Below are 114,851 nucleotides of genomic sequence, written 5' to 3'. Positions count from 1 at the left end.
GCTGCAAATGATTGAAACCAAGACCGACAATGCAGGCGTCTTCAACTGGGGCGGCTGGAGCTATCCCGAGATCGACAAGCTGATCGTGCAGGCATCGACCGAAATGGATCGCACCAAGCGTCTGGCATTGCAGACCGAAGCGCTGAAAATGGTGAAGGACCAGATCGTGATGTTGCCGTTGCACCAGCAGCCGATGGCATGGGTCATGTCGAAGAAGATCGACCAGATCGTGCAATTGCCGGACAACAAGCCGCGTCACTGGCTGACGCATTTTGCCGAATAATTCAATTATGATGCTCCGGGGGACGTCGATCCCCCGGAGTGCCCAGTTGGTACCGAGGGATTCCTGATGCTGGTTTTTATCATTAAGCGTCTGGCGAACGCCGTCATGGTGATGTTGGCCGTCGCTTTGCTTGCCTTCCTGATTTTCCGGCTGGCTGGCGATCCTGTCGAGATGATGGCCAACGAGCAGATGACGCAGGCCGACCGCGATAATCTGCGTGAGCGCCTTGGCCTCAACGATGGCCTGATGACGCAATATACGCGCTTCGTGGTCAATGCGGCGCAAGGCAATTTCGGCATTTCCTACCGCAACGGTCAGGATGTGCTGGGCCTGATCGGCGAACGCTTTCCCGCAACGCTGGAACTGGTGCTGGTCGCCACGCTGATCTCGCTGCTGGTCGGTCTGCCGCTTGGCGTGCTGACGGCAATCAAACGCGGAAAATGGTATACGGAGGGCCTGCAATTCCTCTCCATTGTCGGCGTCTCGTTGCCGAGCTTCGTGGTCGGCATCCTGCTGATCCTCGTCTTTTCGGTCTCGCTCGGCTGGTTCCCGGCTTTCGGACGCGGCGATGTGGTGCAGCTTGGCTGGTGGTCGACGGGGCTTCTGACCTCTTCGGGGCGCGCCGCGATCCTGCTGCCCGCCATTGCGCTTTCGCTTTATCAGGTCACGCTGGTCATGCGTCTTGTGCGTGCCGAAATGCTGGAAGTGCTGCGCTCCGATTATGTCAAATTCGCCCGCGCCCGCGGCATTCCGCGCTGGCGCATCTATTTCCGCCACGCATTGCGCAACTGCCTGATGCCGGTTGTGACGATGACCGCCATGAATGTCGGCTCGCTGATCGCCTTCGCGCTCATCACCGAAACCGTGTTCCAGTGGCCGGGCATGGGTATGCTGTTCATTCAGGCCGTCACATTCCTCGATATTCCGGTGATGGCGGCCTATCTCTGCATCATTTCCTTTATCTTCGTCGTGCTCAACACGCTGGTGGACGTTGCCTATGCGGTAATCGATCCCCGCTTGCGCACTGCTCGCTGATCCAACGGGGAGTCCAGACCGATGAGCACCCAAGCCTCACAAGCCACCACCCCGGTTGTGCGCCTGTCGCTTTTCCAGCGCATCCGCAAAAGCGATCTGTGGTGGTCGTTCACGCACAGCAAGACGGCCATGTTCAGCGCCGCACTTCTGGCGGTCCTGATCCTGACCGCGCTGTTCGCCCCCATGATCGCACCGCAGGACCCATATGACGGCGCCGCGCTCGACATGTGGAAAGCGGAATTGCCGCCGCTATGGGAAGAAGGCGGCGAATGGCCCTATCTTCTCGGCACGGATACGCAAGGGCGCGACATGCTGTCGGCCATTCTCTACGGCACGCGCATTTCCATCGTTATCGGCATTGCCTCGGTAGCGCTCTCGCTCCTGATTGGCCTCAGCGCCGGGCTTGTCTCCGGCTATTTCGGTGGCTTCATCGACAATCTGTTGATGCGCTTCGGTGACATTACCCTGTCGATCCCGACCATTCTGGTCGCCATTCTGGTTTCGACTGTCGTGCGTCAGATGCTGCCCGTCAGCCTGCGTGAAGTCGGTGCGTCCGCCGTGCTCATTCTGGCCATCGCGCTTTCAGCCTGGGTGCAATATGCCCGCACGGTGCGCGCGCAGGCCATCGTTGAAAGCGGCAAGGACTATGTGTCGGCGGCGCGGCTGATCGGCGTGCCCGCACGGCGCATCATGGCCCGGCATATCCTGCCCAATACGCTGACGCCGATCATGGTGGCCGCAACGCTCAATTTCGGCATGGCAATCCTTACCGAAGCCACACTTTCGTTCCTTGGCATCGGCATGCCGCCAAGCCAGCCGTCTCTGGGAACGCTGATCCGCATCGGTAACCAGTTCCTGTTTTCCGGTTCGTGGTGGATCGTGCTCTTCCCCGTCATCCAGCTTTGCCTTCTGGTCGTCGCCGTCAACATGCTCGGCGACTGGCTGCGCGATGCGCTCAATCCGAAACTGAGGTAAGTCCATGAACGATCTTTTGCTCCGCAATGTCCGGCCTATGGCAGGCGAAACCTGCGATATCCTGATCAGGGACGGAAAGATTGCCGGTTTCGGACGGTTTGAAGCAGAACCCGGCATGGCCGTGGAAGATGGCGGCAACGCCATCGTCGCCCCCGGCCTGATCGACGCGCATACCCATCTCGACAAGACCACCTGGGGCATGCCCTGGCACGTCAACAATCGCGCCGCGATCCTGCGCGAACGTATCGACTTCGAACGCGAACACCGGCTGGAAATCGGCATCGACCCACATCGCCAGTCGATGCGCCACGCCATCGGTCTGGCCGCGCATGGCGGCACGCATATCCGCAGCCATGTCGATATCGATCCGACCCATGGCCTGTCGTTGGTCGAAGGCGTTTGGGAAACCCGCGAGAAGCTCAAGGGCATCATCGATATTGAAATCGTCGCCTTCCCGCAGTCGGGCCTGATGGTCATGCCCGGCACGCAGGAACTGCTCGACGAGGCACTGCGTCAGGGCTGCGAAGTGCTGGGCGGCATCGATCCATGCGGTATCGACCGCGACCCCAAGGGCCAGCTTGATATTCTGTTCGCCCTTGCCACGAGGCACGGCGTTCCGATCGATATTCACCTGCATGAAACCGGCGATCTTGGCGCCTTCACGATGGAGCTTATCTTCGAGCGCATCCGTGCCAACGGCATGGAAGGCAAGGTGGCGATCAGCCATGCCTTTGCGCTCGGCATGAACGACTATCTGCGCGTTGGTCAACTGATCGAACAGCTTGCCCTTCTCGATGTCGCCATCCTCACTACCGGCGCGCCTTCGGCCACGGTGCCGTCGATCAAGCGGTTGAAGGAAGCCGGCGTGCGCATCGGCGGCGGCTGCGACGGTATTCGCGACACATGGGGCCCGTGGGGCCAGCCGGATATGCTGGACCGCGCCAAGGTTATCGGCATGAAGAACGGCGTGCGCTCGGATCACGATCTGGAGCATGTGCTGCACATCGTCTCTCAGGGCGGCGCGGATGTCATGCGCCTTGAGAACTATGGGCTGGAAGTGGGCTGCAATGCCGATTTCACTCTTCTAACCGGTGAAACGCTGGCCCATGCGGTAGTGGATGTCGCCCCGCGTCCGCTCGTCGTCAAGGGCGGTCGCGTTACGGCCCGTCAGGGCGTTGCCGTGGTGGAGATGCCATGATGAACAAAGCATTGGAGACGCTTCCGCTTGGGAGCAGACCGGAAGGACGCACCCTGATCACCGCAAGCTGGGTGGTCGGTCATAAGGATGGTGGCCACCGGCTTCTGCGCAACGGGGAAGTGGTATTCGAGCATGGTGAAATCCTGTTCGTCGGGCATGATTTCCCCGGCGAAGTGGCCCGCCGCATCGATTTCGGCAAGGCGCTGATCAGCCCCGGACTGATCGATCTCGACGCATTATCCGATCTCGATACCACGATCCTCGGCATTGACCATCATCCGGGCTGGGCCAAGGGCCGCGTCTGGCCGCGCTCCTATGTCGAGGCCGGCCCCTATGAAATGTATAGCGAGGAAGAACTCGCCTTCCAGAAACGCTTCGCTTTCGGCCAGCTCCTGCTGAACGGCATCACCACTGCCGCGCCGATTGCCTCGCTGTTTTACCGGGAATGGGGGGAAACGGTCGCCGAATTCGATGCGGCTGCGCAAGCTGCCGGCGATCTTGGCCTGCGCGTCTATCTCAGCCCCGCCTACCGTTCGGGCGGCATGGTGCTGGAAGCGCCGGGCAAGATGGTGCCGGTCTTCGATGAAGAGCGCGGCTTTCAGGGTCTGAAGGACGCAATTGCTTATATCGAACGCCAGAATGGCCGCCATGGCGATCTGGTACGCGGTATGCTGGCGCCGGATCGCGTCGAAACCTCGACGCTCGGGCTTATCCAGCGCACCGCCGCCGCCGCGCGCGATCTGGACTGCAAGTTCCGCCTGCACATGGCGCAGGGCGCGATGGAAGTCGATACGGTGCGGATGCTGCATGGCTCGACCGCGCCGGTCTGGCTTGCCAAAAACGGCCTTTTGAGCAGCCGCCTCATTGCGCCGCACGCCACCAATGCCACCGACGAAGATCTGGGCCTTTATGCGGAACATGGCGTTTCCATCGTGCATTGCCCGCTGGTTTCAGCCCGCAGCGGTTCTATCCTCAAGTCGTTTTCCGACTGCCGCAAGCGCGGGATCAACATCGCCATGGGCACGGATACCACACCGCCCGACATGCTGATGAACCTGCTGGCCGGTCTCATCACCGGTCGTGTGGCCGACGGCGCGCCGGATCGCCTGCGCGCCGCAGATCTGTTCGACGCCGCAACCATCGGCGGCGCCAAGGCGCTTGGTCGGTCCGATCTCGGCCATCTGTCGCCGGGCGCGCGTGCGGATATTGCGGTCTTCCGTCTTGACGACACGATCATGGCCCCGTCCGTCGATCCGATTACCACAATCGTTACCGGCGGTTCGGGCAAGATTACGCAAGCCGTTTTCGTGGACGGTCGTGTCTCCATGTTGAACCGGCAACTGGCCGGTTTCGACATGCAAAAGGCCCGCGATCAGGCGCAGGCGCAATATGACGGGCTGATCGCCAGATATCCCGAGCGGAGCTGGAACAACCCTCCGGTCAGTGAAATCTTCCCGCCCAGCTATCCTGTAGAGGGGAATGAAAATGGGTGACATGCAGGAACCAGTCGTTGACGTGCGCAATCTGCGCGTGGATTTTCCGAACCGTCGCGGTACGGTCACCGCGCTGTCGGATGTCAGCCTGTCGATCCGCCCGGGTGAAATTCTCGGCGTGGTCGGTGAATCCGGCGCGGGCAAGTCCATGACGGGCCTCGCCATTCAGGGGCTGCTCGAAGCGCCCGGTCATATCGCCGGTGGCGAGGTCTGGCTCGGCAAGACGCGTATCGACACGCTTGACGACCGCGCCATGGAAAAAATTCGCGGACGCGAAATCGGGGCTATTTTTCAGGACCCGCTCACCTCGCTCAATCCGCTGTTCACGGTGGGCGCGCAACTTGTCGAAACCATCCGGCAACATCTAGGGCTTGGCAAGGCTGAAGCCCGTGCCCGCGCCGTGCAGCTATTGCGCGATGTCGGCATTCCGTCGCCGGAAGAGCGGGTCAATCAGTATCCGCACCAGTTCTCCGGCGGTATGCGCCAGCGCGTGGTGATCGCGCTTGCGCTTGCGGCGTCGCCGAAACTCGTCATCGCCGACGAGCCGACTACCGCGCTCGATGTGTCGATCCAGGCGCAGATCATTTCGCTCCTGCGTAAATTATGCAAGGAAAAGCACACCGCCGTCATGCTCGTCACCCACGACATGGGCGTGATTGCCGAAGCGGCAGATCGCATCGCGGTCATGTATGCCGGGCGGCTGATCGAAATCGGAGCGGTGGAACAGGTGCTGCACCAGCCGCGCCACCCCTATACGCAAGGGCTGATGGCCTCTATTCCGTCGCTTGGCGCGCGGGTCGAGAAACTCAACCAGATCGACGGTTCCATGCCACGTCTCGATGCGATCCCCGAAGGTTGCGCCTTCAATCCGCGCTGCAAGATGGCGGGACCGCGCTGCCTGCGCGAGCGCCCGGAACTCGTATTCTCCGACCAAACCGCCAGCGCCTGTTGGCTGAACGCGGGAGGCACCGCATGACGAAACCATTGCAAAAAGCTCCGGCCCTGACTGTGGAGCGACTGGTCAAGACGTTCGACGTGTCCGCGCCTTGGCTCAATCGCGTCGTGGAGCGCAAGCCCCGGCAATATCTGCAAGCTGTCAATGACATCAGCTTTACGGTGCCTGCGGGCGGTTGTCTCAGCATCGTCGGCGAAAGCGGCTGCGGAAAATCCACCGTCGCCCGTCTCGTCACCGGTCTGCACCACGCAACGAGTGGCGAGATGCGCTTTGCGCCGGGCAAAAGCGGCAAGCCGCTTTCAGCCCAGATGATCTTTCAGGATCCCTATGCCTCGCTCAATCCGCGCTGGCGGGTGAAGAACATCATCGCCGAGCCGCTGCGCGAACTGAAGCTTCGCAACACCGCCGCCGAAGTGACCGAACGCGTGGAGGAACTTCTGCGCACGGTCGGGCTTTCGCCGTCGGATGGCGAGAAATTCCCGCATGAATTTTCCGGTGGCCAACGCCAGCGCATTTCGATTGCGCGCGCGCTTGCAAGCGAGCCGGAATTTCTCGTCTGCGACGAGCCGACCTCGGCGCTCGACGTGTCGGTGCAGGCGCAGGTTTTGAACCTGATGCGCCGGTTGCAGGATGAGCTGGGGCTGACCTATCTCTTCATCAGCCACGACATGAGCGTCGTCCGTCACATGTCGGACCGTATTGCGGTGATGTATCTGGGCCGCATCGTGGAAGAGGGTGACACGGAAGAGCTGTTCGCCAAGCCTAGTCACCCCTATACGCAGCTTCTCCTGCAAACGATCCCGAATATCGAAGCCCCCAATCGTAACCGTGAACCGGCAAGCGGTGAAGTGCCAAGCCCGCTCAAGCCGCCGTCCGGCTGCACGTTCCACCCGCGCTGCCCTTTCGCCATGGAACGCTGTTCGAAGGAAGCGCCGGCGATGCAGACCTTGCCGAACGGCACCCGCGTCGCCTGCCACTTGGTCGAAACGGTGGCTTAGAGCGGTTCCTGTTTTGACTGAATCGCTGGAACCGCTCTAACTATTTGTTTTTACGCATTATCCTACGCAAAACCGCTTCGCACTTTTGCTGGAAATGCTCTAGAAGAAAACCGGCGAAGGGACCGGTTCCGGCTCCTTTCGTTTCACGCCAATGCTGCTCGCAGATCGTGGGAAAGGTCACGTATCTCGGTCAGGTCCAGTTCGGATTCCACATGCTCCAGATGATGCGCCATGAGATGCACCGCCTTTTGCGGCTCTTTCGCCGTGATCGCCTCGACGATTTCGGCGTGCTCGTCCGGCCCGCAGTTGAAACGCGCCGTGTTGCGATAGACCGCGGTAATAAGCGAACTGCGGGCGATAAGGTCGCGCATGGTGGTGAACAGGAAATCGGACCCGGTCAGCTCGGCCAGCAGAAGATGGAACCCGCCCGAAAGCTTGATGATATCCGTGGTGCTGTCTTCGGCATTGGCGATCCGCTCCTTGTTGACGTGCTCGCGAAGCCTCTTGAGGCTGTCCTTCGGGATCGAGGCGCACAGCCGTTCCACGATGCAGCGCTCGACCGCCTGACGGACGAAGAACACATCGCGGGCTTCTTCCACCGAAGGCTTGCAGACAAAGGCGCCCCGGTTGGGAATGATGGCGACAAGGCCGTCGCGCTCAAGCACGGTCAGGGCCTGACGAATGCGGGCGCGGCTGACATTGAAGATCGACGCCAGCTGTTCTTCCTTGAGCTGAACGCCCGGGCGCAATCGCCGTTCGGCGATGGAAAGCCATACCCTTTCAACGATCTGTTCGACCGACATTGCGGCTGGTGCGCTCATATTGGTTTCTCCTTGTTGACGCAGACAATCGCGATGCGTGTGAAAAAGTCAACTCGCGGATTTAATTGCTTGCAGTATTGTCTACAATATGAAAAATTATTGTAGACTATAGATCATCATACAGGCTACCAATGGAATTCGATTTTGAAGCGCTTGACCCACAGAGCCGATATAGGCTGCTGACGAATTTCATCGGCCCGCGTCCCATTGCACTGGTGACGACCCGCTCCGAAGCCGGGCACGGCAATGCCGCGCCGATGAGCTTCTTCAACGTGTTTTCACACGATCCCGCCATCGTTGTCCTGGGTATTCAACCGCGCCTGACCGGGGAACAAAAGGATACGATGGTCAATATACGCCGTTCGGGAGAGTTCGCCATCAGCATGGTCGATATGGCGCTGTCGCAGCAGATGCTCATATGCGGGCTTGGTTTCGAAAGCGAGGTCGATGAACTCGAAATGGCGGGGCTGAAGCCGGTTTCGTGCTGCAAGATCGATGTCGCTTATCCCGAGGAAGCGCCGTGCGTTTTCGAATGCCGCGTGGAGCGGCTGATCGATTATCCGCGTCGTACGCTGGTTCTGGGTGAGGTGGTGCATATGCATGTCCGCCGCAACTGTCTCGACGCCGACGGGCATTATGTGGACCCGGAATCCTACCAGCCCATAGCCCGGCTCCACGCCGATAATTACGTGGTGTCGGATCGTCAGTTCGTTTTGAAAGCTCCGCCGATCAGCGATTTCAAGAAGCTGAAAGATTAGGGCCTTTCGATCCGGTTGAATCAGATCGGCGCGTCTCGACCTTTTATTTTTCGTGCGCTCCGAAGAGCAGGCAACAGAGAATTCCATTATGCGTATTCATCTCATCAATCCCAATTCGACGGCTTCCATGACGGCGCAGGTGCTGGAAAGCGCTTTGCTCGTCAAGCACGCTCACACGCAGGTTTCGGCCTCCAATCCGGTGGATACGCCGGTCAGCGTCGAGGGCAGCACGGATGAAGCCCTGGCGGTGCCGGGAATGCTGGCGGAAATCCGCAGAAGCGAGGGCGAAGGGGTCGATGCCTATGTCATCGCCTGTTTCGACGATCCGGGTCTTCATGCCGCCCGCGAGGTTGCGATAGGTCCCGTGATCGGCATCTGCCAGGCCGCGATACAGGTCGCGATGACGATCAGCCGCCGCTTCTCCGTGATCACGACCCTGCCGCGCTCGGTCGCGATCATCGAAGATCTGGTCAGCGACTACGGTGCGGACCGTCATTGCCGCAAGGTGCGCGCAATCGACCTCCCGGTGCTGGGCCTCGAGGAAGACCCGCAGAGGGCCGAGCAGCTTCTTTTGAGGGAAATCGAGGCCGCAAAGGCCGAGGACGGCGCCGAGGCTATCGTGCTTGGCTGCGCGGGAATGACATCGCTGTGCGAGCGCCTGAAGGCGGCGACGGGCGTGCCCGTTATCGACGGCGTGGCCGCAGCCGTCAAAATGGCCGAAGCGCTGGTGGGGGCCGGCTATACCACTTCCAAGGCGAACAGCTACGATTATCCGCGGATCAAAAGCGTGCTCGCTAGTGGATTGAATTTGACGTTTGAATCCCGACTGAATGAGAAGCTGTTTCAAACGCCAAATTCGAAAAATCCACTAGATACATAAAGTGACTAGTGTGGTGAATCTGAAATTCGTATCACTTTGGAGCAGTGTTGCGAACGAATTTCGGATTCAAAACCACACTAGCAAGATATTGAATCTAGTGTGGTTTACGGATTTGAAATTCCTAAACGTAGATGCCAGGCAAATGATAGGAACTTCAAATCCACCACACTAGTGGTCTTTCGGATTCCGACATTTGTGCGGCGTCTGTATCAGAGGGATGCAAATGTCGGAATCAGACCACTAGGGCATGACTTCCGGTTATTGTTGACAATTTTGTATCCGTTTGCATCTCGCGATGGTTGACTTTCCACATCTTATCGAGCCTGGTGGCGGGAAGGGGAGTGTGGTTCATGGCAGAGCAGAAGGGTGTATCGCCGCAGCAGATTGTCGAGAAAGTCTGGCTGTCCATTGCGGAGCGTCGCCTGCGGCCCGGCATGCAGCTCAAGGAAGAGCAGATGGCGGCGATCTTCAATGTCAGTCGCGCCCGTATCCGTCAGGTGCTTGCCGCCCTGAAGCGCGAGGGGCTGGTCGATATCTTTCCCAATCGCGGCGCCTTCGTCTGCAAGCCGACGGTTGGGGAGGCGCGTGACGTCTTCTTCGTCCGCCGGACGGTCGAGCGCTGCGTTGTGGAACGTCTTTGCAGGTCGGCGACGCAAACGGACTTCAGGCGGTTGAGCGATCACGTCGACAGGGAGTGCGTCGCCAATGCCGCTAACAGCACGACAGATATCATCAAGCTGTCGGGCGGTTTTCATCTGCTTCTTGCCGAACTTGCCGCTTCGGACTTCCTGCTCACGACCATGCGCGATCTCGTTTCGCGGACATCGCTTATTACCGCCATTTATCGCAAGGCCGATTATTTCAATTGCGGGCCTGACGAACATGCCGAAATCGTCGACGCGATAGCGCGCAAGGATCTGGTGAGCGCCGCCGGGCTCATGGCCCATCATCTGGACCATGTGGAAGGTCAGCTCGATCTTCGCGACATCAACGATTTTTCGTTCGATCTGAGCGCCGCATTCGCGGAATGACCGGAGCGGTTCCGAACGCAAGACCGTTTCACGCTTTTACCGGAAACGCTCTATCGGAACGCGCCGCCGGATTTTGGGCGGTCCGCCGCGCCTTGCGTGTCTTCGAGTTCCTTCGGCACGGGAAGGCTCGAGCACCGCAGATGCATCTCGCGAACGAAGTTCTTCCGCCGTTTTTCGTCGTTTTCCTTGATCGCCATCGCGATGCCGAGGCCGTAGGGACCGATGAGCAGTCCGGGAGCAAGATCGGAGACCTTCTTTTCTCCGGCTTCGTAATTCACCGCCGCCGCCCGGATTTCCGCGCATTGCGGCGACTGCCATTTGGAGTCCTGACTGGAGAGTGTTGCGGCATAATTCTGCGGCGACGTCGTGCAGCCCGCCATCGCCAATGACAACAGGCAAACAACGCCCGCTCCTCCATGTTTCATAGCCATATCGTTCCATTTCTGCGCTGGACAGCCGCTCATATACGTCCAGTACATTGCCTCCGGTACTCGAAAATCACCATTTTCGCACGCATATGCCGCCTTTTGAATCAGCCTCTAAGGCGACGACACCGCGTTACATGTGAATTCGCGTCTGTATGATCGGCGCCATCATACGCACAAAAGTCGCGCTCAAATGAATCTTGTCTCGCCATGCAATAACGTTCCCCACAATGGCATCACAGGATGTAGATGAACACACACTTGTGTTCAGGTCTATATAGTGAACATCTCGCTTTTTTGCAATTTCTTGAATTCTGTGCTTTGGATATGCTTTATCCAAAGCTGTCTGGCAGTTTTTATTTTCGGACAAGCATTCCGCGGGGTCAAATGAAAGCTTGGGAGTTGACTCGATAACGAATACCTTTGCGCCAATCTTTTTATATTCATCCCATCGTGACAAGAAAGCAGCATTCATTTCTTCTTGAGAAACGTAACCATAAGAGTCAGCTTGACTTGCGAAAATAATGCTTGGACGGATGTCTTTGATAGACTGCAAAGCATTTTTTTGCCAGTCGATACAAGACTGATAAATTTTTCCTTTATATCGAACTGGTATCGATATGTATGCACAGCCCGATTTTGTGATGGATATCAGCTTCCATCCGTCTTCCTTGGCTATCTTTTCCAATGCGGGCAACCATTGCCCCGCAACAGAATCTCCTACCAGAACAGCAATTCGGCTACTCTCAACGTCCCCAAATTCACACCGAATAGCTTCCGAGCCCTGAATGTTCTGGTGACACTTATTGAGATATATTGAAGGCAAGTCGCGTTTTAAATCGGCAAGACGCGGTATTGGAGCAACATCGGTTGGTGAGGCTGTTCCAAAAGCCAAAACGGACGGTCCCGGATAATTGGGATCCAAATCTGGTAATGCAAAGGATGGCGAAGGCATAATCCGGAGGCAGATTGCTGCTATCAGGAACAGACCGATGCTGGATATTGCCATGCGAAACGATCGATTTGTCGTCAACATGGACTGTTTATTGAAACGGAGTTCAATCCACTTGTAAGTGCAATGTGAAAGCACCAATGTAATAGCGAATAATATAAATGGAACCATCTGATTATAATCGGAATGTGGACGCAGGAAAAAATGGCTAAAGGCCAATGCCACAGATAAATTGAATAAGAACGATCGCCTAAATAAGTTGCGATTTTGCTCGAGAATATGGAATTGTTGCCTATCCCTATTGCAGAAATTATGATCAATCCAGATCCTACAACAGGAATTATGGCATAAAAGCCGGGAAATGGCGTGTTTTCGGAAAATGTAAATACAGTTATTGCAATTATGATTATGCCTATTAATAAAAATAATTTAGATGTATTGATGGAGATCATTTTGTTGTAAAAATAACATGCAATAATTGCTCCGAACGATATCTCCCAAAATCTCGTATGCGAATAGAAATATGATTCCAATGGGTTTGTATTTGTGAGGACTATTGAGCAAAATAATGAAAGCGCGCCCAATATAATTGATGCGAGAAATAGGCTCGATTTCATTGTCCTATTGCATATGTTCCCGATAAATATGCAGGCCGCGACCATTATGGGCCAAATTAAATAGTATTGCTCTTCGACAGAAAGAGACCAATAATGCTGGATGGGGCTTGGCATGTTTTCAGACGCGAGATAGTCGACTGAATTATTAGCTAAAACCCAGTTCTCCACATAAAGCGCACTAGCGATAATTTCCTTGAGAACATCATAAAGAACGGCTTCAGATAGAAAAAAGATACTTCCTATAGCGCTAAAAGCCAAGACTATCAAAGCCAGCGGCATAAGTCGTCTAATTCGCCGCGCATAAAATTCCTTAACGGAGAATGTTCCTGTTTGTTCATATTCACGAAGAGTGGATAGGGTGATTACGAACCCGGATATCACAAAGAAAATGTCAACGCCGACATATCCACCTGTGAAAAATGACGGCCAAAAATGAAAGCACACGACAGAAAGTACGGCAAGTGAGCGCAAGCCTTGAATCGCAGGTAATTTATTGTGTTTCGACAAAGTCGCCTACTCCAGTTCTATGCCTCGAACGCCGTTCAATGAGCCTTATTCCGTGGCTTTTAAATGCACAATCTTTATTATTGATTGTGATAGCGTTAGCTAGGCTGAGGACCTGTCGATTTGATGGAAACGGCACTTGAAAAGACAAGAGTTGCAAGGAAAGACGCGAAAAACGGGGTGGTTCCTCCGGTTGAGCGGCTTGACGTGAGCCAATCGCCAATTTCCGGCCTCGGCATTTCGGTGTTCGAAGGATGCGCTCTAATAGGTCCTGCCCCTGATACATCATGAAGCTTGCATATTTCTATCCAATGTATACTTATGTAATTTCGCTTTATCGTGGGTATTTTCCTCATCGTGCCAATAAAACTTACCGCCAGAATCCAGTATCCTTTTCTTTGTTTCATTTATTGCGGTGTAATCAAAATACAGATCATGTCCGAACCAGACGTTTTCATAAGAAAAGTCAAAAAGGTTGAACCCAAATAATGAAATATCCTTCACACCGCTAAGTTCCAGAAGGAGAAGAAGTCTGGTTCCCGTTAGTATGAGGTCAAAATAGGGAAATCCTATGATGTTTTCTTTTTGATGAGATATAGAAAAAAGCGCTTGAAGATATTCCGCCGTCATTTTCCTGCACGCTATCTCATAGACATCCATTGGTGCAGGCGTCACCAGCAGGTCATCATAGTAGCCCGCCATTTTCAGCCATCGGTATGCGTCTACTGAAATGTGAAAGGGGGAGGCGGCCCATATGTCGACTCCCTCCTTGAGCAATTGCTCGAATTTCGGCTTCGGGGTCGGTACTCCTGCCGGGTTCCGTCGAACGACAATCCAGGGATGTCCCGCCCATATGGTTGTTCTGGTTCCATCGTGAACGGGATCGGCCTGCCATGCTCTCATGGTCGTGATCCTGATAACCTCGTCATGCGCATCGATCAGCGGACCACAGTCGCGTATCTCACCGTTTCCAACCAAAGCCACCCGTTTTCCGGCGAGGCCGCTGCGTAAGCCAAATTTGGATCGGCAGGGCAGAATGCGCATCTCGGGGCCATAATCGTTATCTGCGAGAAGGTCCTTCTCATGGATGAAGTTCAGACCGAACGACCGCTCATAGCTGGCTGAGCCAATGGATTGATGCCCTTGCACAAGCTTATTGCAGCTATCGATATGACTCGTCATGCTTTTCCCCTGAACCGGCGGTTGCCTTATGATTTATCGAACAGCACACTGGTTTTCCAGTGCCATCCATCCATTGATGCAGCGTGTTGGCTCCATAAGGGCGGGCTGCCATGCAGGTCAAGCAGCATCGGATGGTTCCAGATGGCTTAAACGCTGTATGGTATTGCAAACTCGATACTATTGTCCACGATCCCTGGGCCATATCGACAAGGCAAGCTAGCCGTATCCTGGCGCTTATGGCACAAAATTGCGCTGACAGGGGAACTGCGCCTTTCGCGCGGTATGAGCAGGAACAAACCGGACATGCGATAACAAATTGACCCAGGTCAAGGAACTTGTTTCCTGAATTGTCGTTTCATGGAAGGTGCATACTCCGCCGCAATGACATCCCGTGGCGGCACGCGGCTCTTTATCTCTCGCTCTTTCCGGCAATCCAGCCGGCGAGGGAGGAAGGGCTGGTACCAGGACAGCTTGAAAGGTCAGGAGAAAAAGCTCAGTGTGAATCGTGGCCTACGGATTAGCGCGATGTTCGAGGATCGAAAAGAAGCCGGTCAAATGCTCGCGGATGAGATTGTCAAACTTCATCTGCCGAATCCGGTCGTACTGGCATTACCCCGAGGGGGTGTTCCGGTGGCCTTTCCCATAGCCACGGCGCTGCGGGTTCCCCTCGATATTCTGATCGTGAGCAAAGTCGGGGCGCCACACAATCCTGAACTCGCCGTGGCCGCCATTGTGGATGGAAATCCGTACGATATCGTTTTGAATCATGAAATGATCGAGGCTTACGGCATAGATGAAGCGGAACTGCAGATACTCGTCGATCAAAAACGTCCTGAGCTGGAACGGCGCAAACAGGTCTATCGACACGACAGCCCGCAGATACCGGTACATGACCGTACGGTAATTCTTGTCGATGACGGCGCAGCCACCGGCACCACCATGAGGGTGGCCATTCGTGCGCTCAAACGACGATCGCCTCGGGCAATCGTCGTAGCGCTCCCGGTAGCGAGTTCGGAAGCGCTACGCGACCTGAAACAGGAGGCCAATCAGGTCATCTGTCTCAGCAGACCGGCCCGCTTCTTCGCATTGGGTTATCATTACCATAATTTTCCGCAGCTTACGGATGAAGAGGTCATCGGGACATTGCATAAAGCTGCCGAACAGACAGGCAAGACAGATAGCAACCGCCGATAAACTCAAGCGAAAGGTCCAGACCTATGAAAGCGAAGAGGCATTGGGTATTGATCGCCGACGGTGCGCGTGCGCGCATAGTTCGTTCGCCTGCGGCGGGGGGCAATGACGAGGCAAACGAGCTGGTTTTCGAGATAGATCACAAATCGTTGCGGGAGATCATGTCCGATCGACCGGGGCGCAGCTTCGCTTCGCATGGCACACGACGCTCCGCCATGGAATATGCGTCGGATCCTGAAAAAGAGCAGGAAGAGCGGTTTGCGGGCCTGTTGTTGGAGGAGCTTGAACATCGCCTTTCCGCCGGTGAATTCGACCAGCTCACAATCGTCGCCGAACCAAGAATGCTGGGCAATTTGCGGCATAAGATCTCTCCCGCGCTACGCCATGTGGTGGTCGCGGAATTTGCCAAGGATCTTACGAAGACACCGACATCGGATATTGGTGCCGTCCTGGCCGAATTGCGGGATCGATGATTCCGCAGCCGACCGCGCGCGTTTCGATCTGACTGAATCAGATCGTTGCTCTAATTCGACAGCAAGCGATTGATCCCGTTTTCGCTCAGCAACGAACGTGTAACTCCGCCAAAAGCCCATTCCCGAAGCCGGCTGTGGCCATATGCTCCCGATACGACGAGATCGGCATTGCTCTCATCGATAAACCTCAGCAATGCCAGATATTCGTGCGGGTCTTCGATAAACTCCGATTTGGATTTGACGCCATGCGCCGACAGGAAGCCGACGACATCGGCCAGACTTTCACGAACGTGTTGACCCACTTCTGCGCTAACATTGACCACGATCACTTCCACTGCATCCTTCAGCAAAGGGACTGCATCGGAAACCGCCCGCCGCGCTTCGCGCGTATCTTTCCAGGCCACGACGATTTTATCAGTCTTCAGCCGGTCGGTCTTGCCATCCAGCATGAGCAGAGGCCTGCCGGATCGAAGAACAACACCGGCGGGGTCGACACGCCGATAATGGCCTCCGGTCGACTGTTCGTCGGGCGCTGCCATGACGATAAGGTCGCTCGAACGCGCCGCTTCGACTATGACGGAAGTGGGGAGCGCCAGAGCCTCACGCCATTCGACATTGTCGTAACCGGCCACGAACTGTTTGAAGGCGGCATGAACCTGTTTGAATTTCCGGGTCTCGATTTCGTCCCGCATCTGTTGCCAGATATCAATGGCTTCCGACGTGCCTTCCGGGCCGGTCAACGGTAATGCAACGTCTGCGGCGCAAAGCCCGATCAATCTCGCTCCATGCCGCCTGGCAATATCGAGCGCGGTGGTGACCGCAGGGCTGATCGGACCATCAATATTTACGCTAACCAGTATGGATTTGTAGCTCATGGTAGACGTCCTTTTATTGGCGCTGGCTCGCTTAACCATATCCCGCACAAAAGGTAGAAACATTGACGCAGATCAAACGGGCGCGAGCCTGACCGTGAACACTGTGAGACCACCTGCGAAGCGGTTTGCCGTTTCTCACAGGATCGTGATCGCCGAGTTGATCTGAGTCAAGGACCACATTGTCCAAAACGTTAAGCTGCCAATCACCACACTAGTGTGATGGATTTGAAGTTCCTATCATTTGCCTGGCATCTACGTTTAGGAACTTCAAATCCGTAAATCACACTCGATTCAATATCTTGCTAGTGTGGCTTTGAATCTGAAATTCGTTCGCAACACTGCTCCAAAGTGATACGAATTTCAGATTCACCACACTAGAGGAGATCAGCGATGAAAGCTCTGGTTTATGAAGGTCCCGGCAGAAAGTCGCTGCAAGACAGAGACATTCCCATCATCATTGCCGCTACCGACGCCATTGTGAATATTGCGAACGCGGCGCGGACGAACGCGCTGAAAGTCATCATAGAGACTGCGGCGACGGGCCAGCTTGCCGGCATGTGGTGCGGAAGCGTTTACAGCGGTAGCTGCCCCGCGATGCCCGGCCCAACTACGCCTGACGATCGCAGGGCATAGGCCGCCTCCGGCATTCGCAGTATGATGTGTTCTTCCGAGGAATGGATGCAGTCGGAAGCTGTCGAAAAGGAGCGATCCATGACTGATCATCATGCGCATGAAGGCGATGCCTGATCGATCTCGCGAAGCCCATTCGTTGCAAGTCCTTGGCCGGATCCCGCATCACCCTGATGGTCCCCAGAGAACCGCTGGAAAAGATAATCGGCTGGCCTGATCTTCACGGGCGTGTCCTGCCGCGCGCCGCACCGATGACACGCTTGCTCCGTAGTTTGATCGAGGGTCTTTATTCAACGGCGGGGGAACTGACTGAAGCCGAAGCCAGCGGTGTGCGAGAGAACCTGCTGTTTCTGCTTCGCGGGGGATTGACCGGCAGGCAAAACAACCCTTTGGAAGACCTTCCAATCAGCCAACCCGTGCGCAGCCGCATTCTCGATTACATCAATGAGAATCTCACCGATCCGCTTTTAAGCCCGCAATCGATCTTGCAGCGTTTCCGTGTTTCCCGTTCTCATCTGTATCGTGCGTTCGAAGCTGATGGCGGCATCGCAAGGATCATTCGCGAGAAGCGTCTGGATAGAGCGTATCGCTTTCTTCTAACTCAGCCTGGCAAGCCGATTTCCTTCAAGGAAGCTGCTTATCACTGTGGTTTTCGCAACGGCACTCAGTTTAACAAGGCATTCAGGGAGCGCTTCGATATGTCCCCGAAAGATGTCCAGTTGATCGGAGCATCGCACGTTCCTGCCGATCCGATAGATTTTTCCTATCAGGAACATATTTCGAAAGTGGCCCGCTCCAGTCTTGTGCAGTCACAGTCTGAGAAAGCGGGACATTTCGATATCGAAACCCGGCAGTTGGTGAGAGCATGATGCGACCGGAATGAAACGAGGATCGAAAAGACTGTGCTTAACGCATGTCTCCCGAAAGTAGGAACCGGTTTCGGGAGACATGCGTGAAAACAAGACCCAAAGCATGTTGCTTGAGCACAATTGAACGCAACACGCTTTAGATACCTGCATCATCGCCGCCACCTGAGCGACATGCACGACAGGCCCGCATCGATCTTCCCGATTTCCGTTGTCTTCAGGGCGACGACCGTATAGCCCTCTTTATCGAGCAATTCGATGGTTTTGGGGTAGTCCGATCCAACAAAAACGACATCATTGACTCTCAACGCGTTGGCTGCGGCCTCTTCGCCTTCCGGTGTTACGATTTCCCGCAACCCCTTAAAAAAGCCCGACCCCGCCAGCCGGTGTGTTGCAAGCACTGTTTCTTCATCCAGCAACGAGCAGTCCGTCTTGAAATGAAGCACGCCGTTCGGCGTCTCGACAATCTCCGCAGCATGACCGAGTGCGCCGAGTGCTGCGCGCAGTCCCTCGGCGCCATTTTTGTCGGTGCGTGCCGACAGGCCGATCATCACTGTTTTTGGCGTAACCAGCACGTCGCCGCCGTCGGCAAAGCCCGGCGAAGGAAGCGGCACGACCTTCTCAAAATGCGAGCGGAGAGCCGGCTCTATCTGTGCCGTTTCGTCGATGCGCGACGGCGCGCCGGGACGCAACAGAACCGCCCCCTCGTGAAAGACAAGAGCCGGGTCTTCGACAAATATGGAGTCTGGAAAGTCTTCCAACGGCGGAAGCACGGTCACATCGACGCCTGCTACCCGCAAAGCCTGCGCATAGGCTTCGTGCTCCGCCTTGACGCCTTCAAAGGTCGGATTGCCCCGGTCATCGGCGCGCAAGCCATTGACGACGGAACGTCCCGGTGACCGGACTATAGCTGCATTGAATTCATAAACGGCGCTCATGGTGTCACTCGCGTTTGAGATAAGCTTTGGTGTCTGAAGCAAAAATCGTGCATTCAGGTGCCTCTCGTCGGTATTCGGTTTTCAAGTCGCCGAAAGGCCCAGACGAGAGCGGCAGTCAGTATCATGTAGATCAAGGCCAGCAGGAGAAGCGGCTCGTAGGTGAGATAGGTTTCCTGTCGCACCCTGGATATGACGCCGTACACATCGACAACGGTTATTGTCGCTACGAGAGGGGTGGACTTCAGTTGAAGAACCGTTTCGCCGTTCAGCGTGGGCAGGGCGCGGTGAATGGCGCGCGGCAACCAGATGCGGCGAAACATCTTCCATGGCGACATGCCAAAAGCACGACCGGCCTGTAGTTCTCCAGACGGAACACCTGCGAAAGCGCCCCGCATCACCTCGCCTTCATAGGCAGCGAAGGAGATTGTCAGTGCTGTAAGGCCATAAGGCCATGCTTCCCGTAAATAGGGCCACAGGAACGAGCTGCGGATGCCGGGAATTGACGGGAACAAGGACCCCAGACCGTAATAGAGCAGCCAGAGCTGCAACAGCAGCGGCGTGCCCCGGATGACCGTACAGAAAGCCTTGGCGGGCCAGTTCAGCCACCACGGCCCAGCCGTTTGCGCCAGGCCGAGTGGAAGTGCCAGCAGAAATCCAAGGATCGCTGAACCGAACAGCATGAAGAGCGTTACGAGAATGCTGGAACCCAGGCGAGGCAGATATCGCGGCAACCAGTCCCAACGGCCAAATATCACTGCCGCTGCGAACAATGCGATTGCGACGGCGATCAGCGCGATACGATGCGGTTCCAACCGGAATTTCGCAGGCGTATGGTTTTCCAATGTTGCGGAAGATACGCTCATATCAGGCGACCCGTGCAAAGCCGCGGCGAGCGCGCCGTTCGATGATGCTTATGAAGGCATTGGAAACAAGGGTCAGGCCAAGATAGAGCACACCGGCGGTCATGAAAAACAACAGATAATGCTTGGTCGTGCCCGCCGCTTGTCTTGTCACCAGCGTAAGCTCGCTGAAGCCGACGACCGCCAACAATGCCGTGTCCTTGGTTGCAATAAGCCACAGATTGGCGAGGCCCGGTATCGCGAAAGGCAGCATTGCCGGTATTGTGATGCGCCGGAGCATTTTTGACGCTGGCATCCCGAAAGCACGCGCCGCCTCGATCTGGCCGGGAGCAATGGACTTGATGGCGCCGCGCAGGACTTCCGTGGAATAAGCGCCCTGTACCACGCCGATGACGAAAATTCCGGCTGCCAGCCCACTGATATCGGTTCTGCCAAAGCCGAATAGAGCAAGCATCTGGTTCAACAGATCGGTGCCGGCGTAATAGAGGATCAGGATCAACACCAGTTCCGGGACGGCCCGGACCACGGTCGTATAGACTTCCAGTAGGTCGCGCATGACCGGACCGCCATAGAGCTTGCCCAATGCGCCGAACATGCCGATCAACAGGCCGAGCGAATAGCCTCCAACGGCGATTTGCAGCGTATGCCAGAACCCCTGCAAAAGCACGCCGCCCCATCCTGGCGGATCGAGAGCAAGCAGGCTCCAGTTAATCAAGGGTGCATCCATCGCCGGTTCCGATCATGCTGAAATCAGGGCGCCAGCCGACCGGATGCCGGCTGGCAATGACGTTCACTGGCCGTAAATGTCGAAATCGAAGTATTTTTTGGTGAAGGTATCGTAGGTTCCATTGGCGCGGATTGCCTTGATTGCTGCGTTCAGCTTGTCCTTGAGTTCCGTATCGCCCTTGCGCAAACCGATGCCGACGCCCGGTCCGAGAACATCGACATCCTGCGCGACCGTACCCTTCTCCTCGCAGCACGCCTTGCCGGCATCCGTCGCGAGAAATACCCGCAGGGCGAGGGAATCCGCTTGCACGGCGTCGATGCGCCCGGCGGTGAGATCGTTGTTCGCTTCGTCCTGTGTCTGGTATTCCTTTATTGTCGCGCCAGCCGGTGCGAAATGCTTCATCGCGTAAGCTTGATGGATCGTTGAGACCTGCACGCCAATCATCTTGTCCTTCAGTCCGTCGGGCGTCGCATCGAATTTGAGGTCTTTGGTGCCGATGACGATTGTCGGCGTATTATAATATTTATCCGAGAAATCGATCGTCTTGAGCCGTTCGGGCGTCATCGACATGGACCCGACGATCATGTCGATCTTGCTGGTGGTGAGAGCCGGAATAATGCCGTCCCATGCGACAGGCGTTATAACGCAATCGAGCTTGGCCTCCTTGCACACGGCATCGGCAAAATCGATTTCCCAGCCCTGCCATTTGCCCGAAGCATCGGGCGAGGTGAAGGGCGGGTATGGCTCGGCTGCAATGCCGACCTTCATCTGTTCGGCACTCGCCACCGCGACACCGGCGACAGCAAATGTTACACCGATGCAGAGACTTGCTAAAAGACGCTTCACTGGTACTCCTCCCATTCCCATTTTCAGTGCGTTGAGCTGATGAATTTTTTCAATCGTTCGGATCTGGGGGCTCCGAAAACGTCTTCCGGCGGCCCTTGTTCCTCGATCCGGCCATCGTGTAAAAATACAACGTGATTGGCGACCTTGCGGGCGAATTTCATCTCATGCGTGACCAGGATCATGGTGCGTTTTTCCTTGGCCAGATCGCCAATGACCGTGAGGACTTCGCCGACGAGTTCGGGGTCGAGCGCGGAGGTCGGCTCATCGAACAGCATGACCAGAGGGTCGATTGCGAGCGCGCGTGCGATTGCGGCACGTTGCTGCTGGCCGCCGGACATGAACGCCGGATAGACATCCCGTTTCTCAAAGAGCCCGACGCGCTTCAAGAGAGCCTCGGCCCGGTCGATAGCTTCGCTTTTCGGCACGCCCAGAACATGGACGGGTGCTTCGATGACGTTTTCCAGAACGGTCATATGCTGCCAGAGATTGAAGCTCTGGAACACCATTCCAAGCCGCGTGCGAATGCGCTCGATCTGCTTTCTGTCAGTGGGGGATTGGCTACCGTTGCCATCGCTTTTCATGGCAATGGCCTCGCCGTGAATGGTGACGGACCCTGAACTGGGCAATTCCAGCATGTTGATGCAACGAAGGAAGGTCGACTTGCCGGACCCCGATCCGCCGATAATCGCGATGACGTCGCCCTCATTTGCCTTGAGCGATACGCCTTTAAGCACCTCGAGATCACCGAAACGCTTGTGAAGATCGACGACAGAGATCGCCTCTTCGGCCTGACTCATGCGGTGCATACCTCCCTTGGCCCGGAGGCGGACGATCCGCTGCGAGCCATCTGGATAGTGTCATTATCAGCCGCTTCGAAGTTCTTGTTCGACTTGTCGATAAGCGGCCGACCGTTCCCTTGACGAAGACTATACACTTGAATAATTGTTATGCAAGTGCATAGTCGCATATGAGGGGAGGGAAGAATGACCACATCGTTTCGACGTGCACCGGACTTCGATCGCCGCACGGATATGATAGAGGCTACGCTCGACTGCATCGCGGACCTTGGAATACAGGCCACGACAGTTCGCGCCGTGGCGGCGCGTGCGGGCGTGAGCAATGGCTTGATCCGGCATCATTTCGCCTCGAAGGCCAATCTCATCGCGGCTGCCTATCGGCGCATGATCGAGATGATGACCGTGCCGGCGTTAAGCATTCTGGAATCGGACGGCGGAACGCCGCATGACCGGCTGACCCGCTTTATCGCCGCCAGCCTTGGCGGTTCCGTGGCCGACCCGCGTATGCTTTCGCTCTGGGCGACTTTCGTCAGTCAGGTTCATCTCGATCCCGATCTGGAACGCGAACACCGCGAAGGCTATCTCGCTTTCCGCCGGGCAACGGAAACCCTGATCGCGGAGGTTTTGTCGGCGGAAGGCCGGGAAGCGAGCGCTGAGACATGTGCCCGCCTTGCCATCGCCGTCAATGCGCTGATCGACGGCCTCTGGATCGAAGGCTGTCTCAGCGCGGATGAAATCGACGACACCATGCAAATAGGCATCGGACTAAGCTCAATCGGCGCGCTTCTGGGCATCGAGCTTCCCGCCGTGCCCCCACTTCCGAGACATTGACATGCGATATGCTTCCATCACCGATAGACTGGCAGGACTGGGGTCGGACAAGTGGCAGGTCCATGCACGCGGTCGCGAATTGCGTGCGCTTGGCCATCCGGTGATCGAACTGACCATCGGCGAGCCGGACGTCGCCCCCGATCCCCGGTTGCTGGATGTGTGCAACGACGCCATGCGCGCAGGCCGCACCCGCTATTCGAACGGTCGCGGCGAGCCGGCGATATTGGCGGCGCTTGCTGCAAAATATTCAAAACGCACGGGCCGCACGATCACGACCGACAACGTGCTTTATTTTCCGGGCACCCAGACCGCGCTTTATGCCGTTTTGACCGGACTGGTCGAAAGCGGCGACAAGGTGCTCGTGCCAGACCCTTATTATGCGACATATGAAGGCGTGGTGCGCGCGCCCGGAGCCGATATCGTCCCGGTTCCGTTGCGGGCCGAAGATGGCTTTCACCTGCGCCCGGAAGCGCTTGAAGCGGCGATCACGCCCGGATGCCGTGTCCTCCTTCTCAACAATCCGCATAATCCGACGGGCGCGGTGCTCACAAAGCCGGAAATCGCCGCCATCAGCGAAGTCTGCCGCAGGCACGACCTCTGGGTTGTCTGCGACGAGGTTTACGAAGAGCTGACCTTTGGCGCCGCTTTTGCCTCACCGCTCGACCTTCCCGAAATGGCGGATCGTGCGATTGTCGTGTCGTCCATATCCAAATCGCACGCAGCGCCGGGTTTTCGCGCAGGCTGGGCGGTTGGCTCCGAGGAATTCTGCCACAGGCTGCTGCCGTTTTCGGAATCGATGCTGTTTGGCGGACAGCCATTCATCGCCGATATGGCCGCTTATGCGCTGACGCATGATTTGTCGACCGCCGCCGTGATGCGGGCTGAGTACAAGGCGCGTTCCGAACTGATCTTCGACCGGCTGAGTGACGTCGCGGGGATCAGGCCGCTGATGCCGGAAGCCGGAATGTTCATACTGCTCGACGTCAGCGACACCGGCCTCAACGGCGAGGAATTCGCCAGCCGGCTGCTTGAGGAACATTATGTTTCGACAATGCCCGGAGCGTCGTTCGGTCAGGCTGCGAAGGATCTGGTGCGCATGAGCCTCACCATCCCCGAAGAGCGTATCGCCGAGGCCTGCGACCGCATTGCGCGTTTTGTGCGAAGCCTGAACCATCGCGTGAAGAGGCTTGTGTCATGACCTCTCGAATGACAGTTGGGCAAGCTCTGATCCATCTCCTTGAGGCTCACGGAGTCGATACGGTCTTCGGCATTCCCGGCGTGCATACGGCAGAGCTTTATCGGGGGCTTGCCGGTTCGAACATCCGGCATGTGACGCCGCGTGACGAGCAGGATGCAGGCTTCATGGCGGATGGCTATGCACGGGTTTCGGGCAAGCCCGGCGTGTGCCTGCTGATCACCGGTCCCGGACTGACCAACGCCATCACGCCGATGGCGCAGGCGCGGGCGGATTCGATCCCCATGCTGGTTATTTCAGGTGTCAATGCCCGCCACACGCACGGACATTATCGCGGATATCTGCACGAACTGCCCGACCAGTCCGCAACGATGCGAACGATAGCCTTGTCGTCGGAACGGCTGGAAAATCCCGATGACATTGCAGAACTGATCGAGCGGGCCTTCGCCCGAATGCAATCCGGGCGACCGGGCCCTGTCCATATTGAAATTCTGACGGACCTTATGGAAGCTTCTGTTTCGGGACTGGTTGGCAATGCCTCGCAGGAAGACACCGCTTCCGGTTCCAATATCGAGAAAATCAATGAAGCCGCGACCCTGTGCGCTGCGGCAAGCCGCCCTTTGATCCTCGCCGGAGGTGGTGCAAACCGGGCGTGTGAAGCGGTTTTGGCCCTTGCGGAAGCCCTTGACGCGCCGGTAGTCACAACAACGAATGCCCGCGGCCTGCTCGGACGTCATCCATTGATGGTGCCCGCAAGCCCGAGCCTGCCGCCGATCCGCCAACTGATTGCGGAAGCTGACCTTGTGATTGCCATCGGAACCCAGTTCGGGCCGACCGATTACGACATGTATGTCGACGGCGGGTTTAAGCCGCCAGCACGCATGATCCGCATCGACATCGACCCCGATGCTGCGGCAACCAGCTATCCGGCCACGCTTGCAATCACAGGCGATGCCGCCCGGATAATGGAGGAGCTTGTCGCCGCCCTCCATCATCTGCCGCAAGCGCGGCGCGATGCCGGAAAGGATCGCGCATCGGTGGCCATGGATGCGGCCTACCGCTCCCTGTCGCCAAAGATGCAGTCGCTGATCGAAGTTCTGGGCACCGTTCGGGACGCCATCCCCGGCGGCATCATCGTGGGCGATTCCACCCAACTGGCCTATGCAGGCAATCTGTTCTTCGAAACGGATTTCGCACGGAGCTGGTTCAATGCGGCAACCGGCTACGGCGCTCTGGGTTTTGGTCCCCCGGCGGCAATTGGAGCCAGCCTCGCGCAGACCGGCGCACCGGTCATCTGTCTGGTGGGGGATGGCGGTTTCCAGTTCTGTCTTGGAACGCTCGGCACAGCCGTGGATGAAAAAGTCCCCGTCATTTTCCTCGTCTGGAACAATCACGGCTATCAGGAAATCGAGGACTACATGCTTTCCCGTGACATCACGCCGATTGGCGTGCGCCCGTCCGCACCCGATTTCGTCAAGCTCGCGGAAGCCTATGGCATGTCCGCCGAACAGATCTGCCTTACGAACGGGGACAGTCAGGATGCGCTCAGACCGGGAGCGCTTGACCTTGCCCGACTTTCCGAGGCGTTGAGTCGCGCCCGACAGTCCGGGCGGCCTGCGCTTATAGAAATAACGACGCCTTAGATCAAAGGCCAGCGCAGGTAACGGGAGGGAAGCCATGCATTTCGGATTGACTGAAGAACAGGACATGATCGTCTCGACGGTGCGAAGCTTTGTCGAGAATGAGATTTATCCTCATGAAGCGACCGTCGAACGGCTCGGCTATGTGCCGCAGGAGATCGGCGAGGCAATCAAGCGGAAGACGATAGAACTCGGCTTCTATGCCAGCAACTTTCCCGAATCCGCAGGCGGTCCCGGCCTGTCCCATCTCGAATTCGCCTTGGTGGAGCGCGAACTTGGGCGCGGATCGATGGCGCTCACCCATTTCTTCGGTCGCCCGCAGAATATTCTGATGGCGTGTCAGGGCGAACAGATAGAGCGATACCTGCTGCCTGCGGTGCGCGGCGAGCGGATGGACGCCCTGGCCATGACCGAGCCCGATGCAGGTTCGGATATTCGCGGCATGAAAGCCAATGCCCGCCGCGATGGCGGAGACTGGGTGCTTAACGGCACCAAGCATTTCATTTCAGGCGCGGAGCACGCCGATTTCGTGATTGTCTTCATGGCGACAGGCGAAGAGCCAACTTCCGCGGGACCGAAGAAGAAGATCACCACCTTTCTGGTTGACCGGGGAACGCCGGGTTTCACCATCCGCGAGGGCTACAAGTCGGTCAGCCATCGCGGCTATAAAAACATGATCCTGGAATTCGACGACTGCCGTATTCCCGACGCGCAGGTTCTGGGCGAGGTAGATGGCGGCTTTGCAGTCATGAACAATTGGCTTTATGCGACGCGCATCACCGTGGCGACGATGGCAGTGGGCCGCGCGCGCCGTGTGTTCGACATGATGGTGGAATATGCGGCGCAGCGTAAGCAGTTCGGCCAGCCCATCGGACGCTTTCAGGGCATCGGCTTCCAGCTTGCCGATTCCGTGACGGAAATCGATGCCGCAGACTGGCTGACACTGGCAGCCGCATGGCGTCTGGATCAGGGACTGCCCGCCAATCGCGAGATTGCATCGGCCAAAGTCTATGCGTCGGAAATGCTGGCCCGCGTCACAGACCGCGCCATTCAGGTGCATGGCGGCATGGGGCTAATGGACGACTTGCCATTGGAGCGTTTCTGGCGCGATGCGCGTGTGGAACGAATCTGGGACGGCACCAGCGAAATCCAGCGCCATATCATCGCTCGCGATCTCCTCCGCCCGCTTGGAGCCTGATCGTGACCCGGAAAAATCTCTCCCGTGTCCTGCGGCCGCGTTCCATCGCTGTCTTTGGCGGTGGATGGTCCACATCGGTACTCAGGCAATGCCGGAAACTGGGGTTTGACGGCGAACTCTGGCCGGTCCACCCCACCCGCGACACCATCGACGATCTCCCTTGCTACCGTTCGGTCGCAGACCTTCCCGGCGCGCCCGATGTAAGCTTCATCGGCGTAAACCGCGATGGAACGATTGATATTGTTCGCGAGCTTTCGGAGCGCGGCAGCGGGGGCGCGGTATGTTTCGCATCCGGCTTCAGCGAAGTGTCCGACGGCATTGAGCGCAATCGGGCATTACTGGCTGCGGCAGGCGAAATGCCAATCCTCGGCCCCAATTGCTATGGCTTCATCAATTATCTCGACGGTGCTTTGTTATGGCCTGACCAGCATGGTGGCAAGAGGGTGGAAAGCGGTGCGGCTATCGTCGTGCAGTCCTCCAACATAGCAATCAATCTCACCATGCAGCGCCGGGGGCTGCCGATTGCCTATGTCCTGACTGCGGGCAATCAGGCGCAGACCGGACTTTCGGAACTGGCGGAGGCTGCGCTCGAAGACCCGCGTGTGACCGTTCTTGGGCTGCATATCGAAGGCTTCGACAATATTGCGCGGCTGGAACGCGTCTTCATGAAGGCGCGGAAGATGAAAAAGCCCGTTGTCGCGATCAAGGTCGGGACATCCGACGCGGCACAGGCGATGACGCTTTCCCACACCGCGTCACTCGCGGGAGCCGACACACTTGCCGATGCCTTCTTCGCCCGATGCGGCGTCATCCGGGCACGGACGCTCGAAGAATTTGTCGAGACGCTGAAGCTGCTTCATGTGCTTGGCCCCTCGCCGGACAACAGCCTTGGTTCGATGAGTTGTTCGGGCGGCGAAGCTTCTCTCGTTGGCGACCTTGCGCTGCGGGAGGGGCTTGATCTGCGACCGCTCACGGCGTCTGAGACGGCAAAACTGCGCTCCACCTTGCCCGATATGGTCACCATCTCGAACCCGCTCGATTATCACACCTTTACATGGGGGAATGGCCCTTCGCTGACGGCGACCTATCGCGCCATGCTGGACGCAAATTTCGGCCTGACGATACTGGTGCTCGACTTCCCGCGCAGCGATCGGTGCGTGGACAATGGTTGCGAAACATCGCTTGAAGCGGCGATCACGGCGCAAAAGGCGGGAGGCGGGCGTTTCGCCATCGTTACCAGCCTGCCTGAAAACATGACGGAAGCGCATGCCGAGCGTCTGCTTGCCGTTGGCATAGCGCCGATGATGGGCCTTGCCACGGCGCTGACCGCTGCGGCCAATGCCGCATGGATTGGCGAAGTCTGGTCGCGCCCGCAGACCGCGATGCTGGCTCGCCAGCCGTCAGCGTCCGCCGTCGATGCGGTGGCGATGGACGAATGGTCGTCCAAATCTGTCTTGCGTGAAATCGGTGTGATGACCCCGCAAGGTGGCGTCGTCGCAAGCGCTGACGATGCCGTCGCCCTTGCCGACAAGCTTGGCTATCCGGTCGTTCTCAAGGGGGTGGGTGAGACGCTGCTTCACAAAACCGAAATGGCTGCGGTCTGCCTCAATTTGCAGAATGCCGCGGACGTTCGAGCCGCCGCCCACTCGCTTGCCCATCTTGAATGCGATTTTCTGGTCGAGAAAATGGTCCGGGACGGAGTTGCGGAACTGATCGTCGGCATAGCGCGCGATCCGCAATTCGGCCTCTATCTAACCATTGGGGCAGGCGGTGTGATGGTCGAGCTTTGGAATGATACGCGCGCGCTGCTTCTGCCTGCCAGCCGCGATGAAATCCGCGCAGCCTTTCTCTCGCTGCGTTCCGCGCCCCTGCTGACCGGTTTTCGGGGCAGGCGGAAGGCGAATATCGAAGCGGCGGTCGAGGTCGCATGGAAACTCGGCAATTACGCGCTCGCGCAGGCCGGAGTGCTCGAAGAACTGGATATCAACCCGCTCATCGTCACCGCTGACGATGCCATTGCCGTCGACGCCCTCATACGTAACCGGAGAGCATGATGACTGATGCCGTAAAAATCACCCGCAACGGCCAGATCCTTGAGATCACGCTCGATCGGCCCAAGGCCAATGCCATCGATCAGCCAACCAGCCGAAAACTGGGCGACGCCTTCGCCGCCTTTCGCGACGATCCGGACCTGCGCGTAGCGATCTTCACCGGCGGCGGAGAAAAGTTCTTTTCCGCCGGGTGGGATCTCAATGAAGCAGCCGCGACAGGCGGAGACGGCTATATCGCCGACTATGGTCAGGGCGGCATCTATGGCTTTTCGGAACTGGCGGGTCTGGAAAAGCCCGTCATCTGCGCCGTCAACGGCTATGCCATCGGTGCGGGTTTTGAAATACTCCTGACCGCCGACTTCATCGTCGCTGCCGATCATGCGCAATTCTGGTTGCCGGAAACCTCGCTTGGCGTTTTGCCGGATATAGGCTCTTTCGTCCTGCCGAAACTTCTTCCGAAGGTCATAGCGAATGAGGTTCTTTACGGCGGACGGCGTTTCACCGCGCAGGACTGCCAGCGGTGGGGGTTGGTCAACGACGTCGTTCCGCAGGCTGAACTTATGCCTGCTGCCCGCGCACTTGCGGCGCGCATCCTGTGTTCTGCCCCGCTTTCGGTTGCCGCCGCCAAACAGACGACGCGCCTCGCCGAGCATATGAGCCTGGCAGAAAGTTATGCGGCCATGCGCAGCGGCGCTTTCCCTCTCTTCAAAGCGCTGATCGAAAGCGAAGATGCGCTGGAGGGGCCGCGTGCGGCGGTCGAAAAGCGCGAACCGGTATGGAAAGGCAAATAGGATGAGCAAGCAAGCTGAAGCCGCCATAACGACCCGTCGCGAAGGTGCCATTCTCGAAGTTATATTGGATCGGCCAAAGGCCAACGCCATCGACCTCCCGACATCGCGGCTGATGGGCGAAACCTTCGCGGCCTTTCGCGACGATCCCGAATTGCGCGTCGCCATCCTCAAAACGGCTGGTGACCGCTTTTTCTGTGCCGGATGGGATTTGAAAGCGGCGGCTGAAGGCGCTCCCATCGATGGCGATTATGGAATTGGCGGCTTTGGCGGCATTCAGGAATTGCGCGACCTGAACAAGCCGGTCATCGGCTGCGTCAGCGGCATGGCCGCTGGCGGTGGCTTCGAACTCGCGCTTTCCTGCGATCTGATCTACGCTGCCGATCACTCTTCTTTTTCGCTGCCGGAAATCCGTTCCGGAACCATCGCAGACGCCGCGTCGATCCGACTGCCGAAGCGCATTCCGTACCACATCGCCATGGAATTGCTGCTGACCGGTCGCTGGATCGATGCGGAGGAAGCCCATCGCTGGGGGATTGTCAACGAGGTGCTGCCGAAGGACAAGCTCGAAGACCGCGTGTGGGAGATCGCCCGGCTGCTCGCTTCCGGTCCGCCGCTTGTTTACGCCGCGATCAAGGAAACCGTTCGCCGCGCCGAAAGCGAGGATTTCCAGACCATGATGAATCTCGTCATGCGGCGCAAGCTGGCGACAGTCGACGTTCTTTACGGCTCGGAAGATCATCTGGAGGGCGCCACGGCTTTCGCCGAAAAGCGCGACCCCGTCTGGAAGGGAAAATAGCAATGAAGGTATTCGTTGTCAGCGCAACCCCGGAGCCGAACTCATTCGTCGCATCCATGGCGAAGGCTTCCGTCGATGTCATGCGTGGCCTTGGCCATGACGTGGTTCACTCCGATCTTTACGCCATGGGCTGGAACCCGGTCGCCAGCGCCGCCGACTTCGATACCCGTCGCAACCCGGAATATCTGACCTATGCGCTTGAGCAGCGCCATAATGTTGAAGCAGGTTCCCTTGCGCCGGATATTCGCGCCGAACTGGACAAGTTGCAGGATGCCGATCTGCTTATCTTCAACTTCCCCGTCTACTGGTTCTCAACACCGGCAATCCTGAAAGGATGGATCGACCGCGTCCTCGTATCCGGTCTTTGTTACGGCGGGCGCAGGATCTATAATGCGGGCGGCATGGTCGGCAAACGCGCCTTTGTCGGCCTCACTCTGGGCGGTCGCGAAGATATGTTCGGGGAAGGGGCCATTCATGGTCCCATCAAGCAATTGCTGCGTCCCGTTTTGCAAGGCACACTTGCCTATGTGGGCTACGAGGTCCTTGAACCGTTCATCGGCTGGCACATCCCGTATCTCAAGCCGGAAGAGCGCGAAGCAATCATGGACCGCTATATCGAAAGCCTGAAGACACTCGATCTTCGCCCCGCGCTGGTCATGCCTTCCCTGGAAAATTTCAATGCGGACATGAGTCCGAAAAATATGGATCATGAAAGATAGCCATCATCGCTTCTGGATCGATAGCTCCTGGATCGATTCCGTTGTCGTGGCGGCCAAGGCGGTTGAGGTGTCCCCGAATTTGGACCAGAGAGAGCTGGGAATTCCCACAGGCGTCGATCAGAAACGATAACCGATCCGAATCCCGGCTGCCTCCGCGCCGTTATTCTCCTTGCAGAGGTTCGCGTTCGAGAAGTGATCGGCGTAAAGCTGCGCAGTCCAGTTCTCGTCGAAGTCATAGCCAAGGCCGGCTCTGAGATGAACAAGCACACGGCACCCCACGGCTTTGTAACCGTCCGGATCGTGCAGTTCTTTCGCGGTTGTCACCGCGGCGCCAACGCTTGCGGTGAAATAAAGCTTTCTGTAGAGGCGGAAATCCCAGTTCAAACCGCCATACACAAAATGGATGGGATCGTCCGCTAGAGCGGTTCCTGTTTAAATGGAATCGCTGGAGCCGCTCTATCTATTTGTTTTTACGCATTTCCGGGCGCAAAACCGGTTTCCACTTTTGCTGGAAATGCTCTATAGCCGCGTCGAAACCGATATACGGCCGGGGTGATCCTATAGAACTCAGAAAATCCGGCGATGCGAATAAGAACTCGCCATTGACGACTGCGCCATCGTAGTCTTTGCTGGAAAATGCACCCGTGTCATACGAGAGCAGGCCGAAACGAATTTCATTGAAATCGGAGTGTATCCCCGTTTCACCAAAGTAACCGCCAATCTTTGGCGTATCGTCAGCGGCGAAAGAAGTCGTGGGGTTAAAAACGCATACAAAAAGAGAACGCAGCACTCTTTGCGGCTGTCAGGCGCAAGAGGTTGTTCATGTGAAAGTTCCTCAGAATCAATTCATCGCAAGGATGATCGCAGAATTCTAAATAACGTAAACATAAAATATCGCGGTGGCGTTGCGTGATAGAACCCCTGTGGAACGGCGGGTATGTTGATTTCCGGGAAAGGCCGCGTCATAGAGCCTTTGGCACAATCCAACACGAGACAGATAACGCCAGGATCATTATAAGATTTTTATGTCTGGTCATGATCGAAACTGGTGCGAGGCGTAAATGGTTATACGAAGCAGGATGACAGGATGACTCTTGAACGATTGCGGGTCGTCCTTTTTTTCAATGGGGTGTTCATCCTTGCTGTTTCGATTGCCATGCTCGTTCCAGCGCTGATCGACTTCTCGTTTTCGAATTTTTCGGACGCAGCCATTTTTCTGAGAACCGCTTTTATAACCGGCGGTCTCGCATTGCTGCTGACCGTTGGTTTCCGGCCGAAGCTGGCGAGCCTGAATGATCGCAGAACCGGCCTTTTGATCACCGTAAGCGCATGGCTTTCGGTTTCGGTCGTCGGCGCATTGCCGCTTTATAGCTCGTTTCTGAATCTCAGCTGGACGGACGCTTTTTTCGAGGCGACATCCGCGCTGACCACAACCGGATCGACCATCCTTACAGGTCTTGACGATATGCCCAAGGGCATTCTTCTGTGGCGTTCCATTCTGCAGTGGCTCGGCGGCATTGGCATCATTGTCATGGCGCTCAGCGTGTTGCCCGCGCTCGGCGTTGGCGGAATGCAACTCTTTCGCTCTGAGTCGTCCGACATTTCCGAAAAGCCGTTTCCCAAAGTGCGGCAGCTTTCACGGAATATTCTTATCGTCTATCTGACTTTGACCCTTGCCTGCGCTGTGGCGCTCGGAATGGCCGGCATGTCGACGTTCGACGCTATCAATCATGCCATGACCACCATTGCGACCGGGGGGCTTTCGACAAGGGATGCATCGATTGGTTTCTATAACTCGCTGCCGATTGAACTGGTTACCATTGTTTTCATGATAGCAGGCGCATTGCCGCTGGCGTTCTATGCCGTGGTGCTGATGAGCCGGGGACAACGGCGGACGATCGAGGGGCAGATAAAGCCGTTCCTCTCGATTCTTGCTGCGGCAGTCTTTGCATGTATGCTCTGGAATGTGTCGCAAGGCATGGACGCGGGCGAGGCTTTGCGAAAGTCGGCCTTCAATGTTACGTCGATCCTGACGGATACCGGGTTTGCCACAGACGATTTTTCTGCCTGGGGAAGCTTTGCGGTTGGCCTGTTTTTCATGCTGTTTCTGGTCGGCGGGTGCGCCGGCTCAACGGCTGGCGCAATAAAGATTTTCCGCTGGCAGGTGCTTTTCGGAAGCGCTAACCGCTCGCTGAAACTTGTCCTTTATCCAAGCGTGGCGATGTCGGTTCAGCTAAACCGCAAGTCGGTGAGCGATGTTGCCATCAGCAATGTCCGTGGCTTCTTTTTTCTATATCTCATGACGCTGCTGGTCATGTCGCTGCTGGTAACGGCAACGGGCCTGGATTATCTTTCGGCGATATCCTCGGTGGCTCAGGCCATGGCTAATGCCGGGCCGGGCCTGGGTCCGGTTGTCGGTCCCGCAACCAATTTTGCCTCCATACCGGAAACGGCAAAATGGCTGATTGCCCTGTCGATGATAATGGGTCGTCTCGAACTGGTGACGTTCTTTATCGTCCTCCAGCCCTGGTTCTGGCAACGTTAGAGATTTGGAGTAGCAACAGGCTGCCTGGATTGTAGCGCCGACAGGATCGATATCCCGGCGCCTATTGGGCGCATGGGTACCGCGTTCCTTCGAATTCATCGGAATGTCGGTCGAGAAGGATGCTTTTAACATCGATAGTAATGTCTGAAACATCAATATAGATACTAAGAATATCATTTCCGCTTGGATTTCGAGCCTTTCGCATTTACATTACGCTGATGACCCAACGTTATAAGCTTCATCAGCAGCCCGACGGGATGTGGACCGTCTTCGATACCCAGAACAACCGCCCGGCTGAGATGGGTAGTCGCACCATCGTGGGAATGAACAATCAGGATGCCCAGGAATTGGTCGATCTCCTCAACAGGCTGAACGCTCAACGTGAGAAGACAGAGTCGTAAGCGTCAGAGACTGTAACGGTGCTGTGCCTGAGAGCCTGTTCTAAAAGTACACTGCGCTCCGGTATTCGAAAATCACCTTTTGCACACTCATGCCGCATTTTGATTCAGGATTTAACGATGGTAATTCCATTATATTATTTATATTGTTGTAATTTACACTTATATAATTTTCAACAGCATCAATGCATGTGAATATAATCATTATTTTATCTATTTATGTTTATATAGTTATTGTTAATACTTGAATTTGAATGTTGAAATGAATGGTGGATGTCGCGCGGTGAGCGGCCAGGTTGATGTGTTGGAAATCAATTTCAATATGTGGTACCGTATTATTCACTGTTCATAAGGTGACTTTATCATGATTACAGCTGCGCAGATGCGTGCTGCTCGAGCTCTGGTGGGACTCGACCAGCGCCAACTGGCGGAAATGGCTGGAGTATCCGTGCCAACCATACAGCGCATGGAAGCCAGCGAGGGCAATGTGCGCGGTGTCGTTGAATCGTTGGTCCGGGTAATCGAAGCTCTCGACAGGGCAGGCGTTGAGTTGATCGCGGAAGGCGCGAGCAGCAATATTGGCGGTCGGGGAGTCCGCTTAAAACCTCTCATATTTAAATCGGACTGAATAATAACCGCGACGGCATCTGCCGACCTCAAGCCGACGATGCCGCCGCTCTTTGTCAAGAGATGCGGCATTCATGACGACCCATACATTGGACCATACCGTCGGAAACAGGTTTCTCGAACTCTATACACCCAAGCTTGTGACTGTTTTGCGTGAGCGTTACACGCTCGCCAATTTCAAGGCCGACGTTCTGGCTGGCTTGACGGTGGCTATCGTCGCCCTGCCGCTTTCGATGGCCATCGCCATTGCTTCAGGCGCCAGCCCGGCACAGGGACTTTATACCGCAATCGTTGGAGGGTTTCTCGTTTCCGCTCTCGGTGGCTCCCGGTTCCAGATCGGAGGGCCTGCGGGCGCATTCATCGTGCTTGTCGCCGCAACAGCGGCACAACACGGTTTGGACGGTTTGATACTCGCGACAATGCTTTCCGGTGTCATGCTGATGGCGGCCGGTTTGCTTCGGTTCGGAACGTTTATCAAGTTCATCCCCTTTCCGGTGACCGTCGGGTTCACCGCAGGGATCGCGATCATTATCTTTGCCAGTCAACTCAAAGAGTTATTCGGCCTGGCTATTGAACACGAACCCGGAGAACTGCTGAAAAAAATTCCAGCCCTATGGCAGGTACGGGATTCGTTTACGCCGGCCGCCCTTATGGTCTCGGCTGGTACGGTGGCGATTATCTTCGGTTTGAAGAAACTGCGGCCCCATTGGCCGGGGATGCTGATTGCGGTCAGCGCTGCCTCTCTTGTCACCGCGTTCCTCGCTCTTCCTATCGCAACCATAGGCTCCCGGTTCGGCGGCATACCTTCAAGTCTGCCTGCGCCTCATCTCCCCGATTGGTCTATGAGTAAAATTCTGGCGGTTCTTCCGTCGGCGGCGGCATTCACTCTCCTTGGAGCTATCGAATCCCTGTTGTCGGCTGTCGTCGCTGACGGCATGACAGGGCGTCGGCATCGCTCGAACTGTGAACTCGTGGCACAAGGCGTCGCCAATATCGGGTCATCTTTGTTCGGCGGCTTCTGTGTAACGGGAACGATCGCTCGTACCGCGACCAACATACGTTCAGGCGCTCACGGTCCCGTGGCAGGTATGATGCACTCGATTTTTCTGCTCGTTTTCATGCTGATCGCAGCTCCCATGGCTTCCTATATCCCGCTTGCCGCGTTGGCCGGGGTGCTGGCGGTTGTCGCCTGGAACATGGTCGAGAAGCACGCCATTGCCGTTCTATGGCGGTCGGGATTGGGAGAGAGCGTCGTGCTGGCCGTTACATTTCTACTCACGGTTTTCCGCGATCTCACCGAAGCGATCGTGATCGGTTTTGCGTTGGGGTCGGTATTGTTCATACAACGGATGAGCCGCGCCACGACGATTCAGACACATCAACCCTTCGTTACGCGTGATATTCCTGACCGTGAAAGCCCGAGAGCGGATTACGACGAGACGCAAGGTGCGGACCCGGATGTCATCATATATCGAATTACCGGAGCTTTGTTCTTCGGTGCAGCGGCATCGATCGGGTCCATCCTGGACCGTATCTCCGACACGTATAAAGTCCTCGTGATCGACTTTGAAGGAGTACCGTTTCTCGACTCGACCGGAGCCAATATGATCGAGGGGCTTGTTCACAAAGCCCATCGAAAAGGTATTCAGGTCTGGTTAACGGGAGGCGACAAGAATGTCCGTCGAATGTTGCTGAGGCACGGAGTGCGGCGTCCATTCAGTCGTCATGCACCCTCTGTCGCTGAAGCGCTTGATCGTCAAGGGCGGCTTACGGGAGCTGACCCGAGCCTGTAGGCCGCCGTTCAATCGGCGGTTTTCCGTTGCAGACTGGGCTTTCGATCGAGGCCGCGTTCGTACCATCCTTTGGAGCGATTGACGATCCACACGACGGTGAGCATGACCGGCACTTCGACGAGGACGCCGACAACGGTTGCAAGCGCCGCGCCTGAAGAAAAACCGAACAGGCTGATTGCCGCAGCCACTGCGAGTTCGAAGAAATTCGAAGCGCCGATAAGCGCGGATGGACCGGCAACGCAGTGCTGCTCGCCGGAAATCCTGTTCAGGATATAAGCGAGTCCCGATGTGGAATAGACCTGAATGAGGATCGGGACGGCCAGCATCGCAATGATCAGCGGCTGCTTGATGATCTGTTCACCCTGAAAGCCGAAAAGGAGGATGAGCGTGGCGAGAAGTGCGGCCAGCGAAAGCGGCTGCACCATCTTCAGCAGGGCATCGAAAGACCGCTGGCCACCACGGGCGAGGATGCTCCGCCGGATGATTTGCGCAATAATCACAGGTACGACGATGTAAAGCGCGACCGAGAGGATAAGCGTATTCCACGGTACGGTGATGGCTGAGAGGCCGAGCAGAAGCCCGACGATCGGGGCGAATGCCACGACCATGATCGCATCGTTGAGCGCGACCTGCGACAGGGTGAAATGCGGTTCCCCCTTCGTCAGGTTGGACCAGACGAAAACCATTGCGGTACAAGGTGCCGCCGCGAGAATGATCAGGCCGGCAATGTATGAATCTATCTGGTCACCCGGCAAGTAGGGTCGAAAGAGCCAGCCGATGAACAGCCAGCCAAGAAGGGCCATCGAGAACGGTTTCACTGCCCAGTTGATGAACAGCGTGACGCCTATTCCCCGCCAGTGCCGGCCGACCTCATGAAGTGCGGCGAAGTCGATCTTGAGGAGCATCGGGATGATCATCAGCCATATGAGAACCGCCACGGGAATATTGACCCTGGCAACTTCAGCCGCGCCGATTGCATGGAAAATCGCTGGGAAGAAATGCCCCAGCGCAACACCTGCCACGATGCAGAGCGCGACCCAGACGGAAAGATATCGTTCGAATGTGGACATCAACGCTGCTCCATATCCGATTTGGTGCTGCCCTCCATGGAGCCGATCTCGGCCAGATGACCTTTAAGAGCCATGCGATCGATGGTGGCGAGAGGGAGATTGAGAAACGCCGATATCCGGTTCTTGAGAAAGCGGGCGGCTTGTGCAAAGGCTCGCTGTCTTTCCGCTTCGCTCCCTTCGGCTGCGGCAGGGTCTTCAATTCCCCAGTGAGCCGTCATCGGGTGACCGATCCAGACCGGGCAGGCCTCGCCGGCCGCATTGTCGCAGACCGTGAATATGAAATCCATCTGTGGGGCGTCGGGGCTGGAAAATACATCCCAGCTCTTCGATGTCAGGTTGTCGGTCGGATAACCGAGCGCTTCCAGTTCCCTGATAGCGAGCGGATGGACTTCGCCTTTTGGCTGACTTCCCGCCGACCAGCCACGAAAACGGCCTTCACCGTCCTTGTTGAGGATCGCTTCGCCCAAAATCGAGCGAGCAGAATTACCCGTGCACAGGAAGAGCACGTTATAGACCTTGCCAGTCATTCGTCAGTCCATTTCGAAAGGCCGAGGGCATCGGCCGGTTTGTCGTTACGTCGTCGCCTCTGCCTTGCAGCAGGGCGTCAAGCTCTTGATAAGCGGAGTGCAGAGTTCCGGGCTGCCGCCACAGCAGTCGTTGATCATGAAGAGGGCAAGCCCCCGAAACCGGTCGAGGTCCGCGCGGTAAATGATCGATCGGCTCTGGCGCTCGCCTCTCACGAGGCCGGCGCGGGACAGTGTCGCTAGATGCGCCGACATCGTATTTTGCGGGACGTCCAGTATGCGAGCTAATTCGCCCGCGGGGATGCCGTTCGGTTCATGTTTCACCAAAAGCCGAAACGTATCGAGTCTCGTGGCTTGGGCAAGGGCGGCAAGAGCCAATATTGCATCTTCATTATCCATATATCCAGAATAATAGATATATTGATTGTGTCAATAGCCAATTATACGTCTGACGAATTTGCTACTGTAGTGGTAGGCTTGGCATCAGTGTTTGATAAACGTCTCGACCCAGTCCGCAAACACAGCGCCGAATTTGGCCAGATAATCTCGTGTGCCGGTGTCGCTGACTTGGCCGTTGTCACCGACGATCCCTGCTGAATTACCAAGATACATTTCCGGCTGTGTCAGTTGTGGCATGTTAAGGAAGGTCAGGCTCTGCCTCAGATGATGATTGGCGCCAAAGCCCCCAATTGCTCCGATCGAAGTGGATATGATGCCGGCCGGCTTGCCATCGAATGAATTATGCCCGTAAGGACGGGACGCCACGTCTATGGCGTTCTTCAGCGCTCCCGGTACTGATCGATTGTATTCAGGCGTTACGAACAGGATGGCATCGCACGCCTTGATCTTTTCGCGGAAGGACGTCCAGTCCGCTGGCGGTGTGTCTTCCAGATCCTGATCGAAGAACGAAACACCCCTGATCTCGATAATCTCCAAGTCGAGCGTTTCAGGCGCGAGCTTAATAAACGCATTTGCGATTTTGCGACTAAAGGAACCCTTACGCAGACTTCCGATCAATACGCCGATTTTTCTGGGTGTTGCCATGAAACTCTCCTCCTTAGCCACAGGTGCGGAAATTTCCATAATGTACAGTGAGATGGGGCGTCGGCCAACAGCATTTGTCCGAATTGGTCCGCCTGACGTCTGTCATCCGTGACGACGATACAATCTCATTGGCAAATTCGAATCCCGGACAAATGCTGCAAAATCAACCGCAAAACGGCTTCTTCGGTTCCAGCTCGTTTCGGGAATTATGTAAGGAAATCAAATGGCTGGGGGACCTGGATTCGAACCAAGACTAACGGAGTCAGAGTCCGCTGTTCTACCCTTAAACTATCCCCCAGCAGGGATTTGCAAATGCCTTCATTTTTGTCGGCTTGCAAATGCGACAGAAGCATAACGCTCGTTCGCGGTGGCATCCATCTAGCGAACTCAAACCGCGAACGCAACCCCTTTCGTCGAAAAAAATTGCAGCGATTTCAGTTATCCAGCACTTGCCGATTTTTCAGTGTGAAAGGATGTTTCGACGCTGGAATTCATGTTTCCCGGCGCCGCTTAAAAAAAGCCCGGCCAGCGGAGGAGCGGCCGGGCAAGGGGCAGGCTGGCCGAGAGGGGGCTCGGCATGTGAAGGTGGCGCCTGCCAGATGTTCAGTCGGCGGGTCCCGGAAAGGTCTGATCCTCCCGGAACTGCGATGGTTTCTTCATCAGATATTGCGCGTGGTCTTGATCCGCAGGCGCATATCCGCGAGTTCGCCAAGTACGCGCGTCGGGTCCTCATGGCCGCGATAATGGACCGCCGTGTAGACGTCCTCGCGGCGCAGTCCGATGTCGCGCAACAGGTGGTCGTCAAATTCGCTGAGGTGCATCACCTGTCGCCTGCCGCCGGAGAGGGCCCAGCGACGCAATGCCGACGTGATTACAGCCTTCACCATTTGCGCGAAGCCGGAAACCTGTCCGCTCTTTGCCGGTAAGTGTGTCGTCGTGAACTTGCTGGTCGCTGTCATGTCCGCTCTCCTTTAATCAGCGGGTCTATGGGGTCCTCATCGTCAGGGTCATTCGCTTGCGCGGCTCCTTTTCCTTTACGATGGCAGCTTTATCCAACAATCGAATTGATTATTCCAGCGAATGTTTTTAATGTCATTCTTCAAAAATAATGATGAGTTGCATCGCCCGAAACCTAATTGAGTTTAGACCCTAATGAGTGCGCCTCTGGATCTCGATCAGTTGCAGACTTTCATCGCTATCGCCGATACCGGCAGTTTTACGCGCGCAGCCGATGCGGTGTTCAAAACCCAGTCGGCGGTCTCGATGCAGATGCGCAGGCTGGAGGAACGGATCGGCAAGCCGTTATTCGAACGCGACGGGCGGTCAAACCGTCTTACGGAAGATGGTGATCGGCTCCTGCTCTACGCGCGTCGTATGATGCAGCTCAATGGCGAGACAATTGCGGCGTTCGACGATACCCAACTGGAAGGTCATGTGCGCATCGGCACGCCGGACGATTATGCCGACCGGTTCCTGCCCGAAATCATGGCGCGGTTCGCCCGCTCCAATCCGCGCGTCGAACTCTCGGTGATCTGTGAGCCGACGGTCAATCTGGATGAGATGATCCGCAAGGGTACGCTGGATATTGCGCTCGTGACGCAGTGTGACGACAAGCGCCGCTCGGAGGTGGTGCGCACGGAGCCGCTTTTGTGGGTCGCATCCGCCAATCATGCGGTGCATGAAGAGGCGGTATTGCCGCTGGCTGTCGGCCGCCCGACCTGCATCTGGCGCCATGCCGCCATCGATGTGCTGGAATCGGCGCGGCGGGATTATCGCATCATCATCACCAGCTGGTCTGCAACGGTCCTGGCTGCGGCGGTGCTTTCGGGACTGGCCGTTTCGGTGCTGCCCGAATGTGCGCTGCGCCCCGGTATGCGGGTGCTTGGCGAAGCGGACGGTTTCGGGGCGCTGCCGGAATTCGGCATTGGCATCATGCGGGGCCACGCGAAGCAGAACGCCGTGGTGGATGCGCTTGCGCAGCATATTATCGAAAGCCTCGACAATATATCGTCGCCGCAGCCGGGAAGCATGGCTTCAGTGGAAATTTCACCGTTTCCGGCGGTTCGTACCAGGAGGGTGCGAGCCAACGAACTGCTGCCGGGCTGGTAAACAGAGCGTAATTCGTCGCACGGCTTCTTGACCGGCCGTGTCCGCTGGTTGCCTATGATGGGATGAGCATGGGTTCCGATTCGAATTTTATCGGCGTATCGTCGAATGTGGCCGAATACAGTGTGTCCGAGATTTCCGGCGCTTTGAAGCGCACGGTCGAGGATACATTCGGTCATGTGCGCGTGCGGGGAGAAATTTCCGGCTATCGCGGGCCGCATTCCTCGGGTCACGCTTATTTTGCGTTGAAAGACGACCGCGCACGCCTTGAGGCCGTGATCTGGCGCGGCTCGATGGGCCGTCTGCGCTTCCGCCCCGAAGAGGGCATGGAAGTCATCGCCACTGGCAAGCTCACGACCTATCCCGGCTCGTCGAAGTACCAGATCGTCATCGAGCAGATGGAGCCTGCGGGGACTGGTGCGTTGATGGCGCTTCTGGAAGAGCGCAAGAGACGGCTGGCGTCGGAAGGTCTGTTCGATCCGGCAGTCAAGCAACTCCTCCCTTTTATGCCGCGCGTGATCGGTGTGGTCACGTCTCCAACCGGTGCTGTCATTCGCGACATCATTCACCGCATTGCGGATCGTTTTCCGATCCATGTCATCGTCTGGCCGGTGAGGGTTCAGGGGGAGACGAGCGGAGCTGAAGTCGCGGCGGCGGTCGATGGGTTCAACGCTTTGCCTGAAAACGGTCCGATCCCGCGTCCTGATGTGCTGGTCGTGGCCAGAGGCGGCGGCAGTCTGGAAGATCTCTGGGGTTTCAACGACGAAATCGTCGTTCGTGCGGTTGCGGCTTCGCATATACCGGTCATTTCGGCGGTCGGTCACGAAACCGACTGGACATTGATCGACTTCGCCGCGGATGTCCGGGCGCCGACGCCCACGGGTGCCGCGGAAATGGCCGTGCCGGTGAAAGCCGATCTCATGGCCGCGCTTGCCGCACAGTCTGCCCGGCTTTCTTCTGCCATGTCGCGTTTTATCGACCTGAAGCGGCAGGCTCACCGCTCGGCTTCACGCGCGCTTCCATCAGCCGATCAGTTGCTGGCTTTACCGCGTCGGCGATTCGATGAGGCGGCATCGCGTCTTACACGCGCCCTGTTGGTCAACACACAAAAGAAACGTGTTCATTTCGAGGGTCATGCGCGGCAATTATCGTCGCGGCTTCTGCAACGGCGCTTTTCGGAAATGCAACGCGGCGTGTCCAATCTTGGCCAGCGTCTGCCGCGTGCGCTGGAAACATTCCTGCGCGAACGCCGTACAGCGTTGGCTCATCGCGCCAATCGGCTATCGGCCGATCCCATATTGCGACGGGTGAAACTCACCAGCGTCGCCATTGAGCAACTGGACCGCCGCCGCGATCAGGCCGTCCGCTTGACGATCGAACGGGCCAGGCGCGGGGGGCAGGAACTGGAGCGCCTCATGCGCACGCTTTCTTATGAAAGTGTACTGGATCGCGGTTTTGCCGTCGTGTTCGATACAGACGGCAAGCCGGTAAAGCAGGCCGCGTCCGTATCGACCGGCGATATGCTGTCTGTCCGCTTCAGGGATGGCGACATCGCTGTGGTGACGAAAGGGCCTGGCGGGGGCGATCCGGCGAAGCCTCAGCAAACGAAAAAAACTTCATCTCCCGGTCCCGGCAATCAGGGGTCGCTGTTCTAGAGCGGTTCCTGTTTTGACTGAATCGTTGGAACCGCTCCAACTATTTGTTTTTTCGCATTATCCCACGCAAAACCGCTTCGCACTTTTGCTGGAAATGCTCTAGGGGCTGTTAACCTTAAGTCCAAGCTCCGCGTTGCCGCTTTGCCACAGCCTTCCGGCAATTCGTTTTTTCCATAGAAAAGCGATCGCAGGCCGGAAGGCGTTTAGTTGCAGGTAACTTTTTTCGGGTGTAACTGAACGCCGTCTTCCGGGCAGCGACCGAGCGGGCGCGGCTGATGGCCACGCTTTCGGCTGGCGGCCCACTTGCGAATTCCATCCGGCCACCGTCGAAAGAGTTTCCGAATATGACCGCCAAGAATGCCGCTCTTCTCACCGTTCTGATGGTTTCCGCAATCGTCTTCATGGCGGTCGGCATCTTCACCGTCGACGCCGGTAGCAGCGCCATTTCCACCGACGGTTATGGTATTTCCAGCGCGCACTAATTCGCGCTAGTCGCTTCCATAAAACGCTTTTCCGGGCCGTCGATCACGATGGCCGAAAGCACGCCGCTTTTCCATGCATAGGTATCGAGATTGACCCTGTTGGGTTGAATGTCGATCAGGCCTTGCGGCGTGTGGCCATGGATTATGACCTTTCCGAAAGGTTCGGTCCATTTGAGGAAGGGCGTGCGTATCCAGATCAATTCTTCCGGGTCCTGCGCATCGAGCGGCAAGGCAGGATTGACCCCGGCATGACAGAAGAAAAAGTCTCCGAATGTCAGCCAGCACGGCATGGCGCGAATGAAGTCGACATGGCTCTGCGGCACCGTTTTGACGAATGCGTCAAACCCGTGTCTTGCTTTGGCAGGATCGGAAAAATCGAGCTCTATGCCGTAGGAGCGCGCTGTCTCCACGCCGCCATGCAAGGCGAATATGCCAGCGGTATCGCCCGTGGCGAGATAATGGAGAAAACCGTCGTCGTGATTGCCGAGCAATGAAATTATGTGCTCGTCCCGGCTGGATGCGTCGATCAGAAAGTCCAGAACACCCTTCGAGGCCGGACCGCGGTCAATATAATCCCCGAGATGAATAATCCGCCAGTCATGTGCGGGATGACGGTCGAGATCGGCGTTGATGAGGTCGTGCATTTCCAGCAGCAGATCGAGGCGTCCATGCACGTCGCCAATGGCATAAAGACGGGTCGTTTCCGGCCCGCTCGCATCCTTGAAAACCACGCCGCTCATTTGTCTTCGTCTTCCTTCGTATCATCGATCTTCGCGCCGGCCCGCTGGCGATAACGAAGGCGCGAGACGCGTTCACGTTCTGCATGAAGCTCGCGGTCATGGGTTGCCTGTTCGACAAAGCGCATGTGCTTGCGCACCGCCTCGCGCGCCGCTTGCGGATTGCCGGCCATCACGGCGTCGTAAATGGCGCGATGTTGCGACAGGAACATGTCGGCGACACCCGGATAGCTGTAAATGAGGCTGCGATTGTAGAAGACGCCGTCCTTCAGCAGTTGATAGCACGATCGCAAAGTATGCAAGAGCACGATATTGTGGGCTGCTTCGCCGATGGCATTGTGCAGTTCCACATCAAGATGGGCTTCCGTGTCGAAATCGCTGGCACCGTGGGCCTTTTCCATCGCGTTCATGATTTCGGTCAGAAGCGCCTTGTCGGCCGGGGTGGCGCGCAGGGCGGCATATTCCGCTGCAATGCTTTCGATTTCGCGACGGTATTCGAGGTAGTCCGCGGTCGCCTTTCGGTGGTCGGCGAAAAGCTTCACCACGGGCGCGCTGAAAACCTGTCCGATGACATCGGCGACGAAAGTTCCCTCGCCATGGCGGGAGATGAGGAGGCCCGCGTTTTCCAGTCTTTTCAGGGCGTCGCGCAATATCGGGCGGGAAATATCGAACTGACGCGCCAGTTCGCGCTCTCCGGGCAACCGGTCGCCTCCGCGCAGGACACCTTCCAGAATGAGCGTTTCGATCTGGTGTACGACATCGTCCGCGGTGCGGCTTGTCTGTATGCGGGAAAAAATCGTATCGGACATGCCGTTTGAAGCCCTCTCCATAATCGTGGCAGGGTAGCTCTTGGCCCGGAACCGGGCAACGGAATATATCGGGAAAGAAAGCCCGTACGACAATCGTGCGGGCTTTCTCATCGTTCGAATATCGGCCGGTCAGGCCTTCTTGCGCTTGCGCGTGGCGACGAGCACAAAGAGACCGGCAACGACGCCATACATTGCCCATTTGAATGGCAGTGCGTCAGCGGTTTCGCTGCGAATCGGAAGCACGGTCACGGTACCGGGGCGGCTTTCGACGCCGGACTTTCCTTCGGCTTTCGCCTGTTCGATCTGTTCGGGCGAGACGACCCATTCAGCACCGCGCGATTTGTCGTAGAACATGAAGCCGCAGCCGACGATAACGGCAACGACGATTGCTAGAATGAGGCGTGTGGGTGTGTTCATCATCTTTCCTCGTGGTCAGGACAACATGGGAGGATGCCATCCGATTCGTCTGAACGACGGGTTGTGGGTAACACAAGCGATTGAAAATCAAATGCTTGGCTGTTTTGGTGTGTCGTCATGCTAATTTAGCAAGCGCCGCTTCTTAGCCGACTACTCGGGGTCGGGCAAAGCAGGACCGACCTTGACGCTGGAATGCTATCCCCTGGGGATATCGTGGGCAGATGTGCCACTTTCCCAATAAGGAACGGGACCGTAAAGGTCGGCCAGATAGTCGATGAACAGCCGCACCTTGGCCGGAAGAAACTGTTTCGAGGGATAGACTGCGTGGATGGCGACATTGCGCGAGGCGGCATAGTCCGGCAGCACCTGTACGAGTTTACCTGCCGCAAGCTCCGGGCCGATGTCCCATGTAGACCTTTGTGCAATGCCGAGCCCGGCCAGAACGGCTTCGCGCACCATCTCGCTGGAATTGGTCTGGAGCGGGCCTGCGGGGCGGATGATCATGGGGCCTTTCGGCCCTTCCAGCCGCCACGGATCGTTATTGTGTGGCGTAAGGCAGATGTGATTTTGCAGGTCTTCGATGGTCTGTGGGGCTCCACGTTCGGCTATATAGCCGGGTGAGGCAACCAGAATGCGCCGTACGGGCGCCAGCCGTCGGGCTACGAGGGTCGAGTCGGAAAGTTCGGCGATACGGATAGCCAAATCATAGCCATCCCCCACGATGTCGACCATTTCGTCGGTCAATTGCATGTTGACCGTCAGATCGGCATTGGCGCGCATGAAAGGCACGAGATAGGGGGCGATGTGCATTCTCCCGAAAGTCGTGGGGGCTGAAATCTTCAGCGTGCCGCGCGCATCCGCCGAACGGCGGGCGACAAAGGCTTCCGCTTCCTCTATATTGGTGAGGATTGCCAGCACACGCTCATGATAGCCTTGGCCTGCTTCGGTAAGCGCGATCTGCCGGGTGGTGCGTTGAAGTAGTCTGGTGCCAAGCCGTTCTTCCAGTCGCCCGAGCCGCTTGGAGACCACAGCAGGCGAAAGACCGAGATCGCGTGCCGCAGCCGACATGCTGCCCGTTGCGACAACCCGTGCAAATATCTCCATATCCGCCAGACTGCTCATCATGATTGTGCTACTCCCGCCCTGTCGGGCACCTTGGAAATGCCCGGACTTTTAAGCATCTAGCCGAGCGCTGTGAGGCGAGGCAAGCAATTATGCCGCGGCGTGAAAACTGTTTAACCGGTCGCCAAACTGGTAAAATTATTTTACCACTTGACGAAGTGTATGTGGAATGCACTCTGCCGACAGGAATGTGGAGGAGACGATGAGCGGACTTATCATGCCGGAGCCGGACGCGTCCGTCATGCAGCGGCGCGCGCAGATCGTGGCTGATCTTGGCGCTATCGTGCCGGGTGAGGGGGTTGTCGATACGGTTAATGCGATGCGGGTATTCGAGACCGATGGTTTGACCGCTCACCGAACGTTGCCGCTGGTCGTGGTGCTGCCCGAAACGGTCGATCAGGTTTCAAAAGTTTTGCGTTATTGCCACGACAACGGCATTCGCGTCGTGCCGCGCGGGGCGGGCACATCGCTATCCGGTGGCTCCATGCCGTTGGCGGATGCGGTGCTGCTTGGCATGTCGCGCTTCAACCGTATTCTGGAAATCGATTATCCGAACCGTGTTGCAGTGGTGCAGCCGGGCGTGACCAATCTTGGCATCACCAAGGCCGTGGAGCATGAGGGATTTTATTACGCCCCAGATCCGTCGTCGCAGATCGCCTGCTCCATCGGCGGCAATGTGGCGGAAAATGCGGGCGGCGTGCATTGCCTCAAATACGGGCTCACCGCCAATAATGTGCTGGGTATCGAAATGGTGCTGATCACCGGCGAGGTGCTGCGGCTTGGCGGCAAGCATCTCGACAGCGAGGGCTACGATCTTCTGGGGCTGATGACCGGCTCGGAAGGCTTGTTGGGCGTCGTCACCGAAATCACGGTGCGCATCCTGCAAAAGCCGGAAACGGCACGCGCCGTCATGATCGGCTTTCCGTCGAGCGAACAGGCCGGTCAATGCGTGGCCGATATTATCGGAGCAGGCATTATTCCCGGTGGTATGGAAATGATGGACAGGCCAGCGATCAAGGCCGCCGAGGATTTCGTGCGCGTCGGCTATCCGCTCGATGTGGAGGCGCTGTTGATCGTCGAACTCGACGGCCCGCCGGTCGAGGTCGATTATCTGATCGGGCGCGTAGAGGAAATCGCACTGAAAAACGGTTCCACCACCTGTATCCTGTCGCAATCGGAAGAACAGAGGCTGGCCTTCTGGGCGGGGCGCAAGGCGGCATTCCCGGCGGTGGGGCGCATCTCGCCCGATTATCTGTGCATGGACGGTACGATCCCGCGAAAGGAACTGCCGCGTGTTCTGTCTGGTATGCGCGACCTGTCGGAAAAATACGGGCTGCGTGTCGCCAATGTGTTTCATGCGGGCGACGGCAATCTGCATCCCCTGATCCTCTACGATGCGAATAATCCGGGCGAACTGGAGGCTGCGGAGAATTTTGGCGCCGATATTCTGCGGCTTTGTGTGAAGGTTGGCGGTGTGCTGACCGGAGAACATGGTGTCGGGATCGAGAAACGCGACCTGATGCCGGAAATGTTCAATGAAACCGATCTCGACCAGCAGATGCGTGTCAAATGCGCGTTCGATGCCAATCATCTGCTTAATCCCGGCAAGGTGTTCCCGCAATTGCGCCGCTGCGCCGAGCTTGGCCGCATGCATGTGCATCGCGGCGAGCTGGCGTTCCCGGATTTGCCGAGGTTTTGACGATGAATGATAAAACAATATTGAAACCGCAGGATGAAGCGGGTGTATTGGAAGCGGTGCAGCGGGCGCTGGCAAATAGCGCGCCGCTGGAAATCATCGGCCATGGCTCCAAGCGTGGGATTGGACGTTCTGTCGAGGCGAAGCATGTACTGGATGTGTCGGGCCTGTCGGGCGTGACGCTTTATGAACCGGACGAGTTGGTGTTGACGGCAAAAGCCGGGACCCCCGTTGCCGAGATTGAAAAGCTTCTTGCTGACAATAACCAGTGTTTTCATTTCGAGCCGATGGATTATGGTCCGTTGCTCGGCGGAGATGTAGGGCGCGGTACGATCGGCGGTGTGTTGGCGGCCAATCTGTCCGGTCCGCGCCGCCTGAAGGCGGGTGCCGCCCGCGACCACATATTGGGTGTGCGTGTCGTGTCGGGCCGGGGCGAACTGTTCAAATCGGGCGGGCGCGTGGTGAAGAACGTGACCGGCTATGATCTCTCCAAGGGCATGGCCAATAGCTGGGGCACTCTGGGTGTGGCGACCGAAGTGACGTTCAAGGTTCTGCCAGCGCCAGAAACCGTGACGACGCTTGCCGTGCGCGGTCTGACCGACGAACAGGCGGCGCGTGTGATGGCGCTGGCCATGGGCTCGCGCGAGGAAGTCTCATCCGCTGCGCATCTGCCGCCGACCGTTGCCAATTGTTTTCTGGACGGAAAACTTGGCTGGGAAGCGACAACCCTGTTGCGGCTTGAAGGTTTTGCGCCGTCGGTAGAGGTGCGCAGCCGCCAGTTGCAGGCCTTGCTTGGCGGATCGGTCGATATGCTCGATGAAGCGCAGTCACGCCAGATCTGGCGCGAGGTGCGCGACGTCCTGCCTTATGCGAAGACGGGCGATGGTCGCGCAGTCTGGCGCGTGTCGATGACGCCGATGCAGGGTTGGCGCATGGTGGACGAGTTCCGCCGTCACGCGGGTGTCGATGCCTATTATGACTGGCAGGGTGGCCTGATCTGGATGCGAATGGAAGCCGAGCCGGAAGCGCAGGTCTTGCGCAATCTGATCGCCAAATATGGCGGTGGCCACGCAACGCTGGTGCGTGCGCCGGATGCCTTGCGCACTCACGTCGATGTGTTCGAGCCGCAGGCACCGGCGCTTGCCGCGCTCTCGCATCGATTGAAACAGCAATTCGACCCGGAGAATATCCTCAATCCGGGACGCATCTATCCATATCCGGCTGGAGCTTGAACCGATGCAAACCCATTTCAGCCCTGAACAGTTACGCGATCCGGGTGTCAGCGAAGCCGAAAAAATCCTGCGCAAATGCGTCCATTGCGGTTTCTGCACCGCCACCTGCCCGACTTATGTGACGCTGGGCAATGAGCTGGATAGTCCGCGAGGTCGCATTTATCTCATCAAGGATATGCTGGAAAACGGACGCCCGGCGGATGAGGAAATCGTGCGCCATGTGGATCGGTGCCTGTCGTGCCTGTCCTGCATGACGACTTGTCCGTCCGGCGTCAATTACATGCATCTGGTCGATCATGCCCGCGCGCATATCGAGAAGACGTATAAACGACCGTTCATGGATCGTTTTTTGCGCGGTGTGCTGGCGCGGATTCTGCCTTATCCGGGCCGGTTCCGCACGGCGTTGAAACTTGCAAAAATCGGAAAGCCGTTCGCGTCCTTCTTTCGCAACAGCCCGGCCTTGAAGCCGGTTGCCGCCATGTTGGACCTCAGTCCTCAACATTTGCCCGCGACGCCTTCCGCAGCCAATGCGATTCAGGGTGAAAAACGCGGCCGTGTGGCGATCCTTGGCGGTTGCGCGCAAGCCGTTCTCGATCCGGGTATCAATGCTGCAAGTTTGCGTCTTCTCAATCGCTTCGGGATCGAGGTGGTGACGCCAAAGGGCGAGGGCTGCTGCGGATCGCTGGTTCATCACATGGGTCGTGAGGAGGAAGCACTTGCGCAGGCGCGGCGCAATGTCGATGTCTGGACGCGCGAGATCGAGACGGGCGGTCTTGATGCGATTATCGTCACGGCTTCGGGCTGCGGCACGACCATCAAGGATTATGGTTATATGCTGCGCCTTGACCCTGCCTATAAGGACAAGGCCGCGCGCGTGTCTGAACTGGCGAAAGATGTGACCGAATATCTGGCCACTCTCGACTTGCCTGAGCCGGACGCACCGAAGGCGCTGACGGTCGCCTATCATTCGGCCTGTTCGATGCAGCATGGCCAGAAGATCACCCGCCAGCCGAAAGACCTGCTGGCCAAGGCCGGTTTCACGGTGAAGGAGCCGCTGGAAGGGCATTTGTGCTGTGGTTCGGCAGGCACCTACAATATCATGCAGCCGGAAATCGCTACAAAGTTGCGCGACCGCAAGGTGAAGAATATCGAGGCGACGGGGGCGGAACTGATCGCGACCGGCAATATCGGCTGCATGACCCAGATCTCGACAGGTAGTCGATTGCCCATCGTGCATACAGTGGAACTGATCGATTGGGCTTATGGCGGGCCGAAGCCGCAAGGCATCCAATGATGCGCTCAATCCGATAAATATTTACAACCGAGAATCGCAATGCAACAAATGGTTGTCGGATTATTTTGATCCGGCAAAGCGAAAGGAGGTGAGACGATTGAGAATCCGGCTTACGGTTCTTGTTAGAATGTTCGGTTGGCGCCTGACACTAACAATCAGCCGATAAGATAAAGGGGATCGGGCTTTGACCCGATTCCCGCCGGAAGAAGATCTGTCTCACCTCCTTCTCGTCAAAATATTACCACGACGCCTCTCGATTTCAAGGCGTTGCATGACAGACGGCATCAGCTCGCCGAAAACGTGTTCGGGTTCGGTCCGGTGCGACCGTCTGCCTTGTCGAGTTTCGTGATTGCGTCGTGGTCGGTGCCGTTCAGCTTGAACTCGAAGATTTCGAAGTTTTCCCGGATGCGGTCAGGCGTGACCGATTTCGGAATCACGATGTTGCCGGTCTCGATGTGCCAGCGCAGGATTACCTGAGCTACCGATTTGCCGTGCTTTTCTGCAATCGACTTCAGCGTCGGGTCTTCAAGAAACTTGCCCCGTCCGAGCGGACTCCAGGCTTCCGTCTTGATATTGTGCTTGTTGTGGAACAGGCGCAGTTCGTCCTGTTGAAACTGAGGGTGCAACTCGATCTGGTTCAAAACCGGCGTGATGTCGCTTTCCTTGATAATACGCTCAAGATCGGCGGTGCGGAAATTCGATACGCCGATGGACTTGGCGCGGCCTTCTTCTTTCAGTTTGATGAAGGCCCGCCAGGTTTCCATGAAAAGATCCTTGGAAGGGACCGGCCAATGGATCAGATAAAGATCCACATAATCCGTGCCGAGCTTTTTCAGGCTTGCATCGAAAGCTTTCAGCGTGGACTCATAGCCCTGTTCGCTGTTCCAGAGTTTCGTCGTAAGGTAGATATCACCGCGCGCCATGCCGGAACCGCTGATCGCTTTGCCGACGCCTTCTTCGTTGCCGTAAATAGCAGCGGTGTCGATATGTCGGTACCCGACTTCCAGTGCTTTACCGACAGCGGCGACCGCTTCGTCATTGCCCACCTGCCAGACACCGTAACCGAGCTGCGGAATATGATTGCCGTCGTTCAGTTTCACTGTCGGTACGGTCATGATCTATCCTTTCCTCCAACACATGTCGTGTCCGGCCAAATGCCAGATCAACGAACATGCCAATAAAATGTGCCGTTCTCTCCGGCACACGCTGCCGTCGGCAGCTCCACATGCTTCCATCGGACTTGCCCGGAGCGTCGTGCGTCCCGGTGGACGTGCAAGAAACGCTCCAGTTCGTAGAACTTCCACATCGGGATTTGGCCGATGTCGCAGTCAGCATATGGGTGTTCGCTGGAAAAGGAAAAGCCCTTTAACCGTGTTTGGAGAAAGGCGGCGTTCTTTCTGTGCAGAAATTTCGCACATTTCAGATTTGCCAATGCAAAACGACCGCCTTCGGGTAAAGGCGGTCGCAAGCGATGCGGATTTTCTTCCGAGGGTTCAGCGAACGACGACTTTCGTGCCGATCGGTGTGCGCTCGTACAGGTCTTTCACATCCTCGTTGCGCATACGGATGCAGCCGGAGGACATGGCCTTTCCGATTGTCCAAGGCTGGTTGGTGCCATGGATGCGGTATAGCGTAGAGCCGAGATATAGTGCGCGGGCGCCAAGCGGATTGTTGATGCCGCCCTTCATTTGCGCGGGCAGGATGCGGCCTTTCTTGCGCTCCCGGGCAATCATGGTCTTCGGAGGTGTCCAGGTTGGCCACTTGGCCTTGCGACTGATGCGTTGCGACCCCTTCCAGCCAAAACCCTGCTTGCCAACGCCGACACCATAACGTCTGGCCGAGCCGTTGGACTGGACGAGATAGAGGAAGCGCCTGTTCGTGTCTATGACGATGGTGCCCGGTTTTTCCTTGCCCGAATAGGCGACGACCTTTGGTAGATAGGCCGGATCGATCCGGCTTTTCCGTGTCTCTGCTGCCGGGTTTGCCGCCGGACGTCGATAGGAAATCTGCCGGCGATTGCTTCTTGTCTTCTGCGTCTGCTTTGCAACCATGCGGGGTGCCTGTCGCCGGGCCTGTTGAAAAGCGCCAGCGCGCGCCGGCTGTCCCTGCAACTGGGCAATCCAGGGCGCGGAGACATCCGGGCTGACCTGCACTGACGGTAAGGTGGCGTAGCGCTCGCTGGCAAATGCCATGCCCGTGCTGACGACGGATACGGCGATAGCCGCAAGTGATCCGATAAGAAGAAGATGACGTGGTTTCATAATCCAGATCCGTCTCTTTTTGCGCCGTATCCGATCCCTCGCGGCGCGTTTGCCCATCGCTGTTCCTGACATCGATTGTCAGGAGAGCGGCCCTCAATTTCATCAGGCGATTGTGCGGGGGAATAGAATCGTAAAAGTAAATTTCGGCCGCGTGTTCTGCCTGGATCGACTTCGAATTAAAGTTGTGGTTAGCGGCAAGTTGCGCGACAGGGTTAAAAAGAGCTGAAAGGTGCAGTATGAGCGATGCCGTTGAAGCGAAGACCGGTTTGATCGTCAGCGAAGATGGCAAGACCCGCTGCTTCTGGCCCGGTACACTGCCCGATTATCTCGCCTATCATGACAATGAATGGGGCGTTCCGGTTGCCGACGACCGTCGACTTTTCGAGAAGATCTGCCTCGAAGGTTTCCAGTCAGGCCTGTCCTGGCTCACTATTTTGCGCAAGCGCGAAAATTTTCGTGCTGCTTTCGATGGTTTCGACTTCCGGCGCATTGCGCGTTATGACGAGCAGGACATTGAGCGTCTGTTGGCCGACAAGGGCATTGTGCGCCATCGCGGCAAGATCGTTTCGGTCATCAATAATGCAAATCGTGCCATCGAACTGGTCGGCGAGAAGGGTTCGCTGGCGGCTTATTTCTGGTCTTTCGAACCGGGCGTCAAGGAACGTCCGGCAATCGTGGATTATCCGACACTCATCGCCAATCCGACGACGGAAACCTCCATCCGCATTTCAAAAGACCTGAAGAAGCGTGGCTGGTCCTTTGTCGGACCGACTACGGTTTACGCGTTCATGCAGGCGATGGGCCTTGTCAACGATCATATCGAGGGCTGTCATTGCCGTCTGAGGATTGAAGAATTACGCCGGACATTCAACCGCCCGCGGTAGGGTCTAAAACGGTAATTGCCAACCGCGCCGCTTTCTGCAAGATGCGCATACTGTTTTCGGGAGAATGGACATGAATCTGGCGTCGCTGATCGTTTTTGCCGGCATTCTGGCTGTCGCTGCAGGAACACCGGGCCCGAATGTCGGCGCCCTTGTCGCACGCGTCATCAGCCGTGGCCACAAGGGCGTTTTCCCCTTCATGTTCGGGCTGTGGCTTGGCGATGCCATATGGCTGTCCCTGGCTGTGTGGGGACTGGCGGCGCTGGCCAGCACCTTCCATATGGCATTTCTCGTACTCAAATATGCGGGCGTTGCCTATCTCATCTATCTGTCCTGGAAAATGTGGGTAGCCCCCGTGGGAGAAACGCCAGACGACAACACCATTCCGCGTCAGGGTGAGGCAGGTAAGCTTTTTATGAGCGCGCTGGCCATTACGCTCGGTAATCCGAAGATCATGGTTTTCTATCTCGCCATCCTTCCGACCGCAGTCGATATCACCCATGTTTCGCTGGCTGGCTGGGCGCAATTGCTGCTGGTCATGTTTGTTGTTCTCGCCGCTGTCGATACCGCATGGGTCGTGCTGGCGGCGCAGGCCAGGCGGTTTCTCCGCAGTCCGCGCATGATGCGGATCGCCAACAGGACGAGTGCCGGCATGATGGCGGGCGCTGCCGTCGCTATTGCCACACGCTGATCGCACTTCTCGCACTTGCCGCACCGCATTTCATGCGTTAGGAAACCGGCAACGAACTTGCCGGTTTCCTCCGGCATGAATTGAACAAAATCAGCGATCAGGCAGGAAAAATGGCCGATAAAGCGGACAAGATGAAGGCGCGGTTGCCGCGCGGGTTTGTCGATCGGGTGCCGGACGATTTGCGCGCCGCCGAGAAAATGATGGCAACCATCCGCGAAGTCTATGATCTTTACGGCTTTGAGCCGGTGGAAACGCCGCTGATCGAATATACCGATGCGCTCGGAAAGTTCCTTCCCGATCAGGATCGTCCGAATGAAGGCGTGTTCTCGTTTCAGGACGATGACGAACAGTGGCTGTCGTTGCGCTACGACCTGACCGCGCCGCTGGCGCGCTATGTCGCCGAAAATTTCGAGACCTTGCCGAAGCCCTATCGCAGCTATCGCAACGGCTGGGTGTTCCGCAACGAAAAGCCGGGGCCGGGCCGTTTCCGCCAGTTCATGCAGTTCGACGCCGATACGGTCGGTGCGCCGAATGTTTCGGCCGACGCCGAGATGTGCATGATGATGGCCGACACGATGGAGCGTCTTGGTATCAGCCGCGGCGATTATGCGATCCGCGTCAACAATCGCAAGGTTCTGGACGGCGTGCTGGACGCTATCGGCCTTGAAGGCGAGGGCAATGCCGCAAAGCGGCTCAACGTGCTCCGCGCCATCGACAAACTCGACAAGTTCGGTCCGGAAGGCGTGCGTCTCCTGCTCGGCAAGGGCCGTCTCGACGAGAGCGGCGATTTCACCAAGGGCGCGGAACTTGCCGATGCGGCAATCGAAAAGGTTCTGGCCTTCACCGCCGCAGGTGGGGCGAACGGTGCGGACACGATTGCCAATCTCCGTGCTGTCGTTGCAGGCAACGCCAAGGGCGAAGAAGGCGTCACGGAACTGGCCGACATGCAGGCACTGTTTTCGGCGGGTGGTTATGAAGGCCGCGTCAAGATCGATCCGTCGGTGGTGCGTGGGCTCGAATATTACACCGGTCCGGTTTTCGAGGCCGAGCTTCTTTTCGATGTTACCAACGAGGATGGCCAGAAGGTCGTGTTCGGATCGGTCGGCGGCGGCGGGCGCTATGACGGCCTCGTCTCGCGCTTCCGTGGCGAGCCCGTTCCGGCGACAGGCTTCTCCATCGGCGTTTCGCGCCTGATGACGGCGCTGAAAAACCTCGGCAAGCTGGATGTGTCCGATACGGTCGGCCCGGTCGTTGTGCTGGTTATGGACAAGGATACGGAAAGCCTTGGCCGCTACCAGAAAATGGTCTCCGATCTGCGCCATGCGGGCATCCGCGCCGAAATGTATGTCGGAGGCTCCGGCATGAAGGCGCAGATGAAATATGCCGACCGTCGCGATGCACCCTGTGTCGTCATTCAGGGATCGCAGGAGCGCGAGGCTGGTGAGGCGCAGATCAAGGATCTGATCGAGGGTAAGCGTCTGTCGGCGGAGATTGCCGATAATGTGACCTGGCGTGAAAGCCGCCCGGCTCAGATTACGGTCAAGGAAGGCGACCTCGTGGAAGCCGTTCGCGAAATTCTTGACGCACAGGCGCGGGATCGCGCCCAGCAGGTAAAGTGACAGGCAACATGGCTGGACCGCGCACATCTCCCATCCTTGGTGCGCTTCGCGCGGAACTCGATGCGCGCGAGGCGGAACTGGTGGACATTCCGTTGATCCAGCCTGCCGATCCGTTTTTGGATATGGCGGGCGAGGATTTGCGCCGCCGCATCTTTCTGACCGAAAACGAAAACGGCGATAGTTTGTGTCTGCGCCCGGAATTCACCATTCCGGTCTGCCGCAATCATATCGCCCTCAATGCCGCGACACCCAAACGCTATGCCTATCTGGGTGAAGTGTTCCGCCAGCATCGCGACGGTGCCGCTGAATTTCTGCAGGCAGGTATCGAAGATCTCGGTGCCGCCGACGAGGCCGCTTCCGACGCGCGCTCCGTCGCCGATGCGCTCTCCTGCGTGAGGGCCGCCGCGCCCGACGCCGAACTGGAAATCGTGCTGGGCGACCAGTCTGTATTTGCGGGCATGTTGAAGGCGCTGGGCTTGCCGCAGGGCTGGCGCAAGAAATTGCTGCGCGCTTTCGGCGATGCCCGTTCCATGGATGCGGCTCTTGGCGAACTGACTGCCGCGCAACGGAGCGCGCGCTTGCCGGAAGTTCTGGCGGTGCTGGTCGCCGAGGGGGACGACACCGGCCTTGCGCGGATGCTCGAAGTGGAAATGCTTGAAGCCGGTATCTCTCCGGGCGCCGGGCGTTCTCCGGCCGAGATTGCCCGTCGGTTGATCGAAAAGGAAGATCTGGCTGCGACGCGCTTCCCTGCATCGACACTCGATCTCCTGAAGCAGTTTCTGGAAACGCGTGTTCCGCTCGATTCCGCCGCCGTTACTCTGCGCGCCTTTGCGGCCGATCACGCGCTTGACCTCGGTGCGGTCCTGCAGAAATTCGAAGCCCGTGCGGAAGCGATAGCCGAGGCGGGCATCAGCACGCGGGACATTGTCTATGACGCATCCTTCGGGCGGCCGCTCGATTACTATACCGGCCTCGTCTACGAAATCCGGCAGGCGGGCGTGGAGAAAGATGCTGTCATTGCAGGCGGCGGACGTTACGACCGTCTTTTGACCATGCTTGGCGCATCGGAAACCATACCCGGTGTCGGGTTTTCAATCTGGCTCGACCGGCTTCAGGCCCTGGCGGGAGAACAACGATGAGCGTTACGCTGGCATTGCCATCCAAGGGACGGCTTAAGGAGCAGACGCTCGCCGTGCTGGAAAAAGCCGGTTACAAGGTCATCCTGCCCGATGACAGCCGTAATTATCGTGCGCGCGTCGAAGGCGAGGAAGGCCTCGACATTCTGTTTCTGTCAGCTTCCGAAATCGCTCGTGAACTCGGTTACGGCAGTGTCGATCTTGGCGTGACGGGTGAAGATCTCGTGCGCGAGACACTGGCTCATGCCGATGAGCGCGTGGCCATAGAAGCGGAACTTGGATTTGGCCATGCCGATGTGGTGGTGGCCGTGCCGGAAGTCTGGCGCGACGTGACGACCATGGCTGATCTGGATGACGTCGCCGCCGATTTTCGCCAGCGCCACGGTCGCCGCCTGCGCATTGCCACCAAATACTGGCGGCTGACGCAGCAGTTCTTTTCGCAGAAGCATGGCATTCAGGTTTATCGTATCGTGGAAAGCCTCGGTGCTACCGAAGGCGCTCCTGCTGCGGGGTCGGCGGATATGATCGTGGATATTACGTCCACCGGTTCGACGCTGCGCGCCAACAAGCTCAAGGTTCTGGAAGACGGTGTCATCCTGCGGTCGCAGGCTTGTCTTGTCTCCGCCCGCCAAAGCCATGAGAATGGCCGGGTAGCGGAAGTAGCACTCCGGATTCGTGAAGGGCTGGGCGGTTAGACAGGGCATTTCCGGGCGCTAGAGCGGTTCCTGTTTTGACTAAATCGTTGGAACCACTCCAACTATTTGTTTTTACGCATTATCCTACGCAAAACCGCTTCGCACTTTTGCTGGAAATGCTCTAACCCGGTTTACGCTTTTACTGGAAATGCCTGATGGCAAAAAACCGCGTCTTGTGAAGGACGCGGTTTTTTTTGGCGTTGATGATGCGTGATCAGCCGCGCTTGGCGTCGATCGAGAGCGAGCCTGCACCATACAGGGCAAGCAGGAAGAGACCGCCAGCAATTGCGAGGTTCTTCTGGGCCATCATGATGTTTCCGGCTTGCGAGAAATCCATGTGGCCAACCAGCGTCGCACCGATGGTGAACAGACCCACGACGGCGGCTGCAATGCGGGTCTGGAAACCAACCAGAATGGCCAGGCCGCCAACAAACTCGATCAGACCGACAACCACAGCCGTAACAGTGGGGAGCGGCAGGCCGAGGGCGGCAAAATAACCGGCGGTGCCGGAAATTGCGGTCAGTTTGCTGAAACCGGCGATGATGAAGAGAATTGAAAGAAAGATGCGGGCGATAAGCGTCACAGCGCCGTTGGACTGTGGAGTGATAGAGGACATAAGGGGGGATCTCCTGTTGAACTGAGTCATCAATTAGCGACTGAAGACTGTCAAGAAAAGCCGTCTAATCCTCGACAGTTTGTTTACAGTATGAATACCAAATCACTCCGGCGCAATCATTCTCTCTGCGCGAACCAGCCGATCATAGTCTTCTTCCGTTACGAGCCCGCTTGCCAGCGCTTCCTCACGCAATGTCGTTCCGTTCTTGTGAGCGGTCTTGGCGATCTTTGCTGCATTGTCGTAACCGATAGCCGGGGCCAGTGCGGTCACAAGCATCAGCGACCGGTCCAGCAGTTCCTTGATGCGAGCCCGATTCGGTTCGATTCCATCCACGCAGTGGTCGGCAAATGAAATCATTGCATCGCCAAGAATGCGGATGGACTGCAATACATTGTAGGCGATGACAGGCTTAAACACATTCAGTTCGAAATGCCCCTGGCTCGCGGCAACCGTAACAGCCGTATGATTGCCGAATACCTGCGTTGCAACCATCGTCATGGCCTCGGCCTGCGTCGGGTTGACCTTGCCGGGCATGATGGAAGAGCCCGGTTCGTTCTCCGGCAGCGAAAGCTCGCCAAGGCCGGAGCGTGGCCCGGAGCCAAGAAAGCGGATATCGTTGGCGATCTTGAACAGGTCGGCAGCAAGCGCATTCAGGCTGCCGTGGAGGTTGAGAATCGCGCCATGGCTGGCCAGAGCTTCAAACTTGTTCGGCGCAGTCTTGAAGGCGAGCCCGGTGATCTCGCTAACCGCTTCAGCGAAACCCGTGTCGAAGCCGATCGGTGCATTCAGCCCCGTGCCCACTGCCGTGCCGCCCTGCGCCAGCAAGAAGACATCGGCGAGGGATTGCGCGATGCGATGACGCGCATATTCAAGGGCAGTCCGATAACCGGAAAATTCCTGTCCGAGTGTAACCGGCGTTGCATCCTGCGTGTGAGTGCGGCCGATCTTGATGATGTCCTTGAAAGCTTCTTCCTGGGCCTTCAGCGCCGTGGTCAGATGTTCGAGCGCCGGATAAAGGCTGTTGACGGTTTCCATTGCGGTCGCGATGTGAATGGCTGTTGGAAAACTGTCATTCGAGGACTGGCTCATATTCACATGGTCATTCGGGTGAACGGGCTTTTTGGAGCCCATCTCACCGCCGAGCAACTCTATCGCGCGGTTGGAAATGACTTCATTGGCATTCATGTTCGATTGGGTTCCCGAACCGGTTTGCCAGACCACGAGCGGGAAGTGCTCGTCGAGCTTGCCTTCGATCACTTCCGATGCCGCCACGGCTATGACCTGACCAAGGACCGGGTCGAGTTTGCCGAGAGCGATGTTGGTCTCCGCCGCAGCGCGCTTGACGACACCCAGCGCGTGGACCAGCGGCAGAGGCATACGCTCTCCGCCGATCTTGAAATTCTGCAAGGATCGCTGTGTTTGCGCACCCCAATAGCGGTCGGCGGGAACATCGATCGGTCCGAAAGTATCTGTTTCGGTACGCGTAGCGGTCATTTCATGTCTCCGGCTAGGTTGGGCTCGGGAACGGGCCCGTCAACGAACATAGCGCAGCGTATCACATTCCCGATGGGGCGACGTTCTGTCCAGCAAATAAAAGTATAGAAAAAATATCAACTTTTATTGACGAAAGCGCCGTCACCTATTCGTCGTTGTCCTCGCCGTCGTCCGATACGGATATCCAGGCGATCGGATCTATCTTGCGCTGGGTCTTGCTGTCGGTGAATGTCCACCAGCCTGTATCGGTTTCATCCCACTGTCCGCCGCCAGCCTGTAGCTGTTCGAGCGTCCGATACTGGGCAATCGACTCGTTGCGTTGATCGTCCTCGTCAGTCCAGACGACTGTGATCTTGCGGCCGTCCCTGGGGGCGGTATTGATAGGCAGCTCTTTGCGCATATGATTATCCATCGTTTCCTGACCCTAATCATAGCGCGAGAGTCACAAGCGGCAAGCCGGAATGGGAAACATCCCGGCTCGCCCCACGCTCGAAACCTAATTGGACTTGGCCCCTGGAGCGCCGATCTGATTCAATCAGGTCGAAACGCGCTTTAGACGGCGCGTGCTGCCTTCAGCGCCTTGCCCCACCAGATGAGCTGGTCGAGCATGTTCTTGGCAGCTTCGGTCAGATGCGGAAAGTCATCGAGAGTGTTTTCGCCTTTGACCACCGCCAGATAGTCCGGAAACAGGATGTGCACGCCGGTCTTGACTGACATGGACGACATCTCGACGGCAATCATGCGAAGCTGCTCGACGGCGCGTGCGCCGCCGACGCCACCGTAACCGACGAAAGCCATCGGCTTCTGAATCCAGTCACCGTAGTCGATCGCATTTTTCAGGACGGCTGTCGGCGCGTGGTTATATTCCGCCGCCGTAAGGATATAGGCGTCGAACTCGCGCAGTTTGGATTTCCATTTGTCTGCGGTCTCGGCCTGCTCGGTGGTCGTGGACGGGTCACCAAAAAAGCCCATCGGATAATCGGCGAGGTCGAGAATTTCGACGTTTAGCTCAGGGCGCTCCGCAACGAGCTTGGCGATCCATTGTGCCGGAATGGGAGAAAAACGCTGTTCGCGCGTGCTGCCGACGATTACGGCGACTTTGAGCTTGGACATAAATGCACCTTCCATAGTGGTAACTGTTGGAAACCGACGCTATATAAGTGACTATCTATAGGGCGCAAGGAGGCACTTTTATGAAACCCGGTGACTTTAAGGAAACCCATGCCTGCAAGGCAGTAACAGATATTCTTTCCCGCGTTGGAGACAAGTGGACGGTGCTCGTCGTGAGCTATCTGGGGAACCGTCCCATGCGCTTCAATGAATTGCGCAAAACGGTAAACGGCATTTCGCAGAAGATGCTCACGACGACGTTGCGGAACCTGGAACGCGACGGCTTCGTGTCACGAACCGTTTTCCCGACTATTCCGCCCAAGGTGGAATATGAATTGACGGAGATGGGGCGGGATCTTCTGCGCCCCGTACGCGAGCTTGGCGAATGGGCCATTGCCAATGAGCAAAGGGTCATGATGGCGCGAGCCCGCTACGACGCTTTCGCATCGGGAAATGTTGCAACTGACGCGGCGGAATGAAAGGGAGGAACCGGAGCAAGTGGAAAGACAAGCCGAAGCTTGCCTTTCCTGTTGCCTGAGACAGGACTTCCAAAGTGCGGGGGCAAGCAGGAAGTCCATCACCAGTTCGATGGGATTGACCACAATTGCAGGGTATGAGTCAATCAGTAGTTTCTAAAATAGAGGCGCGAATGCCCGAAAAAGCTCGAACGGTAAATTTTGTATAAATCACAAATAGTTACATAGAGTAAAAAAGAAAGGCGGTCGATGACCGCCTTTCCTGTTTCCCATAAGAAATTGTGAACTTCTTAGAAGTCCATGCCGGCACCCGTGCCGCCGTGCGGCACAGGCTTTTTACCTCATGGGCGTGGTTTAGCAGCCGCGCATCTTGTCCGAAAAACCGCTTCGCACTTTTCGGGATGCGCTCAATGGACTTCTTAGAAGTCCATGCCGCCCATGCCACCCATACCGCCAGGCATGGCAGCAGGAGCTGCGTCCTTCTTCGGCAGTTCGGCGATCATGGCTTCGGTGGTGATCAGCAGGCCTGCGACCGAAGCTGCGTTCTGCAGAGCGGTGCGCACAACCTTGACCGGATCGACAACGCCCGACTTGATCAGGTCGCCGTATTCACCCGTAGCGGTGTTGTAACCGAAGGTGTCGGCGTTGTTTTCGAGGATCTTGCCAACGATGACCGAAGCTTCTTCACCGGCATTGCTCGTGATCTGGCGGGCCGGAGCCTGCAGAGCGCGACGAACGATGTTGATACCGGCTTCCTGATCTGCATTTGCGCCCTTGGCGGCGATCTGCGTGGAAGCGCGCAGCAGCGCGGTGCCGCCGCCAGCAACGATACCTTCTTCAACCGCAGCGCGGGTTGCGTTCAGGGCGTCGTCAACGCGGTCCTTCTTTTCCTTCACTTCGACTTCCGTTGCACCGCCGACGCGGATCACGGCAACGCCGCCAGCAAGCTTGGCAAGACGTTCCTGAAGCTTTTCACGGTCGTAGTCGGAAGAAGTTTCTTCGATCTGCTGCTTGATCTGGCCAACGCGAGCGTCGATTTCGGCCTTCTGGCCGGCGCCGTCAACGATGGTGGTGTTTTCCTTGGAGATCGACACCTTCTTGGCGCGGCCGAGCATGTCGAGCGTAACGCTTTCGAGCTTGATGCCGAGATCTTCAGAGATGACCTGACCGCCGGTCAGGATCGCGATGTCTTCGAGCATGGCCTTGCGGCGATCGCCGAAGCCCGGAGCCTTGACGGCAGCAATCTTCAGGCCGCCGCGCAGCTTGTTGACGACGAGCGTTGCAAGAGCTTCGCCTTCGACGTCTTCAGCGATGATAACGAGCGGCTTGGAGGTCTGAACGACAGCTTCGAGAACCGGCAGGAGAGCCTGAAGGTTCGAGAGCTTCTTTTCGTGCAGAAGGATGTAAGCGTCTTCGAGGTCGGCAATCATCTTGTCAGGGTTGGTGACGAAGTACGGCGACAGGTAGCCGCGGTCGAACTGCATGCCTTCGACGACTTCGAGTTCGGTTTCGGCGGTCTTGGCTTCTTCAACCGTGATGACGCCTTCATTGCCGACTTTCTGCATCGCTTCGGCGATCATCTTGCCGATTTCGACTTCGCCGTTTGCGGAGATCGTGCCGACCTGGGCAACTTCTTCCGAGGTGTTGATCTTCTTGGCCTTGCCGAGGAGATTTGCAACAACTTCGGTCACTGCGAGGTCGATACCGCGCTTCAGATCCATCGGGTTCATGCCGGCAGCAACAGCCTTGGCGCCTTCCTGAACGATGGCCTGACCGAGAACGGTCGCGGTGGTGGTGCCGTCACCGGCGGTGTCGTTGGTCTTGGAAGCCACTTCGCGCAGCATCTGTGCGCCCATGTTTTCGAACTTGTCTTCCAGTTCGACTTCCTTGGCGACCGAAACGCCGTCCTTGGTGATGCGCGGAGCGCCGAAGGACTTGTCGATCACGACGTTGCGGCCTTTCGGGCCGAGCGTGACCTTAACAGCGTCAGCGAGGATATCGACGCCGCGCAGCATCTTTTCGCGCGCAGTGCGGCCGAATTTTACGTCTTTAGCAGCCATTTTACTCTCCTGGGAATGTCCCGGTCAGATAGGTAAACTGTTGTATTGTGATTGATGTGCCGGCCTCATGTGCCGACACGATGGAATCGTTAGCCGACGATGCCGAGAATGTCGGATTCCTTCATGATCAGCAGGTCTTCGCCGCCGATCTTGACTTCGGTGCCCGACCACTTGCCGAACAGAACGCGGTCGCCAGCCTTGACTTCCAGAGCAACCAGCTTGCCTGCTTCGTCACGCGCGCCAGCGCCAGCAGCAACGACTTCGCCTTCCTGCGGCTTTTCCTTGGCGGTGTCCGGGATGATGATGCCGCCAGCGGTCTTGGCTTCCGATTCAACGCGACGAACGACGACGCGGTCATGAAGCGGGCGGAACTTGATATCAGCCATGGTATGATAACCCTTGGTGTTATAGACGTTGAACCCAGTTATGGATCGAGCCGATCCGCATGTGTTAGCACTCTGCCATTGAGAGTGCCAAGACTGTTTTGAGATAGAAGCGGTGCCCTCGATTGTCAAGGTTGCCTGAAGAATTTGACAGGCCAATGATGGTTGGCAGATGTTGGCCGAAACCCGGTCCCACAATCCGGCGCGGTCGGACAGGCCCGATATATGGCGCGCAGTTGCTCACATCAACCGTCGCCACGCAAGGTCGGTACCCTCTACCGACTGTTTCCTTCCACAGCCACTTTCCAGACATGGTAAACGGCTCGCAAAGGTTTGTGGGCTGATTGGACGCGGCCTTGTCATGCGGATATTAAAGCCAAAGATCGTGACAGTGCTGGCTGGCTGCGTTAGATGGAGCGCTGACCATGGTTTGCCAAACCGGCAGCGACGCGGTTTTCTTGCGGCATTCGTCCGCATAAATGGAACACCAAGAGGAAAATATGAAGCAGCTTGAACGCCTCGATGACCTGACCGACCAGTACGACGTTCTCTTTTGCGACGTATGGGGTGTGGTGCACAATGGCGTCGCTGCTTATCCTGCGGCTATCGAAGCGTTGAAGCGCGCGCGCGCCCGGGGAGTGACAGTCGTTCTGGTAACGAATTCGCCGCGCCCGCATCCCGATGTCGAGGCTCAGATGCAGGGGCTCGGTGTCCCCGCGGACGCTTACGATCGTGTTGTAACGTCAGGCGACGTGACGCGCGATTTGATCGCAGAAGGCCCGCGCAAGATTTTCCACATTGGTTGCGAGCGCGAACTTGGTCTTTACGATGGCCTCGATGTCGAACTTGTCGAGGAATTCGAAGCCGCCGGTATCGTATGCACCGGGCTATTTGACGATGAAAGCGAAACGCCGGATGACTATACGGAATTGCTGAAACGCCTGCGTTCGCGCAATCTTCCTTTCATTTGCGCCAATCCCGATATCATGGTTGAACGGGGCGCGCGTCTGATCTGGTGCGCTGGCGCGCTGGCGCGGGAATACGGACAGCTTGGCGGGCGTACGCTGATAGCCGGAAAGCCGCATCGTCCGATTTACGAGGCTGCCCTCCGCTTCGCTGAAGAGATTCGTGGCGCGAAGATCGATAGAAGCCGTATCCTCGGTATCGGCGACGGCGTGCTGACCGATGTGAAGGGGGCCGCCGAATTCGGTCTCGATGTGCTCTATATTTCGGGCGGCGTCCATGCCGCCGATTACACAACCGACGGCACGGTTGACATTGCCCGGATGGAGGCGTTTCTCCACAAGCACGGCAACAAGCCGGTTGCCACGCTTTATGCCCTCGTCTGAGTCCCGCCATTGTCAAACAAGTCCAGATCGATATGACCAAGTCCAGCTTTCAGCGCCTATCTGGAACGGATTTTCTGCCGGAGCACCTGCATAACTGCGTGGTGGCGATCGGCAATTTCGACGGTGTTCATCGCGGCCATCGAGCGGTGCTCGAGCGTGCGCTGGAACTCGCGGAAAAAGATGGGCTTCCAGCGGTTGTTTTGACTTTCGAGCCGCATCCCCGGAGTTTCTTTAAACCCGATGCGCCGATAGACCGCCTGACGCCTGCACAGCAGAAGGCAGACATCCTGCGGATCATGGGTTTTGATGCCGTTGTCGAGCAGCCCTTCACAAGCGAATTTTCCTCCCGGTCGGCGGAAGATTTTGTCGAGCATATTCTGGTCGAAAGGCTGCACGCGAACCGCGTCGTGACTGGCTATGACTTTCATTTCGGCAAGGGACGTCGCGGTACGCCCGAGTTCCTGCAAAAAGCCGGCGATGCGTCCGGCTTTACCGTTACGCTCGTTGATGCCTTTACGGATGAGGCCGACGATCTCGTTTCGTCGACCCGCATCAGGAACCTGCTTTGCGAAGGTGACGTTGCACAAGCCGCCGGGCTTCTCGGCTATCGCTACATGGTGTGCGGTGAGGTCATCCATGGAAAGAAGCTGGGACGAACCCTGGGCTTCCCGACCGCAAACATGCAAATCGATGCTCAGGCCGGTTTGAAGCACGGCATCTATGCGGTCCGGTTCCGGCGGCAGGATGGAAAACTATATGACGGCGTCGCCAGTTTCGGTCGTCGTCCCACCGTCGATAGCGATGGCGCGCCTCTTCTCGAAACGTTCCTTTTCGATTTTTCAGGCGACCTCTATGGGGAAACGGCCTGCGTTTCCTTTTTTGGATTTTTGCGTGGGGAAGTGAAGTTTGACGGGCTCGATCCGCTTGTCGAGCAGATGCGGCAGGATGATGCGGAGGCGCGGGCGTTGCTTGCAGGCGCTAAGCCGCTCTGCGAACTCGATCGTATTCTTTCGTTCGATTAGATGAAATCGGTTGCGACTTTCCACTTAAGATTTAAATCAAATTTTACTTATTCCCGACAAAGAGTGGTCAATACCCCGGAACCTACCGGGGCGCTTTTTGTTGGAGTTTCCTTTGGTGCGTATCGTTTCTCTGGCCTTCGTTACGGGCGTCGCATTCTTGACAAGCGGTCCATTCGCGTTTTCCGCTGACGTGCAGCAGACCGATGTTTACGCGGCAGAAACGGTTCAGCCGGTGCGCAGACATTTCTGGTCGGGTGACTGGTATCTGAAGGTCGGTGCGGCAGGTCTCGTCGCTCCGAAGTTCGAAGGTTCGAACAAGTATCGCTTTTCGGCGCAGCCGCTGATCTCGCTCGGGCGACAGGGCGAGGCGACACGCTTTTCTTCGCGTAATGACAATGTTTCTTTTGCCCTGATCGACAATGATCGCTTTCGCGCAGGTATTGCCGGCAAATTGCTTTGGGGTGGGGACAACGATATTCATGGCCTGAAAGACGACAAGTTTGGCGGTGAAGTCGGCGGTTTCGTCGATGTTTATCCGACCGACTGGCTGCGTGTGCGCGGCGAAGTCCGTCAGGGTATCTGGGCGCATAAGGGCGTGGTTGCCGACATCGCTGCCGACGCCTTTTATGACGTGACGCCGGCGATCCGCGTTTCCGGTGGTCCGCGCGCCACCTTCGCATCGAAGGATTATTTCAAGACCTATTACGGCGTCGATGCCGAGGAGGCCGTTGCTTCTGGCCTTTCCGAATATCATCCCGGTAGCGGCTTCAAGTCGGTGGGCGTCGGTGGGGCGATCACCTGGAAGGCAACGGACAAGATCGATACCAGCCTGTTCGGCGAATATAGCCGCCTGCAAGGTTCAGCCAAGGATTCGAGCATCGTCAAGGAACGCGGTTCTCCAGACCAGTTCATGGTTGGCGTTTCCGCGACATACCGTTTCGATTTCTCGCTTGAATGAGGTGATCGGCAACACTGTGAACATTTTCAGGGGCAGGGAGGCAGTTTTATTGCGCCCTGCCTCTTTATTCTTGGAAAGCTCGTTGCTAAAAGCGAGCCCATGATGACGGATCTTCGGCTTATCATGACGGCCATACGAATTATTGGCCCGGCCTCCCGCTTTGCCTGAACGGCTGATTTGCCAGGCTTTTTGTGGTGCGGAGGTCCGGGAACGACCGGCTGTGCTCCTACAGTCCCCCTGTTTTCATCGATCCACATGCCCGCCATATCCGGCCTGGGCTTTACAGGCGAATACCCATCATGACTGAGATGACAAAAATCGATTACTCCAAAACCCTTTACCTGCCGCAGACAGCATTTCCCATGCGCGCCGGGCTGCCGCAACGCGAACCGCTTTTCGTCGAGCGCTGGGAGGGCATGAACCTCTACAAGAAGCTGCGCGAAGAGGCGAAGGATCGCCCGCTTTACGTGCTGCATGACGGCCCGCCCTATGCGAACGGCAATATCCATATCGGTCATGCGCTGAACAAGATTCTGAAGGATGTCATCACGCGGTCGTTCCAGATGCGTGGCTATAACTCGAACTATGTTCCGGGCTGGGATTGCCACGGTCTGCCGATCGAATGGAAAATCGAGGAAAAATATCGCGCGGAAGGCAAGAACAAGGACGAAGTGCCGATCAACGAATTCCGCAAGGAATGTCGTGAGTTCGCCGCCAACTGGATCAAGGTCCAGACGGAAGAGTTCAAGCGCCTCGCGATCCTTGGCGATTTCGAGAAACCTTACACCACGATGAATTTCCACGCGGAAGCGCGGATTGCTGGCGAACTGCTGAAATTCGCCGCTTCCGGCCAGCTTTACCGTGGCTCGAAGCCGATCATGTGGTCGGTCGTCGAGCGCACCGCGCTTGCGGAAGCCGAAGTGGAGTATCATGACATCGAGTCGGATATGATCTGGGTCAAGTTCCCGGTCGCTGGTCTGGGTGATCTAGCCGGGAGTTTTGTCGTGATCTGGACGACCACGCCATGGACCATTCCAGGCAACCGTGCCGTCTCCTATTCATCCCGCATCGAATATGGATTGTTCGAAATCACGGAAGCCGAAAATGATTTCGGCCCGCGTCCCGGCGAAAAGCTCATCTTTGCCGACAAGCTGGCGGAAGAGTGCTTCGCCAAGGCCAAGCTTCAGTGCAAGCGGTTGCGTGGTGTTTCGGCTGACGAGTTGGGCAAGATCGTTCTCGATCACCCGCTGAAAGGTTTTGGCGGCGGCTATGAATATGTCGTGCCCATGCTTGACGGTGACCATGTAACCGACGATGCCGGTACGGGTTTTGTCCATACCGCGCCAAGCCATGGTCGCGAAGACTTTGAAGCGTGGATGGATAATGTTCGCGAACTCGAAGCGCGTGGTATCGATGTCGCTATCCCGTTCCCGGTTGACGATGCCGGTTTCTACACCAAGGATGCGCCGGGCTTCGATCAGACACGCGAAGGCGGCGCGGCGCGCGTCATCGATGATAACGGCAAGAAGGGTGACGCCAACAAGGCGGTTATCGAACAGCTTATCGCGCATGACAGGCTTTTTGCTCGTGGGCGGTTGAAGCATTCCTATCCGCATTCGTGGCGCTCGAAGAAGCCGGTCATCTTCCGCAATACGCCGCAATGGTTCGTCTATATGGACAAGAACCTCGGTGACGGCACCACGTTGCGCTCGCGCGCGCTGAAGGCAATCGACGAGACGCGTTTCGTGCCCGCCGCCGGTCAAACGCGCCTGCGGGCCATGATCGAAGGCCGCCCGGACTGGGTGCTGTCGCGGCAACGGGCGTGGGGTGTGCCGATTTGCGTTTTTGTGGATGAAGAAGGCAATATCCTCCAGGACGATGCGGTCAACAAACGCATCATGGACGCCTTCGAGGCAGAAGGCGCCGATGCCTGGTTTGCGGAAGGCGCGCGTGAGCGTTTCCTTGCCGACAGGGCCAGTGAGGCCTGGGTGCAGGTGCGTGACATTCTCGATGTGTGGTTCGATTCCGGTTCCACGCACACTTTCACGCTGGAAGATCGCCCGGACATGAAATGGCCGGCTGACGTCTATCTGGAAGGTTCCGACCAGCATCGCGGCTGGTTCCATTCCTCGCTTCTGGAAAGCTGCGGCACACGCGGTCGCGCTCCCTACAACGCCGTCGTGACCCACGGTTTCACCATGGATGAGCACGGCAAGAAGATGTCTAAGTCGCTTGGCAACACGGTTACGCCTCAGGACGTGATCAAGGAATCCGGCGCGGATATCCTGCGTCTGTGGGTGATGACGACCGATTACTGGGAAGATCAGCGTCTGGGCAAAAGCATCATCCAGACCAATATCGACGCCTATCGCAAATTGCGCAACACGATCCGCTGGATGCTGGGCACGCTTGCCCACGACGAAGGTGAAAACCTGCCTTACGCCGACCTGCCCGAGCTTGAACGGCTAATGCTGCATCGTCTGGCGGAACTGGATGAGGTCGTGCGCTCCGGTTACGATGCCTTCGACTTCAAGCGCATTGCGCGCTCCCTGATCGATTTCATGAATGTCGAGCTTTCGGCTTTCTATTTCGATATCCGCAAGGATGCGCTTTACTGCGACGCTCCGTCGAGTGTCCGTCGTAAGGCCGCGCTCCAGACCGTACGTGAAATCTTCGATCGCATGACGACTTGGCTCGCGCCGATGCTGCCCTTCACCATGGAAGAAGCGTGGCTGGACCGCTACCCGCAGTCGCTCTCGATTCATGCCGAGCAGTTCCGCACGGTGCCTGCCGAATGGCGTGACGACGTGCTGGCCGAAAAATGGCGCAAGGTACGTGCGGTTCGCCGTGTCGTGACCGGAGCGCTTGAACTGGAACGCGCGGACAAACGCATAGGCTCGTCGCTGGAGGCGGCCCCGGTCGTCCATATCGCGGACAAGAGCCTCAGCGATTCTCTCGACGGTCTCGATTTCGCGGAAATCTGCATCACAAGCGGTATTTCGTTCAGCGATGCGGCCATGCCGGAAGGCGCCTTTACGCTTGAGGAAGTAAAGGGCGTTGCCGTCGTGCCCGTACGTGCGCAGGGCGAAAAATGCGCCCGCTCGTGGCGCTATACAACGGATGTCGGCTCCGATCCCGAGTTTCCGGACGTTTCGGCGCGTGATGCGGTTGCGCTTCACGAACTAAAGGCGCTCGGCAAGCTGGGCGCTTGAAGATGAGCGGAAAAAGGCCCTCGGTGCTTTTGCCGGGGGCTTTTAAAGGAGTGGATTGCAAATCCGCGTCCTGACATGGTGAAATAGAAGTTAACACCGGATTGCCGCAGTGGGTTCACTCATGTACAAGGCATTCCTCGAATAATTTCAAAATCTGCCTTGGAGTTGCCGGTTTCTTGGGCCAGAGCTTGATTATGCATGGTTTTGGCGAAGAGAAGACCGGTAGGCGAAAAGAAGTGGCGCTAATGAAGATTGAAGGACGAGTTCTGGTACTTGTGGCCGCTATGGCGGGTGTTTCGCTATCTGGCTGTATGTCTTCGCCAACCTATGGAACCGACAAGACGGCGGGAGCGCAGCTTCTCGACGACGTGTCGAATATGGCAAGCTTCGGCCAGGGCAGGAACAAAAAAGCGCGTATCGATTACAAGCCGCGTCCTGATCTGGTGCGCCCGGCTGCCGACGACAAAGGACAATTGCCTTCGCCGCAGGAAAGCGTGGCAAGTGCCGGTTCCTCGAACTGGCCGGAATCGCCGGAACAGCGTCGCAAGCGCCTGCGTGACGAAATCACCGCCAACAGAGACGATCCGAATTTCGTCTCGCCTGTCGTTCAGGACGGCCCGGTTGCGTCCAACCTCAACGCGGCGCTTCCGAGCGGCAGCAGTCGTCGTGAAGATTATGCAGCCCGTACGCCGACTTTCGATTCAGACAAGGTTGCTGCTTATAAGGCCGCACGACAGCAGCAGATACGGGGTTCGTCCACGACACGCCGTTATCTGAGCGAACCACCGCTTACCTATCGCCAGCCTGCATCGACTGCGGCTGCCGGCGAACTGGGAACCGATGAGGCGCAGAAGGAACGCGAGCGCAAGAAAGCCGCAGGTGAGTCCAAGGGGTGGCGCGATTACCTGCCCTGGAACTGATCCGCTTTTCTTTTCATTTATATAAATGCCGTAACATTGTTGATGTTGCGGCATTTTACTTTTGATTGTATGATGTATATACTTGTATAATACATTTTTAATGAGAGCTACTTTAGTTTATAACGATATATAAGGAGATGTTGAGTGTCTTCAAATGGTAAGAATATAATCTGGGACAACCGGAATGGTTACGGCATTGTCAGCAGAAGTTTTCATTGGCTGATGGTTGTTCTGTTTGCTTTGGAGTTCGGTATTGCGTTTTTTCATCTCCTGGGAAAAGGTTCTACCATGGATGCCTTTCTCTGGCCGATGCATATGCAGCTTGGATTAATCCTTTTGTTGCTTGTTATGTGCCGCGCGCTGTGGGGTGCGTTGAATATTGTTGGGCGTCCATACGAAGTAAGTCTGGCGGGGAGGCTGGCGGTGCTTGGACATCTGGCTATTTATGCGCTCATGTTCGTTGTTCCCGCTTTGGCGCTTCTGCGCAGTTATGGACGTGGGCGGGGATTTTCATTTTTGGGCGTCGAGCTGTTCCCGCAGACCGGCATTGTGAATGATACACTGACCGCCCCCGGCAATGCATTTCATAGTCTATTGGGCTGGGTATTGCTGGTTACGGTCGCCGGCCACGCTTTGATGGCGCTGATCCATCATTTTGTCATGCATGACGATACGCTGCGTTATATGACAGGACGGAAAAAGACCGGGGCCTGAGCGCGATAGCCTGTCCACCGGTTGGCTGTCGTGTTCGGTTATAATTTCGGTCACTATCAGAATTAATCGCGCTTGTTCTTGAAGAATTCTTTCAGGATATCTCTGATGATTTCTTCCGAAAAGCCCGTATAGACATCCGGTATATGGTGACAGGTGGGCTGCGCGTAAAAGCGTGGCCCATTTTCCACGCCACCGCCTTTGGGATCGGAAGCTCCGTAATAGAGACGACGAATGCGCGCGAAGGAAATGGCGGCGGCGCACATGGCGCAGGGTTCCAGAGTTACATAAAGATCGCAGTCGATCAATCGCTCGGACTGGAGTATTCTCCCGGCGTCGCGAATTGCCAGTACCTCTGCATGGGCGGTTACGTCATTCAGTTCGCGCGTGCGGTTTCCTGCCTGTGCGATGACTGTACCTCGATGCACGATTGCCGCGCCTATCGGAACTTCGCCGCGTGCGCCCGCTGCGCGCGCTTCTTCCAGCGCTATATCCATGGGCGTGGCTGTGTTCTGATCCCGAACAGTGGCAATTCTCTTCATGCCTGTTCCATTTCGTGCATTCTTTCCGAAATTTCGCTCGCAAGCCACGGAGCGATTTGTTACTGCATAATTCTCGAAATCGAAACCGATTTCCGAACGGGATTATACAGCGTTTCTGTTTCCGATTGTCCCTTGTCTGCCATGGAAGGTGCAAGGTGACACGGCGGCGCTGCTGAAAGGCCAATACCAGATGACCACAGACGACGACAATAAGGGCGGCAAGCGCCCCCATGGCCGTAACGGCGGCTCCGACCGCACCGGTCGGCCGGATCGCGATAGCCGTCCGCGCCGCGAGGATGGCGGACGTGACAAGCCACGCAAATTCGGTTCGCGCGATGGCGATGATCAGGAGGCGAGCAGCGAGCGGATCGCCAAGCGTCTGGCTCGCGCCGGAATAGCCTCGCGCCGTGAAGCGGAAACCATGATTGCCGCCGGGCGTATCGCGGTCAATGGCAAGGTGCTGGAAAGCCCCGCGGTTAATGTCAAGCGCACTGACATCATCACCGTTGATGGCAAGCCGCTCAAGCAAGCGGAACGGACCCGTCTCTGGCTTTATCACAAACCAGCGGGTCTTGTGACGACCAATCGTGACCCCGAAGGGCGTCCGACTGTTTTCGAAGCATTGCCCGCCGAAATGCCGCGCGTTCTTTCGGTCGGTCGTCTCGACATCAACACCGAAGGGCTTTTGCTTCTCACCAATGATGGCGGTCTGTCGCGTGTTCTGGAATTGCCGTCGACAGGCTGGTTGCGCCGCTATCGCGTGCGCGCTCACGGAAAGGTCACGCAGCAGCAACTGGATGAGCTGAAGAACGGTATCGCAGTCGATGGCGTGTTTTACGGCAGCGTGGAAGCGGAACTGGAACGTGTGCAGGGCGCGAATGTCTGGATTTCAATCGGGCTACGCGAAGGCAAGAACCGTGAAGTGAAGAACATTCTCGGTGCGCTCGGTCTGACCGTCGGCCGTCTTATCCGCGTGTCGTTCGGGCCGTTCCAGCTCGGAGATCTTGAGGAAGGTGCTGTACGCGAAATCAAGGGCCGTACCTTGCGCGATCAATTGGGCGACAAGCTGATCGAGGATTCCGGCGCGGATTTCGATGCGCCGGTACTCAATGAATTTTCAAACGCCACGGTTCGGGGCCGCACGCGCCGTGAAATGGAAGACGAGGCATCGGAAGGCGAAAGCCGCCATACGCCGCGCGAACGCGAATGGATTTCCAGTGGACCTGAGCGTCGCCGTGGACGCGATGACAAGAAAACTGAAAAAGTCGAACCGCGTCGTCGCGGAAATGCCAATGTCTGGATGGCTCCAGGGGCGCGACCAAAGGGCGAAAAAGCGGCTGCGAAGCCAGCCCGTGTCGAGCATCAGGTTCCACACCGTTCGGCAAAGTTCAGCGGTGACCTCCAGATGCGTCCCCGTAGGGTGGGCGATGAGGAGCAGGGGCGCGAGGAAGCCACGGAGCGCCGTTACAGCAAGCGCCCGGAAGGACGTCGCCCGGAGGAGGGACGCCCGGAACGGCGTGAAGATGGCCGCAAGGAACGGCGCCCCGGCAAACGTGAGCGTGCAGAACTTCGCAATGCGGAAGGCCAGGCTGGCGAGCGCGGCAAGGGCGGTTTCGAAGGACGGACATCCGGCAAGTCGGGAGGTCCGCGTGGAGAAAGCCGTTTCGGTGGCTCTGACCGCGATACGCGGTCGCGCGGCGGCGCAACCGGCAATCGTTCCCGTAAGTTCGACGACGGCCCGAAGGATGGTCCGCGTCGCGGACCGGGAAACAAGTCGAGTGGTAAACCGGGCGGCGGCAAGTCGGGTGGTGGCAGAACTGGGGGCGGCGGTGCGGATCGTCGGCGGTAAGTTTCGCGGGCGTCCGCTCGTAACGCCGTCGACCAACGCAATCCGGCCAACGACCGACCGCACACGCGAAAGCCTTTTCAATATTCTCGCGCATAATTTCCCGGATAAAGTGGAAGATGCCCGTGTGCTCGATCTGTTTGCGGGTACGGGCGCGCTCGGTCTGGAAGCTCTTTCGCGCGGTGCGCGCCATGTAACTTTCGTGGAGGAGTCTGCCGAAGGGCGAGGGGTGTTGCGGCAGAATATCGAAGCGTTCGGCCTGCAGGGACACACCAAGATTTTGCGGCGGGATGCCTGCCAGCTTGGCATTGTCGGTACGATGGAGCCTTTCGATCTGGTTTTCGCAGATCCTCCTTATGGACGCCGCATGGGGGAAAAAGCATTTTTATCGGCGCTTCAGGGCGGCTGGCTTAATCCTGACGCACTTTTGGTGCTTGAAGAAGATGCGGAAGCAGCGCTTGAACTCGATGAGCGATTCGTCATCTTCGAAGAGCGCAATTATGGGGGCACAATCATTCGGCTGATCCAGCTGAAAGCCACCGGTTGAAATTAGCGGGCGATTCCGTTCGCATTGCAAATAATACATGCCGCCCGGAAGGGCCGGGCGGAAGTTAAATCGATTGGAGATGTCGCTTGGTGAATAACCCCTCACTCCGGCGCCTGTTATTGTCCACCGCTTTGGGTTTTGTGCTGGCCTTGCCGCTCGCGACGGGCTTTGCTTCAGCGGAGACCGCTGTCACTGCCGAAGCGCAAAAAGCGACTGCGGCGCAGCCAGCTGCAGAACAGGCCGCTCTCCCCGAAATCAAGCAGTCGGATGGCGTCAGCCGCTTTACCCTGCAGAACGGTCTGGAAGTCGTGGTTATCCCCGACCACCGTGCCCCGGTCGTGACGCAGATGATCTGGTATCATGTGGGATCGGCGGATGAAGCACCGGGCGTTTCCGGCATCGCGCACTTTCTTGAGCACCTTATGTTCAAGGGAACGAAAAATCACCCGGCCGGAGAATTTTCCGCAAAGGTTGCTTCTATCGGCGGGCAGGAAAACGCTTTTACCTCTTATGATTACACCGCCTATTTCCAGAGGGTCTCGCCCGAAGCGCTGGGGATGGTGATGGAATTCGAGTCCGACCGGATGGAAAATCTGGTCCTGAACGAAGAAGCGGTGACGACGGAACGCGAGGTCATTCTGGAAGAACGCCGTATGCGCGTCGAATCCAACCCGGCTTCGATGCTGATGGAAAATACCGACGCGGTGCTCTATTACAACCATCCCTATCGCAGGCCGGTTATCGGCTGGCAGCAGGAGATGGAAAGACTGAGCCAGAAGAATGCCATCGACTTTTACCAACAATATTACACGCCGAACAACGCGACATTGGTGATTGCCGGTGACGTGACGCCGGAGCGGGTGCGGGAGCTGACACTCAAGACATGGGCAAAGGTGCCAAGACGCGCAGAAATCCTGCCGCGTGAGCGTCCGCAAGAACCGGCGAAACATGCGGAAAGGGTCGTGACCCTGCATGATGAACGCGTCAGTACGCCGTCTTTCCGTATCTCATGGCTGGTGCCGTCCTATGCGAATGAAAAGCGGTTCCCTGGGGTAAAGGCGGGCGATGCGCCTGCGCTCGATCTCCTGAGTGAAATTCTGGGCGGTTCGCTGCGTTCCCGTCTCTATCAGGAACTGATCGTAAAACAGGGGATCGCGGCCAATACGGGCGCGAGCTATGGCGGCGATGCCCTTGATGACGGTACATTCTCCGTTTATGGCGCGCCGCGCAACGGCGCGACGCTCGGAGATGTCGAGAAAGCGGTGAAAGCCGAGGTCGCCCGGATCGTCAAGGACGGCGTCAGCCAGGCGGAACTCGACCAGGCCCGCAATCGCTTCCTGAAGGCTGTGATCTTCGCACGCGACAGCCAGGCTGGCATGGCGCGTATTTATGGTTCTACGCTATCGGTTGGCCAGACGGTCGATGACATCCAGAAGTGGCCGGAGCTTATCAAGGGTGTCACGGTCGGGCAGATCAAGGACGTGGCGACACGCTATCTCGTTCAGGGGCAGTCCGTCACCAGTTATCTGCTTCCGCCGGATGCCGAGGCTGAGAGTGCACGTGAAAATCCTGGCGCGTCCGTCGGGGGAGCTGGCGCCGGAAGCACCGGAGGAGCGATCCAGTGAAGAATATTGCAATGTCGAACTTTAAAAGCGTTGTCGCTTCCAGTCCGGTCCGGTCAGCAGTTTCCATGCTGGCGGCATCGATGGCTTTGCTGATCATGTGCGCCTTGCCTGCACGTGCCATTGAAATTCAGGAGGTCGTTTCTCCGAAAGGCATTCATGCCTGGCTTGTGGAAGACGGTTCTGTCCCGCTGGTTTCCATGCGTTTTTCCTTCAAGGGGGGCGCATCGCAGGACCCGTCCGGCAAGGAGGGGCTGGCCAATCTGATGACAGGTCTTTTCGATGAGGGCGCGGGCGATCTGAAATCGGACGCTTTTCAGGAACGCATGGATAATCTGGGAGCGGAAATGAGCTTTTCCGCATCGCCGGATGCCGTTTCGGGTGGAATTCGTATGCTCGCGGAAAATCGCGACGCCGTGACCAATCTTCTTGCGCTGGCCGTCAACAAACCGCGCTTCGATCAGGATGCGGTGGATCGTATCCGTCAGCAGGTGGTGGCAGGTATCGAAGCTTCGCAACGCGACCCTTCGACCATCGCGTCACGAAAATTCGCCGAAGTTCTCTATGGCGATCATCCCTATGCGCGCCCCGATGAAGGTACGGTGAAATCACTCCAGTCGATCACCCGGGACGATCTGTTGAGTTTCCATCGCAAGAATTTCGCCCGCGACCATCTGACGGTGGGGGTCGTGGGCTCCATCAACGCGCAGGATCTGGGCGTGTTGCTGGACAAGGTTTTCGGCGATCTGCCCGCCAGTGCGGAACTTGTCCCGGTGCCGGATGCGAAGCTCGCGCTCGGTACGACGACGGGCCTCAATTTCGATATGCCGCAGACGTCGATCAGCTTCGTCTATCCGGCAATTCCACGCAAGGACCCCGAATTTTTTGCCGCCTATCTGATGAACCACATTCTGGGTGGAGGCTTTACTTCACGTCTCTACGCCGAGGTGCGTGAAAAGCGCGGTCTTGCTTATTCGGTTTCGTCATCCATGGTCATGCGCGATCATGTTTCGGCGCTGATGATTTCCACCGCCACACGGCCCGAGAAGGCACAGGATTCGCTGAAAATCATTCGCGAACAGGTCGCCGCCATGGCAACCGACGGTCCTACGGAAGCCGAACTTGCCGCAGCCAAGAATTTCCTGAAGGGTTCTTACGCCGTCAACAATCTGGATTCGTCGGCGGCTATCGCTGAAACGCTGGTCAGTCTACAGGAGGCCGAACTTCCACGCGACTATATCGACAAGCGTTCACAATTGATCGATGCCGTAACGCTGGATCAGGTCAAGGTCATTGCCAGGAAGCTGCTTGAAGCGGAGCCGGCGATCCTGATTTTTGGGCCAGCACAAAGCTAAGGGTCTTGTCATGAATAAGGCAATGCCGTCATCGCCCCGATTTGCCGTCGCTTTCGGCGGCGGCGGGGCGCGCGGCATTGCTCATATCCACATCGTGGAAGTGCTCGATGAACTCGGTATCAGGCCGGTTGCCATAGCTGGCTCGTCCATAGGCTCGATTGTCGGCGCCGGAACGGCCAATGGCATGACTGGCCGGGAGATACGCGAATATATGGCGGCGATTTTCAATCGTCGTTCCGAGGTTGCGAAGCGCATGTGGCAAACCCGCCCTGCGCGTTGGGTTGAGTTGTTGAAGGGAGGGCTGCGGGTCAGCCAGTTCAACATAGAAAAGGTTCTGGATGTCTTCCTGCCATCCAGCTTGCCGCCCAATGTCGAAGAGCTGAAAATTCCGATGAGCATCACAGCGTCGGATTTTCACGCGGCGCGCGAACTCGATATTAGCAATGGTGATCTGCGATCGGCAATTGCCGCTTCCTGTGCCATACCGCCGATTTTCGCGCCGGTGCGCCGGGAGGGGCGAATTCTGGTCGACGGCGGTCTGCTCAATCCGGTGCCGTTCGATCTGCTTTTCGACAAGGCCGATATCGTGATCGGGATCGACGTTGTTGGCGCTCCGGTAGGCCCGGACGACCATATGCCCACCACCTTCGAGGCTGTGATCGGCGCAAACCAACTGACGATGTGTTCCATCATCGAAAATAAATTCCGCATTCGCCCGCCGCATATTTTCATTCGGCCGAATGTCGAGCGGATCGGACTTCTGGACTTTCTGAAGTTCGAACAGATTCTTTCGCAAAGCGCCGGTGTTCGGGACGAACTGAAACGAGCTGTCGAAGAAGCCGTCGAGGGCAGGGCTGCGGGGGCGATCTCAAGCGCCGCGACTTGAGATCACCCGAACGCGCTATTCTGCCGGAACAGGTGAACCTGTCGCCTCATTTGTCGATGACCCGTCCGTGACATCTTCCGCGCCCTTGTCGATGCGCAGTCCCTCGCGGCTCGGTTTGACGAGTGGTTCGGGCGTGACCGGCTTGTTGAAAAGCAGATGGCGACCGGCCATGATGCCTTCCGATGCCTGCACGTGCAGCCGGTCTTCATCGCGCTGGCGCACGTCTTCGCGAATCTCGTAGGCTTGCGTTTCGGTCATACCCAATCCTTCCAGCGTTCGCTGGCCGAAAAGAAGACCCGATTCGAACGTTTCACGCAGTTCGTATTCGACGCCCTGGGCACGCAGTTTCAGCGTGTGCTCTCGGTCGTAGGAACGGACGAACAGGCGTACGTCCGGATATTCCGACCGGATGAGATCGACGATATGGCTCGTCGCTTCCTTCTTATGGGTGCAGACCGCGACAATCTTCGCTTTCCGGATGCCAGCCGCTTCAAGCACATCCTTACGCATTCCGTCGCCAAAATAGATGCGGAAGCCGAATTTTCCGGCGGCCCGAACACGATTGGGCGAATTGTCGATGACGGTTACGTCTATACCGCCGGCAAGCAGAATCTGGGACGCAATCTGGCCGTAGCGCGAGAAGCCGATCATCAAGACGTCGGAACCGGCGCCCTCGAAGTTTTCTTCCATCTCGTCGAGAGACTTGTCCTTGATGAGAAGCTTCGAGCCAATGGCGACAGAAAGAGGCGTAAGCGCCATGGAAACCGTGACCGCTGCGACAAGTTCGGACCCGAGAGCGCTGGAAATGATTGCGGCTGCTGAAGCTGCGGAGAACAACACGAAGGCGAATTCACCACCCTGGGGGAGGAGGAAAGCGATCCGCACGGCATCGTTATGGCTTGAGCGAAAGATGCGGCACAGCAGATAGATGATCGCGATCTTGGTCACCATGAAAACAGGCACCGCAAGAAGGATCGCCGCCCAGTACTGCAGAATCACGGTCAGGTTCAGCGAAAGGCCGACAGCAACGAAAAACAGGCCGAGGAAAATGCCGCGGAAAGGTTCGATGTCGGCTTCAAGTTCGTGACGATATGACGACTCAGCCAGCAAAACACCGGCGATGAAGGCTCCCATCGCCATGGACAGACCGGCATATTGAAGCAGGCTCGCCGATCCGAGCACCACGAAAAGCGCCGCTGCGATCATGACCTCGCGTGCGCCGGTATTGGCGATGATCCGGAACATCGGATTGATGAGATAACGCCCTGCAACCACCAGCGCCGCTATGGCCGCAATGGCCGTGGCGAGATGAAAACCCGCACTGGCCTGCGAAGGCTCATTGGGAGAAAGTGCCGGAATGATCGCGAGAATGGGAACAATGGCGAGATCCTGAAACAGGAGGATCGCAAAGGCACGTTGGCCGTGCTTCTGGTTTGTCTCTGCCCTGTCTTCCAGAACCTGCATTGCAAACGCCGTGGAAGAAAGCGCGAGGCCGAAACCGATAATGATGCCAGCGCTCAGGCTGAGACCCGCAAGGTAGATGCCAAGCGCGGTCAGGGCCGCGCCGCATAGAAGAACCTGGGCAGTGCCAAGGCCGAAAATCGAATGCCGGAGCGCCCAAAGCCGCGAAGGCTTCAGTTCAAGGCCGATAATGAAAAGGAGGAATACGACGCCGAGTTCCGAAAAATGAAGAAACTCTTCACCGTCCGCAATGAGACGTGCAACGGGGCCGATCGTAATGCCCGCGGCCAGATAACCGAGGACCGTGCCAAGCCCAAGTCGCTTGAAAAGAGGGGCGGCGATGATGGCCCCTCCCAAAATCACCAGGCTCTGTAGGTAGAGGCTTCCGCTCGTTGCGACCATGCTCAGCTCTTGGAATTTGGAGAAATGTAGCAGAGCTTACCTTGAAGCCCCCCGATTTCGGCAATATAGAGACAAGATATGGCTGCAATCAGCCCGATGTCGAACAATTTAACGAAATTTTTTGACATGCCCCGATTTCGATCCTGCAGCAGGTCCAGTGCATGATTGGGTGGCGGCAGGTTTGAGGAAATCGGATTGTATAATGATTTCAGATAATTCGACGGATAAACTGATCGAGCGGGCAGCCGCGCTTGTTGCTGCGGCGAAGCGCGCGGGCGCCGATCATGCCGACGCGGTCGTAATGCGCGCCCGGTCCGTCAGCGTATCGGTCAGACTTGGCAAGGTTGAGGGAACCGAATCGTCGGAGAGCGACGATTTCGCCCTGCGGGTTTTTGTGGGCCGTCGTATTGCCAGCGTCTCTGCGAATGCCGGTGCCGATCCTGATCGGCTGGCCGAGCGGGCGGTTGCGATGGCGCGTGTAGCACCTGAAGACCCATACGAGCAATTGGCCGACCCATCGTTGCTGGTGGTTTCGCCCCGCGACCTCGATCTCTATGATTCGGCAGATATCGATACAGAACGCCTGACGCAGGATGCGCTTGCGACGGAAGCGGCGGCGCTGGCCGTCAAAGGGGTCACGAATTCAGGAGGCGCAGGTGCATCGCGTAGCCTCGGCGGACTGGTTCTGGTCACATCTACCGGCTTTTCGGGCCATTATGCAGCAACGCGTTTCGGACGATCCGTCTCCGCCATCGCAGGCGAAGGCACGAAAATGGAGCGCGATTACGATTTTAGTTCGCGACTGCATTTCTCCGATCTCGATAGGCCGGAAGATATCGGTCGTCGCGCCGGAGAACGCGCCGTGCGCCGGTTGGGTGCGCGTCAGGTCCGGACCGGTCCTGTCACCGTCGTTTACGACCAACGCCTTGCACGCGGTATCGCCGGGCATCTTGCAAGCGCCATCAATGGGGCTTCCGTCGCCCGCAAGACAAGCTTTCTTCGTGAAAGCCTCGGCAAGCGGATATTGAAGGATGGCGTCAGCGTCACGGACAATCCGTTGCGTGTGCGCGGTTCATCCTCGCGGCCATTTGACGGGGAAGGTATTGAGGGACAGCCTCTCGTGATGGTCGAGAACGGCGTCCTCAATCATTGGCTGCTTTCAGGTTCGAGCGCACGCGAGCTCGGCCTGGCAGGCAATGGGCGCGGTGTGCGTTCCGGCTCCGGCGTTTCACCTGCATCCACGAATTTTGCCATCGAACCCGGCGCTCAGTCGCCGGAAGAATTGCTTCACGCTGTTGGGACCGGGTTTTACGTGACCGAAGTTGTCGGACAGGGCGTGGACATGGTTACCGGTCAGTACAGCCGTGGCGCATCGGGGTTCTGGATCGAAAATGGCGAGCTTGCCTACCCGGTCAGCGAAGTCACGATCGCATCGAATCTCAAGGACATGTTCCTCAATATGACGCCTGCCTCCGATATCGACCACAATTTCGGGATGACGGCGCCGACACTTGTGATCGAAGGCATGACCCTTGCCGGAAACTGAAAAGCCTGACGATATCCTCAGTGAAATGACGCTATTGCGGAACGCTGCCCGCGAGGCGGGGCGTATAGCCATGCGTTATTTCGGACAATCGCCGGAAGTCTGGCTCAAGGACGGGGTTTCACCGGTCAGCGAAGCGGATTTCGCAGTTGACAGCTATCTGAAGGATTTCCTTTTGGGCGCGCGGCCAGACTATGGCTGGATCTCGGAAGAAACGGCGGATGAGCGTGCGGCGGCCAAACGAAGCCGTGTTTTCGTGGTTGATCCCATTGACGGAACCCGCGCCTATCTTGCGGGGCAGGATCAGTGGTGCGTGAGCATCGCAGTCGTGGAAAACGATCGTCCTTTGGCCGGTGTGCTGGAATGTCCGGCGCGCAAGGAACTTATCGAAGCGGGCAGGGGGCTCGGCGCACTGCAAAATGGCAATACCATTCACGCGAAACTGCCTGCCATGGGTGAGAAACTGGCGATAGCGTCTGCCCGCAACATGGTGACGGCGTTGCCGGATAGCTGGAAAAGTCGCGCAATTATTCATCCCCATGTGCCGTCACTCGCCTATCGCATTGCGATGGTGGCGCGCGGGGATATTGCCGGCACCTTCATTCGGCCAAATTCGCATGATTGGGATCTGGCCGCGGCTGATCTGATCCTGAGTGAGTCGGGCGGGGCAATCCTGACAAGCGATGCGTTGCCGGTCTCATACGGGGGCGCGACCCGGAGCCATGGTGCTTTGGTCGCCGCCAGCGGTGACCTTCTGCAGGAAATGTTGAGTGTTGTCGCGGGCTGACCCTTGGGGTAATCATGCCGCAAACCGAATTTATCAGGGATTATTGTGATGAGCGTCGAAGGCGACAAAAAGCAGCTTCTTCATCTGGTGTTTGGCGGTGAGCTTGAAAAGCTTGGAACCGTCGAGTTCCGCGATCTTGAAAACCTCGATATCGTCGGCATTTATCCAAACTACGAGTCGGCCAAGGTCGCGTGGAAGTCCAAGGCGCAACAGACCGTGGATAATGCTCACATGCGCTATTTCATCGTGCACCTGCACCGGCTGCTCGATCCCGAAGGCGTGACGCTGAAGGCGGACTGAGCGGCTTGGCTGCTCCCGACCAATGCCGGATGAAAAGCGACGATAACCAGATCAGGACCGTCAAGCGGAAGAAAGATGGCCTTGCGAAACGCCTCTGGCGGCGCATTCGCGGGCCATTGGCGCAGTCCGCTATATTCAAGGCCGTGCTGGTCTGGCTGATCGCGGCCTATTTCAAGTTGGTCTATTACACCAATCCACGCTTGAAGGGATCGGCTGATCCGCAAGCGTTGGTGGGTAAAGACGATCCCTTCATCGTCACTTTTTGGCATGGCCAGCATCTCATGGGACCGTTCATATGCCCCAAAGGGATCGAACTGGTTGCCATGTTTTCCCGCAGCGCGGACGCGGAACTGAATGCTCGCGTTGCGGAAAAGCTGGGACTGATCACAGTGCGCGGCTCGGGAGGGCGAGGGTCACGTTCCAAACCCGAAAAAGGTGGAGCTCGTGCGCTTTTGACCTTGAAGAACGCGCTCAGGAAAGGGCAGTCAGCGTCGATGATCGCTGACATTGCTCACGGAAAAGCGCGTGAATCGGGTGAGGGGATCATTTTATTGGCCAAATTGTCCGGTCGCCCGATAATACCGGTTGCCTATGCCTTCTCGCGAAACCATGTTCTTGAAAAGTCCTGGGACAAAACGGCGATTCCGCTGCCTTTCGGGCGCTCGGTTATCGTACGCGGAGAAAATGTCTGGGTCGATGCCGAGGCCGATGAAACGCAACTGGAAGAAAAACGCATGGAACTGACGCGACAACTCAATGATGCAACCGCCAAGGCCCATGCTGCTCTGGAGAACGCGAAATGAGCGAACGCTGGGCGCGCAATATATTGTCTGCCTACCGTGTACTCGGCTCCGCCGCCTATCCCTTCATGGGACCATATATCGCTTATCGTGCATCTCGCGGCAAGGAAGAGCGAGCGCGTCGCGGTGAGCGTTACGGAAAATCGCCCATTGCGCGCCCGGCTGGCCCGGTTATCTGGGCTCATGCCGCAAGCGTCGGTGAAACAGTGGCGATTGCGCCATTGATAGAACGGATTGCCTCGACAGGAATTCATGTCGTGATGACAACCGGAACCGTCACTTCGGCGAAAGTTGTGGCTGATCAGCTGGGTAACAAGGTCATTCACCAATATGCGCCGCTGGATCTGCAGCCGGCAGTGAACAGGTTCCTCAACCACTGGAAGCCGGACCTTGCCATTGGCTGCGAATCCGAGGTCTGGCCTGCGACAGTTCTTTCGCTCGGAAGTCGCCATACACCGCATGTTCTGGTCAATGGGCGCATGTCCGACCGTTCGTTCGCGGCCTGGCAAAAACGACCGGCTCTGGCCGAAGCACTTTTTGAAAATTTTGCTCATGTGGTTGCCCAGTCCGAGCTGGATGCCGACCGTTTCAGGGCGCTCGGTGCTCGCCCGGTCAGTGTTTCGGGAAATCTCAAGGTCGATACGGCGCCGCCTCCGGCCGATCCGCAAGCGCTGGCTGGATTGCAGCGCCAACTGAACGGACGCAGGACATGGGCCGCCATCTCGACTCATGACGGTGAAGAGGAAATCGCGGCGGAAGTTCATCAGATGCTGAAGGTTCGCTATCCCCATCTCGTCACGATCATCGTGCCTCGCCATCCGGACAGAACGCCTGCAATCGAAGCGATGCTGACGGAGAAGGGATTGAAGACCGCCCGCCGCAGTACGGGCGAGCCGATCGAAGCGGATACCGATATTTTCCTTGGCGATACCATCGGCGAAATGGGGCTTTATCTTCAACTGACCGAAATCGCCTTTATCGGCAATTCCCTCACCAGGGAAGGCGGGCACAATCCGCTTGAACCCGCCATGATGGGCACGGCCGTGCTGACCGGCCGCAACGTGCAGAACTTCCGCGAAGCCTTCCAGCGCCTCATCAAGAATGGCGGGGCGCGCATTGTGAAGGACCGCAACATGCTCGCGGGAGCGATCAACTTCCTGTTCAACAATCCAGAACATTTGCGCGCCATGATCGATGCGGGTGCAGACACGGTCAGAAATCTGCGCGGTGCGCTGGACCGTACGCTGGCCGCGCTTGAACCCTTCATTCAGCCGCTCGTTCTTCAGGCGCAATTGCCTGGCAACCGTAATGAGGCTGCGTTTTTGCCGGGCAGTAATTGAGGATGACAAGCGAGGCGCCGCCCTTCTGGTGGGAGAAGCCCGACTGGCGTGCTTTCGCGCTTGCTCCCGCCGCGTGGATATACGGTGCCATCGCGGGGAGACGGCTTCTCAAGGCAACTCCTCCGGGAATCCCGTTGCCTGTTTTGTGCATCGGCAATTTTACGGTCGGCGGTGCGGGCAAGACGCCGACCGCTATTGCGTTTGCCTGTGGTGCCAAACAGCGCGGGTTTAAACCCGGCATCGTTTCGCGCGGCTATGGTGGCAGTTATCGGGGACTTCATCTGGTCGATCCGGGCCATGACAGTGCCCGGCATGTGGGCGACGAGCCCTTGCTGCTGGCGCGACATGCAACTGTTGCCCTTTGCCCGGATCGTTTCAAAGCAGCGCAGCATCTGCAAAGGCTCGGCTGCGATTTCATCATAATGGATGACGGTTTCCAGAGTGCCCGGCTATATACGGATTTTGCGCTTCTGGTCGTGGACGCCAGTCGCGGCATTGGAAATGGCCGGGTCATTCCGGCAGGCCCATTGCGGGCCCCTATCACTGACCAGATGCGCAAGACCGATGCGGTCCTTCGCATTGGCAAGGGCGAGGGTGCGGATTTCATCATCCGTCAGACAGCACGTGCCGGTCGCCCTGCTTATGAAGCAACCCTTGTTCCATCGTCGACCGCTGAGGTGGCGGGCAATCGCTGGCTGGCCTTCGCGGGTATCGGCAATCCGGACAAGTTTTACGAGAGCGTCAGGCAGGCCGGTGGCGAGGTGGTCGAAGCGCGCTCCTTTCCCGACCATCACAGCTTTGCCGAAGATGAAATCCACGACCTGATGGAAGATGCACGCCAGCGGGGGCTGGGGTTGATCACCACCGCCAAGGATCATGTGCGGCTGGCAACAATGCCAAGTGTCCCGGCCAGCTTTCTGGCCGGACTCGCTGTGCTGAATGTCGAATTGCAGTTCGAGCGCGCGGATGTTCTGGATCATATCCTCGATACAACGATCGAGCGGTTCAAGAACCGTATCCGCAAATAAATTTTGCGGATATCAGCCTTTTTTTCGGCTGCGCATCTCCGGGTTGAATTCAAGCTCGCGCTCGAATGAAATGAGACCGCTCGCATAAGGCTCCTGCCGGGCGACGCTCCAGTATTTCAATTCGTCCAGCGGTATATGCGCGCCGGTCACGGCACAGGCCACATAGGAGCCGTGCCTTACAATTTCATAATCGCCGTCGAGATAACGCAGGACAGCTTCCGAAGAGCGTGGGGATTCAAATCTATTCATATGTGTCAAACCTTTATGTCGGACTCTAGCAACCGCCAGCCCTTGCGTCCAGCGTCGCGAACCGGAAATCTGTCAGCGCCTGCCGAACAGCCGTTCGATGTCAGTGAGTTTCAACTCTATATAGGTCGGGCGTCCATGATTGCACGTGCCGGAACCGGGAGTTGCTTCCATCTCACGCAGAAGCGCATTCATCTCTTCAGGCTTCAGGCGTCGTCCTGAACGGACAGAGCCGTGGCAGGCCATGGTGGCTGCCACGTGGTTCAGCATGGCTTTCAGACCATCGGACGTATCGTGTTCGGCAATTTCATCGGCCAGATCGCGGATCAGTTGCTGGACATTCATTTCGCCGAGCATGGCAGGCGTCTCTCGAACGGCGATGGCGCCGGGGCCAAACTGTTCGATGCCAAGGCCAAAGCGCGCAAGAGTTTCCGCATGGCCGGCCAGCCGTTCGGCTTCTTCTTCCGGGAGGTCGACGATCTCCGGGATCAACAGCATCTGACCGGGGATCGGACGCGAGTGCAGGGCATTCTTCAGTGCTTCATAAACCAGACGCTCATGGGCTGCGTGCTGGTCGACGATGACGAGGCTGTCTTCCGTCTGTGATACGATATAATTGGCATGTATCTGGGCACGAGCGGCACCGAGCGGTTTTTGCTGAAGCTCCGTGGGGGCTTCTTCAGCGGTCGCGCGCGTATCGGCTGCGAGAACGCGGACTGCGGCGAGGTCAGCCTGTTCGTTCTCGCGAAAGGCGGAACCGAGATCGAGGGGGCGGTGGGCCGGGTGGGCTGTTTGCGGCGACCATTCGCCCCGCGGTGCGGCCGCTGGTGCAGGTCGCCAACCGGCGGATGCATAACCGCCGGAGGCCGGACGGGGATCGACTGGCGATTGCGGCTGAAAACCTTCCGCACGAAATGCCTGCAGCATGGCTTCCGCGCCGCTGGTCGCGGGACGGATACCCGATTGCGCCAGCGCCTGTTTGATCGCCCCGACAATCAATCCGCGCACCAATCCAGGGTCGCGGAAGCGCACATCGGCTTTGGCGGGATGCACATTGACGTCCACCAAAGCGGGGTCGAGTGTCAAAAACAGAACGGCGACCGGATGACGGTCGCGGGCGATGACATCGGCGTAGGCCCCCCGCAGCGCACCGAAAATCTGTTTGTCCCGCACGGGGCGACCGTTCACATAGGCAAACTGATGCAGGGCATTACCACGGTTATAAGACGGTATGCCGACAAAGCCAGCCAGCCTGACACCGTCGCGCTCCGCATCGATGGCGAGCGAGTTTTCTCCGAATTCTCTGCCCAGAACCTGCCCGATGCGTTCCAGCGTTGCGTCCGCGCCCGTACCGGTTGCGGGCATCTCCAACGAAGTGCGGTCCGTACCAGCGAGCGAAAAACGGATATGCGGAAAGGCGATGGCGATCCGCTTCACTATATCCGTGATGGCGGAGGCTTCGGCGCGGTCCGTTTTCATGAATTTGAGACGCGCGGGCGTGGCGTAAAAAAGGTCGCGTACTTCGGCGATTGTGCCGCGATTGAGCGCTGCCGGGCGCGGACCTTCCAGATGTCCGCCCAGGACAGAGACTTCGAAACCGGATTCCGCGTCTTGCGGGCGCGATTTCAGGGACAGTTTTGCCACGGAGCCGATGGAAGGCAAGGCTTCGCCGCGAAAACCCAGCGCGCGAATATCGTGCACATCGTCGGTAAGCTTGGAGGTGCAATGACGCGAAACCGCAAGCGGCAGTTCATCGGCGGGAATGCCGGAGCCGTTATCGGTCACACGCAGCAATGTCTTTCCGCCGCCAGCCGTGACGACCTCGATCCGGTCGGCACCGGCATCGATGGCGTTTTCGACAAGTTCCTTGATCACGCTGGCCGGGCGTTCGATAACTTCGCCCGCCGCGATCTGATTGATGATGGTTTCGCTTAAGTGTCGGATCGGCATGGCCAGACTATAAAAGGATTCGCTTCCGTAAAGAACTCATCATTATAGCCCAGCCAGGAGGGGTCATGTCCGCCCGTAAACATCGTCGAAACGGACGATGTCGTCTTCTCCCAGATATTCACCGCTCTGCACTTCGATGAGCACGAGCGGCAATATGCCGGGATTTTCCAGCCGGTGCCGGAAACCGCAGGGGATATAGGTCGACTGATTGGTGGTCAGCAGAATTTCGCGTTCGCCGTTGGTAACTTTCGCGGTACCCGAAACCACGATCCAGTGCTCGGAGCGATGATGATGCGCCTGCAGGCTCAGCCTGCTTCCGGGCTTGACCTCGATGCGCTTGATCTTGAAGCCGTCACCTTCTTCGAGAACGGTATAGGTACCCCACGGACGGTGAGCCGTACGGTGCAGCTTTGCGGCCTCATGGCCCTGCGCGCGTAATCTGTTGAAGACGCTGCGCACTTCCTGCGCCTTGTCGCGATGCGCGACGAGAAGGGCATCTGGCGTGTCGACCACCAGAAGGTCATGGACGCCGACGAGGCTGACCAGTCGCGTTTCCGACAGGACGAAGCTGTTGGTCGTATCCTCGAGAACGGTCTCACCGCGCAGGCGGTTACCTTCATTGTCCGGTTGCACCAGGTCGGCCATCGCCGCCCACGAGCCGATATCGGACCAGCCGCAAGAGACTGGTATGCAGGCGATGTTGTCGGCCTTTTCCATGATTGCATAGTCGATGGAAATGGCGGGCGTCGCCGCGAAATCGTCCTTCGGAATCTCAACGGTTTTCGTGTCGCCATTGACGCCGCGGCGTGCATGTTCGAGCGATGCCTGAACGCCGTTGAAAATGTCGGGCGCATAGTGTTGAAACGCATCGAGCATAGTGGCCGCCGTAAAGCAGAACATGCCGGAATTCCAGAAATAGCGCCCGCTCTCGATATAGGCCTGCGCGGTGATCGCATCAGGCTTTTCCACGAAACGCAGCACATCGGTCCCGTCGATTTCGATATAGCCGAAGCCGGTTTCGGGGTGGTCCGGTACGATACCGAAAGTAACGATACGCCCCGTTTCGGCAAGCTGGCGTGCTTTGAGAACGGCTTGCGCAAAAGACACTTCGTCTTCGATGAGATGATCGGCGGGCATGACGAGAAGCGTCGTTTCCGGGCCATAGGTTGCGGCGGCGTGCATGGCGGCGAGCGCAACGGCGGGGGCAGTATCGCGCCCGAGCGGTTCCAGCAGAAAGGCATTGTCGATTTTTGGCGCCTGTGCGTCGGCATAGGCATCCAGTGTCAGGAACAGGAAATCGCGATTGGTGACCGTGAGGATATGGTCCACGCCGTCAAGGTTGGCGGCGCGCTTGTATGTTTTTCCAATCAGGGTGCTGCCGTCCGGCAGTTCGATGAAGGGTTTGGGGTGGGCATCGCGTGAAAGCGGCCAGAGCCTTGAGCCGGAACCGCCGCTGATGATGACAGGAATAAAGCTCATTGCTCACTTGTCCTTTGTTGCATTGCGGGCGATATCGAGGCCCAGGGCCAGAAGTTCGGTGACCTGATTTTTATTCGCTGCCTCCACATAGCACCGCAATTCGGGCGCATTGCCGGAAGCGCGATAGTGGACGGTATTGCCGGAAGCGAAAAAGAGCTTCACCCCGTCAATCGTTTCGGATCGTAATATCCTGTCGCCAGCGGGAAAGAGTTTGCGGCGAGCGGTTTCGTCTTCAAGCATTCTTAGAAATGGCCTGCTCCTGTCTCCCGGCACATTCTGCAGCCGGTCGCTGAGCGTAGCGCGGAATTGAAAGTCTGCGCCGATCTTCGACAGGGGCTTTCCCTCCTGGCTGACTGTGCTGAGGCAGGCAAGGATCGGGAGCAGTGCGTCGCGTGTTGGAAGTGCTGCCAATTCACGGCCTTGCCTGTTCGCAGCGGAGCCGAGCAGGACGCCGCCATTTGCCTCAAAGCCCACGATGGACTGCGCGCCGTCAATCGCTGCGCGCGCCATGCCTTCGATCACATAGGGCGAGCCGACACGTGTCCTGACGACATGGGCGAAACGGCCGGTTTCTTCAAGCGCGGCATTGGATGTGACGGGCGTTACGATCGTGTCTGCGCCGATCCAGTTCGCAGTGATTGCGCCGACAAGATCTCCTCGCACAAACCGGCCGTTTTCATCGGCGATCAGAGGACGATCCGCATCGCCATCGGTGGAAACGATGGCATCGAAGCGGTTTTCTTTGGCCCAACCGGCGAGAAACCCGATGTCTTCCGGACGCAGGGCTTCCGTATCGACGGGAACGAAAACGTCCGACCGTCCGAGCGCGATAGTTTTCGCACCAAGCTCGGCGAGAATGCGGGTCATCAGGTCGCGCGCGACGGAGGAATGCTGATAGACGCCGACATGCAGGCCCCGGAGTGAGCCGCGACCCACGAAATCGACATAGCGTCGGGTATAGGCCGCAATGGCCGCGTCGTTTTCAGCTATATCGCGCTGATGCCGGAAGGAAAGCGACAGAGGGAGGGCGGCATGGGTCGTACTGATCGCCTGCTCGTCATTCTTGTCGATTTCGCCGTCGGCGCGATAGAATTTCAGACCGTTGCGATCATCCGGGATATGGCTGCCCGTAACCATGATGCAGGGCGCGCGTTGCGACATCGCATAATAGCTCAGGGCGGGGGTCGGCAGCACACCGCAATTGACCGGCCTGAAGCCGGCATCTTCGATTGCAGCCATGCACAGCGCGGCAATATCCGGGCTGGATGGCCGGAGATCTCGCCCAACGAAAACCGGCGCGCCTTCCTGTAGCCGTCCGCTTGCCGTCAGCATTTTGATGAAGGCGAGTGAATAGGCGTAGGCAGGCAAACCGTTCAGTTCGTTTGCCAGCCCTCGAAGGCCGCTGGTACCAAATTTGAGGGATGTCTCGCTCATATTTTAACTCAATCCCTCTGGATTACTGTTTCAGCTGTGCACCGAAACACAGCCTTGCTCAAGCCGCCTGTCATCTTATAACATTATCCCGAAAGGGTAATTTCTCTATTGGTGCAACAATATGCACCTTATTGCTGGTAATAGTCCTTATATGCCGGCAAATTCAAATCCTTAAGGCCGTCTGCGTTAACCACCGCCCGTGCAACGGCTTCAGCCATGACCGTTGCCGCGATTGCGCCGACGGCAGTCACGTCGGCTTCCGTGTTCTGCGCCTTGCCGGTCGACAGCGCAAAGATCGTGTCGCCGTCCCACATGGTATGGATCGGGTTGATCGTCCGCGCAAAACCATCATGCGCCATGCCGGCTATCTTTTTCAATTGCGCTTTATCGAATGGCGCATTGGTCGCGATTGCGCCGATGGTGGTATTTGCTCCGCCTGATTTGACCACGCCATGTCCCTGCATGATGGCGGACATCGTATCGCGAAAACCCTTGCCGTCTTCTGTGCGGGCACCTGCCAGTATGCGGCGTGAATTCGGCGCATAAACATCGCCCACGGCGTTGACTGCGACAATCGCCCCGACGACGATTTCAGTACCGGGCACCTTGTAGCTGGCTGTTCCCAGGCCGCCTTTCATCGCATAGTCCATCCCGAACATCTTGCCGACGGAGGCGCCCGCGCCTGCGCCGACATTGCCTTCGCCCGACGGTTCGGCCTTCGCGGCTTTGCAGGCGAGATAACCCGCTTCCTCATCCGGTCGAATGGAAAAGTCGCCGACGCCCAGATCCATCAGGATTGCGGCAGGAACGATGGGGACGACGCCCTTGCCGATCTTGAAGCCGAGATTGTTCTCCTCCAGATAGCGCATCACGCCGGTCGCGGCTGCAAGGCCATAGGCACTGCCGCCGGAAAGCAGGATTGCCTGTACCTGCTGGACAAAATTGATCGGATCGAGCAGATCGGTTTCCCGCGTGCCGGGCGCGGAACCACGCACGTCGACGCCCGCCGTCGCACCTTCCTCGCAGAGCAGAACCGTGCAGCCGGTCGGGCGTTTCGTGAGCGTATGGTGCCCGAGCTTTATTCCCGGCACATCGGTGATGCTTCCGCCCATGAGTTCCAGCATGTTATTTCCTCCCTCGGTTGCCGCCGATGCGGCATTCACCACAAAGGGCGCTGCCCCAAGTCCCGCAAGCGATTTGGCAAATGTTCTGCGATCCATAAAGCGTTTCCTCCTCCATTTGGTTCTCGACAGACCCTATTCCGGGAGAGCATTTTTTTCTCGGGCGCGGCGCTGGCGCAGCACGTCCGCCACGAAATTGCGAGACAGGGCATGGTACAGAGGTTCACGCGAGATCAGCCGCGCTGTGCCATAACCCAGCATTGATGCGCACATCAGGGGGATGACATTGCTGTGATTGCCGGTCATTTCCAGAATGATGACGAAAGCTGTCATCGGCGCCTGCACGACCCCGGCGAAATAGCCTGCCATGCCAAGCACTGCCGCCAGGCTGATGCTCGTTCCCAGCATGAGGCCTATCGTGCTGCCGAGTCCCGCCCCGACCGAAAGCGAAGGGGCGAAAATGCCTCCGGGTATCCCTGAAATCATCGAAAGGAGTCCGGCCAGCAGTTTTCCGATGAAATAGAGCGGCGGAAGGGCCAGTCCCTCGACGGCGCCGCGCGCCTGTTCATAGCCGGCGCCAAAAGTCGCACCGCCGGAAACGACACCGATGATTGCCACAAGCAAACCGCAGATACCTGCGAAAAGCACGGCATTGCGAACGGGAGCTTTCTGGACGCGGCGACGGACGCGCCGACCCAGATCGAGCGCCATCGCGCTGAAGGTCGCTCCCACCGCCCCGCCGATTACACCGCAGGCAATAACGAGAATCCAGTCCTTGCCCGCCGAGGCTGTGACGGTCGTCATGCCGAAATAATTGTAGTTTCCGACAAGGCCGAGCGAGGCCAGACCGGCGAGAATGACGGCCGAAAGAACCAGCCCGTTCGTTCGCGCTGCATAAGCTCGCCCCATTTCCTCGATTGCGAAAACAATTCCGGCAAGGGGTGTGTTGAATGCGGCGGCGATGCCGGCCGCGGATCCTGCCAGGATAAGACCGCGTGCCTGCTCCATGCCGCCGAACCGCGCAGACTGCAGCATGATGGACGCGCCGATCTGTACGGTCGGGCCTTCACGCCCGATGGATGCACCGAAGAAAAGGCCCGCTACCGTAAGGACTATCTTGCCGATAGCGGTTCGGATCGAAAGGAGAAGTGACCGGTCTTCATGGTTCGTCAGGTGTCGCGCAGCGATCGCCTGCGGAATGCCGCTGCCGCCGGAACTGGGAAACCAGGTGAGCGCGATCCACGAACAGAGCATGAAGCCCAAAGGTGTAATGAGGAGAGGTAGCCAGCCTCGCCAGGTACTGCCGCCGGTTAACGTTCTGAACCAGCCCTGGGCGATGTCGGCGGCTTCCGCAAAGCCGACGCTGATTATGCCGATTGCAAGCGCTCCGCACCAGAAAACGAGCCGCGGCTTCCAGAGCCGCGGAGACATCCACATGGCTCTTGAACGGCGGATAAGCGGAACGCGTTTATATGATTGCCTCACTTTACCCCTGCAAACTAGTCGGTGCCTGATTTCGAATTGCAAAGAGGTTTATCACGCAAATTCTTATCGGTAACTGAAACTTGTCCGTAAAAGACTTTTCATTTGGTCATAACCGTGTTACCAGCCGGTGCCAATTCAACCTAGCAACACAGACTCGTCGCTGCTCCCGGACGCTTTCCGGAGAGGCGGCTTTTCTTATTCAAAGGAATTGGCAATGGCTAAAATCGTGGAATCGCCCACTGGCGCTCTCGCTCTCACATTCGATGATGTGCTGTTGCAACCGGGCCATTCCGAAGTGATGCCGGGGCAGGTCGATCTGCGCACCCGTATCGCCAAAGACATCGAACTCAATTTGCCGCTCCTGTCCGCTGCCATGGATACGGTGACGGAATCGCGCCTTGCCATCGCCATGGCACAGGCTGGCGGCATCGGTGTTATCCATCGCAATCTCACGCCCGAACGTCAGGCGGAAGAAGTCCGCCAGGTCAAGAAATTCGAATCCGGCATGGTGGTGAATCCCGTCACCATCGGTCCCGATGCGACTTTGGCCGAGGCGCAGGCGCTGATGAAGGCGCATGGCATTTCCGGTATTCCGGTGGTCGAGAACGGTCAGAAAGGCCCCGGTCGTCTGGTCGGCATCCTGACCAATCGCGACGTGCGTTTCGCGTCTGATCCGGCGCAGAAAATCTACGAATTGATGACCCGCGAAAACCTCATCACGGTGCGCGAAAACGTCAACCAGGACGAAGCAAAACGCCTGCTCCATGCCCACCGCATCGAAAAGCTGCTGGTTATCGACGACAAGGGCCGCTGCGTTGGTCTGGTTACGGTCAAGGATATCGAAAAATCGCAGCTTAATCCGAACGCCGCCAAGGATGCGCAGGGTCGTCTGCGCGCTGCTGCTGCCACGAGTGTTGGTGAAGACGGATATGAGCGCGCCGAGCGCCTGATCGATGCGGGCGTCGACCTTCTGGTGGTCGATACGGCGCACGGCCATTCGCAGCGTGTTCTCGATGCGGTCGCGCGCATCAAGAAAGCCTATCCGAATGTGGCGATCCTTGCTGGTAACGTGGCGACCGCAGGCGGTACGCAGGCGCTTATCGATGCGGGTGCGGACGCGATCAAGGTCGGCATCGGGCCGGGCTCGATTTGCACCACGCGCATCGTAGCCGGTGTCGGCGTGCCGCAGCTTTCGGCCATCATGTCGGCGGTCGAAGCCGCGCATAAGCACAATATCCCGGTGATTGCCGACGGCGGAATCAAGTTCTCCGGCGATTTCTCAAAAGCGCTCGCTGCCGGTGCGGTTGCTGCCATGGCCGGTTCTCTGCTGGCCGGTACGGAAGAAAGCCCCGGTGAGGTCTATCTGCACCAGGGCCGCTCCTTCAAGGCCTATCGCGGCATGGGTTCGGTCGGAGCCATGGCGCGCGGTTCGGCGGATCGCTATTTCCAGGCGGAAGTGCGCGACGAACTGAAACTCGTGCCGGAAGGTATTGAAGGTCAGGTGGCTTACAAGGGGCCGATTTCCGCGGTCCTGCATCAGCTTGCCGGTGGGCTTCGCGCCTCCATGGGCTATGTCGGCGCAAAGACGCTGGAAGAATTCCGTGAAAAGGCCACCTTCGTGCGCATTTCCAATGCGGGCCTGCGCGAAAGCCATTCGCATGGCGTGGCGATTACGCGTGAAAGCCCTAATTATCCGGGCGGTATGTGACACGCATTGCCTGATCTGACCAAGGAAGGCGGCTCCAGCGAGCCGCCTTTTCTGTTTTTAAAGCGTGTTGCGTTCAACCATACTCAGGCAACACGCTTTAAGTTTTTGTTTTTACGCATGTCTTGAGCGGAAAACCGGTTCCCACTTTTCCGCGACATACTTTAGTTTGTCGCTGCCTTCAGCTTCTTGATCTCGGCCCTGATTTCATCAAAGGGGCCGACCTTGTGCACCTGTGCCGGTAAATTATCGGCATATGGGCCATAGCTCGCATCGACGGGTTTTTCCAACCGGTTCGGGAAGTCGTTTTCCAGGCTGGCTTTTGTCGGGCGCGGCTTCGACTGGAAGAAGGCCGCAATGTCCCATGCATCCTCCGGTTCCAGTTGCGGCTCTTCCAGCGATACGCCGTTCGGCATGTTGGCATGAATGAAATTCGCGGCCGAGATCAGCCGGTTCATGCCTGCGCCGTTGTTGAAGCTGTCCGGTCCCCACAGAGGTGGAAATTCATAACCCTTTGCATCGCCGACGACGCCGACGCGTTTGCCCTGTCCATCGGCTCCATGGCACAGGCTACAGATTTCAGCGTAGAGCTTTTCACCGCGCGCCGGATCGGCTGGGCGCTTCAATTCGGGTATTTTGCCGGAGCCACGGCCCTTGGTGCTTTCGCCGACAATCGTGCCTGCTGAAACATACTTGATATAGGCCACCATGGCTTTCATTTCGGTAGAATCGAGCGGCAGCGGCTTGCCGTTGAGGCTTCTGGTCATGCAGCCGTTGACCCGGTCTTCGATTGTCCCGATCTGGCCTTCACGTGAACGATATTGTGGAAAATCCCCGTAAACCCCGACAAGTGGCAAGCCATATTGTTTGGTCCCCGCCTCAAGGTGGCAACTCTGGCAAGAGAGATTATTGCCTGCAAAGCGCTTCGTTTCGTCGGCCACTTCAGGGCCGATATGCGCATAGGTTTGCGTAATCATGTCGCGTCCTTGCCGCACGGTACGCCCCCATGCATCATCAGGCAGCGTATCGGGATCGGGTATGTCCCACACTGTCTGTTCCGGCTCCGCGGCCTTTGCGGGCGCTGTCTCTCGACTGGTGACTGCTGCCGTGGTTTGCGGCGCAGTCTGGTTGCTGCTTGCCGCGACATTGCCGGTACGCGGCGGCGCCGAAGCCGGTTTCGAGCGCGAGCTATCGCTCGTCACACCGAAATATGCCAAGCTCAGGCAGAAGACCGCGCCATATATCCCCAAATCCGACCACCTCATTAACCTCTCCAGATAAAACGTTTAGAATCAAACGTTCGGTGGCTATGCCTCGCAGCTTAATGCAGTCTTAAGAGACGGGCGGGATGATTTGCCGGCATGGAGTTCGGTGGGATTATTTTTAACGCGTTTGCGCTTCCGATGATGCAGTCGGCTAACACGTTTTCTGTCATTGAAGATGTGAGCGCCGCCGAACAAGACCAGACTGTTGTTTCGCAAGGAGGAGCCGGAGCGAAAGCCGCGTCGGCTTTTTTGATTTGGCCATTGCCTTTTCTTGTCAAGGAAGGCTATGCCCGGATGTCATGAAGATAAGGAGAAGCCATGCGGCTTGGCGGACGCCTGCAGGCGGCGATTGAAGTTCTGGGCGAGATCGAAGCGGGCAAGCGACCGGCTTCCGATGTGCTGAAAGAGTGGGGTTCTGCGCACCGTTTCGCAGGTGCGGGCGACCGCGCGGTGATCGGCAATATTGTCTATGACGTGCTGCGGCGCAAATCGTCCATCGCATGGCGCATGGATGCCGACGATGCACGGGCTTTGGCCTTCGGCGCGTTGCTTGTCGATGGCGGCATGGATATTGCGGCGATTGATACAGTACTCGAAGACGACAAATTCGCGCCCGAAACGCTGGAACAGCCGCGCCGCGCCGCATGGGAGGCCCGCGATATTGCGCAAGCGCCCGCCCATGTTCAGGCCGATGTGCCGGAATGGTGCGCACCGTCTCTGGAAGAGCTTTTCGGGAGCCGCTGGGTGGAGGAGGGCAGGGCGCTTGCCGCGCGCCCGCCGGTCGATCTGCGCGTCAATCCGCTGAAGGCCACGCCCGCCCAGACACTTGCCATTCTTGAAAAAGCAGGCGCTGCGCCCGCACCTTTGCTCGACCAGGCGCTGCGTATTCCGCCCATCGAAGCGCTGGGCCGTCATCCCAATGTGCAGGGTGAACAGGCTTTTCTCGATGGCTGGTTCGAGGTGCAGGATCTGGGCTCGCAGCTGGCGGCGCTTTTTGCCGGTGCGAAGCCGGGCGAACAGGTGCTTGATTATTGCGCGGGCGCTGGTGGCAAGACGCTGGCGCTGGCAGCTTGCATGGGCAATAGCGGTCAGGTTCACGCCTATGATGCGGAGCTGGCGCGCCTGTCGCCGATGTATGAGCGCTTGCAGCGCGCAGGCGTGCGCAACACGCAGGTGCATGGCAATCTCGATGCGCTCGACCCGCTCACCGGTCGCATGGATCTTGTGCTGACCGATGCGCCTTGTACCGGCTCCGGCACATGGCGACGCAGGCCGGATGCCAAGTGGCGTCTCAACGATCAGCAACTCGAACGCCGCGTGCAGGATCAGCAAGAGGTGTTGGAAGCGGCCAGGCATTATGTCAAGCCGGGCGGACGGTTGGCCTATGTCACCTGTTCGCTGTTCGCCGAGGAAAATACGCGCCAGATCACACGTTTTCTGGCTGAAAATCCCGATTTTACCGAGGTCGCGCCGAAATCCATTTGGGATGCGGTGGTCGCTGATGCAGGCGATGACGCGCCGGTTTATCCTGCTCATGGCAGCGTATTTTCGCCATTGTCCACGGGCACTGACGGGTTTTATGTGAGTATTCTGCAAAAACAATAAACTACTGGGGGCGTGATGTCAGCGCAGCACATAGCGGAGCCGGATTTCAGGGAGCGCGTCGAGGAGAGTTTCGGACGGCAGGCGGCCATGAAACTCATTGGCGCGGAGCTGACGCGTTGTGAACCGGGTATTGTTGAAATCGAGATGCCATTTCGCGAAGAGCTGACCCAGCAGCACGGCATTCTCCATGCGGGCATGATTTCCGCGGCACTCGATTCCGCCTGCGGCTATGCCGCGCTGACGCTGATGCCTGCGGATGCCGCTGTTCTGACCATCGAATTCAAGGTCAACCTGCTGGCGCCGGGGCGGGGCGACCGCTTCCTGTTTCGCGGTGAAGTCACCAAGCCCGGCCGCACGATCATGGTCAGCGACGGACAGGCTTTCGCGGTGACCGATACGGATGTGCGCCTCATCGCCACGATGACGGGCACGATGATGGTGGTGCAGGATCGCAAAGGCTTGCAGGGATGATCAAGACCGTCGCCGGAAGACGTCTCCTTTATGTCATGGCTGCGGATGCCGAATATGGGCGTCATCTGGCCAGGCTCTTCACGCCCGTCATGATCGGCGTTGGGCCGGTCGAGGCCGCAATCAACCTGTCGCGCGCTCTGGTCGGCATGGAGCAGGACAATACACGCCCCGATCTGGTAATTTCGCTCGGCTCTGCCGGTTCCGCCAAGCTGCCACAAGCGGAAGTCTTTCAGGTCTCTTCCGTTTCCTATCGCGACATGGACGCTTCGCCGCTGGGTTTTGCCAAGGGCGAGACACCGTTTCTGGATTTGCCGACGGTGATCGACCTGCCATTCCAACTGCCGGGTCTTAGCCGTGCATCGCTTTCGACCGGCGGGAATATCGTTTCCGGCAAGGTCTATGAGACGATCGATGCGGATATGGTCGATATGGAAACATTTGCCTGCCTGCGCGCCTGCCAGATCCATGGCGTGCCGCTGTTCGGTCTGCGCGGCATATCGGATGGGGCGGAAGAGCTGCATCATGTCGGCGACTGGACGCAATATCTGCATGTCATCGATGAAAAAATGGCTGCGGCAGTCGAAGAACTGGAAGTAGCTATTGCCGATGGTCTTCTATCACTTCCTGACAATGTTATGTCAGGATAGGGTGGTTTTGCGTCACTCTCCTGTTGAGAGGCGCTGGTATAAACCCTATTTAGACATTGCAAATTCGTCCCTTTTTCAATAGACGCTGCACATGAGCACCACGGCACATCCCGACACAATCCTTATCATCGACTTTGGCAGTCAGGTCACGCAGCTGATTGCGCGCCGCGTGCGCGAAGCCAATGTCTATTGTGAAATCGTTCCCTTCCAGTCTGCGGAAGAAGCCTTCAAGCGATTGCAGCCGAAAGGCGTGATCCTTTCGGGCAGCCCGCATTCAACGGTCGATATCGGCTCGCCGCGCGCGCCGCAGGCCGTGTTCGAGGCAGGCATTCCGGTTCTTGGCATCTGCTATGGCGAGCAGACCATCTGCGCCCAGCTCGGTGGCAAGGTGGAAAATGGCCACGACCGCGAATTCGGTCGCGCCTTCCTTGATGTGAAGGAAGACAGTCCGCTGTTTGCTGGCATTTGGGCTAAGGGCACCCGTCATCAGGTCTGGATGAGCCATGGCGACCGCGTGACGTCGCTGCCTGATGGTTTTACCATCATCGGCACCTCGCCGAATGCGCCTTTTGCGGCGATTGCCGACGAGAAGCGCAAATATTACGGTGTGCAGTTCCACCCGGAAGTGGTGCATACGCCGGATGGCGCAAAACTTCTGCAAAATTTCGTGCATCGCATTGTCGGCGTAAAGCCGGGCTGGACGATGGGCGCATACCGCGAGCAGGCCGTTGCGGCAATCCGTAAGCAGGTCGGCAGCGGCAAGGTGATCTGCGCGCTGTCGGGCGGCGTGGATTCTTCCGTGGCAGCACTCCTGGCGCATGAGGCCATTGGCGATCAGCTGACCTGTATCCTTGTCGATCACGGTTTGATGCGCAAGGACGAGGCGAGCCAAGTCGTCGAGATGTTCCGCGAACATTACAATCTGCCGCTGATCCTCGTGGACGCAGCCGACCGTTTCATTGGCGAACTGGAAGGCGAAAGCGACCCGGAAAAGAAGCGCAAGACGATTGGCCGTCTTTTCATCGAAGTGTTCGAGGAAGAGGCGAAAAAGCTTGGTGGCGCTGATTTCCTCGTGCAGGGTACGCTTTATCCTGACGTCATCGAAAGCGTTTCGTTCACTGGTGGCCCATCGGTGACGATCAAGTCGCACCACAATGTGGGCGGCCTGCCGGAACGCATGAAGATGCAACTGGTCGAGCCGCTGCGCGAATTGTTCAAGGACGAAGTGCGCCTGCTCGGCAAGGAACTGGGCCTGCCGGACAGCTTTATCGGACGTCACCCGTTCCCCGGACCGGGCTTGGCCATCCGTTGCCCCGGTGGGATCACGCGCGAAAAGCTCGAAATCCTGCGCGAAGCCGATGCGATTTATCTCGATGAGATTCGCAAGGCTGGTCTTTACGATGCCATCTGGCAGGCTTTTGCGGTTCTGCTGCCGGTCCAGACTGTTGGCGTGATGGGCGATGGCCGCACTTACGAATTCGTCTGCGCGCTGCGTGCGGTGACGTCGGTGGACGGCATGACCGCTGATTTCTACCATTACGATATGAACTTCCTTGGCAATGCGGCCACCCGCATCATCAATGAAGTGCGCGGCATCAACCGCGTTGTCTATGACGTGACCTCGAAGCCGCCCGGCACCATCGAGTGGGAATGATTCAGGCCCATCCGAACGCCGCCGAATTTACGCTGAAATACGATCTAACCAACTGAAAACAAAAATAAATTCCTTCTATTCCTATCGACATCTATCGGTAGGCATAGATCGCGTTCGTCAGCCTTGCTGACGGGCCTCGCCCCCATTGATCAACCGTGAAAACGAAAGTACCGTCAGGTCAAACGAGGCCAATGACGGTACTTTTTTCGCGCTAATACACTGAAATATAAGCGTTTTCGACACCATCGGCCTCCAAAAACCGCGTGACGGTACTTTTCCGCAAGGAGGCCCGAAATGTTGACCGATGCAGCACTCAAGTGCTTGAAACCAAAAGCTAAAATGTACAAGGTATCCGATCGTGACGGCATGTATGTGCGCGTCGCGCCGTCGGGTGCCATCTCGTTCAGGCTCGACTATCGGCTGAACGGCAGGCGGGAGACCGTCTATCTCGGTCGGTATGCCCGTGACGGGATATCGCTCGCCAGGGCTCGAGAGCTATGCATTGATGCGCGCCGGGCGATTGCCGAGGGGCGGTCCCCCGCCATCGAGAAGCAGCGGGAGAAGCGCAGGATCAAGGAAGCAAAGAGCTTCGGCCAGTTCGGCGAGAAATGGCTGACCAACGCACCGATGGCCGACAGCACGCGCGCGATGCGTCGCTCCATCTTCGAACGCGAACTCATGCCCGTCTGGCGGAACCGACTTCTGACAGAGATCACACCTGATGACCTGCGCGCCCATTGCGGCAAGATCGTCGAGCGGGGTGCGCCTGCGACCGCCATCCATGTGCGGGATATTCTGAAGCAGATCTACGGTTTCGCCATTCTTCACGGAGAGAAGGTCGCCAATCCGGCCGATGACGTCGGTCCGGCCTCGATCGCCATCTTTACCCCGAAGGATCGCGCGCTTTCACCCGCCGAGATCCGCATCATGTTCAAACAGCTCGAGCATGTCGCGACGCTGCCGACAATCCGCCTCGGCATGAAGCTTTACCTCCTCACCATGGTCCGGAAGAGCGAGCTGCAGGATGCGGTGTGGGACGAGATCGATTTCGACAACGCCGTCTGGACCATCCCGAAGGAGCGCATGAAGCGGTCGAAGCCGCATAACGTCTACCTATGCCGACAGACGTTAGACATCATGATCGCGCTCAAGACTTGCTCCGGCAACTCCCGATATCTTTTGCCGTCCCGGTATGACGCGGACGCGCCGATGTCTCGCGCGACCTTCAATCGGATCACCTACTCCGTCGTCGAGCGAGCCAAGAAGGAGGGGCTGCCACTGGAGCCATTCACGGTCCATGATCTGCGGCGGACGGGGTCAACGCTACTAAATGAGCTGGGCTTTAACAGCGACTGGATCGAAAAGTGCCTGGCGCACGAGGACGGGCGTTCGTCGCGCGGCGTCTATAACAAGGCTGAGTATGAGGTGCAGCGTCGGCATATGATGCAGCAGTGGGCGGATACCGTGGACGCCTGGATCGACGGACGGAAGTATGCGCCCACGCTTTTGCCGCAAGCTATGCCCTTGATGGAGCTGGATCCCGCCCTTTGACGGGGCGGGTTTTACGCTTGGTGACATCGGGGTGTTGGGCGCGCCGGATCGGCGCAGTCCGCCGCGCCATCAGCCAAGCCTCGACCTCGGCCAGATCCCAAACGATACAACGTGGCGAGAGCGCGAACCGGCGGGGAAACTCGCCACGCTGCTCCATTTCATAAATAGTGCTGTCAGCCATCGGCACCATCTCCCGCAACTGCTGTCGCCGAATTGTTCTCCGAATTTGCATAGTTTCGATCTTTGCCATGCTCAATCTCCTGCGTTGCTGGGGCGATTGAGACTGATAGATGCCGATACTGGAAGCCCCGTCGAAATTCCGTGCGGTCTTTTCGGGCTATAGCGTACGCATCGGAGGGTTTTCCCGACGGCATAGGAGCGAACAGGCGCTGATAGACAAGCTCGAAACGTGCGGGGCCTGCTGCGAGGAGGCACATTCAGTAAACGCGACTCCCTTCAAAATCCGGTTCCGAAAGGAGTGTCGGTTCGAGCCCGACCACCCGCACCATCTGTTTCGTGTCGTAGAGCCCTTCGCCAGCATTTAGCCTGCTTCGAGGTGTTCGCCCCACCCGGCTGGGAGATAGCGTGACCGAACTTCCCACTTCGGTTTTCGATGCTTAGCGAGATCGATTCAAGGCAAGCCGTCTGAACAGCGCCTTCATCCCCCTCACTCACGCGACGTTGGCGGACATCGACAGCAGCCCTTCTGCTTTGGCCATGCTAACATCTAAATGAGGTTGAAACGGTCAAGCAACTTGTAGGCGCCCAAAGTTGTAGCGGCCGTAACTTCTTCGCACTATTCGCGAACAGGACGTCGATGAAGGATTCATCGCCCGCTTCCCTTGCCAAGGACAAAGCAACCAGTCGAGGCCGTTAATGAGGTCATCGTGCATGCGCCCGGCGATCTTGCACCCAGCAGTTCCCCGGTGACAAAGTTCATGATCGGGCTTGGAGGATACCGCGGATCGGCTTCCGGGCGGGGGGTGTCGAGGCTGTCCGACGGATGGCTATCGACTTCGCGCTCCTCACCCGTCGCCAGATCGATACGGGCTAGACGCGTGCGATCCGTTCCGGAATTTGAGCCTACCAGCACTCCTTTTCCGTCCGGCGTAGCACGGACCGGAAGCGGTCCGAGTAGATAGTCACGGCCTTTGAATATCGCCACGGGGGTGAAGCATCCGTCATCGTAACGGGCAAACTCATGATCGCCTTGCTCATTGATAATGAAGGCATGAAGCTTGCCCCGCGGGACAATAACCCAGGCAACGTACCTGCTGGGGCTCTCGGCGACGTCAAAGGAGAAGTGTTACGGTTGTGCCCTGCCGGTCGCTCTGGATCGAAACACGCCCGCGGTGATTGCCGACGATCTGCTTGACAAGGCTCAGTCCCAAACCAGATCCCTTGCTTTTCGGGGTCACCCGATAGAAAGGTTCGAACACTAATTCCTGATGCTCTGCCGGGATGCCTGGGCCCTGATCGGCCACCGCGATCGTGCCATCCATAGAGACCGAAATCACAATCTCTCCGCGGCCCTCACAGTGATCGATAGCATTGCGGATAAGATTACTGACTGCTCTTGCCAGGGCCGGAGCGCTGCCATTGCGTTCCAGCTTCTCGACGTCGCTTTGAAAAGAAATCTGGTAGCCCGCCGCGATCGCTACAGGAGCGATGTCTGCCACGGCCGTCTGTGCAATTTCAACCAGATCGACCTTGCCATCCAGTTCCAGCGCCTGGTCGTTGCGCTCAAAGTCGAGGAGTTGTTCAGCGGTGTCGGCCAGACGTGCCACGTCGTCTAGCATCCGGGAGCGTTCCGGTCCTTCAGACATACCGTCGATCCGCGTCTGCATGATTGCAATAGGAGTTCTAAGCTCGTGGGCCGCGTCGATCAGGAACCGTTGGCGTTTCTGTGCCTCTTTTTCGAGACGATCGAGCGTTCCGTTAAACGCCGTGACGAGGGGAGTGACTTCTTTGGGGATGCCATCGAAAGGAAGGCGCGCTCCGTGCCGTCGCGGCTCGATCTGCGCAGCCCTATCGGCGACATCGCTCACCCGCGCGAGAGCGCGTTTCACAATCCGCGGAACGGCAAGGAAGATAGCAGGCAACGCGACCGCGAGCAGAGAGACGTAAATCGGGTAGGCCTTGGCCAGAAGGGCGAGAACGGGCGAGCCTTTGTCGGCCACGCCGCCAAACAGAATCCGAACCTCCCCGACTACCGTCTCGGTTTTGTCAATGGTCGCGACCTCGGTGGTCGTGGCGGACCCTCTTATATCCGCATCGTCGAACAGGTGAACCAGATGCGTGAGTTCGGCATAGGCTGGAGGGATGGTGCCATGAGACACAGACACACCATCCACGGTGGCCACCACATACCAGAGCGAGCCGTTCTCCTGCCTGAGCACCTTCATCTCTGGTGTTTCCTGCAATCTCAGCCCCCCCTGGCCGTCGCGCACCGCCGCCCCGGCAATTGCCGTCTCGATCTTCTGCTGCATGGCCATGTTCGGCGACATGATGGTACCGGCCCAGACGCAAAGCCCGAAGATAACTGCGCCGACGACGGCGACGATAACCAGGCTGAGCTGCCAGCTCAGCTTCCACCAAAGCGAAGTGTTGGCCGTTGAGCGCATTATTCCTCCTTCAACAGATATCCGACACCTCGAATATTGTGGATCATCACTCCGGCGCCGGCATCCGACAGCTTCTTTCGCAGCCGTGAGATATGGGCGTCGAGAGCATTCGATTGAATCTCTTCTTCGTAATTGTAAACCGCCTCTTCCAGCGCCGAGCGCAAGACCGTCTTGCCTTTTCGCTTGGCCAGCGCCTGAAGGACCAGGAGTTCGCGCCTCGGCATATCGAGCGGAGCATCGTCGATCTTGACGGTTAGATGCAGCGGGTCGATCAAAAGCCGGCCAATCTGAACATCCTGCTCGGCGAGCTCCGGATGCCGCCGCATGAGCGCTCTTACGCGCGCCATAAGTTCCTCGATCAGGAACGGCTTCCCGAGATAATCATCCGCGCCGAAGTCAAGTCCTTCGACGCGTTCCATCGGTTCATTCCGAGCGGTGAGAACGATAATCGGCGTGCCGTTGCCCGTGCGCCGGAGCTTCGGAATGAAAGTCAGGCCTTCGCCATCCGGCAAGCGACGATCGAGAAGAATCGCATCGTACTCGTTTTGGAGGACCAGTTCCTGCGCATGGGCAAGATACATCGTGTGATCCGTGACGATTCCATGCTTTGCCAAGCCTGCCGATAACGCGTTGGCCAGTTCCTTCTCGTCCTCGATCAACAGGAGCCTCATCGTTCCTCCGTTCGCTTCATTGCGATCATCTTCGCCCAAAGGATTGCAGCAGCATTACGCGAAGAAAAAGATCGGCAGGTAATGCTGCTGCAATTGTCGAGCCGCAGAAATCGAAGCCACTCAAATGCAACAATCTAAGCGGACGGACGCTCGGCGTCTTGCTGCTCATCATGAGGAATCGACATCATGGCTACGAAGTGGACGAAAGCGCTGGCTTTGACGGGGACGGTTCTTGGCGGCGCCTACCTCGTGAGCGTGATGATAAATCCGGCAAGTGGAAAAGTCGATACGAACGACCGGTTGAAGAGGATCGTGCAGAGCGCAGCAGCGCACGATACAAGACCCTTGATCGAACTTTCTTCGTTTGAAATTGCCAGAGTACAGCCAACGAACCTCGTTGAGAGGCTGCGGGTCAGCGGTGAGCTTCGCCCGATCAACCAAGCCACCCTGCGTGGCAGGAATAGTGGCCGCATCTTGCAAATCGATTTCCGGGAAGGTCAGGCGGTAAGAGCGGGCGACGTCCTGGCAAAATTCGAGACGGAAGATCTCCGGTCCGTCCTCCAGCAAAGGCAAGCGGATCGTGAAGGCGCCATGGCCGAAATGCTTCTTGCGATGCAGTCGCTGAACAGGATCGAGCAGCTCACGGGCAAGAAGGTCACGAGCCAGGAGCAGCTTGACAAGGCTAAAAGCGAGGTGGCCAGCGCGAATGCCCGGCTGGATAGCCTTGCCGCCCAGGTGGAAATAGCGCGTACCGCCTTGCGGGACGCCGAAGTCCTCGCGCCCTTTGACGGCATCGTTTCGAAGCTCTCCGTTAATCAGGGAGCGCGTGTGGGGGCGGACGCCGAGCTGCTCACGGTCGTCGACATCAGCGTTATGGAAGCGAGGGTCATGGTTTCCACGCGGGATGTTTCGCGTGTCGCGGCTGGACAACCAGTGGAACTCGCAATCGACGGCTTTGAAGAACAGGTAATACAAGGAGAAGTTTCCCGGATTAGCCCAGCCGCCGATGACGGCAGCCGCTTTGTCGCCGTCTATGTCCGGCTCGCCAATGATGACGGTCGCCTCAGAGGAGGAGTGTTTGCAACGGGCTCGATCCTGGTTCGCCAGGATCACGACGCGATCGTTGTTCCGATTGCTTCGCTGCGAAAGGACGACGAAGGCGACTATGTGCTCAAACTCGTAGCAGGCGATCTTGTTCGTCAGCCGGTCACTGTCATATCCAAATGGCTCGAAGACGAAAACGCCCATATCTCCGGCCTGACACCAGGTGACACGATCGTAACCGTGCCCTTGCCCGAGTTTCAACCGGATCTTGCCGTCACGATGACGAAGGCGGGCTGACCATGTTTCTTACGCGTATTTCCGTCAGCCATCCGGTTTTCGCGACCATGATGATGGTCGTGGTTCTTGTGTTCGGCGCCTTCTCCTACGACCGACTTGGCGTCGATCAATTTCCGAATGTCGACGTCCCTGTCGTCGTGGTGACGACGAGCTATCCCGGCGCGACGCCCGAGACCGTCGAAATGGAAGTGACAAAGCCGATAGAAGAGGCGTTGAACACGATCAGCGGTATCGAGGACGTGACCTCCACGTCCTACGAGGGGCGATCCGTCGTCGTCGCGAACTTCAAGCTCGAGGTGCAAAGCCCGATTGCCGCGCAGGATGTCCGCGATAAAGTGGCTGCCCTCGACGCGGAGCTTCCGGAACAGTCCCACAAGCCGGTGGTGTCGCGTTTCAATCCGTCAGACGAGCCGATCCTTTCGATCGCGATCAACTCGACGACGCTCGACATACCGGAACTGACCACTTTTGTCGAGCAGCGCTTGGTGCGGGAACTCGCAACGGTCTCAGGGGTCGGGCGGGTAACCGTGGTCGGCGGCCGGAAGCAGCAGATCCATATTCATCTCGACGAATCCAGACTGAGGGCATTTGGCGTCGGCGTCGATGAAGTTATCAATGCCCTCAAAACCACCAGCCAGAACCGGCCTGCCGGAAGTGTGATCAGCGGTCTTTCCGAGCGCATCATCCAGATCCAGGCGCGGGTGTCGGAGCCGAAGGGGTTTCGGGACATGATCATCGTCCGCCGTGGCGGCGGGCCTGTCTATCTGTCCGATGTGGCCACCGTGAAAACCGGCCCGGCGGATCCGGAAAGCAGAGCGATCTATAATGGCGAAACAGCGCTCGCGCTCGATATCGTCAAGGTTCAGGACGCCAATACCGTACAAGTCGTGACGGACGTTCGCACACTGCTCGATCAGTTGAACACCCGGTTCAAGGACAAGAATGTAGTTCTACAAGTGATCAAGGACGCCTCGAAGCCCATCGTCGAGTCTCTGAGCGAGGTGCAGACAACCTTGATCGAGGGAGCGGCGCTCGCTGTCGCCATTGTTTTCCTGTTCCTCAATTCATGGCGCAGCACCATCATCACGGCGCTCACATTACCGATTTCCATGATCGGCACGCTCGCCGTCATCGATTTTCTCGGCTTCACGCTCAATATGCTCAGCCTGCTTGCCCTGACGCTCTCGATTGGCATCCTTGTCGATGACGCAATCGTCGTGCGCGAGAACATCACGCGTCATCTTCATATGGGGAAGTCGCATCTCAAGGCTACCCTCGACGGCACCAAAGAAATCGGTCTCGCCGTCCTGGCGACAACCGCGACCATCGTCGCGGTTTTCCTGCCGGTCGCTTTCATGGACGGCATGGTCGGCCGTTTCTTCTATGAATTCGGCGTGACCGTATCAGCGGCCGTCCTGATTTCACTGTTCGTCGCCTTCACGCTCGATCCCATGCTCTCCAGCGTCTGGCATGATCCCGATGCCGAGCCCGATGCAAAACGGGGACCGATTGGGCGGCTTATCGCGCGCTTCGATCTCGGCTTTGAAAAACTCGCGGAGATTTATCGAAGGATCATCGAATGGACGCTGCGCCACCGCGCCGTCACGCTTTTGCTGACGACTAGCGTCTTCATAGGCAGCATCTTCATGATTCCTCTTGTCGGCGTCGAATTCGTCGCCAACGCCGACGAGGGCCGGTTTCAGATCAACGTCACCACACCGGCCGGCTCGTCACTGGACTATACGACCATTAAGATCGGGCAAGTGGAAAACGCCTTGCGGGAGTTTCCCGAGCTGGCATCGATCTATTCGACCGTCAACACAGGCGGCAACGCCGGCAAGCACAAGGCTTCCATGCTCGTCAGTCTCGTGCCTCAGCACGAACGCGAACGCACGCCGATTGCTTTGGCGGATCCAATTCGCCAGCGCCTCTCGGCCATTCCGGGGGTAGACATCGCGATCATACAGGAGGGCCTCGGCGGTGGTGCAAGTCCCATACAGCTCAGTGTGCTGGGTGACGATCGGGCCGAACTGGAAAAAGCTGCCGCAAAGCTGATGGAGGGAATGCGCAAGATCTCCGGCGTTGTCGACATCAACTCAAGCGCAAGCGATGCAAAATCCATCCTTTCGGTGCGGCTCAAGCGCGAGCAGGCAAGCGATCTTGGCGTCGGCATTCAAGAACTGGCTGGAATGCTCCCGCCGCTCGTCGGCGGCGAAGATGTTGCCACGTGGTCTGACGCCCTCGGCGAAACCTACGACGTTGTCGTTCGACTCCCCGAGGATCAACGTGCCAGCGCTGCAGTCATTCGGGAGTTGATGATCACCATCCCAGGCGATGACAAGAGTGGAAGCCCGCGCATGGTAAGATTGGATCAGGTCGCGCACCTGGATCTCGTGCCGGGAGCCTCCGAAATTAGGCGACTCGACCTCACGCGGGAAATCCTCATCTCCGCCGATGTTTCCGGTCGCGCGGCGGGCGATGTGACGGCAGATCTGGAAGCCCTTATCGAAAAACAGGACCTTACGGCAGGATATCGGATCAAATTCGGAGGAGATGCCGAAGACATCGAAAAGGCGACCACCAGCATGCTCAAGGCGCTGACCATGGCAGTGATCTTCATCTACGTCGTGCTGGCGTCGCAGTTCGGAAGCTTCATTCAGCCGATCGCCATCATGGCGGCGCTGCCTCTGTCGTTGGTGGGCGTGCTCATCGGGTTGCTGGTTGCGGGAAGCACCATCAACATGTTCTCAATGATCGGCGTCATCATGCTCATGGGCCTCGTCACGAAGAACGGCATCCTGCTGGTCGACTTCGCCAATCGCGAGCGCCAGCGTGGGCTTTCAATACTGGAGGCTTTGGCCAATGCCGGTGTGGTACGATTCCGTCCCATCATCATGACGACGCTTGCCATGATCTTCGGCATGATCCCGCTTGCCATGGCAGCCTCCGGCGCAGGTGCGCAACGAGCCCCTATGGCCCACGCAGTAATCGGCGGCCTTGTCAGTTCGACGGTCCTGACCCTTGTCGTGCTCCCGGTCATCCTATCCTATGTCGTTAGCCTCACGCGCTGGGTTTCGGATCGGTCACTCCGAAATCCTCGTATGCAGGAGGATGTTCAGCAGTCGCGATAGGCGACGATCGTGAATTGCAAAAGGATATCCCGACTGCTCGGCAGCCTCATCCTCACAGCGATCATGTTCGGGGCTCTTTTCGGCGGCCCGATTGCCTTGCTCATCATCATCTGGGAACGCATTCCCCAATGATGTCTTTGAGACCTTACCCGGTGAGGCAAGAGAACTTTGTACCATGGGCAAGAGACGTGTGACTGGTCCATTCGACAAGGATGCTCGCTCTGCCATTGTGGCCGGCTGCATAGAAGTTTTCTCCAGCGCAGCTCTTCTGGCGCCTCCCCCTCGGATGAAATCTTCCAACGTTCTTTGCCGCCGTCCGTAATGCAGCGGCAATTCTTCTCTTCCACTGTTCCAGCGTTAATCGCGCTCAAACCGTTTCCGAGCGCAGCAGGAAACAGGAGATATTTCAGTGGCTCAGCGTCATAAACCTTGCCTGGCGAACGCATCCGCGCGGCGTGCACGGTTTGCCATCATACTGCAAACACCACGTGGCAAAGCTTCAGTTGCGGCAATCACCACGGCTTGGATGCTCTCTTCGACCATCGCGTTCGCGGCTGACTTCGAGACAGGGGAGGCAGCAATCCCCTCTGTGGGCCAGTTTGACAACCAACGGTTTGGCGGGATCCGCGGCAAGCTGCACGATTGGAAGGTCACGGTCGGCGTTGGGTCAGTTTACCTGCCGGAATACGAAGGATCGGATGAGTTTGAGATTCAGCCTTTCCCCATTATCTCGGCTCAATTCGGCGAGTACGTGCATCTCGACGCAGATGGATTGAGGGTCGACGTGTGGCAGCACGGCGGGCTGAAATTCGCCGTGACCGGCGGCGTCGAAATGGGCCGAAAAGAAGACGATTCCGATTATCTGCGTGGGCTCGGCGATATCGACGTCGGCGGGGTCGTCGGTGGTCTAGTCAGCTACGAGACAGGACCTATCGAACTCTACGCCTCGCTCGACAAGACGATCGGCGGCAGCGACGGGCTTACCGGCAAGGTCGGCGCCAAGGCGTCGTATCAGTACGAGAAGTTTATTTTCTCGGCCGACCTATCCGGCACCTGGGCCGACAGCAAACACATGGAATCCTACTTCGGGATCACGTCCGCCCAGTCGACGCGTTCCGGTCTTGCGGAATACGAAGCGGGAGCAGGGTTTAAACGCGTCGATCTCAAGGGCTCCGTCACATACAGGTGGACGGAACATTGGTCTATCACCGGCGCCGCCGGCGCGGGGCTCTTGCTCGGAGATGCCAAAGACAGCCCGATCGTCAAGGACGACGTACAGCCGTTCGCCATGTTAGGCGTGGGGTATCGCTTCTAATCTTCGGGCTTAGACATCGCGGTCGACTTTGTTGCCGCGATGATTCGATCGAACGCACCCATCGGAAGACCTTAACCATTCGGAGTTTAACGATGCATTCCCATTCCGGAACACGACGTATTAACGTCCTCCTCTATATTGGACATCCCGGAATAGCCTCCCGACTGACCGTGCTGCTGACCTCCCACAACATGGCAGTCACAACCGCATACACGCCTACCGACCTAGAGGACGCAACAAGAATTGGCGGGCTGGATGTCGCAACAACTAATACCGCGGGCATCGAAACCGTGCGACAGGCAACATGCTTGCCTGTCGTGAACATCGACGCCTTCGTTTTTTCCCAGACAACACTGCAGAATGAAACCAAGCCAGCAAGCAGCTTTGACGCGTTAGTTTTCGTGAAGAGATTAATTGAGGTTGGTCAGGCCGGATCCCGCGAACTAGTACGCGAGCGATAAAAGGCGTGCTGAGATCAGAAAGCTGTTCAAGGCGTGTAAGTACGTTCATTTTTGTTTTCCGACGGCTGCCGTACGCAACGAGCCGCATCTGGACGTACGTGGGCGACGACACGCGCTTCGCAGGCCCTGCGCCGCCCCCACGGCGGTCTTCTACGCATCGTAGCGATCGGCGTCCGTAATACAGCGGCAATACTTCTCTTCCAGTGTTAGAGCGTTAGAGCGTTAGAGCGTTAGAGCGTTTCCCTTTCATATTGGATCATATCCGCAAGAGTCGAAGTATTTTCGGGCCTCCTGCGGTTCGACGAGATCGATGATCTTTCCGATCCTGTTCCATAGTCCTGTTACGGTTCTCTTGGCAGCTTTTCGCAGGCGTGCCTTCAGCTTGGAGAAGGCCTTTTTATGGGATTGAAGTCCGGGCTGTATGGCGGAAGGAACATCCTTGTCGCGCCTGCGGCTTCGATCATCTCTCGCGCCGCCGGTCGTTTGTGGCTCGACAGATTATCAAGGATGACGATGTCTAGCCGGTTGCTGGATGATGTCGCACGCTTGGCGGACTCGGCCGAACAGCTACTCGATTTTGAACGGAACGATCAGGTCGCCGGATATCGATGGCGTGCTAAATCTGGTCGAAATAGTACAAACTGTTGTGGCGGACATCGCTCTTTTGGCGATTGCCGCGGGTTATCAGATTTCCTTTCAGAGCGATGTTGAAAGACTGGAACGCCCCGGCAACGCCCCAGCATTGGCGAGAGCAGTCATCAACCTTATTCGCAATGCAATCGATCATTGCGGCGGCAAGGGAGAGATTGCTGTTTCTCTTTCAGCGGATGGCGCGATTGCCGTGGCCGACGAAGGGCCGGGCATAACGGCTGAACATTAGGAGCTGATATTCGAGCCATTCTACCGTGTGACCCCGAAAAGCCAAGGCACCGGGCTTGGTCTGAGTCTGGTCAAGCAGATTGTCACCAATCATGGTGGTCGCGTTTTCGTGCAAAGTGACCAAGATGGCACAATAATGACGATAAAGCTTTGAGCCAAGACCTCAACTCAGCCGTGGGCTGCGCTCACTTCTGCCGTGCTTTCTAAAGCCACTCCGCTCGCCTTCTCTCTCTCGACCTTCTTGTAATGCTGCGGCAATCCTTCGCGACGACTGTCCTCCTACAATCAATTATGGAGGCCGTTTAACGTGCGTCGTAGTCTTAATCTTTCTCGTCGATTGGTCGACATTTGGTCAAAGCACCTATTCCCAGTTATGATTATTGGCATGGTCCTCGCCGTGACGGGGTGTACCTCAATGCCCCTGAAGGAAAGCGGGACCCTTACCTCCTACAGCAGCCTCAGCGCTCCGAAGGATAAGTTCGGGAAGAAGCGGCGTATTTACGTCGATGGCCCGCAACTGGCGCAGGTGAAGACGATACGGATCGTACCAACCAGCTTCACCTTTATGGCCGCGTCCAAAGTCGCATCGGACGCCGATCGCTCTCTGGTCACAAATGCGCTGGATCGAGCCTTGTGCGTCGCACTCAGTGACAAATATCGAATTGTTTCCTCTGATCAGCC

Annotated in this window: 109 protein-coding genes, 1 tRNA gene and 2 pseudogenes (2 of these 112 only partly in view); 68 read left to right on the top strand and 44 right to left on the bottom strand. The window is 57.5% G+C overall.

The window, feature by feature from the left end:
• From FHS76_RS05070 to FHS76_RS05040, 7 genes are all read left to right on the top strand, one after another.
• Positions 1-283 carry the final stretch of an ABC transporter substrate-binding protein gene (locus FHS76_RS05070; RefSeq protein WP_183648976.1) on the top strand. The gene continues 1,289 nt to the left of window position 1, outside the view, so the window shows 283 of its 1,572 coding nt (coding positions 1,290-1,572); its start codon lies beyond the left edge, outside the window; its stop codon occupies positions 281-283.
• Between the two features lie 66 nt (positions 284-349).
• Positions 350-1,318, top strand: a complete 969-nt coding sequence (locus tag FHS76_RS05065; protein ID WP_183648974.1) for an ABC transporter permease — start codon at positions 350-352, stop codon at positions 1,316-1,318.
• A 21-nt stretch (positions 1,319-1,339) separates the two neighbouring features.
• Positions 1,340-2,293 (top strand): ABC transporter permease, encoded by a 954-nt coding sequence (locus tag FHS76_RS05060; RefSeq protein WP_183648971.1) that lies wholly within the window; start codon positions 1,340-1,342, stop codon positions 2,291-2,293.
• 4 nt (positions 2,294-2,297) lie between these two features.
• On the top strand, positions 2,298-3,491 hold the full coding sequence (locus tag FHS76_RS05055) for an amidohydrolase family protein (protein ID WP_183648968.1): 1,194 nt from the start codon (positions 2,298-2,300) through the stop codon (positions 3,489-3,491).
• On the top strand, positions 3,491-4,984 hold the full coding sequence (locus FHS76_RS05050; RefSeq protein ID WP_183648966.1) for an amidohydrolase family protein: 1,494 nt from the start codon (positions 3,491-3,493) through the stop codon (positions 4,982-4,984). The genes FHS76_RS05055 and FHS76_RS05050 overlap by 1 nt, the downstream gene beginning before the upstream one ends.
• On the top strand, positions 4,977-5,960 hold the full coding sequence (locus tag FHS76_RS05045) for an ABC transporter ATP-binding protein (RefSeq protein WP_183648964.1): 984 nt from the start codon (positions 4,977-4,979) through the stop codon (positions 5,958-5,960). Before FHS76_RS05050 ends, FHS76_RS05045 begins: the two co-directional genes overlap by 8 nt.
• Positions 5,957-6,937: an ABC transporter ATP-binding protein gene (locus FHS76_RS05040; RefSeq protein ID WP_183648962.1), complete on the top strand. Its 981-nt coding sequence runs from the start codon at positions 5,957-5,959 to the stop codon at positions 6,935-6,937. The genes FHS76_RS05045 and FHS76_RS05040 overlap by 4 nt, the downstream gene beginning before the upstream one ends.
• A gap of 143 nt (positions 6,938-7,080) precedes the next feature.
• On the opposite strand, the gene FHS76_RS05035 is transcribed toward FHS76_RS05040, so the two are convergent.
• A complete protein-coding gene (locus FHS76_RS05035; protein ID WP_183648959.1) occupies positions 7,081-7,758 on the bottom strand; it encodes a GntR family transcriptional regulator in 678 nt (225 codons plus the stop codon).
• A 131-nt stretch (positions 7,759-7,889) separates the two neighbouring features.
• Between FHS76_RS05035 and FHS76_RS05030 the strand changes: the two genes are divergently transcribed.
• From FHS76_RS05030 to FHS76_RS05020, 3 genes are all read left to right on the top strand, one after another.
• Positions 7,890-8,516 (top strand): flavin reductase family protein, encoded by a 627-nt coding sequence (locus FHS76_RS05030; RefSeq protein WP_183648957.1) that lies wholly within the window; start codon positions 7,890-7,892, stop codon positions 8,514-8,516.
• Between the two features lie 88 nt (positions 8,517-8,604).
• The gene (locus tag FHS76_RS05025) at positions 8,605-9,396 is read left to right on the top strand and encodes an aspartate/glutamate racemase family protein (protein ID WP_183648954.1); all 792 of its coding nucleotides are present in this window, start codon (positions 8,605-8,607) and stop codon (positions 9,394-9,396) included.
• 350 nt (positions 9,397-9,746) lie between these two features.
• Positions 9,747-10,427, top strand: coding sequence for a GntR family transcriptional regulator (locus FHS76_RS05020; protein WP_183648952.1), 681 nt, complete (start codon positions 9,747-9,749; stop codon positions 10,425-10,427).
• 50 nt (positions 10,428-10,477) lie between these two features.
• Here the strand turns inward: FHS76_RS05020 and FHS76_RS05015 are convergent, their stop codons facing one another.
• From FHS76_RS05015 to FHS76_RS05000, 4 genes are all read right to left on the bottom strand, one after another.
• Positions 10,478-10,858 (bottom strand): hypothetical protein, encoded by a 381-nt coding sequence (locus FHS76_RS05015; RefSeq protein ID WP_183648949.1) that lies wholly within the window; start codon positions 10,856-10,858, stop codon positions 10,478-10,480.
• Between the two features lie 127 nt (positions 10,859-10,985).
• Positions 10,986-11,861 carry an SGNH hydrolase domain-containing protein gene (locus FHS76_RS05010; RefSeq protein WP_183648946.1) on the bottom strand — a complete coding sequence of 292 codons (876 nt, stop codon included), beginning with the start codon at positions 11,859-11,861 and terminating at the stop codon, positions 10,986-10,988.
• Between the two features lie 20 nt (positions 11,862-11,881).
• Positions 11,882-12,892 carry an acyltransferase family protein gene (locus tag FHS76_RS22870; RefSeq protein ID WP_407924990.1) on the bottom strand — a complete coding sequence of 337 codons (1,011 nt, stop codon included), beginning with the start codon at positions 12,890-12,892 and terminating at the stop codon, positions 11,882-11,884.
• 318 nt (positions 12,893-13,210) lie between these two features.
• Complete coding sequence (locus FHS76_RS05000; RefSeq protein ID WP_183648940.1) at positions 13,211-14,107, bottom strand: glycosyltransferase family 29 protein; 897 nt, start codon at positions 14,105-14,107, stop codon at positions 13,211-13,213.
• A gap of 357 nt (positions 14,108-14,464) precedes the next feature.
• Here FHS76_RS05000 and FHS76_RS04995 point away from each other — a divergent pair, with 357 nt between their 5' ends.
• Positions 14,465-15,301, top strand: a complete 837-nt coding sequence (locus FHS76_RS04995; protein ID WP_328700438.1) for a phosphoribosyltransferase — start codon at positions 14,465-14,467, stop codon at positions 15,299-15,301.
• A gap of 23 nt (positions 15,302-15,324) precedes the next feature.
• Complete coding sequence (locus FHS76_RS04990; protein WP_183648937.1) at positions 15,325-15,771, top strand: host attachment protein; 447 nt, start codon at positions 15,325-15,327, stop codon at positions 15,769-15,771.
• Positions 15,772-15,821: 50 nt separating this feature from the next.
• Here FHS76_RS04990 and FHS76_RS04985 read toward each other — a convergent pair whose 3' ends face one another.
• On the bottom strand, positions 15,822-16,646 hold the full coding sequence (locus tag FHS76_RS04985; protein WP_183648934.1) for a universal stress protein: 825 nt from the start codon (positions 16,644-16,646) through the stop codon (positions 15,822-15,824).
• Positions 16,647-17,036: 390 nt separating this feature from the next.
• Between FHS76_RS04985 and FHS76_RS04980 the strand changes: the two genes are divergently transcribed.
• The gene (locus tag FHS76_RS04980; RefSeq protein WP_183648931.1) at positions 17,037-17,279 is read left to right on the top strand and encodes a hypothetical protein; all 243 of its coding nucleotides are present in this window, start codon (positions 17,037-17,039) and stop codon (positions 17,277-17,279) included.
• A gap of 146 nt (positions 17,280-17,425) precedes the next feature.
• A complete protein-coding gene (locus FHS76_RS04975; RefSeq protein ID WP_183648928.1) occupies positions 17,426-18,145 on the top strand; it encodes a helix-turn-helix domain-containing protein in 720 nt (239 codons plus the stop codon).
• Between the two features lie 149 nt (positions 18,146-18,294).
• On the opposite strand, the gene FHS76_RS04970 is transcribed toward FHS76_RS04975, so the two are convergent.
• The 5 genes from FHS76_RS04970 to FHS76_RS04950 form a co-directional block, all read right to left on the bottom strand.
• Positions 18,295-19,080 carry an arginine deiminase family protein gene (locus FHS76_RS04970; protein ID WP_183648925.1) on the bottom strand — a complete coding sequence of 262 codons (786 nt, stop codon included), beginning with the start codon at positions 19,078-19,080 and terminating at the stop codon, positions 18,295-18,297.
• Positions 19,081-19,133: 53 nt separating this feature from the next.
• The gene (locus tag FHS76_RS04965) at positions 19,134-19,943 is read right to left on the bottom strand and encodes an ABC transporter permease (RefSeq protein WP_183648922.1); all 810 of its coding nucleotides are present in this window, start codon (positions 19,941-19,943) and stop codon (positions 19,134-19,136) included.
• A 1-nt stretch (position 19,944) separates the two neighbouring features.
• Entirely contained in the window at positions 19,945-20,667 is a 723-nt protein-coding gene (locus tag FHS76_RS04960; RefSeq protein ID WP_183648919.1) for an ABC transporter permease, read from the bottom strand.
• A gap of 63 nt (positions 20,668-20,730) precedes the next feature.
• Positions 20,731-21,435: a transporter substrate-binding domain-containing protein gene (locus FHS76_RS04955; RefSeq protein ID WP_374828572.1), complete on the bottom strand. Its 705-nt coding sequence runs from the start codon at positions 21,433-21,435 to the stop codon at positions 20,731-20,733.
• Positions 21,436-21,536: 101 nt separating this feature from the next.
• Positions 21,537-22,310 (bottom strand): ABC transporter ATP-binding protein, encoded by a 774-nt coding sequence (locus tag FHS76_RS04950; protein ID WP_183648913.1) that lies wholly within the window; start codon positions 22,308-22,310, stop codon positions 21,537-21,539.
• A 186-nt stretch (positions 22,311-22,496) separates the two neighbouring features.
• Here FHS76_RS04950 and FHS76_RS04945 point away from each other — a divergent pair, with 186 nt between their 5' ends.
• Genes FHS76_RS04945 through FHS76_RS04910 form a run of 8 tightly spaced genes read left to right on the top strand, consistent with a single transcriptional unit; the run spans position 22,497 to position 31,531 of the window.
• Positions 22,497-23,141, top strand: a complete 645-nt coding sequence (locus tag FHS76_RS04945) for a TetR family transcriptional regulator C-terminal domain-containing protein (RefSeq protein WP_183648910.1) — start codon at positions 22,497-22,499, stop codon at positions 23,139-23,141.
• 1 nt (position 23,142) lies between these two features.
• The gene (locus tag FHS76_RS04940) at positions 23,143-24,339 is read left to right on the top strand and encodes a pyridoxal phosphate-dependent aminotransferase (protein ID WP_183648908.1); all 1,197 of its coding nucleotides are present in this window, start codon (positions 23,143-23,145) and stop codon (positions 24,337-24,339) included.
• Between the two features lie 8 nt (positions 24,340-24,347).
• Complete coding sequence (locus FHS76_RS04935) at positions 24,348-25,979, top strand: 5-guanidino-2-oxopentanoate decarboxylase (protein ID WP_235992573.1); 1,632 nt, start codon at positions 24,348-24,350, stop codon at positions 25,977-25,979.
• A gap of 34 nt (positions 25,980-26,013) precedes the next feature.
• Entirely contained in the window at positions 26,014-27,174 is a 1,161-nt protein-coding gene (locus FHS76_RS04930; RefSeq protein ID WP_183648904.1) for an acyl-CoA dehydrogenase family protein, read from the top strand.
• The gene (locus FHS76_RS04925) at positions 27,171-29,228 is read left to right on the top strand and encodes an acetate--CoA ligase family protein (RefSeq protein WP_183649316.1); all 2,058 of its coding nucleotides are present in this window, start codon (positions 27,171-27,173) and stop codon (positions 29,226-29,228) included. The genes FHS76_RS04930 and FHS76_RS04925 overlap by 4 nt, the downstream gene beginning before the upstream one ends.
• Positions 29,228-30,016 carry an enoyl-CoA hydratase-related protein gene (locus FHS76_RS04920; RefSeq protein WP_183648902.1) on the top strand — a complete coding sequence of 263 codons (789 nt, stop codon included), beginning with the start codon at positions 29,228-29,230 and terminating at the stop codon, positions 30,014-30,016. Before FHS76_RS04925 ends, FHS76_RS04920 begins: the two co-directional genes overlap by 1 nt.
• Before the next feature lies 1 nt (position 30,017).
• Positions 30,018-30,812, top strand: coding sequence for a carnitinyl-CoA dehydratase (locus tag FHS76_RS04915; protein WP_183648900.1), 795 nt, complete (start codon positions 30,018-30,020; stop codon positions 30,810-30,812).
• Between the two features lie 2 nt (positions 30,813-30,814).
• Complete coding sequence (locus tag FHS76_RS04910) at positions 30,815-31,531, top strand: NAD(P)H-dependent oxidoreductase (protein ID WP_183648897.1); 717 nt, start codon at positions 30,815-30,817, stop codon at positions 31,529-31,531.
• Positions 31,532-31,648: 117 nt separating this feature from the next.
• On the opposite strand, the gene FHS76_RS04905 is transcribed toward FHS76_RS04910, so the two are convergent.
• Both FHS76_RS04905 and FHS76_RS04900 read right to left on the bottom strand, forming a co-directional pair.
• Positions 31,649-31,927, bottom strand: a complete 279-nt coding sequence (locus FHS76_RS04905; RefSeq protein ID WP_183648895.1) for an acyloxyacyl hydrolase — start codon at positions 31,925-31,927, stop codon at positions 31,649-31,651.
• Between the two features lie 64 nt (positions 31,928-31,991).
• Entirely contained in the window at positions 31,992-32,321 is a 330-nt protein-coding gene (locus FHS76_RS04900; RefSeq protein WP_183649348.1) for a hypothetical protein, read from the bottom strand.
• Between the two features lie 297 nt (positions 32,322-32,618).
• Between FHS76_RS04900 and FHS76_RS04895 the strand changes: the two genes are divergently transcribed.
• The 3 genes from FHS76_RS04895 (at position 32,619) to FHS76_RS04885 (ending at position 36,894) form a co-directional block, all read left to right on the top strand.
• Complete coding sequence (locus FHS76_RS04895) at positions 32,619-34,076, top strand: TrkH family potassium uptake protein (protein ID WP_183648893.1); 1,458 nt, start codon at positions 32,619-32,621, stop codon at positions 34,074-34,076.
• Between the two features lie 762 nt (positions 34,077-34,838).
• Positions 34,839-35,102, top strand: a complete 264-nt coding sequence (locus FHS76_RS04890; protein ID WP_183648890.1) for a helix-turn-helix domain-containing protein — start codon at positions 34,839-34,841, stop codon at positions 35,100-35,102.
• 73 nt (positions 35,103-35,175) lie between these two features.
• Positions 35,176-36,894: a SulP family inorganic anion transporter gene (locus FHS76_RS04885; protein ID WP_183648888.1), complete on the top strand. Its 1,719-nt coding sequence runs from the start codon at positions 35,176-35,178 to the stop codon at positions 36,892-36,894.
• Between the two features lie 8 nt (positions 36,895-36,902).
• Here the strand turns inward: FHS76_RS04885 and arsB are convergent, their stop codons facing one another.
• The 6 genes from arsB to FHS76_RS04855 form a co-directional block, all read right to left on the bottom strand.
• Entirely contained in the window at positions 36,903-37,964 is a 1,062-nt protein-coding gene (gene arsB, locus FHS76_RS04880; protein ID WP_183648886.1) for an ACR3 family arsenite efflux transporter, read from the bottom strand.
• A complete protein-coding gene (locus FHS76_RS04875; RefSeq protein ID WP_183648883.1) occupies positions 37,964-38,491 on the bottom strand; it encodes an arsenate reductase ArsC in 528 nt (175 codons plus the stop codon). The genes arsB and FHS76_RS04875 overlap by 1 nt, the downstream gene beginning before the upstream one ends.
• A gap of 45 nt (positions 38,492-38,536) precedes the next feature.
• Positions 38,537-38,887, bottom strand: coding sequence for an ArsR/SmtB family transcription factor (locus tag FHS76_RS04870; protein ID WP_183648880.1), 351 nt, complete (start codon positions 38,885-38,887; stop codon positions 38,537-38,539).
• 84 nt (positions 38,888-38,971) lie between these two features.
• Positions 38,972-39,532, bottom strand: a complete 561-nt coding sequence (locus FHS76_RS04865) for an NADPH-dependent FMN reductase (RefSeq protein WP_183648876.1) — start codon at positions 39,530-39,532, stop codon at positions 38,972-38,974.
• A gap of 224 nt (positions 39,533-39,756) precedes the next feature.
• Positions 39,757-39,830 (bottom strand) — tRNA-Gln (locus FHS76_RS04860).
• Positions 39,831-40,191: 361 nt separating this feature from the next.
• Entirely contained in the window at positions 40,192-40,491 is a 300-nt protein-coding gene (locus tag FHS76_RS04855; RefSeq protein ID WP_183648873.1) for a DUF1127 domain-containing protein, read from the bottom strand.
• Between the two features lie 193 nt (positions 40,492-40,684).
• Between FHS76_RS04855 and FHS76_RS04850 the strand changes: the two genes are divergently transcribed.
• From FHS76_RS04850 to FHS76_RS04840, 3 genes are all read left to right on the top strand, one after another.
• A complete protein-coding gene (locus FHS76_RS04850; RefSeq protein WP_183648870.1) occupies positions 40,685-41,641 on the top strand; it encodes a LysR substrate-binding domain-containing protein in 957 nt (318 codons plus the stop codon).
• A gap of 68 nt (positions 41,642-41,709) precedes the next feature.
• Positions 41,710-43,293, top strand: coding sequence for an exodeoxyribonuclease VII large subunit (gene xseA / locus FHS76_RS04845; RefSeq protein WP_183648867.1), 1,584 nt, complete (start codon positions 41,710-41,712; stop codon positions 43,291-43,293).
• Positions 43,294-43,568: 275 nt separating this feature from the next.
• On the top strand, positions 43,569-43,775 hold the full coding sequence (locus tag FHS76_RS04840) for a hypothetical protein (protein ID WP_183649345.1): 207 nt from the start codon (positions 43,569-43,571) through the stop codon (positions 43,773-43,775).
• Here the strand turns inward: FHS76_RS04840 and FHS76_RS04835 are convergent.
• The 4 genes from FHS76_RS04835 to FHS76_RS04820 form a co-directional block, all read right to left on the bottom strand.
• Positions 43,772-44,515 carry a metallophosphoesterase gene (locus FHS76_RS04835; protein ID WP_183648864.1) on the bottom strand — a complete coding sequence of 248 codons (744 nt, stop codon included), beginning with the start codon at positions 44,513-44,515 and terminating at the stop codon, positions 43,772-43,774. The genes FHS76_RS04840 and FHS76_RS04835 overlap by 4 nt on opposite strands.
• Positions 44,512-45,321, bottom strand: coding sequence for an FCD domain-containing protein (locus FHS76_RS04830; protein WP_183648861.1), 810 nt, complete (start codon positions 45,319-45,321; stop codon positions 44,512-44,514). Before FHS76_RS04830 ends, FHS76_RS04835 begins: the two co-directional genes overlap by 4 nt.
• A gap of 129 nt (positions 45,322-45,450) precedes the next feature.
• Positions 45,451-45,738 carry a hypothetical protein gene (locus FHS76_RS04825; protein ID WP_183648858.1) on the bottom strand — a complete coding sequence of 96 codons (288 nt, stop codon included), beginning with the start codon at positions 45,736-45,738 and terminating at the stop codon, positions 45,451-45,453.
• A 195-nt stretch (positions 45,739-45,933) separates the two neighbouring features.
• Positions 45,934-46,863, bottom strand: coding sequence for a LysR family transcriptional regulator (locus tag FHS76_RS04820; protein WP_183648855.1), 930 nt, complete (start codon positions 46,861-46,863; stop codon positions 45,934-45,936).
• A 199-nt stretch (positions 46,864-47,062) separates the two neighbouring features.
• Between FHS76_RS04820 and FHS76_RS04815 the strand changes: the two genes are divergently transcribed.
• Genes FHS76_RS04815 through glcF form a run of 3 tightly spaced genes read left to right on the top strand, consistent with a single transcriptional unit; the run spans position 47,063 to position 51,082 of the window.
• Positions 47,063-48,559: an FAD-linked oxidase C-terminal domain-containing protein gene (locus tag FHS76_RS04815; RefSeq protein ID WP_183648852.1), complete on the top strand. Its 1,497-nt coding sequence runs from the start codon at positions 47,063-47,065 to the stop codon at positions 48,557-48,559.
• A gap of 2 nt (positions 48,560-48,561) precedes the next feature.
• Complete coding sequence (gene glcE, locus FHS76_RS04810) at positions 48,562-49,788, top strand: glycolate oxidase subunit GlcE (protein WP_183648850.1); 1,227 nt, start codon at positions 48,562-48,564, stop codon at positions 49,786-49,788.
• A 4-nt stretch (positions 49,789-49,792) separates the two neighbouring features.
• Positions 49,793-51,082, top strand: a complete 1,290-nt coding sequence (gene glcF / locus FHS76_RS04805; RefSeq protein ID WP_183648847.1) for a glycolate oxidase subunit GlcF — start codon at positions 49,793-49,795, stop codon at positions 51,080-51,082.
• Between the two features lie 284 nt (positions 51,083-51,366).
• Here glcF and FHS76_RS04800 read toward each other — a convergent pair whose 3' ends face one another.
• Positions 51,367-52,197 carry an aldo/keto reductase gene (locus tag FHS76_RS04800; RefSeq protein WP_183648844.1) on the bottom strand — a complete coding sequence of 277 codons (831 nt, stop codon included), beginning with the start codon at positions 52,195-52,197 and terminating at the stop codon, positions 51,367-51,369.
• A gap of 378 nt (positions 52,198-52,575) precedes the next feature.
• Positions 52,576-53,343 (bottom strand): L,D-transpeptidase, encoded by a 768-nt coding sequence (locus FHS76_RS04795; RefSeq protein ID WP_183648842.1) that lies wholly within the window; start codon positions 53,341-53,343, stop codon positions 52,576-52,578.
• Positions 53,344-53,579: 236 nt separating this feature from the next.
• Here FHS76_RS04795 and FHS76_RS04790 point away from each other — a divergent pair, with 236 nt between their 5' ends.
• From FHS76_RS04790 to hisG, 5 genes are all read left to right on the top strand, one after another.
• Positions 53,580-54,227, top strand: a complete 648-nt coding sequence (locus FHS76_RS04790) for a DNA-3-methyladenine glycosylase I (protein ID WP_183648839.1) — start codon at positions 53,580-53,582, stop codon at positions 54,225-54,227.
• Between the two features lie 70 nt (positions 54,228-54,297).
• Complete coding sequence (locus FHS76_RS04785) at positions 54,298-54,915, top strand: LysE family translocator (RefSeq protein WP_183648834.1); 618 nt, start codon at positions 54,298-54,300, stop codon at positions 54,913-54,915.
• 110 nt (positions 54,916-55,025) lie between these two features.
• Positions 55,026-56,534 carry a histidine--tRNA ligase gene (gene hisS / locus FHS76_RS04780; protein WP_183648831.1) on the top strand — a complete coding sequence of 503 codons (1,509 nt, stop codon included), beginning with the start codon at positions 55,026-55,028 and terminating at the stop codon, positions 56,532-56,534.
• Positions 56,535-56,542: 8 nt separating this feature from the next.
• The gene (locus FHS76_RS04775) at positions 56,543-57,673 is read left to right on the top strand and encodes an ATP phosphoribosyltransferase regulatory subunit (protein ID WP_183648828.1); all 1,131 of its coding nucleotides are present in this window, start codon (positions 56,543-56,545) and stop codon (positions 57,671-57,673) included.
• Positions 57,670-58,365: an ATP phosphoribosyltransferase gene (gene hisG, locus FHS76_RS04770; RefSeq protein ID WP_183648824.1), complete on the top strand. Its 696-nt coding sequence runs from the start codon at positions 57,670-57,672 to the stop codon at positions 58,363-58,365. Before FHS76_RS04775 ends, hisG begins: the two co-directional genes overlap by 4 nt.
• A gap of 214 nt (positions 58,366-58,579) precedes the next feature.
• Here hisG and FHS76_RS04765 read toward each other — a convergent pair whose 3' ends face one another.
• From FHS76_RS04765 to FHS76_RS04750, 4 genes are all read right to left on the bottom strand, one after another.
• Positions 58,580-58,981 carry a DoxX family protein gene (locus FHS76_RS04765; protein ID WP_183648822.1) on the bottom strand — a complete coding sequence of 134 codons (402 nt, stop codon included), beginning with the start codon at positions 58,979-58,981 and terminating at the stop codon, positions 58,580-58,582.
• Between the two features lie 102 nt (positions 58,982-59,083).
• Positions 59,084-60,475 (bottom strand): class II fumarate hydratase, encoded by a 1,392-nt coding sequence (gene fumC, locus FHS76_RS04760; RefSeq protein ID WP_183648820.1) that lies wholly within the window; start codon positions 60,473-60,475, stop codon positions 59,084-59,086.
• Positions 60,476-60,620: 145 nt separating this feature from the next.
• Complete coding sequence (locus tag FHS76_RS04755; protein WP_183648818.1) at positions 60,621-60,875, bottom strand: hypothetical protein; 255 nt, start codon at positions 60,873-60,875, stop codon at positions 60,621-60,623.
• 152 nt (positions 60,876-61,027) lie between these two features.
• Positions 61,028-61,588 (bottom strand): NADPH-dependent FMN reductase, encoded by a 561-nt coding sequence (locus tag FHS76_RS04750; RefSeq protein ID WP_183648816.1) that lies wholly within the window; start codon positions 61,586-61,588, stop codon positions 61,028-61,030.
• Between the two features lie 80 nt (positions 61,589-61,668).
• Here FHS76_RS04750 and FHS76_RS04745 point away from each other — a divergent pair, with 80 nt between their 5' ends.
• The gene (locus FHS76_RS04745; protein WP_183648814.1) at positions 61,669-62,064 is read left to right on the top strand and encodes a winged helix-turn-helix transcriptional regulator; all 396 of its coding nucleotides are present in this window, start codon (positions 61,669-61,671) and stop codon (positions 62,062-62,064) included.
• A gap of 416 nt (positions 62,065-62,480) precedes the next feature.
• Here the strand turns inward: FHS76_RS04745 and groL are convergent, their stop codons facing one another.
• Positions 62,481-64,121, bottom strand: a complete 1,641-nt coding sequence (gene groL / locus FHS76_RS04740) for a chaperonin GroEL (RefSeq protein ID WP_183648812.1) — start codon at positions 64,119-64,121, stop codon at positions 62,481-62,483.
• 89 nt (positions 64,122-64,210) lie between these two features.
• On the bottom strand, positions 64,211-64,507 hold the full coding sequence (gene groES / locus FHS76_RS04735) for a co-chaperone GroES (RefSeq protein ID WP_183648809.1): 297 nt from the start codon (positions 64,505-64,507) through the stop codon (positions 64,211-64,213).
• A gap of 497 nt (positions 64,508-65,004) precedes the next feature.
• On the opposite strand from groES, the gene FHS76_RS04730 reads away from it, so the two are divergent.
• The 6 genes from FHS76_RS04730 to FHS76_RS04705 all read left to right on the top strand — a co-directional run bounded on the left by FHS76_RS04730 (position 65,005) and on the right by FHS76_RS04705 (position 72,679).
• Positions 65,005-65,853 (top strand): TIGR01459 family HAD-type hydrolase, encoded by an 849-nt coding sequence (locus FHS76_RS04730; protein WP_183648806.1) that lies wholly within the window; start codon positions 65,005-65,007, stop codon positions 65,851-65,853.
• Between the two features lie 32 nt (positions 65,854-65,885).
• The gene (locus FHS76_RS04725; RefSeq protein WP_183648803.1) at positions 65,886-66,875 is read left to right on the top strand and encodes a bifunctional riboflavin kinase/FAD synthetase; all 990 of its coding nucleotides are present in this window, start codon (positions 65,886-65,888) and stop codon (positions 66,873-66,875) included.
• A gap of 112 nt (positions 66,876-66,987) precedes the next feature.
• Positions 66,988-67,833, top strand: coding sequence for a MipA/OmpV family protein (locus FHS76_RS04720; RefSeq protein ID WP_235992572.1), 846 nt, complete (start codon positions 66,988-66,990; stop codon positions 67,831-67,833).
• A 299-nt stretch (positions 67,834-68,132) separates the two neighbouring features.
• A complete protein-coding gene (gene ileS, locus FHS76_RS04715) occupies positions 68,133-71,045 on the top strand; it encodes an isoleucine--tRNA ligase (RefSeq protein WP_183648797.1) in 2,913 nt (970 codons plus the stop codon).
• 245 nt (positions 71,046-71,290) lie between these two features.
• Positions 71,291-71,965, top strand: a complete 675-nt coding sequence (locus tag FHS76_RS04710) for a hypothetical protein (protein ID WP_183648794.1) — start codon at positions 71,291-71,293, stop codon at positions 71,963-71,965.
• A gap of 144 nt (positions 71,966-72,109) precedes the next feature.
• Positions 72,110-72,679 carry a cytochrome b gene (locus tag FHS76_RS04705; protein WP_328700436.1) on the top strand — a complete coding sequence of 190 codons (570 nt, stop codon included), beginning with the start codon at positions 72,110-72,112 and terminating at the stop codon, positions 72,677-72,679.
• A 62-nt stretch (positions 72,680-72,741) separates the two neighbouring features.
• Here the strand turns inward: FHS76_RS04705 and FHS76_RS04700 are convergent, their stop codons facing one another.
• Positions 72,742-73,218: a nucleoside deaminase gene (locus FHS76_RS04700; RefSeq protein ID WP_183648791.1), complete on the bottom strand. Its 477-nt coding sequence runs from the start codon at positions 73,216-73,218 to the stop codon at positions 72,742-72,744.
• 190 nt (positions 73,219-73,408) lie between these two features.
• On the opposite strand from FHS76_RS04700, the gene FHS76_RS04695 reads away from it, so the two are divergent.
• The 5 genes from FHS76_RS04695 to FHS76_RS04675 all read left to right on the top strand — a co-directional run bounded on the left by FHS76_RS04695 (position 73,409) and on the right by FHS76_RS04675 (position 79,474).
• Positions 73,409-75,067 carry a pseudouridine synthase gene (locus FHS76_RS04695; protein WP_183648788.1) on the top strand — a complete coding sequence of 553 codons (1,659 nt, stop codon included), beginning with the start codon at positions 73,409-73,411 and terminating at the stop codon, positions 75,065-75,067.
• Positions 75,048-75,611, top strand: coding sequence for a 16S rRNA (guanine(966)-N(2))-methyltransferase RsmD (rsmD, locus tag FHS76_RS04690; RefSeq protein WP_328700447.1), 564 nt, complete (start codon positions 75,048-75,050; stop codon positions 75,609-75,611). Before FHS76_RS04695 ends, rsmD begins: the two co-directional genes overlap by 20 nt.
• An 89-nt stretch (positions 75,612-75,700) precedes the next feature.
• Entirely contained in the window at positions 75,701-77,236 is a 1,536-nt protein-coding gene (locus FHS76_RS04685) for a M16 family metallopeptidase (RefSeq protein WP_183648782.1), read from the top strand.
• Between the two features lie 11 nt (positions 77,237-77,247).
• Positions 77,248-78,588: a M16 family metallopeptidase gene (locus tag FHS76_RS04680; protein WP_183649311.1), complete on the top strand. Its 1,341-nt coding sequence runs from the start codon at positions 77,248-77,250 to the stop codon at positions 78,586-78,588.
• Between the two features lie 10 nt (positions 78,589-78,598).
• A complete protein-coding gene (locus FHS76_RS04675) occupies positions 78,599-79,474 on the top strand; it encodes a patatin-like phospholipase family protein (RefSeq protein WP_183648779.1) in 876 nt (291 codons plus the stop codon).
• Positions 79,475-79,489: 15 nt separating this feature from the next.
• Here FHS76_RS04675 and FHS76_RS04670 read toward each other — a convergent pair whose 3' ends face one another.
• Positions 79,490-81,337 (bottom strand): monovalent cation:proton antiporter-2 (CPA2) family protein, encoded by a 1,848-nt coding sequence (locus FHS76_RS04670; RefSeq protein WP_183648776.1) that lies wholly within the window; start codon positions 81,335-81,337, stop codon positions 79,490-79,492.
• Between the two features lie 202 nt (positions 81,338-81,539).
• Between FHS76_RS04670 and FHS76_RS04665 the strand changes: the two genes are divergently transcribed.
• Genes FHS76_RS04665 through lpxK form a run of 6 tightly spaced genes read left to right on the top strand, consistent with a single transcriptional unit; the run spans position 81,540 to position 87,135 of the window.
• Positions 81,540-82,883: a TldD/PmbA family protein gene (locus FHS76_RS04665; RefSeq protein ID WP_183648773.1), complete on the top strand. Its 1,344-nt coding sequence runs from the start codon at positions 81,540-81,542 to the stop codon at positions 82,881-82,883.
• Complete coding sequence (locus FHS76_RS04660) at positions 82,870-83,667, top strand: 3'(2'),5'-bisphosphate nucleotidase CysQ (protein WP_183648771.1); 798 nt, start codon at positions 82,870-82,872, stop codon at positions 83,665-83,667. The genes FHS76_RS04665 and FHS76_RS04660 overlap by 14 nt, the downstream gene beginning before the upstream one ends.
• Before the next feature lie 48 nt (positions 83,668-83,715).
• Entirely contained in the window at positions 83,716-83,967 is a 252-nt protein-coding gene (locus FHS76_RS04655) for a DUF4170 domain-containing protein (protein ID WP_183648768.1), read from the top strand.
• Between the two features lie 29 nt (positions 83,968-83,996).
• Positions 83,997-84,770 carry a lysophospholipid acyltransferase family protein gene (locus FHS76_RS04650; RefSeq protein ID WP_183648765.1) on the top strand — a complete coding sequence of 258 codons (774 nt, stop codon included), beginning with the start codon at positions 83,997-83,999 and terminating at the stop codon, positions 84,768-84,770.
• Positions 84,767-86,107, top strand: a complete 1,341-nt coding sequence (gene waaA / locus FHS76_RS04645; protein ID WP_183648762.1) for a lipid IV(A) 3-deoxy-D-manno-octulosonic acid transferase — start codon at positions 84,767-84,769, stop codon at positions 86,105-86,107. Before FHS76_RS04650 ends, waaA begins: the two co-directional genes overlap by 4 nt.
• 2 nt (positions 86,108-86,109) lie before the next feature.
• The gene (gene lpxK, locus FHS76_RS04640; protein WP_183648759.1) at positions 86,110-87,135 is read left to right on the top strand and encodes a tetraacyldisaccharide 4'-kinase; all 1,026 of its coding nucleotides are present in this window, start codon (positions 86,110-86,112) and stop codon (positions 87,133-87,135) included.
• Between the two features lie 12 nt (positions 87,136-87,147).
• On the opposite strand, the gene FHS76_RS04635 is transcribed toward lpxK, so the two are convergent.
• From FHS76_RS04635 to FHS76_RS04610, 6 genes are all read right to left on the bottom strand, one after another.
• A complete protein-coding gene (locus FHS76_RS04635) occupies positions 87,148-87,384 on the bottom strand; it encodes a DUF2093 domain-containing protein (protein WP_183648756.1) in 237 nt (78 codons plus the stop codon).
• A gap of 72 nt (positions 87,385-87,456) precedes the next feature.
• Positions 87,457-89,331 (bottom strand): DNA mismatch repair endonuclease MutL, encoded by a 1,875-nt coding sequence (mutL, locus tag FHS76_RS04630; RefSeq protein WP_183648753.1) that lies wholly within the window; start codon positions 89,329-89,331, stop codon positions 87,457-87,459.
• Positions 89,332-89,394: 63 nt separating this feature from the next.
• Entirely contained in the window at positions 89,395-90,810 is a 1,416-nt protein-coding gene (locus tag FHS76_RS04625) for a mannose-1-phosphate guanylyltransferase/mannose-6-phosphate isomerase (RefSeq protein WP_183648750.1), read from the bottom strand.
• Between the two features lie 3 nt (positions 90,811-90,813).
• Positions 90,814-92,244 (bottom strand): phosphomannomutase, encoded by a 1,431-nt coding sequence (locus FHS76_RS04620; protein WP_183648747.1) that lies wholly within the window; start codon positions 92,242-92,244, stop codon positions 90,814-90,816.
• Positions 92,245-92,372: 128 nt separating this feature from the next.
• A complete protein-coding gene (locus FHS76_RS04615; RefSeq protein WP_183648744.1) occupies positions 92,373-93,464 on the bottom strand; it encodes a P1 family peptidase in 1,092 nt (363 codons plus the stop codon).
• Between the two features lie 36 nt (positions 93,465-93,500).
• Positions 93,501-94,850, bottom strand: coding sequence for a chloride channel protein (locus tag FHS76_RS04610; RefSeq protein WP_183648741.1), 1,350 nt, complete (start codon positions 94,848-94,850; stop codon positions 93,501-93,503).
• A 214-nt stretch (positions 94,851-95,064) separates the two neighbouring features.
• On the opposite strand from FHS76_RS04610, the gene guaB reads away from it, so the two are divergent.
• Positions 95,065-96,558: an IMP dehydrogenase gene (guaB, locus tag FHS76_RS04605; protein ID WP_183648738.1), complete on the top strand. Its 1,494-nt coding sequence runs from the start codon at positions 95,065-95,067 to the stop codon at positions 96,556-96,558.
• Positions 96,559-96,719: 161 nt separating this feature from the next.
• Here the strand turns inward: guaB and FHS76_RS04600 are convergent, their stop codons facing one another.
• Entirely contained in the window at positions 96,720-97,820 is a 1,101-nt protein-coding gene (locus FHS76_RS04600; RefSeq protein WP_183648735.1) for a c-type cytochrome, read from the bottom strand.
• Between the two features lie 96 nt (positions 97,821-97,916).
• Between FHS76_RS04600 and FHS76_RS04595 the strand changes: the two genes are divergently transcribed.
• From FHS76_RS04595 to FHS76_RS04570, 6 genes are all read left to right on the top strand, one after another.
• Positions 97,917-98,123: a hypothetical protein gene (locus FHS76_RS04595; RefSeq protein WP_183648732.1), complete on the top strand. Its 207-nt coding sequence runs from the start codon at positions 97,917-97,919 to the stop codon at positions 98,121-98,123.
• 15 nt (positions 98,124-98,138) lie between these two features.
• Positions 98,139-99,425: an RsmB/NOP family class I SAM-dependent RNA methyltransferase gene (locus tag FHS76_RS04590; RefSeq protein WP_183648730.1), complete on the top strand. Its 1,287-nt coding sequence runs from the start codon at positions 98,139-98,141 to the stop codon at positions 99,423-99,425.
• A gap of 15 nt (positions 99,426-99,440) precedes the next feature.
• Complete coding sequence (locus tag FHS76_RS04585; protein ID WP_183648728.1) at positions 99,441-99,896, top strand: PaaI family thioesterase; 456 nt, start codon at positions 99,441-99,443, stop codon at positions 99,894-99,896.
• A complete protein-coding gene (locus tag FHS76_RS04580; protein ID WP_183648726.1) occupies positions 99,893-100,543 on the top strand; it encodes a 5'-methylthioadenosine/S-adenosylhomocysteine nucleosidase in 651 nt (216 codons plus the stop codon). The genes FHS76_RS04585 and FHS76_RS04580 overlap by 4 nt, the downstream gene beginning before the upstream one ends.
• Before the next feature lie 91 nt (positions 100,544-100,634).
• Positions 100,635-102,197 (top strand): glutamine-hydrolyzing GMP synthase, encoded by a 1,563-nt coding sequence (guaA, locus tag FHS76_RS04575; protein ID WP_183648724.1) that lies wholly within the window; start codon positions 100,635-100,637, stop codon positions 102,195-102,197.
• Between the two features lie 294 nt (positions 102,198-102,491).
• Positions 102,492-103,748 carry a tyrosine-type recombinase/integrase gene (locus FHS76_RS04570; protein ID WP_183648722.1) on the top strand — a complete coding sequence of 419 codons (1,257 nt, stop codon included), beginning with the start codon at positions 102,492-102,494 and terminating at the stop codon, positions 103,746-103,748.
• Here the strand turns inward: FHS76_RS04570 and FHS76_RS04565 are convergent.
• The 3 genes from FHS76_RS04565 to FHS76_RS04555 all read right to left on the bottom strand — a co-directional run bounded on the left by FHS76_RS04565 (position 103,714) and on the right by FHS76_RS04555 (position 107,043).
• Positions 103,714-103,998, bottom strand: coding sequence for a helix-turn-helix transcriptional regulator (locus tag FHS76_RS04565; protein WP_183648720.1), 285 nt, complete (start codon positions 103,996-103,998; stop codon positions 103,714-103,716). The genes FHS76_RS04570 and FHS76_RS04565 overlap by 35 nt on opposite strands.
• Before the next feature lie 1,042 nt (positions 103,999-105,040).
• Positions 105,041-106,372, bottom strand: a complete 1,332-nt coding sequence (locus tag FHS76_RS04560; protein ID WP_183648717.1) for a sensor histidine kinase — start codon at positions 106,370-106,372, stop codon at positions 105,041-105,043.
• Entirely contained in the window at positions 106,372-107,043 is a 672-nt protein-coding gene (locus tag FHS76_RS04555) for a response regulator transcription factor (protein WP_183648714.1), read from the bottom strand. The genes FHS76_RS04560 and FHS76_RS04555 overlap by 1 nt, the downstream gene beginning before the upstream one ends.
• Positions 107,044-107,229: 186 nt before the next feature.
• Here FHS76_RS04555 and FHS76_RS04550 point away from each other — a divergent pair, with 186 nt between their 5' ends.
• The 5 genes from FHS76_RS04550 (at position 107,230) to FHS76_RS04535 (ending at position 113,291) form a co-directional block, all read left to right on the top strand.
• Positions 107,230-108,384: an efflux RND transporter periplasmic adaptor subunit gene (locus tag FHS76_RS04550; protein WP_183648711.1), complete on the top strand. Its 1,155-nt coding sequence runs from the start codon at positions 107,230-107,232 to the stop codon at positions 108,382-108,384.
• Positions 108,385-108,386: 2 nt separating this feature from the next.
• Positions 108,387-111,515 (top strand): efflux RND transporter permease subunit, encoded by a 3,129-nt coding sequence (locus FHS76_RS04545; RefSeq protein WP_183648708.1) that lies wholly within the window; start codon positions 108,387-108,389, stop codon positions 111,513-111,515.
• A 9-nt stretch (positions 111,516-111,524) separates the two neighbouring features.
• Positions 111,525-111,647 (top strand): hypothetical protein, encoded by a 123-nt coding sequence (locus FHS76_RS22715; RefSeq protein ID WP_268902620.1) that lies wholly within the window; start codon positions 111,525-111,527, stop codon positions 111,645-111,647.
• Positions 111,648-111,924: 277 nt separating this feature from the next.
• On the top strand, positions 111,925-112,830 hold the full coding sequence (locus FHS76_RS04540; protein ID WP_328700435.1) for a MipA/OmpV family protein: 906 nt from the start codon (positions 111,925-111,927) through the stop codon (positions 112,828-112,830).
• A gap of 92 nt (positions 112,831-112,922) precedes the next feature.
• Positions 112,923-113,291 carry a hypothetical protein gene (locus tag FHS76_RS04535; protein ID WP_183648705.1) on the top strand — a complete coding sequence of 123 codons (369 nt, stop codon included), beginning with the start codon at positions 112,923-112,925 and terminating at the stop codon, positions 113,289-113,291.
• Positions 113,292-113,537: 246 nt separating this feature from the next.
• Here the strand turns inward: FHS76_RS04535 and FHS76_RS04530 are convergent.
• Positions 113,538-113,809 (bottom strand): annotated as a pseudogene (locus FHS76_RS04530) (transposase); the annotation flags it as partial.
• Positions 113,810-113,813: 4 nt separating this feature from the next.
• Here FHS76_RS04530 and FHS76_RS04525 point away from each other — a divergent pair.
• Together FHS76_RS04525 and FHS76_RS04520 are read left to right on the top strand one after the other, a co-directional pair.
• Positions 113,814-114,324: pseudogene (locus tag FHS76_RS04525) on the top strand (sensor histidine kinase); the annotation flags it as partial.
• Positions 114,325-114,543: 219 nt separating this feature from the next.
• On the top strand, positions 114,544-114,851 hold the start of the coding sequence (locus FHS76_RS04520) for a DUF3313 domain-containing protein (RefSeq protein WP_183649305.1). Its footprint extends 520 nt past the window's final position; only the first 308 of its 828 coding nucleotides appear in the window; its start codon is at positions 114,544-114,546; its stop codon lies beyond the right edge, outside the window.

This window comes from Brucella daejeonensis, from assembly GCF_014199265.1.
Lineage (GTDB): Bacteria > Pseudomonadota > Alphaproteobacteria > Rhizobiales > Rhizobiaceae > Brucella > Brucella daejeonensis.
The sequence above is the reverse complement of the archived record's forward strand: the minus strand, read 5'-3'. Positions and strand labels throughout refer to the sequence as shown.

Bases quoted from the DNA above. Each gene is read 5' to 3' on its own strand.
- FHS76_RS04700 (WP_183648791.1), bottom strand. From the start codon at position 73,218: ATGAAGAGAATTGCCACTGTTCGGGATCAGAACACAGCCACGCCCATG.
- guaB (WP_183648738.1), top strand. From the start codon at position 95,065: ATGGCTAAAATCGTGGAATCGCCCACTGGCGCTCTCGCTCTCACATTC.
- FHS76_RS04570 (WP_183648722.1), top strand. From the start codon at position 102,492: ATGTTGACCGATGCAGCACTCAAGTGCTTGAAACCAAAAGCTAAAATG.
- FHS76_RS04675 (WP_183648779.1), top strand. From the start codon at position 78,599: ATGAATAAGGCAATGCCGTCATCGCCCCGATTTGCCGTCGCTTTCGGC.
- fumC (WP_183648820.1), bottom strand. From the start codon at position 60,475: ATGACCGCTACGCGTACCGAAACAGATACTTTCGGACCGATCGATGTT.
- glcE (WP_183648850.1), top strand. From the start codon at position 48,562: ATGAATGATAAAACAATATTGAAACCGCAGGATGAAGCGGGTGTATTG.
- xseA (WP_183648867.1), top strand. From the start codon at position 41,710: ATGGGTTCCGATTCGAATTTTATCGGCGTATCGTCGAATGTGGCCGAA.
- FHS76_RS04545 (WP_183648708.1), top strand. From the start codon at position 108,387: ATGTTTCTTACGCGTATTTCCGTCAGCCATCCGGTTTTCGCGACCATG.
- FHS76_RS04995 (WP_328700438.1), top strand. From the start codon at position 14,465: ATGGAAGGTGCATACTCCGCCGCAATGACATCCCGTGGCGGCACGCGG.
- FHS76_RS04885 (WP_183648888.1), top strand. From the start codon at position 35,176: ATGACGACCCATACATTGGACCATACCGTCGGAAACAGGTTTCTCGAA.
- FHS76_RS04655 (WP_183648768.1), top strand. From the start codon at position 83,716: ATGAGCGTCGAAGGCGACAAAAAGCAGCTTCTTCATCTGGTGTTTGGC.
- FHS76_RS05035 (WP_183648959.1), bottom strand. From the start codon at position 7,758: ATGAGCGCACCAGCCGCAATGTCGGTCGAACAGATCGTTGAAAGGGTA.
- FHS76_RS04585 (WP_183648728.1), top strand. From the start codon at position 99,441: ATGTCAGCGCAGCACATAGCGGAGCCGGATTTCAGGGAGCGCGTCGAG.
- FHS76_RS04795 (WP_183648842.1), bottom strand. From the start codon at position 53,343: ATGAAACCACGTCATCTTCTTCTTATCGGATCACTTGCGGCTATCGCC.
- guaA (WP_183648724.1), top strand. From the start codon at position 100,635: ATGAGCACCACGGCACATCCCGACACAATCCTTATCATCGACTTTGGC.
- FHS76_RS04775 (WP_183648828.1), top strand. From the start codon at position 56,543: ATGGCTGGACCGCGCACATCTCCCATCCTTGGTGCGCTTCGCGCGGAA.
- FHS76_RS04870 (WP_183648880.1), bottom strand. From the start codon at position 38,887: ATGGATAATGAAGATGCAATATTGGCTCTTGCCGCCCTTGCCCAAGCC.
- FHS76_RS04670 (WP_183648776.1), bottom strand. From the start codon at position 81,337: ATGGTCGCAACGAGCGGAAGCCTCTACCTACAGAGCCTGGTGATTTTG.
- FHS76_RS05020 (WP_183648952.1), top strand. From the start codon at position 9,747: ATGGCAGAGCAGAAGGGTGTATCGCCGCAGCAGATTGTCGAGAAAGTC.
- FHS76_RS04990 (WP_183648937.1), top strand. From the start codon at position 15,325: ATGAAAGCGAAGAGGCATTGGGTATTGATCGCCGACGGTGCGCGTGCG.
- FHS76_RS04785 (WP_183648834.1), top strand. From the start codon at position 54,298: ATGAATCTGGCGTCGCTGATCGTTTTTGCCGGCATTCTGGCTGTCGCT.
- FHS76_RS04955 (WP_374828572.1), bottom strand. From the start codon at position 21,435: ATGAAGGTCGGCATTGCAGCCGAGCCATACCCGCCCTTCACCTCGCCC.
- FHS76_RS04895 (WP_183648893.1), top strand. From the start codon at position 32,619: ATGACTCTTGAACGATTGCGGGTCGTCCTTTTTTTCAATGGGGTGTTC.
- FHS76_RS04725 (WP_183648803.1), top strand. From the start codon at position 65,886: ATGACCAAGTCCAGCTTTCAGCGCCTATCTGGAACGGATTTTCTGCCG.
- FHS76_RS04855 (WP_183648873.1), bottom strand. From the start codon at position 40,491: ATGACAGCGACCAGCAAGTTCACGACGACACACTTACCGGCAAAGAGC.
- FHS76_RS04635 (WP_183648756.1), bottom strand. From the start codon at position 87,384: ATGAATAGATTTGAATCCCCACGCTCTTCGGAAGCTGTCCTGCGTTAT.
- FHS76_RS04695 (WP_183648788.1), top strand. From the start codon at position 73,409: ATGACCACAGACGACGACAATAAGGGCGGCAAGCGCCCCCATGGCCGT.
- FHS76_RS04765 (WP_183648822.1), bottom strand. From the start codon at position 58,981: ATGTCCTCTATCACTCCACAGTCCAACGGCGCTGTGACGCTTATCGCC.
- FHS76_RS04615 (WP_183648744.1), bottom strand. From the start codon at position 93,464: ATGGATCGCAGAACATTTGCCAAATCGCTTGCGGGACTTGGGGCAGCG.
- FHS76_RS04875 (WP_183648883.1), bottom strand. From the start codon at position 38,491: ATGACTGGCAAGGTCTATAACGTGCTCTTCCTGTGCACGGGTAATTCT.
- FHS76_RS04665 (WP_183648773.1), top strand. From the start codon at position 81,540: ATGATTTCAGATAATTCGACGGATAAACTGATCGAGCGGGCAGCCGCG.
- FHS76_RS04755 (WP_183648818.1), bottom strand. From the start codon at position 60,875: ATGCGCAAAGAGCTGCCTATCAATACCGCCCCCAGGGACGGCCGCAAG.
- FHS76_RS04680 (WP_183649311.1), top strand. From the start codon at position 77,248: ATGTCGAACTTTAAAAGCGTTGTCGCTTCCAGTCCGGTCCGGTCAGCA.
- FHS76_RS04945 (WP_183648910.1), top strand. From the start codon at position 22,497: ATGACCACATCGTTTCGACGTGCACCGGACTTCGATCGCCGCACGGAT.
- FHS76_RS05040 (WP_183648962.1), top strand. From the start codon at position 5,957: ATGACGAAACCATTGCAAAAAGCTCCGGCCCTGACTGTGGAGCGACTG.
- FHS76_RS04560 (WP_183648717.1), bottom strand. From the start codon at position 106,372: ATGCGCTCAACGGCCAACACTTCGCTTTGGTGGAAGCTGAGCTGGCAG.
- hisG (WP_183648824.1), top strand. From the start codon at position 57,670: ATGAGCGTTACGCTGGCATTGCCATCCAAGGGACGGCTTAAGGAGCAG.
- FHS76_RS05045 (WP_183648964.1), top strand. From the start codon at position 4,977: ATGGGTGACATGCAGGAACCAGTCGTTGACGTGCGCAATCTGCGCGTG.
- FHS76_RS04620 (WP_183648747.1), bottom strand. From the start codon at position 92,244: ATGAGCGAGACATCCCTCAAATTTGGTACCAGCGGCCTTCGAGGGCTG.
- FHS76_RS04580 (WP_183648726.1), top strand. From the start codon at position 99,893: ATGATCAAGACCGTCGCCGGAAGACGTCTCCTTTATGTCATGGCTGCG.
- FHS76_RS04750 (WP_183648816.1), bottom strand. From the start codon at position 61,588: ATGTCCAAGCTCAAAGTCGCCGTAATCGTCGGCAGCACGCGCGAACAG.
- FHS76_RS04940 (WP_183648908.1), top strand. From the start codon at position 23,143: ATGCGATATGCTTCCATCACCGATAGACTGGCAGGACTGGGGTCGGAC.
- FHS76_RS04590 (WP_183648730.1), top strand. From the start codon at position 98,139: ATGCGGCTTGGCGGACGCCTGCAGGCGGCGATTGAAGTTCTGGGCGAG.
- FHS76_RS04910 (WP_183648897.1), top strand. From the start codon at position 30,815: ATGAAGGTATTCGTTGTCAGCGCAACCCCGGAGCCGAACTCATTCGTC.
- groL (WP_183648812.1), bottom strand. From the start codon at position 64,121: ATGGCTGCTAAAGACGTAAAATTCGGCCGCACTGCGCGCGAAAAGATG.
- FHS76_RS04730 (WP_183648806.1), top strand. From the start codon at position 65,005: ATGAAGCAGCTTGAACGCCTCGATGACCTGACCGACCAGTACGACGTT.
- hisS (WP_183648831.1), top strand. From the start codon at position 55,026: ATGGCCGATAAAGCGGACAAGATGAAGGCGCGGTTGCCGCGCGGGTTT.
- FHS76_RS05030 (WP_183648957.1), top strand. From the start codon at position 7,890: ATGGAATTCGATTTTGAAGCGCTTGACCCACAGAGCCGATATAGGCTG.
- FHS76_RS04965 (WP_183648922.1), bottom strand. From the start codon at position 19,943: ATGAGCGTATCTTCCGCAACATTGGAAAACCATACGCCTGCGAAATTC.
- FHS76_RS04800 (WP_183648844.1), bottom strand. From the start codon at position 52,197: ATGACCGTACCGACAGTGAAACTGAACGACGGCAATCATATTCCGCAG.
- FHS76_RS04970 (WP_183648925.1), bottom strand. From the start codon at position 19,080: ATGAGCGCCGTTTATGAATTCAATGCAGCTATAGTCCGGTCACCGGGA.
- FHS76_RS04865 (WP_183648876.1), bottom strand. From the start codon at position 39,532: ATGGCAACACCCAGAAAAATCGGCGTATTGATCGGAAGTCTGCGTAAG.
- FHS76_RS04625 (WP_183648750.1), bottom strand. From the start codon at position 90,810: ATGAGCTTTATTCCTGTCATCATCAGCGGCGGTTCCGGCTCAAGGCTC.
- FHS76_RS04930 (WP_183648904.1), top strand. From the start codon at position 26,014: ATGCATTTCGGATTGACTGAAGAACAGGACATGATCGTCTCGACGGTG.
- FHS76_RS04745 (WP_183648814.1), top strand. From the start codon at position 61,669: ATGAAACCCGGTGACTTTAAGGAAACCCATGCCTGCAAGGCAGTAACA.
- FHS76_RS04820 (WP_183648855.1), bottom strand. From the start codon at position 46,863: ATGATGAGCAGTCTGGCGGATATGGAGATATTTGCACGGGTTGTCGCA.
- FHS76_RS04935 (WP_235992573.1), top strand. From the start codon at position 24,348: ATGACAGTTGGGCAAGCTCTGATCCATCTCCTTGAGGCTCACGGAGTC.
- groES (WP_183648809.1), bottom strand. From the start codon at position 64,507: ATGGCTGATATCAAGTTCCGCCCGCTTCATGACCGCGTCGTCGTTCGT.
- FHS76_RS04600 (WP_183648735.1), bottom strand. From the start codon at position 97,820: ATGAGGTGGTCGGATTTGGGGATATATGGCGCGGTCTTCTGCCTGAGC.
- FHS76_RS04710 (WP_183648794.1), top strand. From the start codon at position 71,291: ATGAAGATTGAAGGACGAGTTCTGGTACTTGTGGCCGCTATGGCGGGT.
- FHS76_RS05010 (WP_183648946.1), bottom strand. From the start codon at position 11,861: ATGGCAATATCCAGCATCGGTCTGTTCCTGATAGCAGCAATCTGCCTC.
- FHS76_RS04555 (WP_183648714.1), bottom strand. From the start codon at position 107,043: ATGAGGCTCCTGTTGATCGAGGACGAGAAGGAACTGGCCAACGCGTTA.
- FHS76_RS04650 (WP_183648765.1), top strand. From the start codon at position 83,997: ATGAAAAGCGACGATAACCAGATCAGGACCGTCAAGCGGAAGAAAGAT.
- FHS76_RS05000 (WP_183648940.1), bottom strand. From the start codon at position 14,107: ATGACGAGTCATATCGATAGCTGCAATAAGCTTGTGCAAGGGCATCAA.
- FHS76_RS04815 (WP_183648852.1), top strand. From the start codon at position 47,063: ATGAGCGGACTTATCATGCCGGAGCCGGACGCGTCCGTCATGCAGCGG.
- FHS76_RS04950 (WP_183648913.1), bottom strand. From the start codon at position 22,310: ATGAGTCAGGCCGAAGAGGCGATCTCTGTCGTCGATCTTCACAAGCGT.
- FHS76_RS04850 (WP_183648870.1), top strand. From the start codon at position 40,685: ATGAGTGCGCCTCTGGATCTCGATCAGTTGCAGACTTTCATCGCTATC.
- FHS76_RS05060 (WP_183648971.1), top strand. From the start codon at position 1,340: ATGAGCACCCAAGCCTCACAAGCCACCACCCCGGTTGTGCGCCTGTCG.
- lpxK (WP_183648759.1), top strand. From the start codon at position 86,110: ATGACAAGCGAGGCGCCGCCCTTCTGGTGGGAGAAGCCCGACTGGCGT.
- FHS76_RS04840 (WP_183649345.1), top strand. From the start codon at position 43,569: ATGGCCACGCTTTCGGCTGGCGGCCCACTTGCGAATTCCATCCGGCCA.
- FHS76_RS04920 (WP_183648902.1), top strand. From the start codon at position 29,228: ATGACTGATGCCGTAAAAATCACCCGCAACGGCCAGATCCTTGAGATC.
- FHS76_RS04960 (WP_183648919.1), bottom strand. From the start codon at position 20,667: ATGGATGCACCCTTGATTAACTGGAGCCTGCTTGCTCTCGATCCGCCA.
- FHS76_RS04890 (WP_183648890.1), top strand. From the start codon at position 34,839: ATGATTACAGCTGCGCAGATGCGTGCTGCTCGAGCTCTGGTGGGACTC.
- FHS76_RS04835 (WP_183648864.1), bottom strand. From the start codon at position 44,515: ATGAGCGGCGTGGTTTTCAAGGATGCGAGCGGGCCGGAAACGACCCGT.
- FHS76_RS05055 (WP_183648968.1), top strand. From the start codon at position 2,298: ATGAACGATCTTTTGCTCCGCAATGTCCGGCCTATGGCAGGCGAAACC.
- FHS76_RS04790 (WP_183648839.1), top strand. From the start codon at position 53,580: ATGAGCGATGCCGTTGAAGCGAAGACCGGTTTGATCGTCAGCGAAGAT.
- FHS76_RS05065 (WP_183648974.1), top strand. From the start codon at position 350: ATGCTGGTTTTTATCATTAAGCGTCTGGCGAACGCCGTCATGGTGATG.
- FHS76_RS04980 (WP_183648931.1), top strand. From the start codon at position 17,037: ATGAAAGCTCTGGTTTATGAAGGTCCCGGCAGAAAGTCGCTGCAAGAC.
- FHS76_RS04550 (WP_183648711.1), top strand. From the start codon at position 107,230: ATGGCTACGAAGTGGACGAAAGCGCTGGCTTTGACGGGGACGGTTCTT.
- FHS76_RS04595 (WP_183648732.1), top strand. From the start codon at position 97,917: ATGGAGTTCGGTGGGATTATTTTTAACGCGTTTGCGCTTCCGATGATG.
- FHS76_RS04825 (WP_183648858.1), bottom strand. From the start codon at position 45,738: ATGAACACACCCACACGCCTCATTCTAGCAATCGTCGTTGCCGTTATC.
- ileS (WP_183648797.1), top strand. From the start codon at position 68,133: ATGACTGAGATGACAAAAATCGATTACTCCAAAACCCTTTACCTGCCG.
- FHS76_RS05015 (WP_183648949.1), bottom strand. From the start codon at position 10,858: ATGGCTATGAAACATGGAGGAGCGGGCGTTGTTTGCCTGTTGTCATTG.
- FHS76_RS04915 (WP_183648900.1), top strand. From the start codon at position 30,018: ATGAGCAAGCAAGCTGAAGCCGCCATAACGACCCGTCGCGAAGGTGCC.
- FHS76_RS04535 (WP_183648705.1), top strand. From the start codon at position 112,923: ATGCATTCCCATTCCGGAACACGACGTATTAACGTCCTCCTCTATATT.
- glcF (WP_183648847.1), top strand. From the start codon at position 49,793: ATGCAAACCCATTTCAGCCCTGAACAGTTACGCGATCCGGGTGTCAGC.
- FHS76_RS04830 (WP_183648861.1), bottom strand. From the start codon at position 45,321: ATGTCCGATACGATTTTTTCCCGCATACAGACAAGCCGCACCGCGGAC.
- FHS76_RS05025 (WP_183648954.1), top strand. From the start codon at position 8,605: ATGCGTATTCATCTCATCAATCCCAATTCGACGGCTTCCATGACGGCG.
- FHS76_RS04985 (WP_183648934.1), bottom strand. From the start codon at position 16,646: ATGAGCTACAAATCCATACTGGTTAGCGTAAATATTGATGGTCCGATC.
- waaA (WP_183648762.1), top strand. From the start codon at position 84,767: ATGAGCGAACGCTGGGCGCGCAATATATTGTCTGCCTACCGTGTACTC.
- arsB (WP_183648886.1), bottom strand. From the start codon at position 37,964: ATGTCCACATTCGAACGATATCTTTCCGTCTGGGTCGCGCTCTGCATC.
- mutL (WP_183648753.1), bottom strand. From the start codon at position 89,331: ATGCCGATCCGACACTTAAGCGAAACCATCATCAATCAGATCGCGGCG.
- FHS76_RS05050 (WP_183648966.1), top strand. From the start codon at position 3,491: ATGAACAAAGCATTGGAGACGCTTCCGCTTGGGAGCAGACCGGAAGGA.
- FHS76_RS04565 (WP_183648720.1), bottom strand. From the start codon at position 103,998: ATGGCAAAGATCGAAACTATGCAAATTCGGAGAACAATTCGGCGACAG.